The organism is Alcanivorax quisquiliarum (assembly GCF_023051175.1).
GTDB classification, from domain to species: Bacteria; Pseudomonadota; Gammaproteobacteria; order Pseudomonadales; family Alcanivoracaceae; genus Isoalcanivorax; species Isoalcanivorax quisquiliarum.
In genome coordinates, this window is record NZ_JALKII010000005.1 from 1 (window position 1) to 113,695 (window position 113,695).

The 113,695-nt window shown below is 61.8% G+C and carries 107 protein-coding genes, 1 tRNA gene and 1 pseudogene (1 of these 109 cut by a window edge); 76 read left to right on the forward strand and 33 right to left on the reverse strand.

Going from position 1 to position 113,695, the window contains the following annotated elements:
• The first annotated feature begins 819 nt into the window (after positions 1-819).
• Positions 820-1,026: a DUF2061 domain-containing protein gene (locus MU846_RS08480; RefSeq protein ID WP_246951655.1), complete on the forward strand. Its 207-nt coding sequence runs from the start codon at positions 820-822 to the stop codon at positions 1,024-1,026.
• 53 nt (positions 1,027-1,079) lie between these two features.
• Here MU846_RS08480 and MU846_RS08485 read toward each other — a convergent pair whose 3' ends face one another.
• Positions 1,080-2,030, reverse strand: coding sequence for a DUF4382 domain-containing protein (locus MU846_RS08485; protein WP_246951657.1), 951 nt, complete (start codon positions 2,028-2,030; stop codon positions 1,080-1,082).
• Between the two features lie 121 nt (positions 2,031-2,151).
• On the opposite strand from MU846_RS08485, the gene MU846_RS08490 reads away from it, so the two are divergent.
• Positions 2,152-2,853, forward strand: coding sequence for a TetR/AcrR family transcriptional regulator (locus MU846_RS08490; RefSeq protein ID WP_246951659.1), 702 nt, complete (start codon positions 2,152-2,154; stop codon positions 2,851-2,853).
• Positions 2,854-2,872: 19 nt separating this feature from the next.
• Here MU846_RS08490 and MU846_RS08495 read toward each other — a convergent pair whose 3' ends face one another.
• From MU846_RS08495 to MU846_RS08520, 6 genes are all read right to left on the reverse strand, one after another.
• The gene (locus MU846_RS08495; protein ID WP_246951661.1) at positions 2,873-3,709 is read right to left on the reverse strand and encodes a class I SAM-dependent methyltransferase; all 837 of its coding nucleotides are present in this window, start codon (positions 3,707-3,709) and stop codon (positions 2,873-2,875) included.
• A gap of 4 nt (positions 3,710-3,713) precedes the next feature.
• Complete coding sequence (locus MU846_RS08500; protein ID WP_246951662.1) at positions 3,714-4,325, reverse strand: TetR/AcrR family transcriptional regulator; 612 nt, start codon at positions 4,323-4,325, stop codon at positions 3,714-3,716.
• Positions 4,326-4,450: 125 nt separating this feature from the next.
• Positions 4,451-7,213 carry a valine--tRNA ligase gene (locus MU846_RS08505; RefSeq protein ID WP_246951664.1) on the reverse strand — a complete coding sequence of 921 codons (2,763 nt, stop codon included), beginning with the start codon at positions 7,211-7,213 and terminating at the stop codon, positions 4,451-4,453.
• A gap of 90 nt (positions 7,214-7,303) precedes the next feature.
• The gene (locus MU846_RS08510) at positions 7,304-7,792 is read right to left on the reverse strand and encodes a hypothetical protein (protein WP_246951666.1); all 489 of its coding nucleotides are present in this window, start codon (positions 7,790-7,792) and stop codon (positions 7,304-7,306) included.
• A gap of 54 nt (positions 7,793-7,846) precedes the next feature.
• Positions 7,847-8,266: a DNA polymerase III subunit chi gene (locus MU846_RS08515; protein ID WP_246951668.1), complete on the reverse strand. Its 420-nt coding sequence runs from the start codon at positions 8,264-8,266 to the stop codon at positions 7,847-7,849.
• Entirely contained in the window at positions 8,263-9,747 is a 1,485-nt protein-coding gene (locus tag MU846_RS08520; RefSeq protein WP_246951670.1) for a leucyl aminopeptidase, read from the reverse strand. The genes MU846_RS08515 and MU846_RS08520 overlap by 4 nt, the downstream gene beginning before the upstream one ends.
• A gap of 65 nt (positions 9,748-9,812) precedes the next feature.
• Here MU846_RS08520 and lptF point away from each other — a divergent pair, with 65 nt between their 5' ends.
• Together lptF and lptG are read left to right on the forward strand one after the other, a co-directional pair.
• Complete coding sequence (gene lptF / locus MU846_RS08525; RefSeq protein ID WP_246951673.1) at positions 9,813-10,931, forward strand: LPS export ABC transporter permease LptF; 1,119 nt, start codon at positions 9,813-9,815, stop codon at positions 10,929-10,931.
• Positions 10,928-11,989, forward strand: a complete 1,062-nt coding sequence (lptG, locus tag MU846_RS08530; RefSeq protein WP_246951675.1) for an LPS export ABC transporter permease LptG — start codon at positions 10,928-10,930, stop codon at positions 11,987-11,989. The genes lptF and lptG overlap by 4 nt, the downstream gene beginning before the upstream one ends.
• Here lptG and MU846_RS08535 read toward each other — a convergent pair.
• Positions 11,986-12,474: an RDD family protein gene (locus MU846_RS08535; RefSeq protein ID WP_246951677.1), complete on the reverse strand. Its 489-nt coding sequence runs from the start codon at positions 12,472-12,474 to the stop codon at positions 11,986-11,988. The genes lptG and MU846_RS08535 overlap by 4 nt on opposite strands.
• A 199-nt stretch (positions 12,475-12,673) precedes the next feature.
• Here MU846_RS08535 and MU846_RS08540 point away from each other — a divergent pair, with 199 nt between their 5' ends.
• Positions 12,674-13,255: a PadR family transcriptional regulator gene (locus MU846_RS08540; protein WP_246951679.1), complete on the forward strand. Its 582-nt coding sequence runs from the start codon at positions 12,674-12,676 to the stop codon at positions 13,253-13,255.
• Positions 13,256-14,074 carry a siderophore-interacting protein gene (locus MU846_RS08545; RefSeq protein WP_246951681.1) on the forward strand — a complete coding sequence of 273 codons (819 nt, stop codon included), beginning with the start codon at positions 13,256-13,258 and terminating at the stop codon, positions 14,072-14,074. It begins immediately after the preceding gene.
• A 114-nt stretch (positions 14,075-14,188) separates the two neighbouring features.
• Here the strand turns inward: MU846_RS08545 and MU846_RS08550 are convergent.
• Positions 14,189-14,275: transfer RNA gene (locus MU846_RS08550), tRNA-Leu, on the reverse strand.
• Between the two features lie 119 nt (positions 14,276-14,394).
• Between MU846_RS08550 and queA the strand changes: the two genes are divergently transcribed.
• From queA to MU846_RS08580, 6 genes are all read left to right on the forward strand, one after another.
• Positions 14,395-15,423, forward strand: coding sequence for a tRNA preQ1(34) S-adenosylmethionine ribosyltransferase-isomerase QueA (gene queA, locus MU846_RS08555; protein WP_246951683.1), 1,029 nt, complete (start codon positions 14,395-14,397; stop codon positions 15,421-15,423).
• Between the two features lie 5 nt (positions 15,424-15,428).
• Positions 15,429-16,550, forward strand: coding sequence for a tRNA guanosine(34) transglycosylase Tgt (gene tgt / locus MU846_RS08560; RefSeq protein WP_246952089.1), 1,122 nt, complete (start codon positions 15,429-15,431; stop codon positions 16,548-16,550).
• Positions 16,551-16,589: 39 nt separating this feature from the next.
• On the forward strand, positions 16,590-16,949 hold the full coding sequence (yajC, locus tag MU846_RS08565; protein WP_246952091.1) for a preprotein translocase subunit YajC: 360 nt from the start codon (positions 16,590-16,592) through the stop codon (positions 16,947-16,949).
• A gap of 16 nt (positions 16,950-16,965) precedes the next feature.
• Positions 16,966-18,843 carry a protein translocase subunit SecD gene (gene secD, locus MU846_RS08570; RefSeq protein ID WP_246951685.1) on the forward strand — a complete coding sequence of 626 codons (1,878 nt, stop codon included), beginning with the start codon at positions 16,966-16,968 and terminating at the stop codon, positions 18,841-18,843.
• A 7-nt stretch (positions 18,844-18,850) separates the two neighbouring features.
• The gene (gene secF, locus MU846_RS08575) at positions 18,851-19,783 is read left to right on the forward strand and encodes a protein translocase subunit SecF (RefSeq protein WP_246951687.1); all 933 of its coding nucleotides are present in this window, start codon (positions 18,851-18,853) and stop codon (positions 19,781-19,783) included.
• 560 nt (positions 19,784-20,343) lie between these two features.
• Complete coding sequence (locus MU846_RS08580) at positions 20,344-22,584, forward strand: hypothetical protein (RefSeq protein WP_246951690.1); 2,241 nt, start codon at positions 20,344-20,346, stop codon at positions 22,582-22,584.
• A 32-nt stretch (positions 22,585-22,616) separates the two neighbouring features.
• Here MU846_RS08580 and MU846_RS08585 read toward each other — a convergent pair whose 3' ends face one another.
• Together MU846_RS08585 and MU846_RS08590 are read right to left on the reverse strand one after the other, a co-directional pair.
• The gene (locus MU846_RS08585; protein ID WP_246951692.1) at positions 22,617-23,306 is read right to left on the reverse strand and encodes a class I SAM-dependent methyltransferase; all 690 of its coding nucleotides are present in this window, start codon (positions 23,304-23,306) and stop codon (positions 22,617-22,619) included.
• On the reverse strand, positions 23,290-24,108 hold the full coding sequence (locus MU846_RS08590; RefSeq protein ID WP_246951694.1) for an inositol monophosphatase family protein: 819 nt from the start codon (positions 24,106-24,108) through the stop codon (positions 23,290-23,292). Before MU846_RS08590 ends, MU846_RS08585 begins: the two co-directional genes overlap by 17 nt.
• A gap of 140 nt (positions 24,109-24,248) precedes the next feature.
• On the opposite strand from MU846_RS08590, the gene MU846_RS08595 reads away from it, so the two are divergent.
• The 7 genes from MU846_RS08595 (at position 24,249) to dacB (ending at position 30,744) form a co-directional block, all read left to right on the forward strand.
• A complete protein-coding gene (locus MU846_RS08595) occupies positions 24,249-25,037 on the forward strand; it encodes an RNA methyltransferase (protein ID WP_246951696.1) in 789 nt (262 codons plus the stop codon).
• A gap of 9 nt (positions 25,038-25,046) precedes the next feature.
• The gene (gene cysE / locus MU846_RS08600) at positions 25,047-25,832 is read left to right on the forward strand and encodes a serine O-acetyltransferase (RefSeq protein ID WP_246951698.1); all 786 of its coding nucleotides are present in this window, start codon (positions 25,047-25,049) and stop codon (positions 25,830-25,832) included.
• Positions 25,833-25,906: 74 nt separating this feature from the next.
• Positions 25,907-26,377 carry a Fe-S cluster assembly transcriptional regulator IscR gene (gene iscR, locus MU846_RS08605; protein ID WP_246951699.1) on the forward strand — a complete coding sequence of 157 codons (471 nt, stop codon included), beginning with the start codon at positions 25,907-25,909 and terminating at the stop codon, positions 26,375-26,377.
• Between the two features lie 40 nt (positions 26,378-26,417).
• Positions 26,418-27,578 carry an IscS subfamily cysteine desulfurase gene (locus MU846_RS08610; RefSeq protein ID WP_246951701.1) on the forward strand — a complete coding sequence of 387 codons (1,161 nt, stop codon included), beginning with the start codon at positions 26,418-26,420 and terminating at the stop codon, positions 27,576-27,578.
• 172 nt (positions 27,579-27,750) lie between these two features.
• The gene (locus MU846_RS08615) at positions 27,751-28,557 is read left to right on the forward strand and encodes an AraC family transcriptional regulator (RefSeq protein WP_246951703.1); all 807 of its coding nucleotides are present in this window, start codon (positions 27,751-27,753) and stop codon (positions 28,555-28,557) included.
• A gap of 19 nt (positions 28,558-28,576) precedes the next feature.
• A complete protein-coding gene (locus tag MU846_RS08620; RefSeq protein ID WP_246951705.1) occupies positions 28,577-28,942 on the forward strand; it encodes a VOC family protein in 366 nt (121 codons plus the stop codon).
• Between the two features lie 347 nt (positions 28,943-29,289).
• Positions 29,290-30,744, forward strand: a complete 1,455-nt coding sequence (dacB, locus tag MU846_RS08625) for a D-alanyl-D-alanine carboxypeptidase/D-alanyl-D-alanine endopeptidase (protein ID WP_246951707.1) — start codon at positions 29,290-29,292, stop codon at positions 30,742-30,744.
• Positions 30,745-30,752: 8 nt separating this feature from the next.
• Here the strand turns inward: dacB and MU846_RS08630 are convergent, their stop codons facing one another.
• The 7 genes from MU846_RS08630 to sufB form a co-directional block, all read right to left on the reverse strand.
• A complete protein-coding gene (locus MU846_RS08630) occupies positions 30,753-31,211 on the reverse strand; it encodes a SufE family protein (RefSeq protein ID WP_246951709.1) in 459 nt (152 codons plus the stop codon).
• A gap of 87 nt (positions 31,212-31,298) precedes the next feature.
• Positions 31,299-31,868 carry a putative Fe-S cluster assembly protein SufT gene (gene sufT / locus MU846_RS08635; protein WP_246951711.1) on the reverse strand — a complete coding sequence of 190 codons (570 nt, stop codon included), beginning with the start codon at positions 31,866-31,868 and terminating at the stop codon, positions 31,299-31,301.
• Positions 31,868-32,230 (reverse strand): HesB/IscA family protein, encoded by a 363-nt coding sequence (locus MU846_RS08640; RefSeq protein WP_246951713.1) that lies wholly within the window; start codon positions 32,228-32,230, stop codon positions 31,868-31,870. Before MU846_RS08640 ends, sufT begins: the two co-directional genes overlap by 1 nt.
• Positions 32,231-32,279: 49 nt before the next feature.
• A complete protein-coding gene (locus MU846_RS08645) occupies positions 32,280-33,509 on the reverse strand; it encodes an aminotransferase class V-fold PLP-dependent enzyme (protein WP_246951715.1) in 1,230 nt (409 codons plus the stop codon).
• Positions 33,506-34,774 carry a Fe-S cluster assembly protein SufD gene (gene sufD, locus MU846_RS08650; RefSeq protein WP_246951717.1) on the reverse strand — a complete coding sequence of 423 codons (1,269 nt, stop codon included), beginning with the start codon at positions 34,772-34,774 and terminating at the stop codon, positions 33,506-33,508. Before sufD ends, MU846_RS08645 begins: the two co-directional genes overlap by 4 nt.
• Positions 34,771-35,529 carry a Fe-S cluster assembly ATPase SufC gene (sufC, locus tag MU846_RS08655; RefSeq protein ID WP_246951719.1) on the reverse strand — a complete coding sequence of 253 codons (759 nt, stop codon included), beginning with the start codon at positions 35,527-35,529 and terminating at the stop codon, positions 34,771-34,773. The genes sufD and sufC overlap by 4 nt, the downstream gene beginning before the upstream one ends.
• Before the next feature lie 47 nt (positions 35,530-35,576).
• Positions 35,577-37,019 carry a Fe-S cluster assembly protein SufB gene (sufB, locus tag MU846_RS08660; RefSeq protein WP_246951722.1) on the reverse strand — a complete coding sequence of 481 codons (1,443 nt, stop codon included), beginning with the start codon at positions 37,017-37,019 and terminating at the stop codon, positions 35,577-35,579.
• A gap of 340 nt (positions 37,020-37,359) precedes the next feature.
• On the opposite strand from sufB, the gene ndk reads away from it, so the two are divergent.
• The 12 genes from ndk to MU846_RS08720 all read left to right on the forward strand — a co-directional run bounded on the left by ndk (position 37,360) and on the right by MU846_RS08720 (position 51,703).
• Positions 37,360-37,791, forward strand: coding sequence for a nucleoside-diphosphate kinase (gene ndk, locus MU846_RS08665; protein ID WP_246951724.1), 432 nt, complete (start codon positions 37,360-37,362; stop codon positions 37,789-37,791).
• 22 nt (positions 37,792-37,813) lie between these two features.
• Positions 37,814-38,980 (forward strand): dual-specificity RNA methyltransferase RlmN, encoded by a 1,167-nt coding sequence (gene rlmN / locus MU846_RS08670; protein ID WP_246951726.1) that lies wholly within the window; start codon positions 37,814-37,816, stop codon positions 38,978-38,980.
• A 62-nt stretch (positions 38,981-39,042) separates the two neighbouring features.
• Positions 39,043-39,792, forward strand: coding sequence for a type IV pilus biogenesis/stability protein PilW (pilW, locus tag MU846_RS08675; RefSeq protein WP_246951728.1), 750 nt, complete (start codon positions 39,043-39,045; stop codon positions 39,790-39,792).
• A complete protein-coding gene (locus tag MU846_RS08680) occupies positions 39,789-40,610 on the forward strand; it encodes a RodZ domain-containing protein (protein WP_246951730.1) in 822 nt (273 codons plus the stop codon). Before pilW ends, MU846_RS08680 begins: the two co-directional genes overlap by 4 nt.
• Before the next feature lie 203 nt (positions 40,611-40,813).
• Positions 40,814-41,938, forward strand: a complete 1,125-nt coding sequence (gene ispG / locus MU846_RS08685; RefSeq protein WP_246951732.1) for a flavodoxin-dependent (E)-4-hydroxy-3-methylbut-2-enyl-diphosphate synthase — start codon at positions 40,814-40,816, stop codon at positions 41,936-41,938.
• A 107-nt stretch (positions 41,939-42,045) separates the two neighbouring features.
• Entirely contained in the window at positions 42,046-43,308 is a 1,263-nt protein-coding gene (hisS, locus tag MU846_RS08690; RefSeq protein ID WP_246951735.1) for a histidine--tRNA ligase, read from the forward strand.
• Between the two features lie 69 nt (positions 43,309-43,377).
• Positions 43,378-44,028 (forward strand): YfgM family protein, encoded by a 651-nt coding sequence (locus MU846_RS08695; protein ID WP_246951737.1) that lies wholly within the window; start codon positions 43,378-43,380, stop codon positions 44,026-44,028.
• Positions 44,029-44,066: 38 nt separating this feature from the next.
• A complete protein-coding gene (gene bamB, locus MU846_RS08700) occupies positions 44,067-45,227 on the forward strand; it encodes an outer membrane protein assembly factor BamB (RefSeq protein WP_246951739.1) in 1,161 nt (386 codons plus the stop codon).
• An 81-nt stretch (positions 45,228-45,308) separates the two neighbouring features.
• Positions 45,309-46,709 (forward strand): ribosome biogenesis GTPase Der, encoded by a 1,401-nt coding sequence (der, locus tag MU846_RS08705; protein ID WP_246951742.1) that lies wholly within the window; start codon positions 45,309-45,311, stop codon positions 46,707-46,709.
• A gap of 52 nt (positions 46,710-46,761) precedes the next feature.
• Positions 46,762-48,894 (forward strand): TonB-dependent receptor plug domain-containing protein, encoded by a 2,133-nt coding sequence (locus MU846_RS08710; RefSeq protein ID WP_246951744.1) that lies wholly within the window; start codon positions 46,762-46,764, stop codon positions 48,892-48,894.
• An 11-nt stretch (positions 48,895-48,905) separates the two neighbouring features.
• Positions 48,906-49,769, forward strand: coding sequence for an ABC transporter substrate-binding protein (locus MU846_RS08715; RefSeq protein ID WP_246951746.1), 864 nt, complete (start codon positions 48,906-48,908; stop codon positions 49,767-49,769).
• A complete protein-coding gene (locus MU846_RS08720; RefSeq protein WP_246951748.1) occupies positions 49,766-51,703 on the forward strand; it encodes a response regulator in 1,938 nt (645 codons plus the stop codon). The genes MU846_RS08715 and MU846_RS08720 overlap by 4 nt, the downstream gene beginning before the upstream one ends.
• Before the next feature lie 143 nt (positions 51,704-51,846).
• Here MU846_RS08720 and xseA read toward each other — a convergent pair whose 3' ends face one another.
• Entirely contained in the window at positions 51,847-53,223 is a 1,377-nt protein-coding gene (xseA, locus tag MU846_RS08725; RefSeq protein ID WP_246951750.1) for an exodeoxyribonuclease VII large subunit, read from the reverse strand.
• Between the two features lie 118 nt (positions 53,224-53,341).
• Between xseA and guaB the strand changes: the two genes are divergently transcribed.
• The 3 genes from guaB (at position 53,342) to MU846_RS08740 (ending at position 57,047) form a co-directional block, all read left to right on the forward strand.
• Entirely contained in the window at positions 53,342-54,811 is a 1,470-nt protein-coding gene (guaB, locus tag MU846_RS08730; RefSeq protein ID WP_246951753.1) for an IMP dehydrogenase, read from the forward strand.
• Positions 54,812-54,987: 176 nt separating this feature from the next.
• Positions 54,988-56,559, forward strand: coding sequence for a glutamine-hydrolyzing GMP synthase (gene guaA, locus MU846_RS08735; RefSeq protein WP_246951755.1), 1,572 nt, complete (start codon positions 54,988-54,990; stop codon positions 56,557-56,559).
• Between the two features lie 263 nt (positions 56,560-56,822).
• Positions 56,823-57,047, forward strand: a complete 225-nt coding sequence (locus MU846_RS08740; protein ID WP_371738817.1) for a hypothetical protein — start codon at positions 56,823-56,825, stop codon at positions 57,045-57,047.
• A gap of 191 nt (positions 57,048-57,238) precedes the next feature.
• On the opposite strand, the gene MU846_RS08745 is transcribed toward MU846_RS08740, so the two are convergent.
• Complete coding sequence (locus MU846_RS08745; protein ID WP_246951759.1) at positions 57,239-57,709, reverse strand: hypothetical protein; 471 nt, start codon at positions 57,707-57,709, stop codon at positions 57,239-57,241.
• A gap of 334 nt (positions 57,710-58,043) precedes the next feature.
• On the opposite strand from MU846_RS08745, the gene MU846_RS08750 reads away from it, so the two are divergent.
• Positions 58,044-58,604, forward strand: a complete 561-nt coding sequence (locus MU846_RS08750) for a lipocalin family protein (RefSeq protein WP_246951761.1) — start codon at positions 58,044-58,046, stop codon at positions 58,602-58,604.
• A complete protein-coding gene (locus MU846_RS08755; protein ID WP_246951764.1) occupies positions 58,604-59,026 on the forward strand; it encodes a hypothetical protein in 423 nt (140 codons plus the stop codon). The genes MU846_RS08750 and MU846_RS08755 overlap by 1 nt, the downstream gene beginning before the upstream one ends.
• Here MU846_RS08755 and MU846_RS08760 read toward each other — a convergent pair whose 3' ends face one another.
• Positions 59,027-59,572, reverse strand: coding sequence for an HdeD family acid-resistance protein (locus MU846_RS08760; RefSeq protein WP_246951766.1), 546 nt, complete (start codon positions 59,570-59,572; stop codon positions 59,027-59,029).
• A gap of 776 nt (positions 59,573-60,348) precedes the next feature.
• Between MU846_RS08760 and MU846_RS08765 the strand changes: the two genes are divergently transcribed.
• From MU846_RS08765 to MU846_RS08775, 3 genes are all read left to right on the forward strand, one after another.
• Positions 60,349-61,305: a DegV family protein gene (locus tag MU846_RS08765; RefSeq protein WP_246951768.1), complete on the forward strand. Its 957-nt coding sequence runs from the start codon at positions 60,349-60,351 to the stop codon at positions 61,303-61,305.
• 123 nt (positions 61,306-61,428) lie between these two features.
• Entirely contained in the window at positions 61,429-62,403 is a 975-nt protein-coding gene (locus MU846_RS08770; protein WP_246951770.1) for a diacylglycerol/lipid kinase family protein, read from the forward strand.
• Positions 62,403-63,185: a metallophosphoesterase family protein gene (locus MU846_RS08775; RefSeq protein ID WP_246951773.1), complete on the forward strand. Its 783-nt coding sequence runs from the start codon at positions 62,403-62,405 to the stop codon at positions 63,183-63,185. Before MU846_RS08770 ends, MU846_RS08775 begins: the two co-directional genes overlap by 1 nt.
• 80 nt (positions 63,186-63,265) lie before the next feature.
• On the opposite strand, the gene MU846_RS08780 is transcribed toward MU846_RS08775, so the two are convergent.
• On the reverse strand, positions 63,266-64,501 hold the full coding sequence (locus MU846_RS08780) for an MFS transporter (protein ID WP_246951775.1): 1,236 nt from the start codon (positions 64,499-64,501) through the stop codon (positions 63,266-63,268).
• A 220-nt stretch (positions 64,502-64,721) separates the two neighbouring features.
• On the opposite strand from MU846_RS08780, the gene MU846_RS08785 reads away from it, so the two are divergent.
• Positions 64,722-65,942: an MFS transporter gene (locus MU846_RS08785; RefSeq protein ID WP_246951777.1), complete on the forward strand. Its 1,221-nt coding sequence runs from the start codon at positions 64,722-64,724 to the stop codon at positions 65,940-65,942.
• A 260-nt stretch (positions 65,943-66,202) separates the two neighbouring features.
• Positions 66,203-66,586, forward strand: coding sequence for a DoxX family protein (locus tag MU846_RS08790; RefSeq protein WP_246951779.1), 384 nt, complete (start codon positions 66,203-66,205; stop codon positions 66,584-66,586).
• Positions 66,587-66,771: 185 nt separating this feature from the next.
• On the opposite strand, the gene MU846_RS08795 is transcribed toward MU846_RS08790, so the two are convergent.
• Positions 66,772-66,942: a CsbD family protein gene (locus MU846_RS08795; protein WP_246951781.1), complete on the reverse strand. Its 171-nt coding sequence runs from the start codon at positions 66,940-66,942 to the stop codon at positions 66,772-66,774.
• Between the two features lie 199 nt (positions 66,943-67,141).
• Between MU846_RS08795 and MU846_RS08800 the strand changes: the two genes are divergently transcribed.
• The 6 genes and pseudogenes from MU846_RS08800 to MU846_RS08825 form a co-directional block, all read left to right on the forward strand.
• Positions 67,142-67,915 carry a M90 family metallopeptidase gene (locus MU846_RS08800; RefSeq protein ID WP_246951783.1) on the forward strand — a complete coding sequence of 258 codons (774 nt, stop codon included), beginning with the start codon at positions 67,142-67,144 and terminating at the stop codon, positions 67,913-67,915.
• A gap of 63 nt (positions 67,916-67,978) precedes the next feature.
• On the forward strand, positions 67,979-70,633 hold the full coding sequence (locus tag MU846_RS08805; RefSeq protein WP_246951785.1) for an intermembrane phospholipid transport protein YdbH family protein: 2,655 nt from the start codon (positions 67,979-67,981) through the stop codon (positions 70,631-70,633).
• 46 nt (positions 70,634-70,679) lie between these two features.
• Positions 70,680-70,883: a YnbE family lipoprotein gene (locus tag MU846_RS08810; protein WP_246951787.1), complete on the forward strand. Its 204-nt coding sequence runs from the start codon at positions 70,680-70,682 to the stop codon at positions 70,881-70,883.
• 10 nt (positions 70,884-70,893) lie between these two features.
• On the forward strand, positions 70,894-71,217 hold the full coding sequence (locus tag MU846_RS08815; protein WP_246951789.1) for a YdbL family probable chaperone protein: 324 nt from the start codon (positions 70,894-70,896) through the stop codon (positions 71,215-71,217).
• Between the two features lie 146 nt (positions 71,218-71,363).
• On the forward strand, positions 71,364-72,425 hold the full coding sequence (locus tag MU846_RS08820; RefSeq protein ID WP_246951791.1) for an SDR family oxidoreductase: 1,062 nt from the start codon (positions 71,364-71,366) through the stop codon (positions 72,423-72,425).
• Between the two features lie 40 nt (positions 72,426-72,465).
• Positions 72,466-72,691 (forward strand): annotated as a pseudogene (locus MU846_RS08825) (helix-turn-helix domain-containing protein); the annotation flags it as partial.
• Positions 72,692-72,712: 21 nt separating this feature from the next.
• Here the strand turns inward: MU846_RS08825 and MU846_RS08830 are convergent.
• A complete protein-coding gene (locus MU846_RS08830) occupies positions 72,713-73,129 on the reverse strand; it encodes an NINE protein (RefSeq protein WP_246951793.1) in 417 nt (138 codons plus the stop codon).
• A 94-nt stretch (positions 73,130-73,223) separates the two neighbouring features.
• Positions 73,224-74,411, reverse strand: coding sequence for a formate-dependent phosphoribosylglycinamide formyltransferase (purT, locus tag MU846_RS08835; protein ID WP_246951795.1), 1,188 nt, complete (start codon positions 74,409-74,411; stop codon positions 73,224-73,226).
• 359 nt (positions 74,412-74,770) lie between these two features.
• Between purT and tadA the strand changes: the two genes are divergently transcribed.
• Entirely contained in the window at positions 74,771-75,238 is a 468-nt protein-coding gene (gene tadA / locus MU846_RS08840) for a tRNA adenosine(34) deaminase TadA (protein WP_246951797.1), read from the forward strand.
• 85 nt (positions 75,239-75,323) lie between these two features.
• Here the strand turns inward: tadA and mltF are convergent, their stop codons facing one another.
• Positions 75,324-76,757 (reverse strand): membrane-bound lytic murein transglycosylase MltF, encoded by a 1,434-nt coding sequence (mltF, locus tag MU846_RS08845; RefSeq protein ID WP_246951799.1) that lies wholly within the window; start codon positions 76,755-76,757, stop codon positions 75,324-75,326.
• Positions 76,758-77,179: 422 nt separating this feature from the next.
• Between mltF and purL the strand changes: the two genes are divergently transcribed.
• From purL to MU846_RS08880, 7 genes are all read left to right on the forward strand, one after another.
• The gene (gene purL, locus MU846_RS08850; protein WP_246951800.1) at positions 77,180-81,064 is read left to right on the forward strand and encodes a phosphoribosylformylglycinamidine synthase; all 3,885 of its coding nucleotides are present in this window, start codon (positions 77,180-77,182) and stop codon (positions 81,062-81,064) included.
• Between the two features lie 33 nt (positions 81,065-81,097).
• Positions 81,098-81,760, forward strand: coding sequence for a PaaI family thioesterase (locus MU846_RS08855; RefSeq protein ID WP_246951802.1), 663 nt, complete (start codon positions 81,098-81,100; stop codon positions 81,758-81,760).
• A 259-nt stretch (positions 81,761-82,019) separates the two neighbouring features.
• Entirely contained in the window at positions 82,020-82,715 is a 696-nt protein-coding gene (locus MU846_RS08860; RefSeq protein WP_246951804.1) for a PaaI family thioesterase, read from the forward strand.
• Between the two features lie 14 nt (positions 82,716-82,729).
• Complete coding sequence (locus MU846_RS08865; protein ID WP_246951806.1) at positions 82,730-83,068, forward strand: YqfO family protein; 339 nt, start codon at positions 82,730-82,732, stop codon at positions 83,066-83,068.
• A gap of 182 nt (positions 83,069-83,250) precedes the next feature.
• Positions 83,251-83,628: a hypothetical protein gene (locus MU846_RS08870; RefSeq protein ID WP_246951808.1), complete on the forward strand. Its 378-nt coding sequence runs from the start codon at positions 83,251-83,253 to the stop codon at positions 83,626-83,628.
• 210 nt (positions 83,629-83,838) lie between these two features.
• Complete coding sequence (locus MU846_RS08875; protein ID WP_246951810.1) at positions 83,839-84,303, forward strand: transcriptional repressor; 465 nt, start codon at positions 83,839-83,841, stop codon at positions 84,301-84,303.
• Positions 84,300-85,229 carry a CobW family GTP-binding protein gene (locus MU846_RS08880; RefSeq protein WP_246951812.1) on the forward strand — a complete coding sequence of 310 codons (930 nt, stop codon included), beginning with the start codon at positions 84,300-84,302 and terminating at the stop codon, positions 85,227-85,229. The genes MU846_RS08875 and MU846_RS08880 overlap by 4 nt, the downstream gene beginning before the upstream one ends.
• A 4-nt stretch (positions 85,230-85,233) precedes the next feature.
• Here the strand turns inward: MU846_RS08880 and MU846_RS08885 are convergent, their stop codons facing one another.
• Positions 85,234-85,785, reverse strand: coding sequence for an NUDIX hydrolase (locus MU846_RS08885; protein ID WP_246951814.1), 552 nt, complete (start codon positions 85,783-85,785; stop codon positions 85,234-85,236).
• Positions 85,786-85,973: 188 nt separating this feature from the next.
• Between MU846_RS08885 and MU846_RS08890 the strand changes: the two genes are divergently transcribed.
• The 4 genes from MU846_RS08890 to MU846_RS08905 are packed head-to-tail and all read left to right on the forward strand — an operon-like array spanning position 85,974 to position 88,537.
• Positions 85,974-86,573: a CoA pyrophosphatase gene (locus MU846_RS08890; RefSeq protein WP_246951816.1), complete on the forward strand. Its 600-nt coding sequence runs from the start codon at positions 85,974-85,976 to the stop codon at positions 86,571-86,573.
• A complete protein-coding gene (locus MU846_RS08895) occupies positions 86,570-87,106 on the forward strand; it encodes a gamma carbonic anhydrase family protein (RefSeq protein ID WP_246951818.1) in 537 nt (178 codons plus the stop codon). Before MU846_RS08890 ends, MU846_RS08895 begins: the two co-directional genes overlap by 4 nt.
• Positions 87,096-87,575 (forward strand): DUF1289 domain-containing protein, encoded by a 480-nt coding sequence (locus MU846_RS14625; protein WP_306799329.1) that lies wholly within the window; start codon positions 87,096-87,098, stop codon positions 87,573-87,575. The genes MU846_RS08895 and MU846_RS14625 overlap by 11 nt, the downstream gene beginning before the upstream one ends.
• Entirely contained in the window at positions 87,572-88,537 is a 966-nt protein-coding gene (locus tag MU846_RS08905) for a patatin-like phospholipase family protein (RefSeq protein WP_246951820.1), read from the forward strand. The genes MU846_RS14625 and MU846_RS08905 overlap by 4 nt, the downstream gene beginning before the upstream one ends.
• Before the next feature lie 158 nt (positions 88,538-88,695).
• Here MU846_RS08905 and MU846_RS08910 read toward each other — a convergent pair whose 3' ends face one another.
• Positions 88,696-89,958, reverse strand: coding sequence for an HlyC/CorC family transporter (locus tag MU846_RS08910; RefSeq protein WP_246951822.1), 1,263 nt, complete (start codon positions 89,956-89,958; stop codon positions 88,696-88,698).
• Positions 89,959-90,031: 73 nt separating this feature from the next.
• Positions 90,032-90,835, reverse strand: a complete 804-nt coding sequence (locus tag MU846_RS08915; protein ID WP_246951824.1) for a cytochrome C assembly family protein — start codon at positions 90,833-90,835, stop codon at positions 90,032-90,034.
• A 151-nt stretch (positions 90,836-90,986) separates the two neighbouring features.
• On the opposite strand from MU846_RS08915, the gene ffh reads away from it, so the two are divergent.
• The 5 genes from ffh (at position 90,987) to rplS (ending at position 94,576) form a co-directional block, all read left to right on the forward strand.
• Positions 90,987-92,393 carry a signal recognition particle protein gene (ffh, locus tag MU846_RS08920; RefSeq protein WP_246951827.1) on the forward strand — a complete coding sequence of 469 codons (1,407 nt, stop codon included), beginning with the start codon at positions 90,987-90,989 and terminating at the stop codon, positions 92,391-92,393.
• 164 nt (positions 92,394-92,557) lie between these two features.
• Positions 92,558-92,809, forward strand: coding sequence for a 30S ribosomal protein S16 (rpsP, locus tag MU846_RS08925; protein ID WP_246951828.1), 252 nt, complete (start codon positions 92,558-92,560; stop codon positions 92,807-92,809).
• Positions 92,809-93,357, forward strand: coding sequence for a ribosome maturation factor RimM (gene rimM, locus MU846_RS08930; RefSeq protein ID WP_246951831.1), 549 nt, complete (start codon positions 92,809-92,811; stop codon positions 93,355-93,357). Before rpsP ends, rimM begins: the two co-directional genes overlap by 1 nt.
• 37 nt (positions 93,358-93,394) lie before the next feature.
• The gene (gene trmD / locus MU846_RS08935; RefSeq protein ID WP_246951833.1) at positions 93,395-94,177 is read left to right on the forward strand and encodes a tRNA (guanosine(37)-N1)-methyltransferase TrmD; all 783 of its coding nucleotides are present in this window, start codon (positions 93,395-93,397) and stop codon (positions 94,175-94,177) included.
• A 33-nt stretch (positions 94,178-94,210) separates the two neighbouring features.
• Positions 94,211-94,576: a 50S ribosomal protein L19 gene (gene rplS / locus MU846_RS08940; protein WP_246951835.1), complete on the forward strand. Its 366-nt coding sequence runs from the start codon at positions 94,211-94,213 to the stop codon at positions 94,574-94,576.
• A 561-nt stretch (positions 94,577-95,137) separates the two neighbouring features.
• Here the strand turns inward: rplS and MU846_RS08945 are convergent.
• The gene (locus tag MU846_RS08945) at positions 95,138-95,392 is read right to left on the reverse strand and encodes a GlsB/YeaQ/YmgE family stress response membrane protein (RefSeq protein ID WP_246951837.1); all 255 of its coding nucleotides are present in this window, start codon (positions 95,390-95,392) and stop codon (positions 95,138-95,140) included.
• Between the two features lie 120 nt (positions 95,393-95,512).
• Here MU846_RS08945 and xerD point away from each other — a divergent pair, with 120 nt between their 5' ends.
• The 9 genes from xerD (at position 95,513) to MU846_RS08990 (ending at position 104,766) form a co-directional block, all read left to right on the forward strand.
• Entirely contained in the window at positions 95,513-96,475 is a 963-nt protein-coding gene (xerD, locus tag MU846_RS08950) for a site-specific tyrosine recombinase XerD (protein ID WP_246951839.1), read from the forward strand.
• A gap of 55 nt (positions 96,476-96,530) precedes the next feature.
• Entirely contained in the window at positions 96,531-97,259 is a 729-nt protein-coding gene (locus MU846_RS08955) for a DsbC family protein (protein WP_246951841.1), read from the forward strand.
• A gap of 34 nt (positions 97,260-97,293) precedes the next feature.
• On the forward strand, positions 97,294-97,554 hold the full coding sequence (locus MU846_RS08960; protein WP_246951843.1) for a DUF2789 domain-containing protein: 261 nt from the start codon (positions 97,294-97,296) through the stop codon (positions 97,552-97,554).
• Between the two features lie 320 nt (positions 97,555-97,874).
• Positions 97,875-99,179: a homoserine dehydrogenase gene (locus MU846_RS08965; RefSeq protein ID WP_246951845.1), complete on the forward strand. Its 1,305-nt coding sequence runs from the start codon at positions 97,875-97,877 to the stop codon at positions 99,177-99,179.
• A gap of 71 nt (positions 99,180-99,250) precedes the next feature.
• Positions 99,251-100,330: a threonine synthase gene (gene thrC / locus MU846_RS08970; protein WP_246951847.1), complete on the forward strand. Its 1,080-nt coding sequence runs from the start codon at positions 99,251-99,253 to the stop codon at positions 100,328-100,330.
• Positions 100,331-100,406: 76 nt separating this feature from the next.
• Entirely contained in the window at positions 100,407-100,811 is a 405-nt protein-coding gene (locus tag MU846_RS08975; RefSeq protein ID WP_246951849.1) for a globin, read from the forward strand.
• A gap of 489 nt (positions 100,812-101,300) precedes the next feature.
• On the forward strand, positions 101,301-102,530 hold the full coding sequence (locus MU846_RS08980; RefSeq protein WP_246951852.1) for a putative DNA modification/repair radical SAM protein: 1,230 nt from the start codon (positions 101,301-101,303) through the stop codon (positions 102,528-102,530).
• Positions 102,521-103,369, forward strand: coding sequence for a TIGR03915 family putative DNA repair protein (locus tag MU846_RS08985; protein WP_246951854.1), 849 nt, complete (start codon positions 102,521-102,523; stop codon positions 103,367-103,369). The genes MU846_RS08980 and MU846_RS08985 overlap by 10 nt, the downstream gene beginning before the upstream one ends.
• A 323-nt stretch (positions 103,370-103,692) precedes the next feature.
• A complete protein-coding gene (locus MU846_RS08990; protein WP_246951856.1) occupies positions 103,693-104,766 on the forward strand; it encodes a PDDEXK nuclease domain-containing protein in 1,074 nt (357 codons plus the stop codon).
• Positions 104,767-105,340: 574 nt separating this feature from the next.
• Here MU846_RS08990 and MU846_RS08995 read toward each other — a convergent pair.
• Complete coding sequence (locus tag MU846_RS08995; protein ID WP_246951858.1) at positions 105,341-107,089, reverse strand: N-acyl-D-amino-acid deacylase family protein; 1,749 nt, start codon at positions 107,087-107,089, stop codon at positions 105,341-105,343.
• A 222-nt stretch (positions 107,090-107,311) separates the two neighbouring features.
• Here MU846_RS08995 and MU846_RS09000 point away from each other — a divergent pair, with 222 nt between their 5' ends.
• Positions 107,312-108,307 (forward strand): helix-turn-helix domain-containing protein, encoded by a 996-nt coding sequence (locus tag MU846_RS09000; protein WP_246951860.1) that lies wholly within the window; start codon positions 107,312-107,314, stop codon positions 108,305-108,307.
• Positions 108,308-108,317: 10 nt separating this feature from the next.
• On the opposite strand, the gene MU846_RS09005 is transcribed toward MU846_RS09000, so the two are convergent.
• Complete coding sequence (locus tag MU846_RS09005; RefSeq protein ID WP_246951862.1) at positions 108,318-111,266, reverse strand: ankyrin repeat domain-containing protein; 2,949 nt, start codon at positions 111,264-111,266, stop codon at positions 108,318-108,320.
• Positions 111,267-111,468: 202 nt separating this feature from the next.
• Complete coding sequence (locus tag MU846_RS09010) at positions 111,469-112,680, reverse strand: serine hydrolase domain-containing protein (protein WP_246951864.1); 1,212 nt, start codon at positions 112,678-112,680, stop codon at positions 111,469-111,471.
• Positions 112,681-112,960: 280 nt separating this feature from the next.
• On the opposite strand from MU846_RS09010, the gene MU846_RS09015 reads away from it, so the two are divergent.
• Together MU846_RS09015 and ybaK are read left to right on the forward strand one after the other, a co-directional pair.
• Positions 112,961-113,278, forward strand: a complete 318-nt coding sequence (locus MU846_RS09015; protein WP_246951866.1) for an Mpo1-like protein — start codon at positions 112,961-112,963, stop codon at positions 113,276-113,278.
• Positions 113,275-113,695: the 5' portion of a Cys-tRNA(Pro) deacylase gene (gene ybaK, locus MU846_RS09020; protein WP_246951868.1), read on the forward strand. Its footprint extends 65 nt past the window's final position; the window shows 421 of its 486 coding nt (coding positions 1-421); its start codon is at positions 113,275-113,277; the stop codon falls past the right edge of the window. Before MU846_RS09015 ends, ybaK begins: the two co-directional genes overlap by 4 nt.

Below are 113,695 nucleotides of genomic sequence, written 5' to 3' on the forward strand. Positions count from 1 at the left end.
GCGCAGCGATCGCAAGCCCCGCTTGCGACCCAAGTAGGACCACCCCAGCCCGCCTCCCTGCCGCACGATCTGACCGCACCAACCAACTAAAACGCCCCGTCAGCGAATCTGGCAGGGCGTTTTACTTATGTGCACTCTCGCATGGGGAGGCCCGCTTTTTACAGGTGGGGCCCGCTGCGCGGGTCCGGCCACCGGGCATAGCCCGGCGGCGCTCCGCCATGCGAGTTGGGGGCAAGCGTCCGGCGAACCCATCTACCCGCCGTCATTTTCCCCAGTAATTAGGTGTCCACCTATTTTTAAGTGGACACCTAATAAGAGTGAAACCCTTCCTGCCAAGACACCGCCGAGCGTTGCCGAGCGGCCGAAGGCAACGGCAGGTTGTCGGCTCATAAGTGCCTGGCTACCAAGCTTCGCCACATATCATCTCACTTCCAGTGACAGGCGGAAGCTCAATAACGGCTTTGATACTCTGCGTCGGTAATCGCTGTAACCCATCTCACAGAGCGGCAGGTGGATTACGCAGCTTTAGCCTGACTAACTGGATCAGGCTCAGGAGCACGATCACGAACTTGCCGTTAGGTGTTGCCAAGCTCTCAGATCGCGTGAAGCGAGGCTGCTTGAAGTAGCGTCAGGTGCCGGTATCTCTGCTGACAGGGGCCGCGATATGCGCAAACGAGGTGCGCAGGCAGTGGCCAGCTAATAGATAGCTCTGCCCTATCAAAGCCAGTGCTTCAATTACCTTTCCCCTGCTCCATAAACCGTTATCCTTAACGTTAATAATTCTCGTTTGTGGTCCATCTGCTAATTCGGAGGTTTCTCATGGTCAAGACAGCGAGCTTCGGCGCGATGCATATCGTTGTCGCATTTATTGTGGTGTGGATCATGACGGGCGACTGGATGGTAGGTGGGGCGGTGGCGCTGGTGGAGCCAATGGTCAATACGGTGGCGTATCACTTCCACGAAAAGGTCTGGCTCAAGCTGCGCAAGGAGCGCGGGCCGGATGAAGGGGTTTCTTTGAGTGCATGACCGGGCCAGCGGCCCGGTTGTTTAAAGCTCCCGTTGCTTAAAATCCCCGTTGTTTAAAACAGAGGCAGCTCCAGTGTTTCACCTGCTTTGACGGTCACTTCGTGGCGGGTATCGAAGCGCAGGTTGTCCTGACGAAGTGGCTCGTCTGCCATGGATTGACAAGTGAACCCGAGGGTGTAAGTGCCGGCGGGGATATAGCCGAACTCATACCGGTAGTCAGTATCGTCAATCGCTTTGCGTACTGGCGCTATGGCATACGGGTTGCGTGTGCCGATGGGTGTGCCGCTAAGGCGGGTGTATACATCTCCCATGTTCATGCCTGTCCCCGGGTATAAATATACCGCGTTACCGAGGCTGCGGCCCTCGTCGGCGGCGTTGTCGCTGGTGCAGCCGGCAGCGCTGACGAGTGGCTCGGCGATGGTGCCGGTGATGGTGCCGCTGTCTTCCTCGCGAGCGAGCCTCAAGGTGGGGCGCAGCAGATAATATTCACTGCTGCGTTTGATGAGTGCCTTGCGCAAATCAAGCTCCAGTGTGAAGTTACTGTCCTTGTCGCGGGGAATGCTGAAAGCCTGGTTCAGCTCAAGGTAACGAACCTGCGTGCCGGTGGCGGCTGTGTCATCGAGCTGAAGTGGAAACTCCTGGCCGGTGGCGCGCTCACGGACGCTGGCACCGTTGTTGCGCTCGCTGATATAAAGGCGAATCCAGTCATAGCTGCCAGCGCGGATCTCTTCCAGCGGCAGCAATTGTTTGGTTGTCGTGCCTTGAAAATCCAGCAGGTTTTCAATCACCACGGGCGGATTGATGGGCAAGCTTACGGAGCGGTCATCATAACCGAGCACGATGCGGCTGACGGTGATCCGAACCTGGTCGACATCGTCGGCAGGTGCATCAGTGATGGCAAAGCTGGCGCGGCCTTCCCGGTTGCCGCTGCTGATTTCGCAGCCATCCTGATTGAATAGCGCGAATAGCGCGACCAGACCCACGGGCAGTATCTGTCCCCACATTATGATATCGCCTCCTGCGTTGCGTGTTACGCGATCCGGTGCCGCGGTTACTTGTGTTTACGCTGCTTGCCGGGTTGGTTAAACTTTGACCTTCGTTTTTAACAGTGGTTGTAGCAATTCCATGGAAGACAAGGCAAATCAGGATCTTGACGCGATCCGCGAAGTGGTCAGCCAGGTACTTGATGCCTACCAGGGTCAGGATCACAACATGCAGCGCTCGCAGGCGCGCGCGGAAATCCTGATTCACTCCATGGGAGTGTTTGCCCAGCGCGGGCTACACCGCACCACGGTACAGCATTTGCTGGACGCTGCGGATATCTCGCGCCGCACTTTCTACAAATACTTCGATAACAAACTGGATGTTCTGGAAAATATATATCGGATATTTGTCGAGAACATGATCCTTCGATTCCGGGAGCAAGTGCAACAGTCTGCGACGGTGAAGGATATTATCCGCAACACCACGGATATCTATTTTGATTATCACGTTTCCATGGGCCCGGTGATCAGGCTGATGATGGAGGAGGCGCGCAGCACTGGCTCGGCACTGGCGCCACACCGGGAGAACGGCCAGGCGCTGGCTGTGGAGATTCTGGGGGCGGAGATAGAGCGCCTTATCCAGCGTCGTTTCGATCCGCTGGTGCTGCGCACCTTGCTCTGGAATCTGGAGAATTATTCGCTTTATCTGCTGCGCGAGGGTGCGGATAAAGTGGGTGATGGCGAATTGGCACGATGCAAGCGCATCATGACGGGCATTGCGGAAGCCGTCATTCTGGGCGAAGTCGATCCTGAGCAGCTTGCGCCCGCTCGGCCCCGAGCCTGAGCGGGCGCAATGCGTCTTGTCATAACGGTTTGATGAATTTCAATGTCATGCGATCACTTTCGCCGATGGCCTGGTAACGAGCGCGATCAGGCCCGTCAGCGCCGCGCAAAGTAGGCGGCAGGCTCCAGACACCCGCCGGATGATCGGCGCTATCTTGCGGGTTGGCATTGATCTCGGCGCGCTCCAGCAGCTGGAAGCCAGCCCGCTCTGCCAGTGCAATCACATATTCCTCTGTCATGTAGCCTGAAGCGATCTGCTCGGCGAGCGAGCGCTCGGCGGGTGCACGGTGTTCGACCACGCCGAGTATGCCGCCCGGCTTGAGGGCGACAAAAAATGCATCGAAGGCGGCGTCGGCGTGGCCGCTCTTGGCCCAGTTGTGCACGTTGCGAAAGGTCAGTACCCGATCCGCACTGCCATCAGGTGCAATGGCCGTCGCGGTGGGCGGATTGAATGCTGTCAAAGTGGTGCGATCATAAATATCTGGTGCCGCCGCGAGTTTGTTCTGGAAAGCATTCAGTGATCGCTGGAAGAAAGGCACCGGGCTGGCCGGGTCGAAATGCGCGGCGTAGAGCTGCCCTTGCTCTCGCAATAGCGGCGCCAGTATCTCGGTATACCAGCCGGCGCCGGGCCATATTTCAACGACGCTCATGTCTGGCTCGACTTCGAAAAACGCCAGTGTTTCGACGGGGTTGCGCCAGCTGTCACGGGCCACGAATGCTGCGGTGCGCTGCGGATGGGCCGCGGCTTGAGCAATTGCATCGACGGGCGCCGGGGAATGGTTGGCGCAGCCTTGCCCGAGCAGTGCAGTGACCAGGAGAAGCAGGGCGCCGGGCCAGCGGTACGCGTGCAAAGTCATGAGGTCAGTCCTTTGTTGGAGTGGCGGAATGTGGAAGCGGGGCGCGCAGGCCGGCGGTGAGCACGCGGAGATAGGTGGCGGTCTGCTCCTCCAGATCGCCGGCGCCCGTGAGCGCCCAGGTGTAGGCGGCGCCAATGAACAGATTCACCATCATCTGGATGGTGGCGCGGGTCTCCAGCTCGGTGAAATAGCCTTCCTGCCGCAGCTCGCTGAAGAAGGCTTCTGCCAGCGGCATGTTCTGCTCGATCATGGTCAGGTGCTGGCGTTGTATCTCCCCGGCGAAATCACCGGCTTCCTGCACCAGCACGCGGGTGAAGGCGCGATTGCTGGCGATGAACGAGGCGATTGCGCGGCAAGCGCCTTCCATGCGTGCCAGTGGCGGGCCGCTACTGATGAGCTGGCGCAGGGCGAGGTCGCGAATCTGGTTCAGGTTTTCTTCCACTACCACCAGCAACAGCTGTTCCTTGGAATCAAAGAACTTGTAGATCGTTGCTTTGCCTACGCCGGCGGTTTCGGCAATGGTTTTGACATCGGCGGAGCGGAATCCCTCCCGGGCAAATATTTCGCGGGCTGCCGCGAGGATGCGCCCGCGGCGCTTGTCGGTGGGTTCGGTCATGAGGCGGGCACCCTGTGCTGCCTGGGAACAAGGCTGAAGTATAGCAGAAGGTGATCGGCGGGCAGGCTCGCGGAAGAGCCCTGCCTGGCGGGGCCGGACAGGCGCCGCCAGGCAGGTTTGGGGTGCTACAGATACTTGATCTTTTCCAGCTGTTCTTCCAGGCGTGCGAGGCTGGAGCGGAATTCGCCCAGTTTGGCCTGTTCCTTGGCGACTACCTCCGCCGGTGCCTTGTTGGCAAAGCCGGGGCTTTTGAGTTTCTGATCGCAGCGGGTGACTTCCTTGCGCAGTTTTTCGATCTCGCGCGACAAACGCTCGATCTCGGCATCCTTGTCGATCAGTCCGGCCATGGGCACTAGCAATTCCATACGGCCCACCAGTTGCGTCGCCGATGGCGGCGCAGAATCGGTGGGGCCGAGCAGGGTGATCGAGGCGAGGCGAGCGAGCTTGCTCAGCAATGCCCGGTTTTCCTGTAGCCGCCGATGATCGTCCTCGCCACCATTATGCAGGAAAATATCCAGCTCCTTGCCCGGTGCGATGCGCATCTCCCCGCGAATATTACGCACGGCGGTAATGACATCCTTGATCCACTGGACGTCTGCTTCGGCCTCGGCGTCGATGCGTGAGGAATCTGCCACGGGATAGGGCTGAAGCATTATGCTTTCACCCTGCTGGCCGGCAAGCGGAGCGATGCGCTGCCAGATTTCCTCGGTGATGAACGGCATGAACGGATGCGCCATGCGCAGCAAGGCTTCCAGCACGCGTACCAGCGTGCGGCGGGTGCCGCGCTTGCGTGCTTCGCTGTACTGGTCGCCATACAGCACCGGTTTGGATAGCTCCAGATACCAGTCGCAGTATTCGTTCCAGATAAATTCGTAGGCGGCGGTGCTGGCCTGATCGAAACGGAAGCTGTCGAGGGCATCGCCCACTTCTTGCTCGGCCCGTTGCAAGGCGGAGATGATCCAGCGGTCGGCCAGGCTCAGCTCTATCTCGCCGCCATCGGCGCCGCAATCTTCGCCTTCGGTATTCATCATCACGTAGCGGGCGGCGTTCCATATCTTATTGCAGAAATTGCGGAAGCCTTCGATGCGCCCCATGTCCCATTTGATGTCGCGGCCTGTTGCCGCCAGGGACAAAAAGGTGAAGCGCAGCGCGTCGGTGCCGTACGCTGCGATGCCGTCGGGGAATTCCTTGCGTGTCTGTTTTTCGATGCGTGCCGCCATCTGCGGCTGCATCAGGCCGCTGGTGCGTTTTTCGACAAGCGCTTCCAGGCTGATGCCGTCGATCAGATCCAGCGGATCAAGCACGTTGCCTTTCGACTTCGACATCTTGTGGCCTTCGGCATCACGCACCAGGCCATGCACATAGACTTTCCTGAACGGCACTTCGCCGGTGAATTTCAGCGTCATCATGATCATCCGGGCGACCCAGAAGAAGATGATGTCGAAACCGGTTACCAGCACGCTGCTGGGGTGAAAGGTGCGCAGCTCGGGGGTGTCATCCGGCCAGCCCAATGTGGAGAACGTCCACAGGGCGGAGCTGAACCAGGTGTCCAGGACGTCTTCATCCTGGCGCAGTGGTGTATCGCCGAGGTCATGCGCGGCACGCACGTCCTCTTCGGTGCGCCCCACGTAGATGTTGCCGGCATCGTCATACCAGGCCGGGATGCGGTGCCCCCACCAGAGCTGGCGTGAAATACACCAGTCCTGAAGATCGCGCATCCAGGAAAAATACATATTTTCGTATTGCTTCGGCACGAACTGGATAGCGCCCGTCTCGACGGCTTCGATGGCTGGCTTGGCGAGTTGCTCGACGGCTACAAACCACTGGTCGGTCAGGTAAGGTTCGATGACTACGCCGGAGCGGTCGCCCCGTGGCACCATCAGTTTGTGGTCTTCGACTTTTTCCAGCAGGCCGAGGGCGTCTAGATCGCTGACAATCTGCTTGCGTGCGGCGAACCGCTCCAGGCCGCGATAGGGCGCGGGCACGTCGTCGTTGAGGGTGGCGTCCACGGTGAACAGGTTGATCATCGGCAGGTTGTGCCGGCGGCCCACGTCATAATCGTTGAAATCGTGCGCCGGTGTGATCTTGACGCATCCGGAGCCGAAATCCGGATCGACATAATCATCGCCGATGATCGGAATGTCGCGATCTGCCAGCGGCAGCCGGATCATTTTACCGATCATGTCGCGATAACGGGGATCTTCCGGGTGCACCGCCACGGCGGTATCGCCAAGCATGGTTTCCGGCCGCGTGGTGGCGACTACCAGGTGCCCGGAGCCGTCCGCCAGTGGGTAGCGGAAGTGCCACATGTGGCCCTGTTCTTCGTGGTTTTCCACCTCAAGATCGGAGATGGCGGTATGCAGCGCCGGGTCCCAGTTGACCAGCCGTTTGCCGCGATAGATCAAACCTTCCTGATGAAGCCGGATAAAAGCTTCCTGCACAGCTCGTGACAGCTGCGGATCCATGGTGAAGCGTTCGCGTGACCAGTCCAGGGACGAGCCCAGGCGGCGCATCTGGCCGGTGATGGTGCCGCCGGATTCTTCTTTCCATTCCCAGATCTTGTCGATAAAGGTGTCGCGGCCGAGATCGTGGCGGGTCTTGCCTTCGGCTGCCAGCTGACGTTCGACCACCATCTGCGTGGCAATACCGGCATGATCTGTGCCAGGTTGCCAGAGGGTGTTGCGCCCCTGCATCCGGCGATAGCGGATCAAGGCGTCCATCACGGCATTGTTGAAGCCGTGGCCCATGTGCAGGGAGCCGGTCACGTTGGGTGGCGGCACCATGATGCTGAAAGGTTCACCTTTGCCGCTGGGGGCAAAGTAGCCGGCTTGTTCCCAGCGCTGGTACCAGCGCTGTTCGATGGCATCGGGTTGGTATGTCTTGTCCATGGTCTGGCGGTCGCCCGGGCTGAGTGGTGGTCGAAAGCCGGCGATTATACAGGGTTATGGCGTGCGCTTCAGGAGAGACAGCCGCTGGTATCAGTCTGCCTGGTCACGCAGTTGCGTCATCAGGCGTTCGCGGAGCTCGCGCTCTATGCGTGGCAGCCAGACGGCCAGCACTTCATCCACCAAGGCGCGTAATGTTTGTTCGTCAGGTGCTTGCGCAGCGGCGGGCGTGTTGATGGCGGGAGCCGCGCCTGCCTCGGGGGCAGCCGGTGTCTGGCGGTGATGCTGCGCAAGGCGCTCTATGGTAGCGCGGGGCAGAAAAGGGTTTTCCCGCTCGGCGATAGCGCGCTCGACGGCAGCCGGGCCGTCGTTTGTCGGCGCGAGGAGCGCAGCATCAAGTAGAGGAATCTGGGTGTGGGCATCGCCCTCCGGTTCCAGCAGCGGGATGTCGAGAAGATCATCGTTGCTGCCATCACCGAGCAGGGTGCGAATGTCATCCAGCTCATGCAGCAGGCCGCGCTGGCGGGCACCCAGGGCGCTGGCAGGGCGCTTGTTGTCCTGATCCATAAATGTAACCCCCACACGACTCTCAGGGGCATTCTTGGTCAGGAGCACGGGGTTATGCAAGCGTGCGGGCTACAGATGGTGATCCTGTACCGGATAACCCCGGTCACGGTAGAACTTCCAGCGTTGCCGGCCGCTGTTCCGTTGCTCGGGATCGCCGCAGATCATTTCCGCAACTCGGGTAAAGCGACTGTAGAAATCCGGCACGGTGGTAGAAAGATTGATCAGCACATCATGGTGTTCGCCGGGATCATCGCCGAAACCCACCACCACTGGCGTGCCGGCGGCGATGGTGTCGTTGGCCAGCACGTGGGGCAAGAAAGCTGTCGCGGGCTGCTGCCAGAACAACGCCTCAAGTGCTTGCGCATCCTGCTCGCTGGCAGTATGCACATACACCCTGCGCTGCTGGCGCCAGGCTTTCTCGGCGATGCGCCAGGCGAGCCTGGCGCGTATACCGGGGGTGTTGCTGATGTAAAAAAGAACCTCGGTCATGCTTTGCCGGCAGCCAGGTTGATCAGGTAACGGCTGAGCAGAGGCACCGGGCGGCCAGTGGCGCCTTTTTGTTTGCCGCCACTGATCCATGCAGTGCCGGCAATATCCAGGTGCGCCCAGTTGACTTCTTTGGTAAAGCGCGCGAGGAAGCAGGCCGCCGTGATCGAGCCGCCTTTCGGGCCGCCGATGTTGGCGATGTCGGCAAAGGGGCTGTCGAGCTGCTCCTGATAATCGTCCCACAGCGGCATGGGCCAGCCACGATCACCGGTTTCGTCACCGGCGACCAGCAATGCCTGAGCGAGTTCGGCATCATTGGCATACACCGCCTGAGCATGGCTGCCCAGTGCCACGACGCAGGCGCCCGTCAGGGTGGCAATGTCGATCACGGTTTGCGGTTTGTATTTCTGCTGCACATACGTCAGCGCATCGCACAGCACCAGCCGGCCTTCGGCATCGGTGTTGAGAATTTCAACGGTCTGCCCGGAGAGCGTCTTGACGATATCGCCGGGGCGCGAGGCGCGGCCATCGGGCATGTTTTCCGCAGCAGCGATCACGGCGACCAGATTGATCGGCAGGCCCAGTTCGCAGACCGCCTTGATGGTGCCAAAGACGCTGGCGGCGCCGCCCATGTCATATTTCATTTCATCCATGCCGGCGCCAGGCTTGAGCGAAATGCCGCCAGTGTCGAAGGTAATGCCTTTACCGACCAGTGCGATCGGGGCGCCCTTGGCGCCCTGATACTCCAGCACGATGATTTGCCCTTCGCGCTCGCTACCGCGTGCGACAGCACAGAATGCACCCATGCCCAGTTTTTCGGCCTGCTGTTCGCTGATGATCCTGACTTTCAGTGCCGGGTACTGCTTCGCCAGATCCTTGGCCACGGTGCTGAGATAAGCCGGGTAACAGTCGTTGGGCGGGCGGTTGCCGAGATCCTTGGCCAGTGCCATGCCGGCCGCGATAGCCAGCCCTTCGTTGAGCGCCTTGCGGGCGGCGGCGGGGCTGGCGGTGCTCAGCAATGTCCATTGTTTCAGGCGCTTGGCCGGCGCTTTCTCGCTGCGGTACTCGTCAAAGCGATACTGTGCATCGGCAAGCGCACGGCTGCCCTCGCGCACCAGCCAGAGTGCATCCTGGTCTTTGACGGCCAGGTCGGTGAGCAGCAATGCTGCGCTGCTGGCGCCGGTAGCGGCAACTGCACGCGCTGCGGTGGTGGCAAGTTGTAAGAAAGCTTGTACAGAAAGCCCGTTTTCAACGCCTGTGCCGACCAGCAAAAGGCGGCGAGCGGTGAGCGCCGGCGGATTGTGTAGCAGCAGCGTTTCTTGCTTCTTGCCGCTGAAATCACCGTCTTTGACGTATACGGCGATCAGCTCGCGAGTGGCTTCCGGAAGCGTGACCGGCAGGTCGGTAGCGCCCTTGCTCAATGGTACGACCAGACAGTCCACCTTGAGTTTGGCTGCGGCTTTGCCGCTGACTGCGTACTCCATCTCATCTCCTGGGTTACAATGCGCCGGTTTAGACGTGAAACGGGCCTAACCCGGCAGGATACGGTTTGATTCTTTACCGCTATATCAACAGGCAGTTGTTCGTGACCACAGTGGTCGTCACCTTTGTGCTGGTGATGGTGCTGGTCAGCGGCCGCTTTATCAAGTATCTGGCAGAGGCTGCGGTGGGCGATATCGCTGCCGACGCGCTGTTTCTGATCATGGCGTTCCGCTTGCCGGAATTTCTGCAAATGATCCTGCCGTTGAGCCTTTACATCGGCGTGCTGCTGGTGCTCGGCCGCATGTACGTCGATAACGAGATGGTGGTGCTCAAGGCTGGCGGCGTTAGTGAATGGGCACTGATGCGTGCGATGGCCTTGCCGGTACTGATGACGGCAGCGCTTATTGCGCTGTTCTCGCTGTATGTGACGCCGAAAGGCGATGCCGAGGTGGCGCAGCTGTTCGAGGAGCAGCGCGGCCGATCCGTGCTGGAGCTGCTGGCGCCGGGGCGCTTTCATGTGCGCGGTAGTGATGGCGGCTACCGCGCGACCTATGCAGAATCGTTGAACCGCGATGAGGGCGCGCTGGAGCGCGTATTTCTCTCCGAGTTTCGTATGGCACCGGAGGGCGATGGCGCCACAGAGCTGCTGACAGTATGGGCGCGACAGGGGCGCCTGGTGGAACAGCTGGGGATGACCTATCTGGAGCTCACCGGTGGCTATCAGTATCAGGGCCGCCCTGGTGATGCAGATTTCCGTACTGTGTATTTTGACCGCGCACTGGTGCGGGTCGGTCGCGAACAGGGGCCGATGCGGCCGCCAAAGACGCGCAGCTGGACCACCAGCGAGTTGCTGGCCAGTGATGCCAACGAGGCCCGAGCGGAACTGCAATGGCGACTGTCTCTGATTGTCATTGTGCCGCTGATGGCGCTGGCTGCCATACCGCTGGCGCGAGTGAGCCCCCGGCAGGGCCGGTTTGGCAAACTGATCCCGGCGATTCTCATCTATATGTTCTATATGGGGCTGCTGTTGGTCATGCGCAGCGCCATCAGCGACGTGGAAGGTGATCTGCCGTTGTATTTGCACTCCATCTGGATTCACTTGCTGGCGGCCTTGCTGGTGGTGGCTTTGTATCTGGTACCGGCATGGTCGGCAAAACGCCGCTACGGCCGGGGGATGCGCACGTGAAGTTGCTCAACGGTTATCTGTGGCGAGCGGTGATGGTGGCATCGCTGGGGGTCATCGGTGTGCTGGTGGCGCTGGATTGCCTGTTCAGTTTCATTGCCGAGCTTGAAGGATTGCGCGGCAATTATCAGGCTTGGCAGGCACTGCAATTCGTATTCACCACCGTACCCCGGCGGTTTGCTGATTTCCTGCCCATGGCGATCCTGCTGGGCACACTGATCGGACTCGGAGTGCTGGCCAACAGCGGCGAACTGACCGTGATCCGCGCCGCCGGGGTTTCCGTGGGCCGGGTGAGCTGGATGGTGCTGCGGCCGGCCTTGCTGTTGCTGGTGGTGGGCATGGCGATAGGCGAATTTATCTCGCCATACACCGAGCAGATTGCGCAGAGTAATCGCGCCATCGCCGAGGGCGGCGGCGAGGCGTTGAGTTCACGTTATGGCTATTGGCATCGCGAGGGTGACGAGTTCATCCATATTAATGCGGTGCAGCCTAACGGGGTGCTATACGGCGTAACGCGCTATCGGTTTCGCGCCGATCGCACGCTGGCGGAGGCGCAGTTTATCCAGCGGGCGCTTTATCAGGGCGGCCACTGGTTTCTGGAGGGCGTGCGCGGCAGCAAGTTGCTGGAAGAACAGGTGGTGCCCTATACCCAGGAAACGGGCGTGTGGGAAACCTCCCTGACCCCTGAATTGCTGGCTGTGGTGGTGCTTGATCCGGAGCGCCTGGCGATCAGAAAGCTGGTGGAATATTCACGTTATCTGGCCCGGCAGGGGTTGGAGGCCGCCGAGTATCAGCTGTCGTTCTGGCAAAAGGTGCTGCAGCCTCTGGCAACGCTGGGCATGGTGCTGATCGCGATCTCGTTTATTTTCGGGCCGCTGCGGGAAGTCACCATGGGGCTGCGGCTGACAGCAGGCATCGTTGCCGGGTTATTGTTCTACTATGGCCAGCAGTTTTTTGGCCACCTGAGCCTGGTGTTCAACACCTCACCGTTATTGGCGGCGGCAGTGCCACCGCTGGTGTGCTTCGGGCTTGGATTATGGCTGCTCAGGCGGGTGCGCTAGCGGCTCTGCTTCTTTTCCTGCCCGATTTTGGGCAACGTTATGGTCACTGTGCCGGAGAGCCGGTCGTGCAGTGTCTGCCGGCTCGGCGGCACCAGCGCGAGCAGGTATCCGGCACCCAGCAGTATCCACGTCACCAGCCCCGCGCCAAATCGCTTCAGCGTATCCAGCAGCGTCAGCGCGCCGCCATCCGCCCGGCGCACATGAATGCGCCAGGTCTTCATGCCCAGCGTTTGCCCTCCATGCAGCCAGAACCACGCGTAAAAGGCCCATATTTCCAGCAACAGCAACGGCAATAACACGCCCTGCGAGAACCAGACCGGCGGTTTGGTAACGCCGTTAAGTTCTGCAACAGGCAGCCCTGAATGAAGATAGAGCGGCACCACGATGCCAGTGGTCACGAAGATCAGCGCCGCGAGCAATAGCGCGTCATAGCCCAGCGCGGCCAGGCGGCGGGCAAGGGAAGCAGGGGGCAATGGGGTTGTCATCAAGGTCTCTTGTAGTCTTGGGCGCGGCAACCGCGGGCGGCTCGTCTTGTCTCGTGCATTGTACCGGGCCGCAGAAGCAAAATTGTAACGACGCTGCGGGTAAGGGGGAAGGGCGTGACTATGCCGGGGAATTGAGCTTTTCTCCGATAAGATATATCTTAAGATGCATCTTTAGTGGCGACATACAAGGAAAGGCAGCTTGGAAAAGAGCAATACGAGGCGGCAACAACAGCGCAGCGGTGCGGAGCAACTGACCCGTGGGCGCAAGTTCAGTGCGGAGGAATTGCGGCTCACGCTGCTCTGGTGTCTGCAACAAGCGCCGGCTCACGGCTATCAACTGATCAAGCAGCTGGGCGCGTTGTCTCATGGGTACTACAGCCCGAGCCCTGGTGTGCTTTACCCGGCTCTGGCCCAGCTGGAAGCAAGTCGGCTGGCAGAGGTGGAGCAATGTGGCAAGCGCAAACGCTATCGGCTGACCGCCGCCGGGCGCGATTATGTGCAGGCTCATCAACAGCAGGCCGAGTTGCTCATCGCCGCGTTGCGCCATGCTGCCAAGCGGATGCAGTGGTTGAGCCTGGCGGGCGAAAGCGAGGCGCTGGCATCCGAGACCACTGGCTGGCTGCCGGAATACATTCACGCGCGCAGGGCGTTACGAACCGCATTGTTGGCCAATAGTGAGGCCGACCATGCTGCCCAGCGGCGCCTAATCGAAATATTGCAGCGCGCCAGTGCCGAAATTCTTGCTGTCGCCGGGCGCGCCGGCCCTTCTTCTGAGGTGTGAATGATGACCGACGATCTGCTTGCCGTACGAAGAGTGCGCCATCCGATTAAGGTGCGCAGGCTGGAGGTAAAACGCATCACCGAGCTGAGCCCGGCGATGCGGCGTATCACGCTGACCGGCCCCGAGCTGGCCGGGTTTTACTCTGCCTCGTTCGATGATCACGTCAAGTTGATGGTGCCGGAGCGTGCCGGGGCTGCATTGCATTTGCCTGTTTTGGGCGAGCAGGGGCTGGTGTTTGCGGAGGGGCGGCCGAAACCGGCAATGCGGGATTACACGCCGCGCCGATATGATCCGGTTGCCAATGAGCTGGATATCGATTTCGTGCTGCATCACGAGGGGCCGGCCACCGACTGGGCCACCGCTGCCGAGCCTGGCCATGCGCTGGGCATTGCCGGCCCGCGTGGCTCGTTCGTTATTCCCATGGCTTTCGATTGGCACTTGCTGATCGGTGACGAGACAGCCATACCGGCGATCGGACGGCGGCTGGAGGAATTGCCGGCCGAGGCCACGGCGATTGCCATCATCAAAGTGAAGAGCGAGCAAGCCAGGCAGGCGCTTGCCAGCCAGGGTTCGTTGCAACTGCGCTGGGTGGTCGAGGCCGGGCTACCGGAGAGCGGCGGCATGGGCGCGCTGGAAGCTGCCGTGCGGGAACTGGTGCTGCCGCCGGGCGAGGGTTATGTCTGGGCGGCGGGTGAGTACAGCGATATCAAAGCGGTGCGGCACTATCTGGCCACTGAGCTGGGTATCGACAAAAGCCGTATCCGGGCGGCCAGCTACTGGCGCCGTTCGCAGCCGGATAGCCATGAGCACTTTGAATAGCCGGCGCCGGCCGGGGGCTTTCTTCGAGAAGACAGGTCTTTGGAGAAGCCAAGCGCTTTGGTGAGGCCGGGCGGGGCACGCAAGGCATGCAAGACACCAAGCATGCAAGATAGTTGGTACCAGAGGCCGGACTCGAACCGGCACGGGTTTTACCCCAACGGATTTTGAATCCGTCGTGTCTACCAATTTCACCACTCTGGCACGGTGGGGCGGCAGTATACCGAAGAACATTAGCGCTCGCTACGCGTTTGCGCGACTGGTCAGCGCCGGGCTGCGCCCTGTATCCTTGCGCCCCCAATGAGTCGTGCCGGTCAAGTACGATGCGTGTCGAAGATTTTGATTTTCAATTGCCGGAGCAGCTGATCGCCCGGCGCCCGGCGGCTGAGCGCGCCGGCTCTCGATTGCTGGTGCTGGCCCGTGAAGAGCTGGCGCACCGGCAATTCCCTGATCTGAAAACGTTGTTGCGGCCGAATGATCTGCTGGTGTTCAACGATACGCGGGTGATTCCTGCGCGTTTGTTCGGCCAGAAAGACACCGGCGGCCGTGTCGAGGTATTGATCGAGCGGCTGCTGGGCAGCCACTCGGCGCTGGCGCATGTGCGCGCCTCCAAGGCACCGAAGCCGGGCACCGGGCTGCGTTTCGAGGAGGCCAGCGCGACCATGGTGGCGCGGCACGGCGATTTGTTCGAGCTGGTATTTGACGGCGCTGCGCCATTGCTCGATGTGTTGTCTCGTGTCGGGCACGTGCCTTTGCCTCCTTATATAGACCGGCCCGATGACGAACAGGATCTCAGCCGCTATCAGACTGTCTATGCCCGCCATCCCGGCGCGGTGGCGGCGCCCACTGCCGGGCTGCATTTTGACGAGCCATTACTGGCGGAGCTGGCGGCACAGGGCGTGAAGCAAGCCTTTGTGACACTGCATGTGGGCGCGGGCACTTTTCAGCCAGTGCGCGCTGACCGCGTCGAAGATCATGTGATGCACAGCGAGCGCTTTCATGTGCCGCCGTCGCTGGTGGAGCAGATTGCTGCGACGCGTGCGCAGGGCGGGCGCGTAGTGGCGGTGGGCACCACCTCGCTGCGTGCACTGGAAGCTGCGGCGGCTGCGGGTGAGCTTGCGGCTGGCGAAGGCGACACGGACATCTTCATTTATCCCGGCTATCGCTTCCGGGTGGTGGACGCGCTGGTGACCAATTTCCATCTGCCGCGCTCCACGCTGCTGATGCTGATCAGCGCCTTTGCCGGCCGTGAGCGGGTGCTGGCGGCCTACGCCGAGGCGGTGGCGCAGCAATACCGCTTTTTCAGTTATGGCGACGCAATGTTTATCGAACGGGTAGAGGTGCAGCAATGAGCCGTATGTCTTTTGAGCTGCTGGGCCAGGACGGCGCGGCGCGGCGCGGGCGCCTGAGTTTTCCTCGTGGCACGGTGGAAACCCCCGCGTTCATGCCGGTGGGCACCTATGGCACGGTGAAGGGCATGTTGCCCCGCGATCTGCTCGCGACGGGCGCCGAGATATGCCTCGGCAATACATTTCATCTGATGTTGCGGCCGGGCACCGAGATCATCGAGGCGCATGGTTCGTTGCATGGTTTCATGCAGTGGTCGAAGCCGATTCTGACTGACTCCGGCGGATTCCAGGTATTCAGCCTGGGTGATCTGCGCAAGATCACCGAGGAAGGCGTGGCATTTCGCTCGCCCATCAATGGCGACAAGGTATTTCTCTCGCCAGAACGGGCCATGCAGGTGCAGCGCAGCCTGGGCAGCGATATCTGCATGATCTTCGACGAATGCACGCCTTTCCCGGCGACCGAGCAGCAGGCGCGCAGTTCCATGGAGCTGTCATTGCGCTGGGCGGTGCGCAGCAAACAGGCACATGAAGGCAATGACGCAGCCTGTTTCGGCATTGTGCAGGGCGGCATGTATGGCAGCCTGCGCCAGGCATCGCTTGCCGGGCTGACGGAGATCGGTTTTGACGGCTATGCCATCGGCGGGCTGTCGGTAGGTGAGCCACAGGAAGAAATGTTGCGCGTGCTGGGTGATATCACACCGCACATGCCGGGTGATCGCCCTCGTTATCTGATGGGCGTGGGCCGCCCGGAGGATATCGTCGAGGCAGTACGGCGGGGTATCGACATGTTCGACTGTGTGATGCCGACCCGCAATGCGCGCAACGGGCATTTGTTCACCCGTGAAGGGGTGATCAAGATTCGCAATGCACGCCATCGGACGGACACCGGCTCGCTGGATGAAACCTGCGACTGCTACACCTGTCAGAACTTCAGCCGCAGCTACCTGCACCACCTGGAACGATGTGGCGAAATGCTGGCAGCACAGCTCGCCACTATCCACAATCTGCGCTATTACCAGAACCTGATGGCCGGATTGCGAGGGGCTATTGAAGCGGGTACATTGTCGGCCTTTATCAGCGATTTCTATGCGGCGCGGGGCCTGCCGGTTCCTGCGCCATCGGCCGTCTGAATGGAGCGAAACATGAATCAGACCCACAATACATCCGCCATGGGTGCCCTGGCGACACGCCTGCCATTGGTTCTGGCTGGCCTGTTGCTGGCCGGCCCGGCCTTTGCCCAGGCAGCACCGGGCGGTGGCGGCTTTGAACTGGTGTTCATCGTCATCATGATGGTGGTGTTTTATTTCTTCCTGATCCGCCCGCAGACCAAGCGTGCAAAAGAGCACCGGGAACTGGTCAGTGCTTTGGCCAAGGGTGATGAAGTGGTCACCAGTGGCGGCATGCTCGGCAAGATCACCAAGGTGACAGACGATTATGTAGTGATCGAGATCGCCAGCAACATGGAGATCAAGGTGCAGAAGCACTCGGTCCAGGCGACGTTGCCGAAAGGCACTATCAAGTCCATCTAAGCCACTGGAGAACCCCATGAGCCGCTACCCGCGCGGGAAATTTTTCCTGCTGCTGGCCGTGCTGGTCGTCTGTGGCCTGTATGCGATGCCAAACCTGTATCCGGATGTGCCCGCGATACAGATCACCCGTTCCGAAGCTGGCGCTGAAGTCTCACAAGATGCCATCGCTCGGCTTACCACTGCATTGGATCAAGCTGGCATCAGCTACGGTACCGGAGAGACTGTCGGTGGCTCATGGCTGCTGCGGCTGGATGATTCCGATGCACAGCTGCGCGCCCGCGATCTGGCGGAACGCACCTTGGGCCGGGATTATGTGGTGGCGCTGAACCTTGCGCCTACTACACCTGCCTGGTTGCGCGCCTTCGGGGCCAGCCCGGTCGGGCTGGGGCTTGATCTGCGCGGCGGCGTACACTTTCTTTTACAGGTCGATATGGACTCGGCGCTGGATCACCGGCTGGAATCCTGGGCAGCCGAGCTGCGCCTGGTGTTGCGTGACGCCGGCATTCGTTATCGTGAGGTAAGCCACCAGGGCCATGATCTGATTGCGCGTTTTGACAATAGCGACGATCTGAACAGCGCCCAGGCCGCGTTGCGTAACCAGTTCAATGAATTTACCGTGCGCCGCGAAAATGATCGCAACCAGCTGCGGCTGACAGTGACGCAAGAGGCGATCTCCGAGATTCAGGATTACGCCGTCGATCAGAACCGCACTGCGCTGAACAATCGGGTCAATGAGCTGGGTGTGGCATCACCGGTCGTGCAACGCCAGGGGGCGGATCGTATCGTGGTGCAACTGCCGGGCGTGCAGGATGCCAGCCAGGCGCGGCGGATTCTTGGTCGCACAGCGACGCTGGAGTTTCGTCTGGTTGCTGATGACGTCGACCCGGTGCGCATCCAGTCCGGCATTGCGCCGCCGGGCACGGAAATCTTCCCCTTCAAGGGCGATACGCGTAACCCGGTAGTATTGCGGCGGCAAAACATTGTCACGGGTGATCAAGTGACTAACGCGCAAATGGGCTTTGATGAAAACGGCATGCCCGAAGTAAATATCTCGCTGGATGCCAGCGGTGCGCGCAACATGCAGCGGGTCACATCGCGCAACGTGGGCCGGCCGATGGGGGTGCTGTTCATCGAAACGCGAACAGACATCGAGACGGTCATCAATGAAGAAGGCGAACGCGAGCAGCGTGCCACCAGCAGCCGCGATGCGTATGTCATCAACGTGGCCAATATCCGCGATACCCTGGGCAGCCGCTTCCGCATCACCGGGCTGGATAGCCCGGCAGGTGCTGCGGAGCTGGCGCTGTTGCTGCGGGCCGGTGGCCTGGCAGCGCCGATGTATATCGCCGAGGAGCGAACCATCGGGCCAAGCCTGGGGGCGGAGAATGTTGCTGCCGGCATGAAGTCCATGGTGCTCGGGCTGGTGTTGGTGCTGGCGTTCATGCTGTGGCGCTACAAAATGTTCGGCGTGTTCGCGAACGTCGCGTTGCTCGGCAACCTGGTTATTATGGTGGGTATCATGTCGATGATTCCAGGCGTCACACTGACGTTGCCTGGTATCGCCGGTATCGTGCTGACGGTAGGTATGGCAGTTGATGCCAACGTGCTGATTTATGAACGCATCCGTCAGGAGCTGGCCGATGGCCGGCCGCCGCTACAGGCCATCGATGCCGGTTACGAGCGCGCTTTCCAGACCATTCTGGACGCCAATATCACCACACTGATTGTGGCGGTGATCCTGTTTGCTGCGGGTTCCGGCACGGTGCAGGGCTTCGCTGTCACGCTGTTTATCGGCGTCAGCGTTTCCATGTTCACGGCTATCGTCGGTACGCGTGCGCTGGCTGACCTGGTCTATGGTCGCCGCAAGCGTGCGCCGGCCCGGCTGAGTATCTGAGGTGGTTATGACGACGAAGCCGGAAGAGAAAGTCATCAATTTCATGGCGCTGGTAAAACCCATGAATGCGCTGTCGATCATTCTGATCGTTGGTTCCCTGGTGCTGCTGGGTGTGCGCGGGTTGAACTTCGGCCTGGATTTCACGGGCGGTACGGTCATTGAAGTCAGCGCGAGCCAGGATGTGGTGCTGGAAGACGTGCGCAGTGCGCTGGAGGCCGGTGGCTACGGCGATGCGACAGTGCAGCACTTTGGGTCCTCTCGCGACGTGATGGTGCGTGTGCCGCCCCATGAAGATGACAATGGCGATGAAGTAGGTGCGGCCGTATTTGGTATCATTGCTACCGCCTCACCGGGTGTCGAGCTGCGGCGCGTGGAGTTTGTCGGGCCGCAAGTGGGTGATGAGCTGCGGGACCAATCCGGGCTGGCGGTGCTGATGGCGATGATCATGATGGTGATCTACATCTGGTTCCGTTTCAGTAACAAGTTCGGGCTCGCGACACTGTTGGCGCTGATGCACGATGTTGTCATCGTATTGGGCTGCTTTGCCTTGTTCCGCTGGTCATTTGATCTGACGGTGCTTGCAGCAGTGTTAGCGGTAGTAGGCTACTCGATCAATGATACCATCGTCATCGCCGACCATATCCGGGAGGATTTTCACAAGTCGCGGCTGGGTGATCCAGTTACTGTCATCAACCGTGCTGTGACGCGAACATTGAGCCGTACCATGATCACCGGGCTGACAACACTGTTGGTGTTGGGGGCGCTATACCTGTTTGGTGGTGAAATGATCCGGGGCTTCTCGGTCACACTGATTCTCGGTGTGATAGTGGGCACGTACTCCTCAATCTATGTCGCCAACGGCATTCTGCTTGCCATGAAAGTCGGCAAGGAAGATTTCATGCTGCACGAGACGCAAAAAGAGATCGATGACATGCCCTGACCAGGGCTTTCATTTGCCGCCGCGCTGCGTTGCGGTGGGCGCACGTCAGACAGGGCACCTTCGGGTGCCCTGTTTTTTTGTTCGTTGTCGATTTCCGTGGAAGCATTTTCCGATATCCGCGCAAGTTCCGATGGGTTGTCCGGAATACCTTTTCTGCCTCTTGATGCGGCCGTTACCGGATGTGCACCCAGCGGGGAGCCTGCGGCGTGTCCACTCCCAAATGGTAGTGGCCGGTTTGGCAGTGAAGGAGCTAATGTCCGCGGCATCAGCAGGGTGGCGTGCGGTGCCGGCCCACCTGACCAGGTCTTGTGAGGAAAGCACTAGCCATGTTTCAGCAAAGCAGGTGGAGCAAGTATCTCTTGTGGGCAGTCCTTCATATCGGCCTGGTCCTGTTGGCCGGCTGTGGCGGCGGGGGATCGTCGTCATCGTCTCCCAGCGAGGATGGGCCGCCGCTGCCGCCGCGCCTCACGGGCTATGAAGGCCCGCCCGGCGAACTGCTGCTTCAGGCAGTGGGCAATCGCGGCCCGGTCACCATTGGCTATCGCCCCTCGGGTCAGGGCATGGTTGAGACCGTAATCGTCGGGCCGGATGAGCAGGTGCCGCTGAGTTTGGCAGTGGGTGTGGCGCCGGATCTGCATCTGGTGTCGGTGCCCGAAGGGCAACATTGCGAGCTGTCGGTGGATTGGCAGTTCCAGGTCATGCCTTGGGGCGAGATCGTGACGCTCGCTTGCGGCGAGCTGCTGGTGACGCCGCAGCAACTGCATGTTTATCCCTTGCAGTGGGTGGCTCTGCCCGGGGTGGAACTGGCACAGCACAGGGATGGCTTGCGTGCGCAGCTGACCATGGCCGGGAGCGTACCAGTCAGCCTGGAGCTCACGGTGCGTGACGATGCGCTGGTATTTCTGGTGCCGGATCTCATCAGTGGCACCGGCGAATTGCAGGTCTGGTTCGGCGATGCTGAGCCGACAATCATCCCGATTGACGTGGCGCCGATACCAGAGCTTGACGTCAGCACCTTCATGGCGAATTGGTGGGCAAGACTGGACGATGTAGGGGCCTTGCTTGACGGTGATGCGCTGGCTAGCTGGCGGCAGCATCTTGCTCAGAAACGTGGCGAAATAGAACCACTGTTCGCGGCGTTGAGTGCTTTAGAGCAAGTGGCCGTGGTGCGCTATTTATGGGCCAACCTGACAGCGGCGGAGGAAGCGCTCCATGAGCCTGTGATGCTTGCCCGTTCCGCAGCGCGGCTGCTGCCCGATTGTGGAATGGCAGTGATCGGCCTGGCCAGCTACACCGCTGTGCATGTTCTCGCGGCCGTAGGGGTAGCCGAGTTGACGGGACTGTTGACGCTCACTGGCCCCGCCGCGGTGGTTGGGGTGCTCCTCGGAGGCGTCGCGGTGGCAGCCATCCTGAGTGAAGCCGTGGACGGCAGTCGCTTGCGTGCGCGCAAAGCGGTGCAAATCTGCGCCGACTACCGGGGACTGGTCAGTGGTGGCGTCAATGACTTCGATATCATGCCGCAGGTGGCAGCGAAAAGCGGCCCGGCTGTTATTACTACTACCACGCTGCGGCTGGCGCACGAACAGCCGTATCAAAGTGCTTTGCGGGTGCGGCGCGTGCTGCCGGCAGAGCTGACGCAGCGCATTCGTGGCCTGCAAAGCGCGTTGCAGCCAATCTCCGGTTTCTTCGGTGAGCGGTTGGATTGGTTGTATTTGTTTGACTTCGACGCACGGTTGCCGCTGAAGAGTGCGCAGCTGAGTGTGTCGGGTGCGCACGTGAAGGCGAACACCTTGGTGGTGCAGAACTCCCTGCTGTCGGTGGAGTTGGCCGTGACTGGCGAGCCGGAGCCAGATCGCTTGCTACCGTTTCGCCTGGCTGGCAGTGGTGAGGCTACGGACACCTGGCTCGGTGAAACGCTACCAGTGAATATTGATCTGCGTGGCCATCTTTCTGGCCGCAAACCGCTCGCGTTTGACGTGATGCTTGACGTGGCGCCGGGTGATACATTGCGGTTTACCGTCCCGGTGGAGTTTGCTACCTCCACAATGATCGTGACGCAGGCGGCGCGTGGGAACGTGTTTCATGGCGATGAGTTGGCGGAGTACTACTACTTTCCGAACGATGGTTTTGTCACGGATCAGTTTCAGTACCGGGCGACCAACAACGCCGGCAGCGCGGAAGGCACCGTCACATTCAGGCTGATGGACCAGTGCCAGCGACAGAATTCCACCCAGATTGCCTGTACGTACGTGTTCCGTGATGTCGGCCGGATGTTCAAGGCTTTGGCCGCGAATGATGAACCCATGGAGCAAGGCGGCGTGCAATCGTGGCGCGTGTTCAGTATGCATACGCTGGAAGGCGAGCTGCTTGAGCGGCACGCGGTGTACCACTATCGCCACGAAGGCGAGCCGGCAGGTGGCAACTGGGTCGTCAATCGCGCGGAGCGTGTTGTGTCCAGCGACAACGGCCAGTGGCGTAGTAGCATGATTGATCTCCACCAAGGGCTTGATGGCTCAATCTTGCAGGGGCATGCATTTCTGGAAACAGAAGCCACCTATAGCGATCAACGTGGTGTTTTCTTTACCAGCGCTGCATGTACAAACTTGCCGGATTACCAGACCAGCAGCCGTTCCACAGGTTTCTCAAGTGATGATCCGCTGGGCGTGCGAGAGGAGTTTTCCAACGAGTGGGCAGAGTCGCTGGTCTATTGCCCAACTATGGCTGACCTGACACGGCTTGTACCACTCTCGCCGACGCATTCTATCGACGCGGCGTCAGTGTACCGATACTTCATCAGGTGACCGGCGTGGGAATTTGGCTTCTGCGCGCGGGTTCAGGCTGGCGCGCGCAGCAGCGCAATATTGGCCGCCGGCAATGACAGCTGCCAGCCCCATTGCTGCGCCAGGTAGCCGAATGTGGCGGGCTTGTAGAAACACACATGGGTCGGGTCGCGCCGGTAATGCCATCGTGCAAAGCCGGCATCGTCCGTCAGCCAGCCGGTCATGATGGCGAGCGTGCCAGACGGGCGCAGCAATGAGCGCAATTTGCCGAAGCTTTCTGCCGGGTGATGAAAATGCTCTACCACTTCCGAGCAGGTAACGAAATCATATTGTTGCGTCAGCAGGTAGGGGTCGTTGGCGTAGAGCGGGTCAAAGTCGAGTGTGGGAAAGCCTGCTTCCGTGAGCATTTTCGATAGCGTCGGGCCTGGCCCGCAGCCGAAATCCAGCCCCATGATCTCCGCTGCCCCTGCCTCGGCGCTCGCTGAAAGCTGCGCTATCAACGGCTCCGCAAGCCGGGCCAGAAACGCACGATACCCGGCATCATCCGGGCTGTTCTGATGGAGCGCGTAATGGGCTTGCTCTTCTTCGCGTGAGGGCAACGCCTCACGGGCGATGAACGTCAGTTGGCAGGTGGGGCAGCGAAAATAATCGGCCTCACGCTCCAGCAGGGGCAGGCGAGCGAAAGGCTGGCTGCCCGCAGTGTGGCAGAGCGGGCAGTCGGGGTGCTTAGCGTTTGAGGGCATCGGTCAGGTGGGGCTGGATCTTCTGGAGCAATGCCTTGAAGACCTTGGGGCTGCCCGCCACCAGGTTGCCGTTCTTCAAATGGTTATGGCCACCAGTGAAATCGCCGACCAGCCCGCCTGCTTCAGTGATCAGCAGGCAGCCGGCTGCCATATCCCACTCCTGCAAGCCGGTTTCCCAGAAGCCGTCCAGCCGGCCGGCCGCAAGCCAGGCCAGGTCCAACGCCGCCGCGCCGGGCCGGCGCAGGCCAGCCGCCAGTGGCATGATATCGCGCATCATGTCCAGATAAGGCTCGACGTGTTGCGCCTGATCGCGGCGGAACGGAAAACCGGTGCCGATCAGGGCGCCTTCCAGGCCCGCACGTTGTGTCACGCGCAGCCGGCGCCCGTTCATGATGGCGCCACGCCCGCGGCTGGCGGTAAATTCTTCCTCGCGCAGCGGATCGACCACCACGGCATGTTCCACCTTGCCGTCGCAGGCGAGCGCGATGGAAATGCAGAATTGGGGAAACCCATGCAGGAAGTTGGTGGTGCCATCAAGCGGATCAATGATCCACTGCCAGCGGGCATCGTCGCCCTTGCCGGGTTGAGCGCCGCTTTCTTCGGCCAGAATGCCGTAGTCGGGATACGCCTTTTGCAGCACATCAATGATGTGTGCTTCGGCGGCGCGATCGATTTCGCTGACGAAATCATTACGGCCTTTTTGCTCGACCTTGATGCGCTGTACATCATCGGCGGCACGACGGATAAATTGGCCTGCCTGACGGGCAGCGCGCAGGGCGATATTCACTTGCGGGGCGAGCATAGGCGTAGTGGCATCTTTTAAAGAACGGGGGAGGCCACAGTTTATCAGAATATGGCTGCAAGGGCAGGTGATTTGTGGCCCCGCCGCAGCAACCCTGCATGTTACACTGCGCGCCTTGCACCTGGCCGCAGGAACAACACATGCTCGACCGAATTCGAATTGTGATGGTGGGAACCACTCACCCAGGCAACATCGGTGCCGCCGCCCGGGCGATGAATACCATGGGCTTATCGGATCTGCGGCTGGTATCACCGCTGCAATTTCCCCATGTGGAAGCCACGGCGCGCGCCAGTGGTTCGGCCGATATTCTGGCCAGCGCGAAGGTGTGCGCCAGCCTCGATGACGCACTGGAGGGCGCCACGCTGGTAGTCGGCACCAGCGCCCGGCAGCGGCGTATTCCCTGGCCGTGCCTGTCGCCCCGCCAGCTTGGGGCGGTAGCGGCCGAGCGGATCGAGCAGGAGCAGATTGCGGTGCTGTTCGGGCGTGAAGATCGTGGGCTGACCAATGACGAATTGCAGCGCTGCCATTATCACGTTGCCATCCCCACCAATCCTGACTATGCCGTGCTCAACGTGGCCTCTGCGGTGCAGCTGATCGGCTATGAACTGCGACTGGCACTGGTGGGCGATCCGGAGGCTGGCGAGGCGCCACGCCGCGCTGGCCGCCATTGCCTGGCGTTGCCGCCGATGGAGTGGGACGCGCCACCCGCAGATGCTGCTGAGCTGGAATATTTGCTGCGTCATCTGGAGACGCTGATCACCGCCAGCGGCTTCGTTGATCCGGCCAGCCCCGGGCATGTGATGACCCGGTTGCGGCGGCTGTTTCTGCGGGCCAGGCCAGACAAGGTGGAAATCAGCACCTTGCGCGGGGTGCTGACCAGTTTTGCCAGATATCTGCCTTCTCCGGAGAGCGAAGGCGGTAACCGATAAGAGGCTGCCATGTTCACTACTGTTCGCGAGGATATCCGCTCGGTTTTCCAGCGTGACCCGGCTGCGCGCAATAGCCTTGAAGTGCTGTTGACCTACCCCGGCCTGCACGCGCTGCTGCTGCATCGCCTGGCACACAAGTGTTGGCATCACCGCCTGAAACTGCTGGCACGCCTCATCTCTGCCTTCAGTCGCTGGGCAACAGGTATCGAAATTCATCCCGGTGCACAAATCGGGCGTCGCTTCTTTATTGATCACGGTATGGGCGTGGTGATCGGCGAAACGGCCGAGATCGGGGATGATGTCACGCTTTATCATGGCGTTACGCTCGGCGGCACCAGCTGGAACAAGGGCAAGCGCCACCCGACATTGGCAGATGGCGTGGTGGTTGGCGCTGGCGCGAAAGTGCTGGGGCCGATACGGGTCGGCCACAATGCACGCATCGGCTCCAACTCCGTGGTGACACGGGAAGTGCCGGATGGCAGCACCGTGGTGGGTATTCCGGGGCGCGTCATCAACAAGGCGCCGGATGACAGTGAGCGCGCCCGTGCTGCGATGGCCAGGAAAATCGGCTTCGATGCCTATGGCGTGACCGACGACATGCCTGATCCCGTCGCGCAGGCGATTCGTTCGTTGCTCGATCATCTGCATGCGGTGGATACGCGGCTGGAGCGCGTGTGCACCTCATTGCGGGAGCAGGGCATTCGTGGCTGCGATGAGGAAATACCGTCTCTGCGCGAAGAGGATTTCGCGGCGGTGCGTGGCGCTGCCCCGAAAGCCGACGACAGCAGTCAATAGCGCCAGCGGGAATAGTTGACTGATTTGGTCAGGATTAGTACCCTCATTAATCTTAAGGGTTTCCAGGACTGACCATGCGACTTACCACCAAAGGCCGGTACGCCGTCACGGCGATGCTTGATCTGGCGCTCCATGCCAGCCAGGGGCCGGTTCCTCTGGCCGATATCTCCGAGCGCCAGGGTATTTCCATTTCCTATCTGGAGCAGCTGTTTGCCAAGTTGCGGCGGCGTGAGCTGGTGACCAGCGTGCGTGGCCCCGGTGGCGGTTATCAACTCGGTGGCGACAGCCACGAGATCAGTGTGGCCAGCGTTATTGACGCGGTGGACGAATCCGTCGATGCGACACGTTGCGGCGGGCAGGGCGATTGTCAGGAAGGCGAAATTTGCCTGACGCACCATTTGTGGCGTGATCTGTCGGCGCAGCTGCACGGGTTTCTCAGCGGTATTACGCTGGGTGAGCTGGTCGCCCAGCGTAATATTCAGCAAATCGCCGAGCGGCAGAAACGGCGCCAGCAGGAGCGGGTGCCGCTGAGCGTGATCAACTGAGTCCGAACGCGGGCTCACTGGCCCTTGATCCGAGAATTTCATGAACCCTGTTTATCTTGATTATGCGGCGACCACCCCGGTCGACCCGGCTGTTATCGGCGCCATGAGCGAATGCCTGGGCCTTGACGGCGTGTTTGGCAACCCGGCGTCGCGCTCCCACCTCTATGGCTGGCTGGCGGAAGAAAAAGCAGAGTCGGCACGCCGCCAGGTGGCCGATCTGCTGCACGCCGATCCGCGTGAAATCGTCTGGACCAGCGGCGCCACGGAGGCCAACAATCTGGCCCTGAAAGGCGCAGCACAGGCGCGCCGCAGCCGTGGCCGCCATATCATTTCCATGGCCAGTGAACACAAGGCCGTGCTTGATGCACTGGCCTGGCTGGCGCAACAGGGCTGGGAGGTGACACTGCTGAACCCGCTCGCCGACGGCCGCGCTGATCCGCAAGCCGTTGCCGCCGCGATGCGCGACGATACGGTGCTGGTATCGGTGATGCACGCCAATAATGAAACCGGCGTGATCAACGATATCGTGGCGATCGGCACACTGTGCCGCGAGCACGATGTGCTGTTTCACGTGGATGCGGCGCAAACGTTCGGCAAGCTGCCCATTGATATGCGAGCCCTGCCGGTGGATCTGATGTCGGTATGTGCACATAAACTCTACGGTCCCAAGGGTGTGGGTGCCCTGTATGTGCGGCGTGCGCCGGGTGTGCGTATCGAGGCACAAATCCACGGCGGTGGCCATGAGCGCGGGCTGCGTTCCGGCACGCTGCCCACCCATCAACTGGTTGGCTTTGGCGCAGCCTGCGAACTGGCCGCTGCGGTAATGGCTCAAGAACAGGTTCGGCTGGCAAGCCTGCGCGATACGCTGTGGGCAGGCTTGCAGGAATTGGGCGATGTGCATCTTAACGGGCACCCGACCGAACGGCTGGCCAGCCACCTCAATGTGGCCTTCGGTGGCGTGGATGGTGAGCTGCTGCTGACGGCACTGGCCGGCGTGGCGGTATCGTCCGGCTCGGCTTGCACCTCGGCCTCGCTGGACCCTTCTCATGTGCTGAAGGCCATGGGCGTCAGCGATGCATTGGCCCATGCTTCACTGCGTTTTTCCGTGGGGCGCTACACTACCGACGCCGATATCCGCACCGTGCTTGAGGTGGTGGGTGAGGCCGTGCAGCGGTTGCGGAAAGGGGCGCAAGTTTCGTAAAGCCTGTCGCCGATGCTGCCGTGACCCGGCGCCATCTTGTATGTCTCCCCCGCAAGGGGAGCAAAAAAGATTGATATGTGGGACCACCCGTCGGTGCTTTCGTGGATATCGGAATCGTCTTCACGGACGCCGACGATGAACCCATTTTTCTACCGCCGCAGCGAAGGTGTGCATGTTTTATCAGCGCCCCGATCCACGCCTCCAGCCCTGGGTAAGCCATTACTGGCTCAGCTCTGGCGGCGCGCCGCAGCATGTGCTGCTGCCGGATGGTTGCGTTGACGTGGTCGTGGCAACGACGGCCTGCGAGGCAACCGTGTGGCTTTATGGTACAGCGACACAGCGCACCGTGCTGGATGTTGAGCCTACCGTGCGTTACCTGGGTGTGCGTTTTCTGCCGGGCCAGGCGCGTCACTTCCTGCGCATGAGTGCCGCCGAGCTGACCGATCGTGCCGAAGCGGTAAAGGGCGACGATGCGCTGGGGTTGGCCGAGGCGCATTGGCTGGCGGATGGCGCCGGCGGTGTGTTTGCCGAGCTGGACAGGCTGCTGCTGAGGCTGCTGGCTCGCCATCCTCCCCGGCGCTTGGCGCTGGATAACCTGCTGCTTCACTTGCATCGGCCACAACATCCTTCGCTTGCCACCCTCGCAGCGTCCTGCGGCTTGAGCCGGCGTCAGCTGGAGCGGCTGTGCCGCACCCATGTAGGCGTTTCGCCTGCCTGTTTTGCGATGATTCGCCGTTGCCACCGAGCGCTGGCGCTGCTGGCTCGGCCGGCCACACCGCAGGCACTGATGAGCCTGTCATTGGCGTCGATTGCTGCCGAAGCCGGTTACGCCGATCAAAGCCACATGACACGGGAGCTGCGCCGCTTTACCGGGCAAACGCCCGGGGGGCTGCGGCGCAACGGGCCGGGCGCAGATGTCGCATTTGTTCTATCCGGCGCAGGCCTCTCTCATCACACTGCCTGCCTCAGTGACTTGTAAAAAGACAGGGGAGACGCCCATGAAACTCTGGACCGGCATCGTGACACCGCACCTGCAAGCCTGCCGCGATTTCTACGTGCGGGCCTTTGGCTGCAATGTCCTGTTTGAGGAAGACTGGTTCGTGTTGCTGGAGCTGGGCGGTGGCGAGCTGGGGTTGCTGGCGCCGCAACAAGCCGCGCAGCATCCGCGTTTTCGCACAGCCACCAACGGACAAGGTGCCTGGGTGACCATCGACGTGGAAGATGTGCACGCCATCCGGCAACGGCTGATCGACCAGGGCATCACCCCCGATAGCGAGATTCGTGAAGAAAGCTGGGGCGACCGCCATTTCATCGTCACCGACCCGGCCGGGATTACCGTGGATATCGTGCAACGGCTCGCCTGAACAGGGCCACCAAGACGACCCACGTCATGTGCCCCCTGGTGCTGTGTTCGTGCGGCGCTGCTTGCTTGATACTTTGGCGGCTGCGCTTTGCGCGGCGTTATTGCGGCCAGGTACGGGCCCGGGCCATGCATGATCGGCTGTGTTCGCTGCGGTGATTTGAAACTGGTGCCGTGGTTTATCACAGCTTTACAGTTTGAAGGCTGGCACCCCACAGACGTTACCGGCGCTTTTCGTTAGGCTGCGCGCAAGGCTGTCGAGTATGTGCGCGGCAATAGCTGCGCACGCTTTTACCTCCCCGTGATCTGCCTTGAGAAACTGGAGCCGGGATGTTGCGTCCATGGAGGAGCTTGGTTCGGTGGAGCTGTGCCCTGCTGCTGGCAATAGTGTCCGTTGTGTCGCACGGCGAGCCGGCGGTGAGCCAGTGGCGCGCAGAGGTGCTGAAAGCGGCGGCCCGTGCTGGTGTGCCGGAATCTGCTCTGGCAGTGGCTGCGATACCACTGGACGGGCCGGGGCGGGCACAGTATTTCAATGCCGATATCCCGTTTTCACCGGCTTCGACCATGAAGCTGGTCACTACCTATGCGGCGCTGGAAATTCTCGGGCCGACCTTTCGTTGGCACACCCGCCTCTACACTGATGGCGAGCGACGGGGGAACACCCTGCGCGGTAATCTTTATCTGGTTTCAGGCGGCGACCCCAAACTGACAGAAGAGCGCCTGTGGTTGCTGCTGCGTGATCTGCGTGCGCAAGGCATCGAGCGTATCAACGGGGATCTGATTCTCGACGACAGTTACTTTTATCTGCCGGCCACCTGGCCGCTGTTTGATGACGACGGCGGTAATCCTTATGCGCCGTATCTGGTCGAGCCGGATGCGATGATCACCAACTTCAATTTGCACCACCTTCGTGCTCGGGCGGAAAACGATCAAGTGCAGCTGTGGGCGACGCCTGCCATCGCCAGCCTGCGCCTTGAAAACCAATTGCGTGTGGCGGAGCCGGGTATGTGCCCCGGCGCCCGGAGCCTGAGCTGGGTGCCCGTGGCAGATGAAGACGGCAGCGTGACATTGACGGTGAGCGGTGCACTGCCGTCAGGCTGCGAAGTGAGCCACTATATGTCACTGCTGCCGCCGGATGAATACACCGGCGCGCTGTTGCGTGCGTTATGGGAGAACCTGGGAGGGCGCTGGACGGGCGATCATTACCGGGGTGTGTTGGTGGCAGGCACGCAGTTGCTGGCTACCACCAGCTCGCCGGATCTTGTCTCGGTGGTGCGCGATATCAACAAGTACAGCAATAACCCGATGGCGCGGCAGCTTTATCTCACCATCGGTGCGCAAAACCGCATCGCAGGCGATCCCAATGATTTCGCCGCCACGGAACGCGTGCTACGCGAATGGCTGGCCCTGAAAGGCGTGCCGGTGAAAGGGCTGGTGCTGGATAACGGCTCGGGGCTCTCGCGCATCGAGCGCCTGACGGCGCGGCAGCTGGCGCTGATGCTGCAACAGGCCTGGCGCAGCCCGTTTGCCGCCGAGATGATCGCCTCGATGCCGCTGGTGGCAATGGATGGCACCATGCGCAGCCGGCTGCGCGATACCGACATGGCAGGCGAGGGCCATATCAAGACAGGCAGCTTGCGTGGCGTGCGCGCGATTGCCGGTTTCGCTCGTGACAAACGGCAAACCACCTGGGCCGTGGTGCTGCTGGTCAATCACAGCGGTGGTCCGGTTTCCAGCGCGCTGCTGGATCGAATGCTGGCGGCGTTACGGGTATCGGGCGCGGCAATTACCATATCGGAGCGTTAGGCGGAGCGCTAGGCGGCGCTGGCTCTGCGACGTGCCTCGTCCTGAATGCGTTTGACCATGGCGCGCACGCCGTTGCCGCGTGTCGGGCTCAGATGCTTGAGCAGATCAATGCTGTCGAAATAGCCTTCCATGTCGTATGCCACCACCGCCTGCGGGGGCTTGCGATTCAGCGCGGCGAGCACAATGGCAGCCAGCCCGCGCACGATCAGCGCGTCGCTGTCCACCGCCAGACGCAGCTCGCCGCTGGCGTCGTCAAAGCCGGTTTCGAGCCACACCTGGCTTTGGCAGCCGCGCACGATGCGGGCGTCATCTTTCATCTCTTCCGGGAAAGCGGGCAGTTGCCGTCCCAGGTCGATGATGTATTCGTAGCGCTGCTCCCAATCGTCGAAGAACGACAGAGCATCCACAACGTCATCGGCGGTAATGGTGCGGCCAAGTTCTATGTTGTCGAGATCCAGTGTGGTCATGAAAAGAAACCGGCGTGATTGAAACCTGATTGAAGAAGGCGCGCCGCACAGGGTGCGCGGCGCATGATCAAGCGGCAGGGCTGCGGCTCAGAACAGCCCCAGCTCCAGCTGCGCGACTTCGCTGATCATGTCGCGGCTCCACGGCGGGTCGAATACCAGTGCCACTTCCACGGCGTCCACATTGGGTACCCGGCGCAGGCGATACTCAACCTCGCCGACCAGCACCGGCCCCATGCCGCAGGTGGGCGCCGTGAGAGTCATGCGCACCTGCACGATATTCTTGCCGTCGCGCCGGATGACATCGCAGCCGTATACCAGGCCCAGCTCCAGAATCGACACCGGAATCTCCGGGTCGAAGATGGTGCCCAGCACCCTGTCAAGATCCGCCTGCCGCACTTGCCCATCGGCTTCGGGCGGCTCGAAATCAAGCTCTAACGGCTGCTGCGCAATGGCGTCGGCATCGGTGCCGTCGATCCGTACCATGTTGCCCTGGTAGGTGACGGTGAAAGTGCCGCCCAATGCCTGGCGCAGGTTGACGAAACTGCCTTCGGGGATGGTGATCTGTTCGCCGGTTGGCACGCGCAGCGCCACCACATCCCGCGAGGTCACTACAGTATGTTGTTCGCGGTCACCCGGTGTCTGGATCGGTGCGCTCATCAGGCATTCACCGAAAAGCTTTCGCCGCAGCCGCATTCACCTTCCGAATTGGGATTGCGGAAGCGGAAAAAGCGGTTGACGCCTTCCGTGACGTAATCAATCTCCGTGCCCTTTACCAGTGGCAGGCTGGTGGCATCGATGAACAGCCGCACGTCGTCGGTGATTTCCACCTGATGATCGTTCTGCTCGGGCTGTTTCACATACTCCAGAACATATTTGTAGCCGGAGCAGCCGGAAGGCTTTACCGCCAGGCGCAAGCCAAGCGCCTGCTCGCGCAGGATTTCCTGGCGCGCCTGTTGTTGGGCCGCCGCCGTCATGATGACCTGTTGGGCGGTGCCGGGCACGAAAGTCTGAACCGTCATGGCATCACTCCTGTTGTCTGAAACGGATGCATTCGTCTGAAGCGACGCATCACAAGAATCGGGCCGCTTTTTCCAGCGCGGCAAACAGCCGGTCGATATCGTCACGGCTATTATAAGGTGCAAACGACGCCCGTATCGTGCCGGGAACGCCGAGCAGATTCATCAATGGCATCGTGCAATGATGCCCGGTGCGCACAGCCACACCCTGCTGATCCAGCAAGGTGCCAACATCGTTGGGGTGAGTGCCATCCAGCAAAAACGACAGGGTCGCTACTTTACTGGGGGTGTCGCCGATAATTCTCAAGCCCGGAAACGCCCGCGCCCGCTCCGTCACATAGTCGCGCAGGTCGTTCTCGTGCGCCAGTAGCGCGTTTCGATCCTGCGTGGTGAGCCAGTCCAGAGCAGCACCCAGCCCGACGGCGCCGGCAATATGAGGCGTGCCGGCTTCGAATTTGTACGGCAGCTGATTCCAGGTGCTGGTTTCAAAGCTGACCGTCTCGATCATTTCACCGCCGGTCTGGTAGGGCGGCATGGCATCCAGCAGCGTCTGGCGGCCATAAAGCACGCCGATGCCGGTGGGGCCAAACAGCTTATGGCCCGAGAACACCAGGAAATCACAATCCAGTTGCTGCACATCGACTGGAAAATGCGCCACCGACTGCGCCGCATCGATCAGCACGGCAGCGCCGACGGCGCGAGCCCGGCGGATGATCTCGTCGATCGGGTTGATGACCCCCAGCGCGTTGGACACATGCACCACAGCAACGATGCGCGTGCGCTCGGTGATGAATTCATCCAGCCGCGAGGTATCCAGCGAGGCATCATCCGCCAGCGGCAGCACGCGTAACGTGGCGCCAGCGCGGCGGCATACCTGTTGCCAGGGCACGATATTGGCGTGGTGCTCCAGGCTGCTGATCAGCACTTCATCGCCGGCCTTGAGATAGCTGCCGCCGAAACTGTGTGCCACCAGATTGATGCCTTCGGTGGTGCCCCGCGTCCAGATGATTTCCTCGCGGCTCGCATTCAGAAATGCAGCCACTTTTTCGCGCGCGCCTTCCAGCGCGGCGGTGGCAAGATCTCCCAGATAATGCGCGCCACGATGCACATTGCTGTTGGTGTGCAGATAGTAATGCTCGATTGCCTGGATCACCGAATGCGGCTTCTGCGTCGTCGCTGCGTTATCCAGATAGACGAGTGGCTTGCCATAGGCGCTGCTGCCCAGAATCGGGAACTGCGCACGCAGCGCTTCCAGATGTGTCACGGGCAGGGCGGCGTTCATGCGACAGGCTCCGCGTCGGTCAGCGCTTGCTCAAGCCAGGGGCGGGCCCACTCGACCACCGCCTCATCCGGCAGTGCTGCCAAAAGCTCATTGACGAAACCGAAGCCCAGCATGCGTTTGGCTTCGGCCGCTTCCACACCACGAGAGCGCAAGTAGAACAACGCTCCGGCATCAAGCTGGCCACATGTAGTCCCGTGGCTGCACTTGACGTCGTCGTTGTAAATCTCCAGCTCCGGCTTGGTGTTGATCTCGGCGCCGGGGGTGAGCAGCAGGTTGTTGTTGCTCAGATCGGCGTTGGTGCCTTTGGCACCGGCAAAAATATGAATGCGGCCGTTGAAAACCAGCTTCGCACTATCGCCGCCCATGCCCTTGTACAGCTGCTCGGAGTGGCTATGCGGTGCGCGATGCTCCACTGTAATCTGGTTGTCGATATGGGTGGTGCCACGGCCGACAAAAATGCCATTCAGCGCCAGCTGGGCACCGCTTTCGGCCAGAATGGCGCGCACATCATTGCGGCGTAGCGCATTGCCCTGCATCAGCTGGAAGCTTTGTACCTGGCTGTCCCGCTGCGGTGCGATGACCAGTGTGCCGATGTGCAGGCTTTCCGCATTTTCCGCTTGCAGGCGGTAGTGAGTCAGGCTGCTGCCCGGCGCAGCCACCAGCTCGGTGACGGCATTGGTCAGCACCGGCCCGCTGGCGGCGTAGCGTTCGATCACTGTCAGCTTGCTGTGGCGCCCCAGGCTCACCCGCAGCCGTGTGTGGCAGTGGGCGGCCTCGGTGTCCGACGCCAGCAGCAGCACTTCGATCGGCGCGGCGACAACGGTATCGTCGGCCACGGTGAGTTGCAGGCCATCGTGCAGCGTGGCGTTGTTCAGCCAGGCGAACGGTGTGCGCAGTGTGTCATCCGTGGTTTCGGCGGCCAGCGCCTCGCCACCGTCAAAGCGCGTCAGGCTGACATTTTCAGGAAGCTGTGACAGCTCGGGTTGATAGCGCCCGTTGACGAGCACCAGGCGGTGTGCCGCCAGTGCTGCCGGCAGCGGCGCGCTGCCCGTGGCTTCGCGTTGCAAATGGCCGGCGCTCAACGGTTGTAGCGAGGTGTATTTCCATTGCTCACTGCGGCGATCCGGGAACTCGGTATGTTCCAGCAGCTTCAGCGCGTCGCGGCGCACCGGCGTCAGCGCATCATCACGCAGGCGTGCCTGAGCGAGTGCCAGGGCCTGTCGCTTGAGCTGCACGTTCAGCGGTTCGTTGGCGGTCACGCTCATGCCGAGGCTTCCTCCTCGCCGGTCAGCCAGCCATAGCCGCGTTGCTCCAGCTCCAGCGCCAGCTCCTTGCCGCCGGATTTCAGAATGCGGCCGTCGGCCAGTACGTGCACGTAATCCGGCACGATGTAATCCAGCAGGCGCTGATAGTGTGTGACCATGACAATGGCGCGGTCCGGGCTGCGCAGGGAGTTGACGCCACGCGCCACGACTTGCAGCGCATCAATATCGAGGCCGGAATCGGTTTCGTCGAGCAGTGCCAGCTTCGGTTCCAGCAGCAGCATTTGCATGATCTCGTTGCGCTTCTTCTCGCCGCCGGAAAAGCCTTCGTTGACGCCGCGCTTGAGGAACTGCGGATCAAGATCCACCTGCTTGCACGCCTCGCGTGCCTGGCGCAGCAATGTCACCGCGTCCCATGGCTCCTTGCCTTGCGCGGCGCGCGTGGCTTCCAGAGAGGCTTTCAGAAACTCGAGGTTGCTGACACCGGGAATCTCCACCGGATACTGAAAGGCCAGGTAGATACCGGCGTGGGCACGCTCTTCAGGCTCCAGCTCGGTAACATCCTTGCCCTCGAACAGCACCTCGCCACTGGCCACAGCGTATTCCTCGCGGCCGGCGAGCAGATTGGTCAGGGTGCTCTTGCCCGAGCCGTTGGGGCCCATGATGGCGTGCACCTCTCCGGGCTTTACGGTCAGATCCAGGCCCTTGAGAATTTCCTCGCCCGCCACGGTGGCGTGCAGATTCCTGATTTCCAGCATCGTTGTGTAATCCTGTTGCGATCTTTGGCAGAGACGGCGGGGCGGGATCAGCCCACCGCGCCTTCGAGACTCACTTCAAGCAGCTTGCCGGCTTCCACGGCGAATTCCATCGGCAGCTCCTTGAACACTTCCTTGCAGAAGCCGTTGACGATGATCGACACCGCTTTCTCCGGGTCGATGCCACGGCTGCGGCACAGGAACATCTGATCGTCGGACACCTTCGAGGTCGTCGCTTCGTGCTCGATCATGGCCGAAGGGTTGCGGCTTTCTATATAGGGGAACGTGTGCGCGGCGCACTGATCGCCCAGCAGTAGCGAATCGCACTGGGTGAAGTTGCGCGCATTTTCCGCCCGTGGGCTCATGCGCACCAGGCCGCGATAGACGTTGCTGCTGCGGCCGGCAGAAATCCCTTTGGAGATGATCGTGCTCTTGGTGTTCTTGCCGAGGTGGATCATCTTGGTGCCGGTATCGGCCTGTTGCAGATTGCGCGTCAAGGCCACGGAATAGAACTCGCCGATGGCGTTGTCCCCACGCAGGATCACGCTGGGGTATTTCCAGGTGATCGCGGAGCCGGTTTCCACTTGAGTCCAGGAAATCTTGGCGTCGTCGTGGCACACGCCACGCTTGGTGACAAAGTTGTAGATGCCGCCCTTGCCCTCGGCGTCGCCGGGATACCAGTTCTGTACGGTGGAATACTTGATCTCTGCGCCCGGCAGGGCGACCAGCTCCACCACGGCCGCATGCATCTGGTTCTCGTCCCGCATCGGCGCGGTGCAGCCTTCCAGGTAGCTGACATAGCTGCCTTCGTCGGCCACGATCAGGGTGCGTTCGAACTGGCCGGTCTTGGCTTCGTTGATACGGAAGTAGGTGGAAAGCTCCATCGGGCAGCGCACACCCTTGGGGATATAGACGAATGAACCATCCGAAAACACCGCCGAGTTCAGCGCCGCATAGTAGTTGTCGCCCTGCGGCACCACGGTGCCCAGATACTTCTTGATCAACTCCGGATAGGTGTGCACGGCTTCGGAGATCGGGCAGAAGATCACCCCTGCTTCGAGCAGTTTGGCCTTGAAGGTGGTGCCGACAGAGACAGAGTCGAACACGGCATCCACCGCGACACCCGCGAGCATTTCCTGTTCATGCAGCGGGATGCCCAGCTTTTCGTAGATGCGCAGCAGCTCCGGGTCGACCTCATCGAGGCTTTTCGGGCCGTCGCTCATGCTCTTCGGTGCCGAGTAATAGGATATCTCGTTGAAATCCACCGGCGGGTGCTCAAGGTGCGCCCATTGCGGCACCGGCATGGATAGCCAGCGGCGATAGGCTGCCAGACGCCATTCGAGCAGCCACTCGGGCTCGCCCTTTTTCTCGGAGATGAAGCGCACCACGTCCTCATTGAGGCCGGGCGGCAGGGTGTCGGACTCGATGGCGGAGATGAAGCCGGCTTCGTAGTCGCCGTGAATCAGCTTGTCCAGTTCCGCTTGGCTGCTCATAGCAATGACCTGTGTCGTCGTGTCGGGGCGCCTTTTGGGTGCCCTCGGGAATACCAGAGTAAAACAGTCAGGTATTATACGATACCTGGCGCGTGAAAGAAAACCGCTGTCCAGGTGGGGTGGGCGCGGTGGGTGGATGTTTGCGGGTGCTCACCAGCTTCGTGTCGTGCGATGCCTGCTGCTCCCCTGGTTGCGGGGGCGCTTCAGCTGCGGCGGCAACGGTATCATATCTGGCCCCGGATGCGTATAATCCGCCGGTTCCGGGGGGCTGATCCCAGTGGCCCCGCTGAGGAGCATATTCACCCCTGTTCACAATGTTACTGACGGAGTTAAGTGACTGATGGCTGTAGAGCGTACCCTTTCCATCATCAAGCCCGATGCTGTGGCCAAGAATGTGATTGGCCAGATCGAATCCCGCTTTGAAAATGCCGGCCTGCGTCTGGTTGCCATGAAGATGGTGCAGCTCAGTCGCGAGCAGGCAGAGGGCTTCTACGCCGAGCACAAGGAGCGCCCGTTCTTTGCCGATCTGGTGGCTTTCATGACCAGTGGCCCGGTTGTTGTACAGGTGCTGGAGGGTGAAGGTGCAGTGCTGAAAAATCGTGAGCTGATGGGCGCCACCAACCCGAAGGAAGCTGCTGCGGGCACTATCCGTGCCGACTTCGCTCAAAGCATCGATGAAAACGCGGTGCACGGGTCTGATTCCGCCGAGTCTGCGGCGCGTGAAATCAACTATTTCTTCAAAGACGAAGAGCTTTGCGAACGCATTCGCTGAGCTCGTTGTTCAGGAGCCGGTGATGTCGGAACAGGCCAAGGTCAATCTGCTGGGGTTCTCTTATGCCGAGATGGAGGCATTCTGCCTTGAGATCGGTGAGAAGAAATTTCGTGCCCAGCAGCTGCTGAAGTGGATTCATCACCATCAGGTGGATGATTTCGAGCAGATGACCGATCTTGGCAAGGCGTTCCGCGCCCGGCTCTCGGAGTTGGCGGAGATTCGTGCGCCGATCGTGCTGCACGAGAGCATCTCTCGCGACGGCACGCGCAAATGGGTGCTTGAGGTGGATGGTGGGGGCGCGGTGGAGACCGTGTTTATCCCCGACGGTCGCCGTGGCACCTTGTGTGTGTCTTCGCAAGTGGGCTGTTCGGTGGATTGCAGTTTCTGCTCTACCGGCAAGCAGGGCTTTCAGCGCGACCTTTCCAGCGCCGAGATCATTGGTCAGGTATGGCTGGCCAGCAAGGCCTTCGGCCCCCGCCGTAATCTGGGCGAGCACCCGGTGACCAACGTGGTCATGATGGGTATGGGTGAGCCGCTGCTGAATTATGACAACGTGGTGCGCGCCATGCGCATCATGAAAGACGATCTCGGTTACGGCATTTCCAAACGCCGCATCACCCTCTCCACCTCCGGTGTGGTGCCGATGATCGATCGTCTCAGCCAGGATCTGGATGTGTCGCTGGCGATATCGCTGCACGCTCCCAATGATGCATTGCGCGACCAGCTGGTGCCGCTGAACCGCAAGTTTCCGCTGGCGGAGCTGCTGGCGGCCTGCCAGCGCTACAGCGACGGGGTGGAGCATCGTCATAATTCCATCACCATGGAATATGTGATGCTCAAGGGTGTCAATGATCAGCCCGAGCATGCCCGGCAACTAGTTAAGCTGCTGCGTAATCGCATGCCGGTGAAGATCAATCTGATCCCGTTCAATCCGTTTCCGCATTCAGGTTATGAGCGCCCGGCCAAGCCGGACGTGCTGGCGTTCCACAAATACCTGAATGACAATGGCCTGATGACCACCATCCGCACCACACGCGGCGATGATATCGATGCCGCCTGTGGCCAGCTGGTGGGCGAAGTGATGGACCGCACCCGGCGCAGCGAGCGCTGGCAACAAACGGTATTTCTGCGTACTGGGCAGGCCGAGGGCAAGGATGCGCCCCTTGATAGCGACCTGACGCGAGTGTAGCCATGAGTTTCCGGTTCGGGCAGCGGCGATCCCCCGGTAGGCGACTGATACGGCTGCTGCTGATGTCGACCGCAGCGCTGGCGCTGGCCGGTTGTATGGTGGCCAGTGGTGGCCGCGAAATCAAAGTGGACGAAGCTGTGCAGCATCGCGTTGCTGCCGGCATGGAATATTTACAGCTGGGCAAGCCGGTCGAGGCACGCCAGCACCTTTCCCGGGCGATCATGCTGGATGATCACAGCGCCGCAGCGCACAACGCCATGGCGTTGCTGTACAAGTACGAGGGCGATCAGCAGCGCGAAGAATTCCACTACCGCAAGGCATTACGCGCCGACAAAGGTTATGCGCCAGCCCGTAACAATTATGGGATTCTGCTTTATCTGCGGGGGGATTATCGCGGCGCGGCCCGTGAGTTCGAGCGCGTCGCCAACGACAGCACCTATTCCGGGCGCGGCCCGGCCTTCGAGAACCTGGGCCGCAGTTATCTTGCGCTGGGCCAGAAAGCCAAGGCGATGGAGGCGTTCAACCGCGCCCTGCGGTTGGTGCCCGACCCTCGTGCCAGCCTGCTGGAGCTGGCGGCGATTCACCTGGACGACGGAAACCTGCGGCTGGCTGATCGCTATTATCAGCAGTACGCGGCGGCGGCCAATCCGCAAACGGCGGCCGCACTCTGGCTCGGGATTCGCCTTGCTGCCGCCAGCGGCGACCATGACAGGCAGGCCGGCTACGAGCTGACCTTGCGGCAGATGTATCCCGATTCCGCTGAATTCAAAGCCTGGCGCGATTGGCGAGAAGGCACAGGGAGCGCAGGATGACAGAGCAGACCAATCTGCCGGGGCGGCGCTTGAGAGACGAGCGCTTGCGCCGGCACCTGACTGAACAGGATGTGGCCGGGCGGCTGCATCTGTCGGTGAGTTACGTGCGCGCTCTGGAGGCAGACGACTACCGGCGGCTTCCCGAGCCGGCATTCGTGAAGGGCTACATGCGCAATTATGCGCGTTTGCTGGAGCTGCCGGCGGACGAGCTGGTGGCGCAGTTTCAGCAGCACGTGCTGGCGGAGCGCGAGGAAGAACGGCTCGTTTCACCCGTGCACATGATGGCCCGCAGTGAGCGCGGCCCGGCCTGGTTGTGGCCGACGGTCATTCTTGGCGTGGCCCTGATTGTCGGGCTGGCCTGGTGGGGCACCCGTACCATGGGGCGCCCGGTACTGCCGGAGATGGCGGCACCGGTAGCGCAGCCGGCGCCGGCTGAGGAACCTGGCCTGCCGGAGCCAATCAATATGGAGGCGCCCTCTGCGCCGCTGCCGGAGAACCTTGAGCAGGCGCCGCCCGCCGAGAGTGCCCAGGCACTGGACGAAGACGCTGCCGAATCGACGGTGGCGGAAGCGCCCCAGATGGATCGTCTACACGTCACCTTCGACGCTGAATGCTGGGTCGAGGTGCGCGATGCCGCCGGCGAGCCGCTGTTTCAGGGCCAGCAACGAGCTGGCAGCCAGCTGGCGCTGGAAGGCGAGGCGCCCTTTCGTGTGACACTCGGGAATGCTGCGGCCGTTACCGCAATGCAATTCAATGGTGAGGCAATGAGCCTGCCGACAGCGGCACCGGGGCGGGTCATTCGCGTCACAGTGCCGTAACGACGGGCGCGCTTTATGCTCTTGTAGTAAGCCGCGTTCAAGCCTCGTGCAAGCGCGTTATAGACCGGGTGTATCCCGGTATAGCCCGGCTTAAGGTGCAGCCAGCTTAGGGTATGGATAGTAGAGCCGCGCAGCGCGTAGAGAGCCGGGTGATGAACCTGATGCAAAGCCCAGCGAAGAGCCCGTGGAGAGCCCCTGTGGACATGCAGCCCGAGATTGACATCAAGCGTCGCAAGACCCGGCAGATCCGGGTCGGTTCTGTGTTGGTGGGCGGTGATGCGCCGATCAGCGTGCAGAGCATGACCAATACCGAAACCTGTGATGTGGCGGCCACCGTCACCCAGATCCAGCAGTTGGCGCAGGTGGGCGCCGATATTGTGCGCGTCTCCGTGCCGACCATGGAGGCGGCCGAGGCGTTCGGCAAGATCCGGCGCCAGGTGAGCGTGCCGTTGGTGGCCGACATCCATTACGACTACAAAATCGCACTGAAAGTGGCCGACGAAGGCGCGGATTGCCTGCGCATCAATCCCGGTAATATCGGCCGGGATGATCGCGTGCGTGCCGTCATCCAGTCTGCTCGGGATCACGGCATTCCCATCCGTATCGGCGTCAACGCGGGCTCGCTGGAAAAAGAGCTACAGCGTAAATATGGCGAGCCCTGCTCCGATGCGCTGGTGGAATCGGCCATGCGCCACGCGGATATTCTTACCGGCCTGGATTTCCATGATTTCAAGGTCAGCGTAAAAGCGTCGAACGTCTTCATGACGGTGCAGGCGTATCGCAAATTATCCGCCTTGATCGAGCAACCGTTGCATCTGGGCGTTACCGAGGCCGGCGTGTTTCGCTCGGGCACGGTCAAATCCGCCGCCGCTATGGCCATGTTGTTGATGGAAGGCATTGGCGACACCTTGCGTGTCTCGCTGGCGGCTGACCCGGTGGAAGAAATCCGGGTGGGTTTCGATATCCTGAAAAGCCTGAACCTGCGCAAGAAAGGGGTGAACATCATTGCCTGCCCGAGCTGCTCGCGGCAGAACTTCGATGTCATCGCCACCGTCAACGCGCTGGAGGCGCGCCTGGAAGATATCAACGAATCGCTTGATCTGGCGGTGATCGGCTGCCTGGTGAACGGCCCCGGCGAAGCCCGCGAGGCCGATATCGGCCTTACAGGTGGCACGCCGAACAACCTGTCGTATGTGGATGGTGAAAAAAGCCACCATGTGCGCAAGGAGGAGCTGGTCGAAGAGCTTGAACGCATGGTGCGTGAAAAAGTGCAAAGGATGCGCAAGGACGAAGCGGCCGGTGTTATTCTTCGCAGCCAACAAAGCTGACCAGATGCGGCTGGGGGCGTGTCGCGCCGTGTGGCGTGCCCTCGGCCGTTTTTCAGTATCGGCAGAAACGTTTGAACGTTGGCCAGAATCAGGGGCAGGAGTCTCCATTGAGCAGGAAAGTCACCTCCATCCGGGGTATGAACGATATTCTTCCGGCACAGACACGCTTGTGGCAGTGGCTGGAGGCGCGGGTGGCCGGCGTCTTGCAGGCGTATGGCTATAGCGAGATCCGAATGCCGGTGCTGGAGCGCACCGAGCTGTTTCGCCGCTCCATCGGTGAAGTGACGGATATTGTCGAGAAAGAAATGTATACCTTCGACGACCGTGGCGGCGATTCCGTTACCCTGCGACCGGAGGGCACGGCCGGCTGCGTGCGCGCCGCCGAAGAGCACGGGCTGCTGTATAACCAGACGCAGCGGCTCTGGTATCGCGGGCCGATGTTCCGTTACGAGCGGCCGCAGGCGGGACGTTACCGGCAGTTTCACCAGATTGGCGTGGAAACGTTCGGCATCGCCAGCCCGGATATTGATGCCGAGCTGATTATCCTGACTGCACGCCTGTGGCGCGAGCTGGGGCTGGCCGATCAGGTCACGCTGGAGCTGAATAGCCTGGGCCTGGCGGAAGATCGGGCGCGCTATCGTGATGCGCTGGTCAGTTACCTGTCCGAGCATCAGGATCGGCTGGATGAAGACAGCCGCCGGCGGCTGGAGCGCAATCCGCTGCGTGTGCTCGACAGCAAAGACCCCGGCACCCGCGAGGTATTGGCAGGCGCGCCGCAACTGGCGGATTATCTGGGCGACGAAGCCCGCAGTCATTTTGAGGGTTTGCGGGCGCTGCTGGATGCGGCGGGCGTCAAGTACGTCATTAACCAGCGGCTGGTGCGCGGGCTGGATTATTATGGCAAGACTGTTTTTGAATGGGTTACTGATGCGCTCGGAGCTCAAGGCACTGTTTGCGCCGGTGGCCGTTATGACGGGCTGGTGGAGCAACTGGGCGGCAAGGCGACCCCTGCGGTGGGTTTCGCCATGGGAGTCGAGCGGCTGATTCTGCTGCTGGAGCAGCGTATGCCGGAACTGGCGCCGGAAGCAGAGCTCTACATTGTGTCGTCCGATGCAGGGGCCGCGCTGGCGCTGGCAGAAACCTTGCGTGATACGCTGCCCGGCCGCCGGGTGTTGTGTCATTGTGGCGGCGGCAGCTTCAAGAGCCAGATGAAGAAGGCAGATCGTAGCGGCGCCTGGTTTGCGTTGATCCTCGGTGAGGATGAGCTTGCATCCGGGCTGGTCACGGTGAAGCCGCTGCGGCAGGATGGCGAACAGCAGCAGTTGCCGAGGGCGACATTGGCGACCACATTGGCAGCACACCTGCCTTGAATGGCCGGTAAAAAGCGGGAAGGGAGGCGGCGCGGCCGCTGATCAAAGTATCGATTGAGGAGAGATTCGGTGTACAGCTCTGAAGAAGAACAAGTGGCGGCGCTGAAAAACTGGTGGGAAAACAACGGCAAGACATTGCTGGTATCGCTGCTGATCGCCATTGCGGTGCTGGTCGGCTGGCGGCAGTGGAGCGCGAGCCGGCTGGCCAACGCTGCGGAAGCTTCGATGGTCTATGAGCGCATGATGACCGCTATTGCCAACTTGCAAGGCGTCCCGGACGAGCAACTGGCGGCGGATATCCGCCAGCCTGCCGAGATACTGCGTGATGAATATCCGCGCACCGTGTATGCCGGGCAGGCCGGATTGGCATTGGCGCGGCTGGCGGTGGCACAAGGCGACTACGATCAGGCCAAGGCGGCGCTCAACGACGTTATTCGTGCACGGCACACTGATGCGCTGGAGTACACCGCCCGGGTGCGCCTGGCGCGGGTGCTGGTGCAAACCGGCGAGACGGATGCGGCGCTGGCGCAGCTGGACGGCAATTTCCCCTCGGCCTGGGCCGGGGAAGTGGCAGAGGTGCGCGGTGATGCGCTGCGCCTGGGCGGCCGCCTGGCCGAAGCCCGTAACGCCTATGACAGCGCTTTGGAGCAATTGCAGGCAGGCGACAGTGCGCGCGAGCGAGTGCGCATGAAACTGGAAGATATTGCGCCGGCCTCGTGAATCCGGCCCGGGCGCAACATTAAAGGATAGGAGTGCCGGTGTACAAAAGGTCGAAACGCAGCACACTGGCCGCCTTGGCGGTCACCGCATTGCTCATTGCCGGTTGCAGCAGCAATCCGCATGCCATCGAGCCGAACCCGCTCCCGGATTTCGAGGCCGAGTTCAAGGTTGATCGGCTCTGGTCGCGCAATGTTGGTGATGGCATTGATGATGCCTGGCTACGGTTGCAGCCTGCCGTGACGCACCGTGGCGTCTATGCAGCGGATCTCAACGGCACCGTGGAGGGGCTGGATACCGAGCGTGGCCGCCGCCTCTGGCGGGTGCGTGGCGACGACCGCATCAGCGGTGGCTTGCAGGCCGGTTACGGCATGGTGGCCTACGGCACCCGCGAGGGTGATGTGGTGACGCTGTCCGAGGACAACGGCGAGGAACTGTGGCGCACAAGGCTCTCCAGTGAAGTGCTGGCGGCGCCGGCAATGAGCGCGGCGCTGGTGGTGGCGCAAACCATTGATGGCCAGGTGGTAGCTCTGGATGCGCAGACCGGCAGCGAGCGCTGGCGGTTCGACAATCCGGTGCCGATCCTGATTCTGCGCGGCTCGGCTACGCCCTCGATTGTCGGTGATCGCGTCTATGTTGCGTTCGCCAACGGGCGTGTTGCAGCGCTGGATGTCGACAACGGCGTGCCCGTCTGGGAGCGTCGTGTTGCCGAGCCCACCGGGCGCTCGGAGCTGGAGCGGCTGGTGGATATCAGCAACAACCTGATTGTGGAAGGCGGCGGTGTGTTCACCGGCACCTTCCAGGGCAGTGTTGCCGTGCTTGATCAGGAAGGCGGCCGGCCTTACTGGACGAAGGAGATGTCTACTTATGGCCAGATGGCCAGCGCCCTGGGCACATTGTTTGTGGCCGATAGTACCGGGCATGTGTGGGCGATCGACCAGCGCAACGGCACCACCCTGTGGAAGCAGGATCTTCTGTACGGCCGGGGCCTGACCGGCGTGTCAGTGCAGCGCGGGCAGATCGTGGTGGGGGATGCCGAGGGTTACCTGCACTGGATGGATGCCGCCACCGGCAAGATTACCGCCCGTACACGCCATCACCGCAAAGGGTTTGCCGCAGCCCCGGTGGTGCGTGATGACATCGCCTACGTGTATGGCCGCGAGGGCCGGCTGGCTGCTTACCGGCTCGAAACACGCAATTGATCCGGGCGGCCATTGCCGCCCTGAACCGAAGCGGCAGCTGCATTGCGCAGCTGCCCTGATATCCGAGAATCGAGCATTTCCATGAAACCCGTACTGGCCCTGGTCGGTCGCCCCAATGTGGGCAAGTCCACGCTGTTCAACCGGCTGACGCGCACCCGCGACGCGTTGGTGGCCGATGTTCCCGGCCTCACTCGGGATCGCAAATATGGCGCCGGCAAAATAGGCGAGCGCCCTTATGTGGTGATCGACACCGGAGGGATCGGCGAGGGCCTTGAGGGTGTTGCCGAGCCGACCACCGAGCAGGCCGAGCTGGCGCTGGCAGAAGCGGATGCAGTGCTGTTTCTGGTGGACGGCCGCGCGGGGCTGACCGCCGCAGATCAACAGCTGGCGCAGCAGATGCGAACACTGGGCAAGCCGGTACATCTGGTGGTGAACAAGACCGACGGGCTGGATGAAGACGCGGCCAGTGCAGAATTCTATGCGCTGGGCCTGAGCGATGTACATGCTATCGCTGCGGTACAGGGCCGAGGTGTGCGCCGCCTGATCGACCGCGTGCTGGAGACGTTTCCGCCACTGGCAGAGATCGACACCGATGCGGAACAAGCAGCAGAGCAAAAGGGCATCCGGATCGCCGTGCTGGGGCGTCCGAATGTGGGGAAATCAACGCTGGTGAATCGCTTGCTCGGCGAGGAACGCGTGGTGGTCTACGACATGGCCGGCACCACCCGCGACACCATCGAAATACCTTACGAGCGCCACGGCAAGCAATATACGCTGCTTGACACCGCCGGCATCCGCCGTCGTGGCAAGGTGTTCGAGGCGGTGGAAAAGTTTTCCGTCGTCAAGGCGATGCAGGCAGTGGATGACGCGCACGTCGTGGTGCTGGTCATCGACGCACGCGAGGGCGTGACCGAGCAGGATCTGCACTTGCTGGGCTACATCATTGATGCCGGCCGTTCTGTGGTGATGGCCGTCAACAAGTGGGATGGCCTGAGTGTGGAACACCGCGAGCAGGTAAAAGAAGAGCTTGGCCGCAAGCTGGCATTTGCACCCTGGATGCGGGTGCACACGATTTCCGCCCTGCATGGCACCGGCGTGGGCGATCTTTACCCGTTGATAGAGCGCGCCTGGGCCTCCGCGTTTCCGAAGATCAGCACCAATGCCCTGACCCGGATGATGGAAGAAATTGTGGCGCGCAACCCGGCTCCGCTGGTGGGCCGGCATCGCGTCAAGCTGCGCTATGCCCATATCGGCGGCAGCAACCCGCCACGCATCATCCTGCATGGCAGCAAGGCCAACGACGTGCCGGCAGCGTACCGGCGTTATCTGGAAAACCGCTTCCGGGAGCTGCTGAAGCTGGAGGGCACGCCGGTGCGTGTCGAGTTCAGAAGCGGCGACAATCCCTACGAAGGCAAGAAGAACGTGTTGACTGACCGGCAGATCAAGCGCAAACGCCGGTTGATGAAGCACGTCAGGCGCTGACGACAGCGCGCGCCGACAAGGGGAGCGGTAGCGACACAAGACCGGAGCGGGCATGAGGCGGAGTCTGTTAGCGACCTTGGCTGTCACGCTGGTTTCACCCTGGGCGACAGCGGATCTGCGCTGGCCGCCCGCTGCGGCGGAGCTCAGCGACATGCCGGTGGTGCTCACGCCGGCGCGGCTGCGACAGCCGCAGACGGAAGTGCCGGGCAGCGTGACCGTGATAGATCGGGCGCTGATCGAGGCCAGCGGTGCTCGCGAGCTTTACCAGTTGATGCGGCTGGTGCCGGGCATGGCCGCCGTCAACGTGGACGGCAACGTGCCCACCGTGGCCTACCATCCGACGCAGGCGCGCGATACCCGGCGCATGCTGGTGCTGGTGGATGGCCGCTCCGTTTATCAGCCCGGTTTCGCACGCGTGTTGTGGAATGATATTCCGCTTGCGATTGCCGATATCGAGCGCATAGAGATCAGCCGTGGCCCCAACGCGGCCGCCTACGGCGCCAACGCCTACACCGGCATCATCAATATCATCACCCGCCATCCGGCCGATGTGACCGACACCACGGTTGCGGCACGCGCCGGCAATAACGGCGTGCGTGATGTACGGCTGACCGATGGCCGCCGGTGGCACAGCGGTGCAATACGGCTGACTGCCACCCAGCGTGCAGACGACGGCTATGACGCACGGCAGAGCGTGTTCGGCTATCCCCAACGCGACAGCAAACGGATAGAAACGCTGGATAGTCGCGGCATCCAGCACCTGAGCGAACGCGATACCCTGGAGTTTTTCGCCGGTGGCAGCCGCAGCACCTTGCAGCGACCGGCCAACGAAGCGCTGCTGGATTTTGTCGATTACACCGAACTGCCCAGGGAAGATAATCAGGCCGCTTTTTTGCAGTTGCGCTGGTCACGCGAAATCAGCGACCGCCACCATCTACGCGTGCAGGCCTATGGCCAGCGCTCGCGCAGCATGACCCGCCAGCAACTGTGCACGCTAGACCCGGTGACCGGCACGCGGGGGCCGGGCGGGGGCATTTTCTACAGTCGTGAAGCACGCGAGCTTTATGAGGCCAATGGCCGTGATCTGGCGGCAACCCTTGCCGGGCTGACCGCCGATCCGGGCGTGGCCGGCCGTTACATGGTGCTCGCCAGCAGCGGCGCTCCGGCGTTTTGCCATGGCTTGCGGCAAGATATCCGCGAGCAGCGGGCTGATCTGGAAATCGAGGATACCCTGGCATTGCACGACCGGGTGCGACTGGTCAGCGGTGCCAGCATTCGGCACGAGCGAGCGTCGTCGCAATTTTTTCTGCGCGGCACGCATGAGAATCATAGCCATGCACTGTTTGCAAACCTTGAGCTGAACCCGCTTGATCCGTTGCACATCAACCTGGGCGGTTTTTATCAGCACGATGATATAAACGGCACCGCCTTCAGCCCGCGGCTGGCGATCATCTGGACACCAGCGCCGGGGCACGGCGTGAGGCTGGTACGGTCCGAGGCCGTGCGCAGCGTCGATGCCTATGAAGATCAGGCCGACACCCGCGTCTACCCGACCCGGCTGCCGGCGGCGATCCGAGACAACGCAGCGAGCTTGCTGGGATGGTCGTCACCGGAGCTGTTCGTCACTCAGCGTAGCGAAGGCGGGCTGGAGCCGGAGCGTATACTGGCCCGTGAGCTGGGTTATTTTGGCCGCATTGGCCAATTTGAGATCGATGTCCGGTTTTTCAACGAATCACTGACGAGACTGATCAGCCGTGCGGTGAACCCGTTTGTCTTCGAAGCGCGCAATGCCGACCGAGTCGATCACCGCGGCTGGGAAGCGCAGTGGGGCTGGCGTCTGCACCGCAGCCACCTGCTGCGGGTGACCGCCGCACGGGTTCTCACCGATGCCAGCGTGCGCACTGAGCGGCGCATGATCGCGCGTAACAGCGGTAGTCTGCTGTGGCGCTTCGACGTGGCGGATGGCTGGCTGTTATCCACGGCGTATTATCTGGCCAAGGACTACAACGATTTCCGCTATGAACAGGCGACGTTGCAACTGGCGCGTCGCCAGCGTATTGGCCCAACGGAACTGGAGCTGCGAGCAGTGATTGAGCATCGATTCTCTGACCACCCCGTGGTTTTCCAAGAAAACCGTCATCGTGACCGCAGCCTTTACTGGCTCTCCGCTGCGCTGAGCTTCTGACGGATACCATGATGAGGGCCGACCGGCCATTGGTGGCGATACTATTATTGTGCCTGGCACAGGGCGCTGCGGCTGTGTCACGCCTGGCAGTGGTGGGGGGCACGGAGGAATTCCGCACTCATTTCACCTCGGCGCTGTCTGCACAGCTTGTCGCCGGGGGGCTGCCCGCACCGGCCATTGCCGCACCGCGCCGCAGCGACCTGGTGCTGGCGCTCGGCGACGAGGCATTTCAAGAGGCGTTGCACCTGAACCGGCCCGTGCTTGGCCTGTTTATCTCACGCAATATCGCATTGGAAGCGTTTACCGCCGGCTGTGCCTGTTCTGCCTTTTTCAGTGAAGCGGACCCCGTGCGGCAGCTGCGTCTGGCGCAGGCATTATTCCCCGCCGCCCGTCGCATCGGGCTGATTACCAGCCCGGAAACAAGCTGGGTGGCGGGCTTGCTGGCCCCTTATGCGGAGCGGGAATCACTGCTGTTGGTGCACACAGCGCTGGCGGACAGCAATGCGCTGGCTCGTGAGTTGCCGCGACTGCTGCCGCAGGTCGATCTGTTGCTCGCCATCAGCGACGAGCGGCTCTACAGCGAAGCGACGGCGCGGCTGATCCTGCTGACCAGCTACCGCCAGAACAAGCCTGTGATCGGGCCAGATGAGCTGTTCGTGCAGGCCGGCAGCGTTGCTACCAGTTACAGTAGCGGCGCCGACATGGTCAAACAGGCCGCCCGAGCGGTGCTGGATTTTGCCGAGCGCGGCTGGCTGCCGCCGCCGGATTTTGCCAACGTATTTTCGCTACGACTCAACAGCCATGTGGTGCGCGCCTACGACGTGCCCATGGTGGACCCGGACGCTCTGCAACGGCAATTGGAGGCTGGACAGTGAAACAGGCTACGCGCCCGCCACGACACCACCCCTTGCGCCAACAGCTCCAGTGGCTGGGCATCCTGCCGGCGCTGATTTTGCTGATCCTGTTGCTGGGCCTGCTGACCTGGCAGCGCTTTGGTGACGTCGAAGCGGAGCTTGATGGTAAAGGCCGCTTTGTCGTGCGGCATCTTGCATCGGCATCGGAATACGGCGTGCTCTCAGGCAACTACGAAGATCTGCGCCAGCAAGCACGCCTGGCGCTGCAAGACCCGGAAGTGCGTTATGTGCTGTTCACCGACATTGAAGGAGCGGTGCTGCTTTATCAGGGGGCCGAGGAGCATGACGCACTGGCCGAGCAGCACCAGGAATCACTGCGCACTTATCGGGCCCGTATCTATCGCCAGCCGCTGCTACTGGCAGCAGACGTGGCGCCGATGCTGCCTGTGGCAGCGCCGTTGCGGCCGGAAGCCATCGGCGAGGTAACGCTGGGATTATCAAACGCCTCGGTAACCGCCCGGCAGCGAGAGATCCTGCTGGCCTCGCTGGCACCCGCGCTGGCGGCAGTGATCGCCGCCTTGTGGATTGCGGCACGACTCGCACGCACGATTGCCGCACCGATCAATCAGCTTTCACAGCTGGTGCGCCAGATACGCGGCGGCGGCTACCATGTGCGCGGCAGCCAGCCCCTGCAAGGTGAGCTGGCTGGCCTGCAGAACGATATCAATGAACTGGCTGCCGCACTGGAGCGAGCGCGCCGCGAGCAGGATGCAGCGATGGCCGATCTGCGCGAAGCGCGGCAGCGCGCAGAAGCTGCAAGCCAGGCGAAAAGCGGCTTTCTCGCCATGATGAGCCATGAGCTGCGCACGCCGATGAACGGCGTGGTGGGCATGCTGCAACTGCTGGAAACCAGCCCGCTGAGCCGCGAGCAGCGCGAATACGCAGCCGCGGCGATTCAGTCCACCAACCATCTGCTGGAGGTGGTCAACGACATTCTGGATTTCTCTCGTATCGAGTCCGGGCGCATGACCACCGAGCAATTATTCTTCGCCCCGGAAGAATTATTGCGCAACTGCGTGGCCAACTTCCGCTACCTGGCCCAGCAAAAAGGTTTGCAACTGAATCTGGAAGGCATGGAGGCGCTGACCGGGCTGGAGGTGCGTTCCGACCCGACCCGTATGCGGCAGATATTGAGCAACTTGCTTGCCAACGCCATCAAATTCACGGATCACGGGCAGGTGACGGTGCGTGCCGCAGCGGAGCTGGTGGAAGGCTCCAGCCGCGTGGTGCTGTATCTGATCGTCGCCGACACCGGCATCGGTATCGCCGCCGACAAGCTGGACGGGCTCTTTGATGCGTTCTCGCAGGTGGATTCTTCCACCTCCCGGCGCTACGGCGGCGCCGGCCTCGGGCTGGCGATTTCCCGGCGGCTGTGCACCATGCTGGGCGGCCAGCTGGAGGTGGATTCTACCCTCGGCGAAGGCACCTGCTTTACCGCTACCTTCACCCTCGACAGCCGGCCCCGCAGCGAGCGTTTGCGTAGTGACGGTGCCCAGGAGCGTTCGCCGCAATTACAGGGCCGTGTATTGCTGGTGGAAGACAACGCCATCAACCGCATGGTGGCGCAGCGCATGCTCGGCAACACAGGCCTGGCGATCAGCACCGCTGAAAACGGCGAACAAGCGCTGGTGTTGTTGGAAACCGAGACGTTTGATTGTGTGCTGATGGATATTCAGATGCCGGTGCTGGACGGGCTGGAAGCCACCCGGCAACTGCGCCAGCGCGAGCGGGCGACAGGGCGGCGGCGCACACCGGTGGTGGCATTGACTGCCAATGCCCTGGCCGGGGAGCGAGAGCGCTGCCTGGCGGCTGGCATGGATGATTACCTGCCCAAGCCGTTCCAGCGCCGCAAATTGCTGAACGTGGTGGCCCGCTATCTGACACACACAGCGTAGGCCGGGCGAGATAGACGGCGAGCGCCAGCGGCAATGGTGCCAAAGCGCCGCGCCAAGCCAGCGGCGGGAAGTGCCAAAGCGTCACCGCGCTGGCATCAGCGCTGCCGATACCGCTACACCGGCGCAGGCGTTGCGCAATAACGCTACTCCCGATCGTCGGCCACATGCACAGCGATCACTTCGGATTCCACTTCACCATCCACCAGACGCGTGCGCAAGCGAGCGCCTGGCGTGGCGCTGGCCACGGAGCGTAGCGCCGCGCCCTCGATAAAGCTGATGCTGTATCCGCGCCCCAGCGTGGCCAGCGGGCTGGCGGTATGCAGCCGTTGGCCGAGCTGCGCCAGCTCCCGTTGCGCCTGCTTCAGTTGCCTTGGCACAGGCGGCACCAGCCGGCGGGCAAGCGCGTTCACTTCCTGTTGCCGGCGAGCCAGCAGCGCCGCCGGGCTCTGCGCGTGCAGGCGGCGCGATAGCTGATGGGCTCGCTGGCCAGCCAGTGCCAACTGATGGCGAATCTGTCGCCGCAAACGTGCATCCAGCTCATCCAGCTGCTGGGCATGTTGCTCCAGCCGCTCACGCGGGTGCCGCAGGCGGCGGCGCAGGGCAGTGAGCTGCTCCGCCTGCTGCCGCAGCACCGCCTGCATCTGGCGAGCCAGACGACGAGCCGCCACCGCCAGCTGATCCTGCACCAGCGACAGATCCGGGCCGACCAGCTCCGCCGCCGCGGATGGCGTAGGCGCCCGCACGTCGGCCGTGAAATCCGTCAGCCCGGTATCGACCTCGTGGCCCACGGCGGAGACCACAGGAATGCCGCTGGTAGCCACATCGCGAGCCAGTTGCTCATCATTGAATGCCCACAAATCCTCCAGTGAGCCACCGCCCCGTGCCAGAATCAGCACATCGCATTCGGCGCGCGCATTGGCCAGCGCCAGCGCCGCTCGCAACTGAGCGGGAGCATCGCGGCCTTGCACTGCGGCCGGGTACACCAGCACCGGAATCTGCGGGCAGCGGCGGGCCAGCACATGCAGGATGTCGCGGATCACCGCCCCGCTGGGCGAGGTGATAACGCCGATCTGACGCGGCAGCGCCGGCAGCGGCCGCTTGCGCGCCGTGTCGAACAGCCCCTCGGCGTGCAACTTGGCCTTGAGCGCCTCGAACTCCTGCCGCAGCCGGCCTTCGCCCGCTTCCTCCATGTGCTCCACCACCAGCTGGAAGCTGCCACGGGGCACATACAGCGTCACCCTGGCCCGCACCAGCACCTGCAAACCATTGCGCGGCGTGAAGCGCAGCAACTGGTTGCGATTGCGGAACATGGCCGCCGTCACCTGGGCACGATCGTCCTTCAGGCTGAAATACAGATGCCCGGAAGCGGGGCGCGACAAATTGGAAAGTTCGGCCTCCAGCCAGATCAGCGGGAAGCCGCCTTCCAGCAGACCCTGGGCCTCCAGATTCAGTCGGGAAACGCTGTAAACACGGCGTTCTGCCACCGGGTGGCCGCGCAGGATATCAAGGTCTTTGCTCATGGCCGGCAGTCTAGCGGGTTCCGCCGGCGCCTGCGCGCTTACGATTGACATTTACCCGAAACCGTAGAGAGCCTATAATTGACCGCTTAATTTTCGCCCACATCTGGTACGGTGCCTTATGCTCAGAATTGTGCAAGAAGCACTGACATTCGATGACGTCCTTCTGATTCCCGCTTTCTCTGAAGTACTGCCTGCGGATGTCTGTCTTAAAACCCGTCTGACACGTGAGATCAGCCTCAATATTCCGCTGGTTTCTGCGGCTATGGATACCGTGACTGAGCATCGCCTGGCCATCGGCATGGCGCAGGAAGGCGGCATTGGTATCCTCCACAAGAATATGGAGATCGAGGATCAGGCGCGCCACGTGCGGCTGGTGAAGAAATTCGAGAGCGGCGTCGTCAAAGATCCGATCACGGTCAGCCCCGATACCACCGTTGCCCAACTGTTGCGCATCACCAAGGCGAACAATATCTCAGGCGTGCCGGTGGTTTCCGGCGACAGCGTGGTGGGCATCGTGACCAGCCGCGATACGCGCTTCGTGACCGAATACAATCAGCCGGTCTCGGCGGTGATGACCGGCAAGGATCGGCTGGTGACCGTCAAGGAAGGCGCCAGCGCCGATGAGGTGCAGCACCTGCTGCACCGCCACCGCATTGAAAAAGTGCTGATCGTGAACGAAGCCGGCGAGCTGCGCGGGCTGGTCACGGTGAAAGATATCGAGAAATCCGCCATGTTCCCCAACGCGTGCAAGGATTCGCTTGGCCGGTTGCGCGTCGGTGCGGCAGTCGGCACCGGTGCGGATACCGATGCCCGTGTCGAAGCACTGGTGGATGCCGGAGTGGACGTGATCGTGGTGGATACCGCCCATGGCCACTCCCACGGTGTCATCAATCGCGTGGCATGGATCAAGAAGCACTACCCGCAGATTCAGGTGGTGGGCGGCAATATTGCCACCGCCGATGCCGCGATTGCCCTGGCAGAAGCCGGCGCGGATGCAGTGAAAGTGGGCATCGGCCCCGGCTCCATCTGCACCACGCGCATTGTCGCCGGGATCGGCGTACCGCAAATCTCGGCGGTATCCGATGTGGCCGATGCGCTGGCAAAATACGACATACCGCTGATTTCGGACGGCGGTGTGCGTTTCTCCGGTGATGTTGCGAAAGCCGTTGCCGCGGGCGCCAGCTGCATCATGATCGGCTCGCTGCTGGCGGGTACGGAAGAGGCGCCGGGCGAAGTGGAGCTGTTCCAGGGCGGCTATTACAAGGCCTACCGTGGCATGGGCTCACTGGGCGCCATGTCCGGCAAGTCGAACTCCAGCGACCGCTATTTCCAGGATGCTTCGGCAGGCGTGGAAAAGCTGGTACCGGAAGGCATCGAAGGCCGCGTGCCCTACAAAGGCCCGATGACCAATATCGTGCACCAGCTGATCGGCGGCCTGCGTGCCTCCATGGGTTATACGGGTTGCAGCAACATCGACGAAATGCGCACCAAGCCCCAGTTCGTGAAAATCACGGGCGCCGGCATGAAAGAGTCGCACGTTCACGATGTGACCATCACCAAAGAAGCACCCAACTACCCGATAGGGTGATTCAAGGGTTTCAGCAACAGGCACGGCAGGCGCCGGGAACCCGGCGCCTGAACCAGACCGGTCGAGCCCGCTCGGCCGTTTTGTTTTTTGTAGCGTCGGCCGCCCGCCATCGGGCCGCCGGCCGATAAACACAGCGCACGGGCGTAACGCCCTGGCAAGCACCGGAACGGCGGCACATGAAAGATATTCATTCACAACGTATCCTGATTCTTGATTTCGGCTCGCAATACACGCAGCTGATTGGCCGCCGCGTGCGCGAAATCGGGGTCTATTGTGAAATCCGCGCGTTCGACATGAGCGACGCCGAGCTGCGCGAATTCCGGCCGGCCGGAATTATCCTCTCCGGTGGCCCTGAAACCCTGACAGTAACAGAAGCGCCACGAGTACCGCAGGCCGTGTTCGAGCTTGGCGTCCCCGTGCTGGGTATCTGCTACGGCATGCAGGCCATGGCCGCGCAGCTTGGTGGCGCCGTCATCAACGGCGAGAAGCACGAGTTCGGCTATGCCCGTGTGGAAAAGGTGGATGCCAACACACTGCTTGACGGCATCGTCGATCACGAAGAAGACGCCCGCAATTTCCTCGATGTGTGGATGAGCCACGGCGACCGTGTTGGTGCAGTGCCGGAAGGCTTTGTCGTCGCCGCACGCACCGATGCCTGCCCGGTTGCCGCCATGGCGGATGACCAGCGCCGCCTGTACGGCGTGCAGTTCCACCCGGAAGTGACCCACACCCTGCAGGGTGGCCGCCTGCTGGAGCGTTTCGTGCGCGACATCTGCGCCTGCGAAAAGCTGTGGACACCGGGCAACATCATCGACGATGCCATCGCACAGATTCGCCGCACCGTGGGTGATGAAGAGGTCATCCTCGGCCTCTCCGGTGGCGTGGACTCCTCAGTCGTCGCGGCATTGCTGCACAAGGCCATCGGCGACCAGCTGACCTGTGTGTTCGTCGACAACGGCCTGCTACGCCACCGCGAGGGCGAGCAGGTAATGGAAATGTTTGCCGAAAACATGGGCGTGAAAGTGATCCGCGTCGATGCGGAAGAGATCTTTCTCAGCCGCCTGACCGGTATCACCGATCCGGAGCAGAAGCGCAAGATCATCGGCAATACCTTCATCGATATCTTCGACGCCGAGGCCGCCAAACTCGCCAATGCAAACTGGCTGGCCCAAGGCACCATTTATCCCGACGTGATCGAATCGGCCGCCAGCAAAACCGGTAAAGCGCATGTGATCAAATCCCACCACAACGTGGGCGGCCTGCCCGAGCACATGAAACTGAAACTGGTCGAGCCATTGCGCGAACTGTTCAAGGACGAAGTACGCAAGATCGGCCTGGAGCTCGGCCTGCCGTATGACATGGTCTACCGCCACCCCTTCCCCGGCCCCGGCCTTGGCGTGCGCATCCTCGGCGAAGTGAAAAAAGAATACGCCGAAACCCTGCGCCTGGCCGACCACATCTTCATCACCGAGCTGCACGAAGCCGGCCTGTACCACAAAACCAGCCAGGCATTTGCCGTGTTCCTGCCGGTGAAATCCGTTGGCGTCGTCGGCGATGCCCGGCGCTACGAATACGTCGTCGCGCTGCGTGCAGTAGAAACCATCGACTTCATGACCGCCCGCTGGGCGCACCTGCCGTACGAATTCCTGGAAAAAGTATCCAGCCGGATCATCAATGAAATTCCGGGGATCAGCCGGGTGACTTATGATATTTCTTCGAAGCCACCGGCGACGATTGAGTGGGAATGATTGGCCGTCTGGCACCATCAGGCATCTGAAGGCATAAAACGCCGCTAAGCCCGCGAAATTGCGGGCTTTTTGGTAATTGGTCGAGCCTGCCGTACCTGTCGCTCCACCGAAAGGGGTATGGTTCTTGTCGTTTGTATGGTTGACAGTGCCGGCCTGCGGCTGCTGTCAGTGACGGCGGGTTGGAGGAGGTGTGTCTGGCGGTACTGATTGCAAATTGCAAAAAATGTGCCGTGGTCGAAAGGGTGGGCGACGCCAGCCACCCCGTGAATACCGGAGAGTTGGTGCAACAGGTGGAAAAGCAGTTGGTGGAGCTGGATACGTTGCTTGCCGGGCGTGAGCACATCGACGCCGATGATTTTACGTTATATCCGTCGCTGCGCATGCTCAGTATCGTCAAGGGCGTCAGTTATCCTGCCAACGTAAAGCAGTACATGACGTGCCTGGAGCAGGCCATTGGCGTGTCGCTGCATTGGGATCAGGCCAGCTAGATCGGCGTGCATCAATTGTCAGGTGAACGAGGCGGGCCAGCGCGGCCCGCTTTGCATGATCGGTGGTTGCGGCCGTCGGCACGCCGCAAGAGTTATGCAAGAGCCCGGTCTGTTTTGCTCCGGCCTGCCTGCAACGGCGGTTGGTTATTGTGTGGTCATGCTCTTTCCCTCACGTTGGTTCTGTGCGTGCGCTACGGCCACAGATGCCGATGCCGCTCCCACCAGGCCAGCGCTCTCTGCCGGTTCTCGGCATTGCTGTCTTCCGTCAGCACGGTATCAAGCTGTAGGTAATCACCATCGGTTTCGGCTTGAAGAGCTGTGTCCTGGGAGGCCAGCATCAGTGCATAGAGGGCTAGTTTGAGCTCATAGGGATCGGCGGTGTCGAGGCGCTCCATCAAGGCCGGGATGGCAGGTTTGCCGATTTCGCCGAGCGCTTCGGCGGCGGTATACCAAGGCCGGGGGTTGTCGCTGTCACCGTAGGTTTGCACGTAGCTGCGGTCGGGGAGCCGGGTGATGTAGTAGTAGGCGGCTTCCGGCTTGGTGGAGGCGTCGGTGCTGGTGTCGTTGCCTGCCGCAGCCGGCGATAGCTCTGTGCAGCCGGTTAACGCCGCAAGAGCCAGAAATACAAGAATATATTTCGATGAGCAGATCAGGGGGCGCATAGGGGCCTCGTGTTTTTTATTCGCCTTTTTTAATAACCTCGGATCATGGCATTCCCCGATTGCCAATCCAAGAGCACCGGCTGCCGTGTGTCGTGATGTGGCTGCCGCTGGCCCTGATATGCAAAAGCAGCCTGTCAGGCCAACGTGTCCGCTAGCGCCTTGATGATGATTACCGCTGGTAGATCTGTTTGAGCGTGAAGTTTAAAAGTTTATAAGCTGTCTTGTAGCGTTTCATGCCTTTGCATAGTGTGGAGGGGGCATAGCGTGGACGGTATAGCGTGAGCGATGCCACGATCTATAGTCAGGATTTTTTTATTCTACAGGGAGCGTAACCATGGCCATGAGTGTGATCAGCGGTCGATTGCAGCAATTCGGTTTCCTGCTTCTGGCAGCCATTCTTGGGTTGGTGGGTTGTTCGGTATCGCCGCCCGACGGGGTTACACCAGTGGCACCGTTCGAGCTTGAGCGCTACCTGGGCAAGTGGTACGAGATTGCCCGGCTGGATCATTCCTTCGAGCGCGATCTGGATAACGTCACGGCGCAATACAGCGTGCGGCCGGATGGGCATGTAGAAGTGATCAACAGTGGTTTTGATCGAGATACGGGTGAGCGTAAAGAAGCCGTCGGCATCGCGAAGCCGATTGGCGAGCCGGGTGAGGGCTCGTTGAAAGTGTCCTTCTTCCGGCCGTTTTACAGCGGTTATCACGTGGTGGCGCTGGATAATGAGTACCAGTGGGCCATGGTAATCGGGCAAAGCCGAAAATATTTCTGGATTCTTGCGCGCCAGCCAGAGCTGCCGGCGGGCGTGCGTGAGCAGTTGCTGGAACAGGCCGCAGGGCTTGGCATTGATGTGTCTGCGTTGATCTGGGTGGATCAGGGTAGGCATGGCGGTTGATGGGAGCGCGGGGTGCAGTGTTCGGGCGGGGCGCGATTTTCACGGTCGGGTTGGTTGGTGCGGTGGCGGTGGTCGTGGCCGGTTTTCTGCCTAACCCGTATCTGATGTATGTGCGCAATATTGCGCCGCCCCATGGTTACCCGCTGGACATCGTGCTCTGGTTGCTGCTGCTGATTACGATTCAGGGGCTGTTGTCTTATGCCATCCTGCGCCCGGCGTCGTATCGGCGTTCATACTGGCGCGCTTGGGCGGTGCTGCTGCTGGCGCTGCCTTTCAGCTTGCTGGCCGTGGTGAGTGCCATGCATGCGCCGCCCCCGGTAGTGGCTTATATCTACTGGAGTTTCGCTGTTATTGCAGGTGCGCTGGCATTGGCGCTGTGGTCGTCCGTGATGGCCTTGCGTGCGCGTTTCGCGGTGCGCTGATCAGCCAGCGCGGCGCCGGCGCCAGAGTAAAATGCCGGCTGCGACCTGCACGACACCGTAGAGCACCGAGAGCACACCTACCCAGAGCGTGGTCACCACCAGCCCGGCAATCGGGCTGGATAAAAACAGCGCGCCGAGCACGATGGCAAGCCCGCCGCTGAGACCGATCAGCCATTCGCCTCGGATAAAGCGCCGCACACGTGTGGCAAAAACGATGCGAAACAGGCCGCCGATGATTAGCCAGGCACCCAGTAGCAGGATCAGAATGCCAGCGGTTGCAGCAGGGTTGAGCACTGTGAAAATGCCAAACAGCAGAGAGGCGATGCTGTAGATCACCAGCCAGCCTCGCGGTAGTGTGTGCTGGCCATCAAACAAGATGGCGATAGAAATCAGCCCTTCGGCCAGCGCCATCACACCCAGTGCCCAGGCCAATGCGATGGCGGCATCCAGCGGGCTGACCAAGGCAAAGGCACCGAATAATAGTGCCATGGCACCGAACAACAGTAGGATCCCGGCATTGGGCCGGGGGAATGGCGGCGTGGGCATTAGCATGGCCTCCTTGCGGGGTGGATTCCTCGCCCATCGGGGCGGCTGCTACCTTGGCCCAGCGAGGCGGTGGCAGCAAGCGGCCCGGCCACGGTTGAACGTAAAATTTGCAGGTTGGGTTGTGTCGTTACTTGCCGGAACGCGAAGGGCTGAGGCATCGGCATCTCCGTTAAGACATTGATTGCTCCAGTGGGCGCTTTCGCCAGTGCGCGCCCTGGCGTAAGGCGTAGCAGAGGGCACCGTGATAAGCGTAGCTCGGCAATGTTGCTGAGGAGGCTGGTGGTGGAAAGGTTGGCTGGCGCTTCCGCCCGTACGGTGTGCCATGGGAGGCGTTATCGGCAAGCTGATTTTGGCTCATCGCGGGTGGGGGCGCCTTGGCCGGTTCGCGACAGTTGGAGCAGGTGCTACCTTCTTTGTTTTTGAAAGTTCTTTGATATCAATATGATATTGCTGGGGGTCGCTTTCGTGCTTTGTCCAACGGGCCGGAAACTCTCTGCCCGCAGCTTGGCACATTAGTGTGATCTGTTTTGCAATGTTGGCGAATTTGGCTAGACTGGATGGCTGCTACAGCAGATGCGTCCGCGCAGCGCGGCTCAGGGAATGTCTGGTTGCAGCACAGTGCCAGGAAGTATGGTCTTGGGAAGGGCCAGTGCAGTATGGCTGAAGGACAGTGCCGATAATAATAAAAAGGCGGTTTCACCAAGCCCGCAGTCTTTCCTCCTTTGCCTCCTTAAGCCTGCCGAGGACGCGTAACAACAACAAAAGGGGGATTTGTAATGCGTATCGGTATTCTGGTGGATTCCACCTGCGATCTGCCTGAGGCGGATTTTGCACAGCATAATATTCGGGTAATGCCTATCTCGATTCGCCTCGGCGATGAGTTGCTTGTGGATGAACGCGATGCGGCCGCCACCCAGCACTTTTATGCCGAACAGATCGACACAAAAGGGGTGGATGCAGAATCGATTCCGTACACCTCCGAGCAAGTTCAGGCCGTATTCCTTGAGCGCCTGGTAATCGATTACGATCTGGTGTTCTGCATCACGGTATCCAGCCGTCACAGCCAGATTTTCGATAATGCGACGCGCGCCTCGTTCGGTATCCTGAAGCAATATCGGGCAGTGCGGGCTGCGGCCGATGTGCAGGGGCCGTTCTCCATGCGCGTGATCGACTCCAAGACAATTTTCGCCGGCACCGCGGTGCTGGTGGCCGAGGTGGCGGCGCTGATCGAGGCCGGCGTGCCGGCCAACGAGATCCGCCTGAAGATCGACGAAATGATCCCCAACGTATGCGGCTACATGGTGCCGGCCAATCTGGGCTATGTGCGCGATCGGGGGTTTCGCAAGAACGATCGTAAGGGCCTGGGCGATACCATGCGCGGCATGGCGTTGACGCTGGGCTCGGCGTTGTCGATGCACCCGGTGATCAGCATTTATCGCGGTGAGGAAAACCCGGCCAACGTCAATCGCAGCTATGAGAAATCAGTCGCCCGCATGCTTGGCCATGTGACCGAGCGCATTACCGCCGGCGAGCTGATGTCCAGCAGTGTGTGCCTGAGTTATGCCGGCGATATTACCCGCGTGCCGGCCATGCCGGGTTACGACGAATTGGCCAAGGCTGCGCGGGAACGCAATATCCAGTTGAAACTGGCGACCATGAGCGCAACCGGTGCGGTGAACGTGGGGGCGGGTTGTCTGTTCATTGCCTACGCAGGCAAGCATGTAAAAATGTAGCGCATCGTCCACGGCCTGCTCGGCAAGGTAAGCCGAGCGGGCGCATGCCGGCACTCGTCAACGAATGTTAAAGCTCCGCTTCGAACCGTTGTGGCGCTGCCCGGCCTTGGGTAGCGTCAGGCTATGGCGATTCCCTCCGAAATATCTTCACCTCCTGTATCGCTGACCGGCGAGGAGCCGTTGTTCATCGTGCTCAATACCGGTTCCGGCCGCCATGCCGAAGGTGAAGTGGAACGTGAGATCCGGAAGGGCCTGGCGGCGGCCGGGCGGCGCTTTGTATTGCTGCCAGTGAGGGACGGGCGCCGGTTGCCGGCCACTGCCCGGCAGGCGGTGGCGCAGGCGCAGGCCGAGGACGGCATTGTGGTGGCGGCGGGCGGCGATGGCACACTCAACGCGGTCAGTCAGGCGGTGCTTGGCAGTGGCCGGCCATTCGGCATTTTGCCGCAGGGCACCTTCAATTATTTTGGCCGCGCTTTCGGGATTTCCCAGCAGACCGACGAGGCGGTGCAGGTGCTGCTCGATGCAGTGCTCAAGCCGGTGACTGTGGGGTTGGTGAACGACCGGGTGTTTCTGGTCAACGCCAGCCTCGGCCTTTATCCGCGTTTGTTGGAAGACCGCGAAGCCTGGAAGCAGCGCTTTGGTCGCAGCCGCACAGTGGCGTTCTGGTCGGCGCTGGTGACATTGAGCGGGGCGCACCGGCAACTGACGCTGACACTGGAAACCGAGCGCGGCAGCCGAGCGCTGCGCTCGCCCACGCTGGTGGTGGGTAATAACCCGTTGCAACTGGAGCAGATCGGTGTCGATGAAATCGATCAGCTTGCGCAAGGCCGGCTGGTGGCGATGACAGCGCGGGAGCTGACGCCGCTGGCTTTGTACGGCCTGTTGCTGCGCGGTTTATTGAGCCGGCTGGGTGATGCGGAAAACGTCATCACGTTCGGCTTTGATTCATTGACGGTCAAGCTGCGTGGCCGCCGTCGGGTGAAAGTCGCCATGGATGGCGAGATATGCCGGCTGCCCACGCCGCTTGAGTTTCGCGTGGCGCCGGAGCCGCTGTGGTTGCTGGTGCCCCGGCAGCCAGCGCAACGAGAGCAGGGCTGATGCGTCTGTTGCACCTGTCTGATCCGCATTTCGGCACCGAGTTGCCGGATGTGTCTGCGGCCTTGCAGCGGTGGGTCGCAACGCATCGCCCGGCACTGATCATGCTCGGTGGCGATATCACGCAGCGAGCACGGCGTCGGCAATTTCAGGCGGCACGCGATTTTCTGGATGGCCTTCAATGCCCGGTGATCGCCGTGCCGGGCAATCATGACATTCCGTTGTTCAATCTGGCTGCACGTATCCGCTCGCCGTATGGCAATTACCGGCGCGCCTTTGGCGAAGAGCTGGAGCCGGCGCTTGAATCGAACGAGCTGTTGGTGATCGGCGTCAACAGTACGACGCCCAGGCGGCACAAAAACGGCGAGCTGACAGCGGCACAGATCGAGCGCGTGCGCCAGCGATTGGCGCGGGCGCGCCCGCAGCAACTGCGGATAGTGCTGCAACATCATCCCGTACGCGCGGTAGAGCGGCGCGATCAGGCCAATCTGGCCATTGGCCATGAGCAGGCCATCTCGGCCTGGGTCGGTGCGGGCCTTGATGTGCTGTTGTCGGGGCACATTCACCTGCCTTATGTGCTGCCGCTATGTGGCGCAGCAGGCCGACGGGGGTGGGCGGTACAGGCCGGCACCGCGCTTTCGCACCGGGTGCGTGGCGGTGTGCCAAACTCGTTCAATGTGCTGGATTACGATGGCACGCACTGTATTGCCGAGCGCTGGGATTATGCCGCCCCGGCCGACGCATTTGTATGCAAGCAGCAGCACGCGTTGCCACTGGCGCGCTAGCGTTGCTGTAAATCGCCAGCTCTTTCGGGCCAGCCGAGGTTTTCTGTTTTTTGCCACTTTTGCCACTAAAGACAGCGGCGTCAGACGTCACCCAGCCGGCGTGCAGCCCCGGCGCGCACGCCAAGAAAAACCTGCACCACCACGCAACCAACACACAATGCCAGCACCGCCGACCAACTACCGAGCCAGTCGTGGATGGCGCCGGCCAGCGCCGGGCCGGTGGCGGCAAGCAGATAACCCAACCCTTGGGTCATGCCCGAGAGTGCGGTGGCGGTGCCGACACTTGCGCTGCGCAGGCCGACAAATGCCAGCGCCAGAATAATGCTGGCACCGGTGCCAAAGCCGTAGGTCAGGCACCACAGCAAGCTCCAGCCCGGCAGTAACATCAGCCCCAGCAGCCCGGCCAGGGCCAGCAGCGTGACACACATGGCTGCGGCGCGCAGGTCTTGCCGCTGCCGCAGCAGCGGAATCAGCACCAGCCCTGGCGTGGCGGATGCGATCTGCAACAGGCCGTGCAGCTCGCCGATGCGAGCGGGCGAAAAGCCATGCGGCTGGAGCATCGCCGGCAACCAGCTGATCACGATGTAATAGACAAACGAGTTGAGCCCGAAGAAAAAAGTTACCTGCCAGGCGAGCGCATAACGCCAGACAGGGCGCGCCAGCGGCTGAGATATCGCGGGCTGTTGCGTCGGCTGCGGTGGCGCCCCGCGCTCCTGTTGGCGCCCCTGTTGGCACGAATGTTTGCGCCATTGGGGCAGCCACGTCACCAGCGCCAGCACGGCCACAGCCAGCGGCGCGATCAGGGCAATATCCCAGCCGGTCTGGCTGAGCTGCGATAACGGAATTGCCGCTGCTGAGGTGATTCCGGCAGCAATACCCATGGTCAGGGCATAGGCGGCGGTGACGGTGGTCACCCGCTTGGGGAAGTTTTGTTTCACCAGGGCGGGCAGCAGCACATTGCCCACCGCGATGGCGAAGCCGATCAGCAAGGTGGCCACAAATAATGCAGCGACCGAACCGCTGACGCGCAGTAGCAGTGCCCCGACAAGCACAACCAGCGCGTAGCCGAGTATGCGTGCCAGCCCCCATCGCTGGCCCAGCTGTGCTGCAACGGGTGACATCAGCGCAAAGGCGAACAGGGGCAGTGTTGTCAGAAAGCCGGCGGCGCTCGCGCTGAGAGAAAAATGGCTGCGCAGCAGATCAAGCACAGGGGCTACGCCGGTGATGGGTGCGCGCAGGTTGGCAGCGATCAGCAATATGCCGATAAAGACCCACGCCTGCACAGCGGGGCGCGCCGAAGAAAAACCAGAAGCCATGGCAAGCGCCAGCAGTATCGAAGCCGGTTACTATAGCAGACCGGCGCTCGCACACTGTCCGGCGTTGTAAAAGTTGAGCGCTGCACCGCAGCGCGTTATGTTGCTCTGCCTTCCGTGGCGGGTAGCCGCTGCGGTGTGAGCTGTCGTGCGGGATGCCGGCAACAGGCTGGTGTGATGCGCTTGTTCGTGGTGAGCGTTTTTCTTTTTTCAGGGTGTCTTGATGCACGAACTGCGCGCATTGTTTTTCTTCAATATGTTGTCCCTCACCGCGATGATGGCGTTCGTACCATTGATTGGCCCGATCATTCGCGAGCTGGACATGGCCGAGTGGCACGGCGGACTGATGGTGACCATGGCCGGCGTGTTCTGGATGACACAGGCGCGCCGCTGGGGGCGGGCCAGCGATCGACACGGGCGCAAGCCGATACTGATGCTGGCGGCTTCCGGTTATGTGCTCGCTTATGCGGCGATGGCCGGCTTTCTCGACTATGCGCTGGCGGCGCCTCCGGCGATCTGGCTCACACTGCTGGTAATGGTCATTCTGCGCAGCATGGTGGGCGGTTTTTATGCCGCCATTCCTACCGTCAGCGCGGCGCAGATGGCGGACGTATCAAGCCCGGTGCAGCGCGCCTCGATGATGTCGCGGTTAGGTGCGGCCAATGGCATGGGGCTGGTGCTCGGGCCGATGCTTGGTGGCCTGCTGGCCGGGCACAGCTTGTCGTTGCCGCTGTATATCGCGGCGGCGTTGCCGGCGCTCGGGCTGGTGTGGCTCGGCTGGGCGCTGCCTCGGCACGCGCCGCGCAGTGTCACGCCACCGCCGCCGGTGCATGTGTTGGATAAACGGCTGCGCATTCCTGCGTTGGCCATGCTGTTGGCGATGGGCTCGGTGATTGTGTCGCAGATGGTGGTCGGTTTTTACGCCATTGATCGCCTTGGCCTGGATAGCCATGCCGCAGCAACGCTGAGCAGCCTCGCCATGACAGCCGTCGGGGTAACGCTGATCGTCGTGCAATTGAGCATGAGCCGGATTCCGCGGCTGGATAGCGCCCGTTGCTTGATGTGGGGTGCCTTGCTAGCGATGCTCGGTTTTGTGCTGGTCACGCTTTGGCACAGCCGCGCCGGCATGGTGATCAGTTACAGCGTCATGGCAGCCGGTTTGGGCATGGTGTTCCCGTCGATCCAGACACTGGCCGCCAACGCGGTGGCAGAGACCGAGCAGGGCACGGCCGCCGGCACGGTGGCTGCCGTGCAGGGGATGGCCATGGTGGTGATGCCGTTGTTGAGCACCGTGCTTTACAAGATTCGCCCGGAAGCGCCTTATTTTTGTGCCGCTTTGTGCCTGTTGCTGCTGGGTGTGCTGGTGGCACGAGCGTCCCGGCGAGGTGCGGGCGTTGCCGCGCCAGTGGAGGCGGCTGCGGCGAGAAGGGTTGAAGGTAAATAAAACCTCCTATAATGTCTTGTCTGACTGGCGTTCGTTCGAGCGCCAGCCGAAGTGCCTGATCAAGGAGAGAGATCATGTACAAGACAGGATTGCTGGCTATCGCAACACTTCTGGTTTCCCTTACCGCTGCCGGAGCGGCTCGGGCAGCACCGCCGGACTGGCTGCTGTGTGCCCTCATTGCTTTGCCATCCATCAGTTGACGCCTGCGCAGTAACGCGTCATAAGCGGGTTCGTTTATTTAACCGGAACAGGAACCCGCTATGCACCAGCCTGATGTTGGCAAGCTTATTCTTCGTCTCACGCTTGGGGTGCTCATGCTGTTGCATGGCATCCACAAGCTCACCACCGGTATTGCCGGCATCAAGGGGATGCTGGCCAGCGCCGGGCTGCCTGAATTGCTTGCCTATGGCGTGTTCGTGGGTGAGGTGATTGCACCGCTGATGGTGATTGCAGGTTTTTATATGCGGGCCGGTGCTGCGCTGATTGTGGCGAATATGCTGGTGGCGATAGTGCTGGTGCACATGAGCGAGCTGTTCGCACTCGGCGGCATGGGCGGATGGGCGCTGGAGCTACAGGGCTTTTTCCTGTTCACGGCGTTGGCGCTGCTGTTCCTGGGGCCGGGCAAGTATGCGCTGCGCAGATAGCACGGCGTAGATAGCACGGTGTAGATAGCACGGTGTAGATAGCACAGTGCGCTGATTCAGAAAGCCCCCGGCAAGCGGGCCATGTTTCCGCCTGCCGGGGGCGCGCCTGAATAACGCCTGAATGATGTGCGGCATCGCGTCATCATTCCGGTTTCAAGCCACTGGGTTCAGCGGCTGGGGTGCGTTTACCGCTTGAGCTTTTCCTTGGTGTCACCGAATTTCGATTGCACCTTGCCGGCGGTATTCTGCACTTTGCCTTCTGTTTCGAGCTTCTTGTTACCGGCGACCTTGCCAGCGATTTCCTTGGCCTTGCCCTTTGCTTCCTCGGTGCGCCCCTTGATCTGATCCTTGTTCATCGTGACGTCCTCGCAATAGTGGAAATTGACAGAGCAATGCTGCTCTGCAAGAAGTCTGACCAGCGAAGCGGCAGAACAGCCAAACAAAATCTGTAAAATCGAATTGCCGGTACGGCGGTGCTCGCCGCGCTGGAAATACCACTGTTATGCTTGCCGGTGGCCACGCCACTGTTCACTGTGAGTCACTGTGAGGAAAACCATGTTCAACGGCCTGCGCCGCTGGCGTGAGAACCGTCGTCTTGCTGCATTGGCAGTGCCCCCCGAGCAGTGGGAAGCCGCCGTCGCCGGCTGGCCGGTGGCTGCTCGTTATCAGGGAGAAGAGCGGACCGCGTTGCGCGAGATGGCGTTACGATTTTTGTTGCGCAAGGGTTTTGCCTCCGGTGCGGGCTTTCACATTACCGACGAGATGCGGCTGAAGATCGCCACTATGGCCGCCGTGCCGGTATTGAAGCTGGGCCTGAACTGGTATGACGGCTGGTATACCGTGGTGCTGTACGAAGGCGCGTTCATTCCCAATCACCAGCAGCCGGATGAGTTCGGGCTGGTGCATGAGCAGGGCGAGGTGCTCAGCGGTGAAGCCTGGGAGCAGGGGCCGGTCATCCTGTCGTGGGAAGATGTCTGTGCAGCGGGCACGGAAGAGGGCTACAACGTGGTGTTGCACGAGATGGCGCATAAACTTGATATGCGCGATGGCGGTGTCAACGGTGCGCCGCCGCTGGGCGATCTCGATGCCGTGCGCTGGCACGCGGTTTTTACCGAAGCCTGGGAGGATCTGGCCGCGAGAGAGCGCAATGGTGAGCCGCTGCCCATTGATGGCTACGCCCTGGAAGATCCTGGTGAATTTTTTGCCGTCGCCACCGAAGTGTTTTTCGAGGTGCCCGAGCGCATCCACGCTGCCTGGCCTGCGCTCTACCAGCAGCTGAGCGCGTTTTATCGCCAGGACCCTCTGGCCATGGCACGGCGGCTTGCCTGATATGCAGGGCCGAGAGCGTGGTCGAGAGAGCCGCAGGGCGAGCGGCAAGGAGGGTGCACGCCAATGACCAGCACACCGGCTAACAAGCCGCGCCGCACGCGAGTGCGCCGCTGGCGCGTGTTGTGGCTGGCGGTGCTGTTATTGTCCTGGCTGGTGATCTTGGCGTTGTGGTTGCTGTGGCGCGCCAGCGGCATAGCGGTGCAGGACGTTACCTGGCAAGGCGGCTTGCACGTGGAACGCTGGAGCTGGTCACGCGCTGGCTGCGAAGTGATACGAGGCGAAGGGGTGGCCGTGCCGCTGCGCTGGCCACTGAAAGCCCACCTCGCCAGCGTGCACTGGCAAGGCTGCCCCGACGCTCACATTGAGGAAGCTCCCACCACACCGCTGAGCGAGCTGCGCGTGCCGAGCTTGCCGCGCACCCCGCCGTTCTCGTTGCAGATCGACGCCTTGCACTGGCCGGGCCTGCCGCCGGCCGCGCTAACGCTTGAGCTGCGTGATCAGCACTGGACGCTGATCGCCCGCCAGCAAGGCAATACGGCAACACTGCAACTGGCCCGGCTTGATGGCGAATGGAGCCTTGCAGCGGACGTGGCGCTACCGGCGCTGGCGCCGGATTGGCTTGGCAACATCACGGCACACGCATCCGGCACGCTGGTGGATGGCCGTCCGGCTGGCAGCCTGGTGGCAGAGGCCAGCCGGCTCGGGCATCGCAGCCAGCCGCAACGGGCAGATGCACGGTTGAACGCGCAACTCGATGCGCAGCGCTGGGCCGCGGCGCTGGCACTGACGGGGCCGATCGCGCTGCCCGGCGGCTGGGTGGTGGACACCGGCGAGGCATTGGCCGCCAGCGGTGATCTGGACGCGGGGCTTGAGGCGGTGCAGGCCAATGTGCGAGCGGTCGGCCCGGCTGGGGCGCTGCGACTGACACTCGCCTCGCAAGCGCCCGGCGCGGCGCAGGGCGCTGGCCATATCTCGCTGACAGGCGAGGCAATGCAGGGGGAATTGCCACTGAGCTGGGACGGCCGGCAACTGACGCTCGCGCCCGCCCGGCTCACCTTCAACGCGGTGCAATTAAGCTGGGATACTCCTTTAGTCGTGCCGCTTGCGCTACATGGCGACGTGCATTTGCCGCTGGTGGCCCGTTGGCAGGCGTTGATGTTGTCGGCGCCGCAAAGCCGGCTGGCCTGGGATGGCAGCGATTGGCAGTGGCAGGGCGCGCTCCGGCTGGCCGGCCACTGGAACGACTATCAGCTCTCCGGCGATTGGCGCGGCAGCGTGGCTGCAGAGGGCGCGCAGGGCGAGCCGGCGCGGCTGGCGATCGAACATCCTGATATGCAGTTGTTGGTACAGGTGCCCGTGGCGCAGCTTGCGCCGCCAGACTGGCGGGTGCCGATCCGCTTTGATGGCCAGTATCAGGCGTTTCCGCTCACGGGCGAGCTTGAGGCGGGTTATCACGGGCAGCAATTGCAGGGAGTGCTGCGGGCTGACTCGCGGCTGGCATTGCTGGATCAGGGCGGCGAGCTGCACCTGGCGTTGCCATGGCAGTGGACGGGCGAGCGCTTGCGGCTGTTGCCCGGCGAGCTACAGATGCGGCGCGGATTGTTCGGCACCGTGCTGGTGTATCCGCTGAAGCTCACCAATCCACAACCGCTTTATCTGGATGCGGACGGGCTACACGGTACGCTGGCGTTGGCTGGCGAGGGTGCGCTGGCCGAGCGCTGGCGCGTGCCGGCGCTGACGGGCACGTTGTCGGTCGCCGGGCTGGCCGGTGAGCTGGCGCTGGCCATCCGTGATTGGCAAAGCACACTGAATCTGGTGGCGGCGCAGCGGCAGGATGGCTTTGCCGGCGAGCTGGCGCTGTTCACCCCGCTGTCGCCGGAGCTGAGCCAGGGGCTGGGCGTGATGTTTCGCGGCGGCTTGCTGGAGGGCGATGCCCAGTGGCGCTGGGATGGCGCCGAGCCGGTGCTGGATGGCCGCCTGCGCTTGCGGGATCTGCAATTGGACTGGGGCGGTATTCGCGCAGATGGCGGCGCGGGCGAGTTGCGGTTGGCGGTGCGGGGCGAGGCTGTGCGGCTGGCCAGCGTCGGCCCACTGACGCTGGATGAGCTGGATATCGGTACACCCATTCGCAATGTGCGCATGACGCTGGACGACGGCGATCTGGCTACCTGGCAAGTCAGCGATATTTATGCCGATGTGTTGGGCGGTTATCTGCGAGCGCCAATGCTCACCTGGCCATCGCCAGCGTTCCAGACCATTGTGATCAGCCGTATCGATCTGGATCGGGTGGCAGCGTTGCAGCCTGATCCGGTGGTACAGTTAGCCGGCCGGGTCGGCGGCTTTCTGCCGCTTCAGCTTGGGGCAACCCATGTGGCCGTGCAGGGCGGTCGGCTGGCGAATGAAGAGCCGTTGGCATTGTTGCTGACGCCGTCGGCCGGCACGGAGGCGATGGCGAACTCGAACCGCGCTGTGCAATTGGCGCTGGAGAGCTTGTCGGTGTTGCAGATTGATGATTTTCTGGCGGCAGTGGATATGAGCGCCGATGGCTGGCTGGATGGTGCGGTCACCCTGCGTGGTGTGAATCCGCAACGAAAGGGCCTGCCGGTGGTCTTCAATTACACTCACCGGGAGAATGTGCTGGTGCTGCTGCGCAGCCTGCGTATCGGTGATGAGATCTCGCGGCAGGTGATGGAGCGCCAGCCGGGTGGGTTACGTTAACCTGTGTTGTGGTTGCCGAGCAGGCGCTGAAAGAGGGCAAGAATACATGAACAGACAATCGGGATTGGCGCGTGCCGTGTTGCTGGCGGTAGCTCTGTCTCCCTTGATCGCCTGTACGCCGCGCATTGCGCTGGAGGCGCCCAAGGAGCCCATCACCATCAATCTGAACGTCAAGATTGATCACGAGATACGCCTGCGCGTGGAGCAGGATATCGATCAGCTGTTCAGCGCCGACAGCGATCTGTTCTAGGAGGCCAAACATGAAGAAATTCCGATTTGTTGTTGCCGCCCTGTTGCTGACCTTCACTGGCGCCGTGCTGGCCCTGGATCTGGATACGGCGAAAGCACAGGGGCTGGTGGGCGAGCAGCCGAACGGTTATCTGGGCGTGGTGAAAGCGACACCGGAAGCGGTGGAGCTGGTGGCGGACATCAATGATCGCCGCCGCGATGCGTATCAGCGTATTGCGCGAGAAAATGGCATTACGCTGGATCAGGTGAGCAACCTGGCCGGGCAAAAAGCCATTGAGCGTGCCGGCAGTGGCACTTATGTGCGCACGCCGGATGGCCAGTGGGTGACCAAGTAGCTTGCCAGCTGCGAGGCTGCGCGATGCAGCCTCGCTTTGCGTGCCGGCAGTGCGCCGGTTCACGCATTACAGGCCGCCGTTGGACAGCGTTGGAAATCTCCTTCTAGGGTATTTGCCAGGGGCAGGCAATCAAGGAGGAGCACATCATGCGTATCAGTCTCAAGCCACTTTCCCGACAGACTATGGTGATTACCGGCGGCAGCTCCGGTATCGGCCTGGCAACGGCTCGCCGGGCCGTGCAGCGCGGTGCCAGAGTAGTGCTGGTGGCCCGCGATGAAGACACGCTCAAATCTGTTTGCCACGAGCTGGCGCGGGGCGAAGGTCAGGCAGATTATGTGGTCGCCGATGTGGGTGATCGTGCACAGGTTCGCCATGTGGTCGATACGGTGGTGGAGCGCTACGGCGGTTTTGATACCTGGATCAACGATGCCGGTGTCGGCGTGTACGCCCGCCTGGAAGAAATCAGCGACGAAGATCACGCCCGCTTGTTCCAGACCAATTACTGGGGTGTGGTGTACGGTTCCACCGAAGCCTTGCGGCACCTGCGCCAGCGGGGCGGCGCGCTGATCAATATCGGTTCCATTTCAAGTGATGTGCCGGCGCCGATTCTGAGCGCCTACACGGCCTCGAAACATGCCGTCAAAGGCTTCACCAATTCCCTGCGCCTTGAGCTTATCCATGATCATGCGCCGGTATCGGTGACATTGATCCGGCCCAGCGGCGTGCACACGCCGTTTGGCCAGCATGCGCGCAATTATCTCGATAAGGCATCACAGGTGCCGCCGCCGGTCTACCATCCCGAGCTGGTGGCCAATGCGGTGTTGCATGCGGCGGAACATCCGATGCGTGAAATCACCATTGGCGGCAGCGGCATGGCCATGACCTGGCTTACACGACTGTTGCCCCGGCTGGCGGACAAGCTTTTCACCTACAGTTATTTCCGCACGGCAGTCAGCGATGATGAGCCGCGCGGCGGTGGCTCGGCGTTGCATCAGTCCGCCGGCGGCGGCCATGAATTGGGTGATCAGCAGAGTCATATTCGGCGCATGAGTTTCTACACCCGGCATCAGATGTCGCCGTGGATGACGGCGGGGTGTGTTGCGGCGGCAGCGGCATTGACTGTTGGCGCAGTGAAATGCGCACCGCATGTGCGGGCACATTTCACCGGGCAGTCGCGCTCGCCGGTGCAGCGCCTGATGAGGCGCTGACCGGCAACGGATTGAAAAGGAACTGGTGCGACAGAATGCGCCGGTCACGCGCATGTCACCGCTGCAGTTTCAGAAAAAAACTGCGCTTGCATGAAGCTCGCCGGCTGATGCTGACGGAGGGGCTGGAGGCCGCCACCGCCAGCTATCGTGTGGGCTACGAAAGCCCGTCACATTTCAGCCGTGAGTACAGCCGCATGTTCGGTGCGCCGCCGCGTGCTGATGTCAGCAAACTACGGAGCGATCAGCGCGTGGCGTCTTCAGCCTGAGCAACCGCCGCAAGCGGTGGCTCAACGGCGGGCCAGCTGCATGTTGCGCTCTGATACCTGGCTGTTGAGTGTCCATAGATCGTACAGATAGCCGATCAGGAACAGCCCGCCTGTGAACAGATAAATGATGCCGGTGATCCATTTGCCTTGGTACATGCGGTGAATGCCGAACACGCCGAGAAAGGTCAGCAGCACCCAGGCGATGTTGTAGTCGATGGCGCCGGAGCGGAAGCGGTGGTCAGCTTGGCGGTCCATGGCCGGAATCAGGAACAGGTCAATGATCCAGCCGATCAGAAACAGGCCGAAGGTAAAGAACCAGATGGTGCCGGTGATGGGCTTGCCGTAATAAAAACGGTGTGAGCCGGTAAAACCGAAAACCCATAGCAGATAGCCGAATATTTTGCTGTGCGTGTCGTGCCTGAAGGTGATGTCCCGCATGCCGTGCTCCCGAAGTCTGTTGTTCTGTTGTGCTGCTGACACATAAGAACATGCGGGAACGCGATCTGTTCCCGCTTGAGTGTTACAAGGTGCGCTACAGGGTGACGTCGATTGCGCCGACCACGGCCAGCGCCTTGTCGACTGCGTCGGTGATATCTTCGCCACGCGCCAGGCCCACGCCCAGACGGCGCTCGCCGTGCACCTCAGGCTTGCCGAACAGACGCAGGTCGGTATCCGGTTGCGCCAGCGCTGCGGCCAGGTTGCCGTAGGTCATGCGCTCGGATTCGCCGGGCACCAGCAACACTGCCGAGGCGCTTGGCCCAAGCTGGCGGATGACCGGGATCGGTAAATCCAGAATTGCGCGTGCGTGCAGCTCGAACTCGGACAGGTTCTGGGAAATCAGCGTGACCATGCCGGTGTCGTGTGGGCGCGGAGATACTTCGCTGAAATACACAGCGTCGCCTTTGATGAACAGCTCCACGCCGAACACGCCCTGGCCACCCAGCGCTTCGGTAATCGCTGCGGCGATGCGTTCCGCCTCTGCCAGCGCAACCGGGCTCATCGGCTGCGGCTGCCAGGATTCGCGGTAGTCACCCCGTTCCTGACGGTGGCCGATGGGTGCGCAGAATGAGGTACCGTCGCGGTGGCGAACCGTCAGCAGGGTTATTTCGTAATCGAAATCCACAAAGCCTTCGACGATCACACGCCCCCGGCCAGCGCGCCCGCCCGATTGGGCATGTTCCCAGGCGGCGGCGATATCGGCATCGCTGTGCACGGTGCTCTGGCCCTTGCCGGAAGACGACATGACGGGTTTGACCACACAAGGCAGGCCGATGGCGGCAATGGCGTCACGATATTCCTGCTCGGTTTCCGCGAATCGGTAGGGTGAGGTGGCGACGCCAAGCTCCTCCGCGGCCAGCCGGCGGATGCCCTCGCGGTTCATGGTCAGTTGCGCTGCGCGGGCGGTCGGGATCACGCGCAAGCCTTCCTGTTCCATTTCCACCAGTGTGTCGGTGGCAATGGCTTCTATCTCGGGCACCACCAGATGCGGCTGTTCCTGTTCGATCACGGCGCGCAAGGCGGCGCCATCAAGCATTGAAATCACATGGCTGCGATGCGCCACCTGCATCGCCGGTGCGTTGGCGTAGCGATCCACCGCGATAACTTCGCAGCCCAGGCGTTGCAACGCAATGACGACTTCCTTGCCCAGCTCGCCACTGCCGAGCATCAGCACACGGGTGGCGGTGGGGGAAAGCGGGGTTCCAAGAATCGGCTGGCTCATGATGGCTCTCTGTTGTCTCGTGTCTTGTGTGCTCAATGAAAGCTGGCGCAGACTGCAAAGGCTCACGCGGCAGGGCGTCTGCCCGGTGTCTTCTCGGCCGGTGTCTTCACGGCAGCGGCGGCAGTTTACCTGATGCGGCCGAGGCTGGCAGTGGCAGCAGTGCCCCGGTCTGGGCACGGTGGCCGGGGCAGATGTGTGCGCTCATTGGTGGCAGGCAAGCAGCGGCAGCCAAGGTTGCTCGCAAAGAGGCATGGCCTGCCTCTGTCTGCCGTGAACGATTAGACTTGGTCTTTCTTTGCCCAGCGCCTCACAGAGTGCGCCGGGCGTTGTGCTTGGTGCGGGAGAGAGTGTTGTCACCGATGGCGGACGATGAAACATGGATGCGCGAAGCGCTGGCGCTTGCCGAGCAGGCGGTGGCGGCCGGTGAAGTGCCGGTCGGCGCCCTGGTGGTGCGTGACGGCGTAGTGCTGGGGCGCGGCTGGAACAGCCCGATCAGCAGCAACGATCCCACTGCCCATGCGGAGGTGGTGGCGCTGCGTGATGCGGCGCAGCAGCAGGCCAATTACCGACTGGCCGGCGCGACGCTTTACGTCACCATTGAGCCATGCACCATGTGTTTCGGCGCACTGATGCATGCTCGCATCAGCAGGCTGGTTTACGGTGCCACCGAGCCTCGTGCGGGCACCTGCATCAGCCAGCTGCGGTTGCCGGAGCAGACGTTCTACAACCACCGCATCGAGGTGATCGGCGGTGTGCTCGCGGAGCAGAGCGCAGCGATGCTGCGTGCTTTCTTTCGTCAGCGGCGTGGCGGGCGCAACGGCCTCTGATGGCCAGGCCGTTATCGAGAGAGGCTTATGGTCGAAAGCGCTTTCAAGGGTTTCTAAAGGTAAGGGTTGCTAAAGGTAAGAGCGGCTAAAGATTGCCGCTGGCTTGCGGCGCGGGCTGTGCCATGGCCAGCAGCATCTCGCTGTGCCGCTGCGTATTGGTGGCCCACACCAGCGTATCGTAATAGGCGCGAATGGCGCGCACATACACCACCGCCTGGCCGCCGCCGCTGGCGTAGCCATGGCGCGCATCGCGGTAATATTGCGGTTGGCGCAACAATGGCAGGCGGCCGCGCACATCCGCCCACAGATCCGGGTTGCCGCCCTGGCGCTGCGTCAGCACGCGGGCGTCCTCAAGATGCCCGATGCCGGCGTTGTAGGCTGCGACGGCCATCCAGGTGCGATCAGGTTCGCCGATTCGCTCCGGCAGGCGATCATGCAGCTTGCGCAGGTAGGCGGCGCCGGCGTGGATACTCTGTAGCGGGTCTTCGCGGTCGCTGACGCCCATTTCGGCAGCGGTGTTGCGGGTCAGCATCATCAGGCCACGCACGCCGGTGGGAGATACCGCAGCCGGATCCCACATGGATTCCTGATAGCCTACGGCGGCCAGCAGGCGCCAATCGAAGCCGGTCGTGTCGCCTGCGTCGCGGAAGGCGGTGGCGTATTCCGGCAGCCGGTGATCCAGATGGCGAATAAACGAACGAGCCGCATAGAGGTTGAAGCGCTCGGCATGGCCGTAGAAGCGCTGCTCAAGGCGAGCTACGGTGCCATCGGCCTTGACACGGGTGAGATAGCGCTGCGCTGCCTGATAAAGCTGTGCCTGGGGTTCGCGGCGGAAGGCCCAGCCCAATTGCGCTTCGCTGGCATCAAACGCGCTCACCAGTTCGGGGAACAATGCCCGGTGCATCAGATAGGCATTGGAATCGACCATGGTGTAATCCGCCTGGCCATCATGTACCCGTGACAACAGCTGTTCGGCGCTGGCGCCCGGCAGCTCTTCCACGTCCAGAAACGGTACTTCCTGCTGCAACAAGGCCAGCTGTTCAGCGTGGCTGCTGCCTGCCAGCACGACAATGCGGCGCCCGGCCAGATCGCTGATGTTGCGCGGGCGCGGCTCGCCGAGGCGGTAAATGATCTGTTCCTGAACGGTCTGGTAACCGGTGGAGAAATCGAACTGCAATTTGCGGCGCGGGCTGATGGTCAGGCCCGCAGCAGCCAGATCGGCGCGGCCATCCCGCACGGCGAGAAAGATATCTTCAAGGGTGTCGGTTTCCAGCATGCGCAGCTCGACGCCCAGCTCCCGTGCAAAGCCGGCGGCCAGCTCGTATTCCAGGCCGGTTGCGCCGTGCTGATCATGATAATAGGTGGTTGGTGCAAGCCGGGTCGCCACGACCAGCTCGCCACGGGCCTGGATCTGTTCCAGCGCGCTGGGTGCTGGCCGCATGGCTGTGACCATGGCTACCATCAGCAGCACTGCCACAGGCACCAGGGCGTGTGTGAATTGTCTTGTCAGTGCGCTCATATCCGGTTCCAATGCGGGCCAGATGGGTATTCTGGCGCGCCGGTGCTGCCGCTTCCGATCTGTTCCCTGCTCCCCTCCCATTGGCAGGCAGGCTGGCGGCAGGCTCGTGAGCTTCGCACATCCTGTGCACGGGCTCTGATTGGCGCGAATTTTATCACGCGCAAGGGCAATATCGGGGCTATTTGTCCGACAATCAACAGCTTGGCGCATGACAGGCGCATTTTCAGGCCACTGGCTGGGGCGGCCCCTCGGAAAGGCGGCTGAGAGCAACTGGTACGGATGCCCCGGAAACCTGAGACGACGCCGCTACGGCGCGGCAGCCACCGCAAACCGGATTTTGCCGTTTGGCTGCGGCTGCTATCAGGGCTCAAATCCCGTATCATTCGCCTCCCTCATCCCTCCCGAATTTGGCTGAACGAGTTATGCTGATACTTCCCGGTTCCCCCGCGTTGTCCGCGTTCCGTCAGGAAAAGCTGTTGCAGTCGCTGCCCGGCGTCCAGGCGCTTGGTGCGCGCTTCGTCCATTTTGTGGATACGGACGGCGAGCTTGATGCTCGTGAACACGATGTACTGGCGAAGCTGCTCAGCTATGGCCCGGCCAGCGAGGCCGCGCTGCCGGAAGGGCAGCTGTATGTCGTCGTGCCGCGGCCCGGCACCATTTCACCCTGGTCGTCGAAAGCCACCGAGATTTGCCATAACGCCGGGCTGCACAAAGTGCGCCGGGTGGAGCGTGGCATCGAGTACCGGCTGGTGTTCGGCGCGGGCGAAATCGAGCAGGAAGCAGTGCTGGCGGCACTTCGCGATCGTATGACCGAAGCGGCGCTGCCAAAGCTGGAAGATGCCGCCTGCCTGTTCGAGCGCCACGCGCCCCGGCCATTGGCGCGCATTGATATTCTCGGCGGCGGCCGCGCTGCGCTGGAGCGCGCCAACAGCGAGCTCGGTCTGGCGCTGGCGGAAGATGAAATCGATTACCTGATGACGCAGTTCACGCGCCTGGAACGTAATCCCACCGACGCCGAGCTGATGATGTTCGCCCAGGCAAACTCGGAGCATTGCCGGCACAAGATATTCAACGCCAGCTGGGTGATCGACGGAGAGCAGCAGGACAACAGCCTGTTCGGGATGATTCGCAATACCTTCAAGCAGCATCCGGGGCGCGTGCTGTCCGCCTACAAGGATAATGCTGCGGTGATGGCGGGCTCGGATGCATCACGCTTCTTCCCGCACCCGGATACCGGCGTCTATCACTATGTGCAAGAGCCGGTACATATTCTGATGAAGGTGGAAACGCACAATCACCCGACGGCGATTGCGCCGTTTCCCGGCGCGGCAACCGGTTCCGGCGGCGAGATTCGTGACGAAGGCGCCACCGGGCTGGGTGGCAAGCCGAAGGCGGGCCTGGCCGGTTTCTCCGTATCAAACCTGAATATCCCCGGCTTCGAGCAGCCCTGGGAGCAGGCGTACGGCAAGCCGGATCGTATCGCCTCGGCGCTGGATATCATGATCGAGGGCCCACTTGGCGGCGCTGCGTTCAACAACGAGTTCGGCCGCCCCAACCTGTGCGGTTATTTCCGTACGCTGGAGCTGAAAGCGCCGGGTGCCAACGGTGACGAAGTGCGCGGTTATCACAAGCCGATCATGATCGCAGGCGGCCTGGGCAGCATTCGTGCCGAGCATGTGGAAAAGAAGGAAATCCCGGTCGGCGCGCACATCATCGTGCTGGGCGGCCCGGCATTGTTGATTGGTCTGGGCGGCGGTGCGGCCTCCTCGATGGCATCCGGGCAAAGCGCGGAAGATCTGGATTTTGCTTCGGTGCAGCGGGACAACCCCGAGATCGAGCGGCGCTGTCAGGAAGTGATTGATCGCTGCTGGGCGCAAGGCGAGAACAACCCGATCGTCTCGCTGCATGATGTCGGCGCTGGCGGCTTGTCCAATGCCCTGCCGGAGCTGGTGCATGATGCCGGCCGTGGTGCGCGGCTGGAGCTGCGCAAGATTCCCTGCGATGAACCCGGCATGAGCCCCGTGGAAATCTGGTGCAACGAAGCACAGGAGCGTTATGTGCTGGCCGTGCTGCCGGAAGATCTGCCCCGTTTTGCTGCTCTGTGCGAGCGCGAGCGCGCGCCGTTTGCTGTGCTGGGCCAGGCCACCGAGCTTGAGCATCTGCATGTCGAAGACAGCCACTTCAACGAGCCGCCGGTGGATCTGCCGATGGATGTGCTGTTCGGCAAGCCGCCAAAAATGGAGCGGGAGTTCGAGCGCACGGATTTTCAGCGCCAGCCTTTCGATCTCGCTGAAGTCGAATTGAAGGAAGCTGTGCAGCGGGTGTTGAATTTGCCGAGCGTGGCAGCCAAAACCTTCCTGATCGCCATTGGTGATCGCAGTGTGGGCGGGCTGGTATATCGCGATCAGATGGTCGGCCCCTGGCAGGTGCCGGTTGCGGATTGCGCAGTGACCGCCAGTGGTTTTCAGCACTACACCGGCGAAGCAATGGCGATGGGAGAGCGTACCCCGGCAGCCCTGGTAGATGCGCCAGCATCAGGACGCATGGCTGTCGCCGAGGCACTGACCAACCTGGCCGCCGCAGACGTGGGCGAGCTGTCGTCGGTGAGCCTGTCGGCGAACTGGATGGCCGCTGCCGGGCACCCCGGCGAAGACCAGAACCTGTTCGATACCGTCGAGGCGGTGGGCATGGAATTGTGCCCGGCGCTGGGCATCAATATTCCGGTCGGCAAGGATTCGCTGTCCATGCGCACCCTGTGGACTGACAAGGGAATCGAAAAGAGTGTGGTCGCGCCGTTGTCGCTGATCGTGTCGGCCTTCGCGCCCGTGCGCGATATTCGCAAGACGCTGACCCCCCAGCTGCGCACCGAAGAAGACAGCGTGCTGATTCTGATCGACCTTGGCTGTGGGCAGAACCGTCTCGGTGGTTCGGCGCTGGCACAGGTATACGGTCAGGTGGGCGATGTCGCGCCGGATATCGATGATCCGAAGCAGCTCAAGCAGTTCTTCCAGGTGACACAGAACCTGCTTGCCGAGCAATCACTGCTGGCTTACCACGATCGCTCCGACGGTGGCCTGTTTGCCACCGTTGCCGAGATGGCCTTCGCCGGCCGCTGCGGCGTTGATCTGGTGCTGGATCATATTGCCGGTGATGACGAGGAAGCGCTGGCCGCCTTGTTTGCCGAAGAGGCCGGTGCGGTATTGCAGGTGCGTACAGATCGCGCTGATCACGTCATTGCCGAGTATGCCGAAGCAGGGCTGGGTGAGTGCGTGCACCGCATAGGCGAGCTGAACCACGATGATGTGCTGCGCATTCGCCTCGGCGGCGCCGTATTGCTGGAATCGCCGCGCCGCACGCTGCACCAGAACTGGGCCGAAACCAGCTACCGTATCCAGGCACTGCGCGACAACCCGTCCTGCGCTGAGCAGGAGTTTGATGCAATTCCCGAGGCGAACGATCCCGGCCTGACGGTGCGCCTGACGTTTGACATGACCGACAATCCGGCCGCGCCGTTGTTGAGCCTGTCGGAGCGCCCGCGTGTGGCGATCCTGCGTGAGCAGGGCGTCAACGGCCAGGTGGAAATGGCTGCCGCCTTCGAACGCGCCGGCTTCACCACCGTCGATGTGCACATGAGCGATCTGCTGGCCGGGCGAGTGGATCTGGCCGATTTCCGCGGCCTGGTCGCGTGCGGCGGTTTCTCCTACGGCGATGTGCTGGGCGCAGGCGAAGGCTGGGCAAAAACGATCCTGTACAACGATAGCCTGCGCGATATGTTCAATCGCTTTTTCTATCGCGAGGACACCTTTGCACTGGGTGTCTGCAACGGTTGCCAGATGTTCTCCGCGCTCAAGGAGCTGATTCCGGGCACCGAGCACTGGCCGCGTTTTGTGCGCAATCAGAGCGAGCAGTTCGAGGCACGCACGACGCTGGTGGAAATCACCTCGTCGCCCTCGATTTTTTTCGACGGCATGGCCGGCACGCGCTTGCCAGTGGTGGTTGCGCACGGTGAAGGGCAGGCGGAAATCAGCGATGAAGCGTTGGCCCGTTGCCACGAAAACAATCTGCTGGCGGCGCGCTTTGTCGATTCGCTGGGTAACCCGACCGAGCGCTACCCCGCCAACCCGAATGGTTCCAAGCAGGGTGTCACAGGCTTCAGCAACACCGATGGCCGCGTGACCATCATGATGCCGCACCCGGAGCGCGCATTCCGAGTGGTGCAAAACAGCTGGCACCCGGATGACTGGAAAGCGTTCGAAGATGGCCCCTGGCTGCGCATGTTCCAGAATGCACGCAAATGGGTTGGCTGACGCCAGGACGGGTCATCAAGGACACGTTACGTTATGAGTGAAAAAACCTTCGGGCCGTTTGAATTACTGGCGGCCCACAAGGGCGATGTGCCGGCAAATTTTATCGCGCACCGGCGCATCGCTGCGGCCATGCAGCAGCTTGCCGAGCGGTTGATCCGCGCCGAGGCCAGTCAGGCCGAACTGGAGCAATGGGCGGCTGCGCTGGAGCAGCTGGCAGAGACTGTCGGCCAGCCTGAGCGGCGTGATACCCGGGCGGCGAACCGTCGCGTGTTCAGTGGTGCCGCCACCGCCGCTGATATCTTCGACATGATGGATTTTGACCCGGCAGGCGGCTTGTCCAATCCGGTGTCGCCGCCACTGCGGTTTATCAAGGAAACGCCGGAAGGCGTCGAGGCCGAAGTCTATCTGGGGCTGCACTATCAAGGCCCGCCGGGACGCGTGCACGGCGGCGTGATCGCCATGTTGCTGGACGCCGTGTTGTCGCGCGCCATGCACGCTTCCTTCAAGATCGGCGTCACCGGCACGCTCAATGTGCGCTACCTCGCCGGTACGCCCATCGAGACCACGGTGCGCTTCACCGCACGCCTGCGCGAAATGGATGGCCGCAAGATGTTCATCGAAGGCGGGGTATTTGCCGGCGAGGAGCAGACGGTGCAGGCAGAAGGCATCTTCCTGCAACCGCGCTTCGGTCGCTGATCTCCGTTCGCACTCGCGCCAGGGCTTGCCTGTTACAGGCAGCCCCGTGCAGTCAGGTTGTCAGCGCTTTGCCGTAGCCTGTCGCCATCTGCGGATACCCTGCCGGGCAGGTCAGCAGATGGCATGTTTGGCCATGGGGTTTGGCCGTCGGTCAGGCTAATCTCTGCGCCTTTGGGCGGATGCTGCCCCGCTGTGCCTTTCCGGCAACCAGTATGGCATCAGCGCGACATCAGAAAACCCGCTTTTCAGGAGAACTGCATTGAGCAACAACTACGGCCTGTTTACTCACCGTATTGCCGAGCCCCACGAGCCTGACGAGGAATACGCCGTGCGCCGGGCACTGGCGGCGTCGCTGCGTCAAATCCAGGATCGGCTGGTGCGGCTGGATGCCCCGCAGAACATGCTCGAACAATGGGCGGCGCAAATGGCGATCATTGCCGGGCAAGTGCAGGAATACCCGCGCCGGGGGCAGATGGCGGCGTTTCAGCGGCTGTACATGGAGCAAGGCAGCCACCGCGATGTGCTGGATGCTTTCGATCACGAGATCATGACGGGATTGTCGTCGTCCCTGGCGCCGCCGCTGTCCGTGTGGCTGGATGGCGACGTAGTGCGCGGGCGGGTCAATCTCGGCCTGCCCTGGCAGGGGCCGCCTGGCCGTGTGCACGGTGGCGTGGTGGCGCTGATGCTGGATATCCTGATGGCCAAGACTCAGGACATGGTGCACGGCATAGGCATGACGGGCACGCTGAATATCCGTTATCAGGCCGGCACACCACTGAAGACGGATATTGACATGGAGGCACGTATCCAGAGCCTGGAGGGCCGCAAGTTGTTTGTCGAGGGGCTGTTCTTTGTCGCTGGTGAGCAAGTGGTGCGTGCCGAGGGCGTATGGATTTGCGCCAGAGGAGAATACCGCTGGCGCGATGGCTTTCCCTTGGCATCGCGGCTGAATTGAGGACGTATGAGCATATGAGTACCGTATACAAGCTCTGCTTTTATGTGCCGGCCTCGCATCTGGAAGAGGTCAAACAGGCCGTATTTGCAGCGGGAGCGGGTCGTATCGGCAATTACGATTGCTGCGCCTTTCAGGTGGCAGGCGAGGGCCAGTTCCGGCCGCTGGATGGCAGCCGGCCGTTCATCGGCCAGCAGGGCGAGATCGAGCGTGTGCCGGAATACCGCGTGGAAATGATCTGTGAGGAAAACGCCCTGCGCCCGGCGTTGGCCGCACTGCGGCTGGCTCACCCCTATGAAGAGCCGGCCATTGATCTGTGGCCGCTGGCGCCCTTGCCAGGCCCCTTGCCAGAATAGCCGCTCTCCGCCACTCGCCGCTAACGCTGGCTTTGCCTCCCGTACGTTGCGGAACCGCCTCACAGGTAAGCGCGTTGGAGTGTTCTGTACGCTTCGTAGCACCTTTGTTCTGAAACTGTAGTCCTGCCTTGTTCCCGATGGCCACGCTGGGCCAATAATCAATATACGCCTGCAAGGGGAGTATGACGACGTGCAGGCAAAATGCGCCGAGCAGAGTGGCCGGCACGATTGCCGCAGCCGCCGGCGCTCAGCGCATCCGGGGTATCGTGGAGAGCACCATGACATTGTTTCAGGCATTGCGATGGCTGGACGAGTTGGAGTATGTCATCGAGGCGCTGGCCCAGCAGGCCATCTCGGAGGCACGGGTGGCGTTGGTGGAGCTGATTCTGGAGGCGGAATCGGATGCGCAGCTCGATGGCAGTGAACGTACCATGCTGCTCAATACGCTGGAACGCGCTCGCACAGCGCTGCTGGGCGACGGCCACAGCGAGCCCCCAGGAGTGGCCGCCGCCACTATTCTGAGCAGCCTGACGCGGCGCCTGTGGCAGCAGGTGCATTGATGAGCCGGCGAGTGCACAACAAGGGCACAAGCACAGCACCAGCTCAAGTAGCCCCGCTTTGCGATATGTTATAACGTAGCTGCCGTATGCCCTGCGCCTGGCAGGCTGCATACGAGTGGTCGAGAGCACTTGCAAAGGAAGCACCTGCGCCTTCTGCAAGTTGCCCGGCGAGCCGGCAACAAGCGTTGCCAGCCTGCAGGAGACATATGCATGAGCACTATCAAGCAGGCTCTGGCGGCCGCAGAGCACACATGCCGCGAGCGGGGCGTGCGTTTCACCCCGGTGCGGCGGCGCGTGCTGGCGATCCTGCTGGAGCGGCCTCAGCCGCTGACGGCGTATCAGATTCTCGATCATCTTCGCACCGCCCAGCCCCGTGCCCAGCCGCCGACGGTGTACCGTGCGCTGGATTTCCTGCTGCACCAGGGGCTTGTCCACCGGATCGAATCCACCAACAGCTATCTGGCCTGCAATCACGGCCACGACCACACCGGCGAGCGTGCGGCCCATTGGCCGCAGTTTTTATTGTGTGATGAATGCGGTGACGCCCGTGAAGTGCCGTTGGCAGCCGAGCTGCAACATCTGCTGGCGCAATTGGCGCAGGGTCACGGATTCCATATCGGCAAGCGCCCGCTGGAGCTGCACGGGCTTTGCCGGCAATGCCGCAGCGCTGCATGACGACCGACCGCTGGCGCGCTGAAAACCTGCCCGTGAACCTGATCACCGGTATGCTCGGCGCGGGCAAAACCACACTGATTCGCCAGTTGCTGGGCCATGCTGCCGACGAGCGCTGGGCAGTGCTGGTCAACGAATTCGGCGAGGTGGGCCTGGATGGCGACTGGCTGGCCGCAAGCGGTGCACAGGTGCGCGAGGTGGCGGGCGGTTGCATGGGTTGCACCGCAGCGGTGGCGTTGCGTGTCACACTCAACCGGTTGATTCGCGAGACGCGCCCCACGCGGCTGCTGATCGAGCCTTCGGGGCTGGGCCACCCGGCAGAGCTGCTGCGGCTGCTGCGCGACCCGGTGTATCAGGGCGTGCTCGATCTCGGCGCGACCCTGTGCCTGATCGACCCCCGGCGCCTGGGCGATGCGCGTTTTGCGCAATCGCCACTCTGGTTGCAGCAACTGGCCTGTGCAGATGTGCTGGTGGGCACGCGGGCAGATTGCTGGGACGCCGCTGCGGAGCAGCATTGGCGGGCGCTTTGTGCACGGCGCCCGCAGCTACCGGCGGTGTGTTCCGCGCATGGCGAGCTGGATGCGGCCTGGCTTGCCGCGCCCCGGCGGCCCGCGGCAAGCGCGCCGGTATTTACCCTGTCCGCGCCGCTAACGCGGTGGGACGCGTGTGGCTGGCAGTTGCCATCAGGCTGGCAGGTGACAGAAACGGCGCTGCGTCGCTGGCTGGCCAGTTTTTCCTGGGAGCGGATCAAGGGCGAGCTGGCCGCTGTCGGCTGCGCAGGCTGGCGTCTTGATGCGGTGGCCGGGGAGATCACCCTGCTGCCCCTTGAATACCGGCCGGCAAGCCGCATTCAGGTGATAGTATCAGGTACTTGTGACTGGCCGGCACGCCAGCAGGCGTTGCTGGCATGTGGCGGCGGTGGCCGTTGAGAGATCAGGGCTCGGGCGTGCCCAGCGGGGCGATATCCTGAACGCGAATCGGGAACTCGCCGGTGGCGAGATCTTGCAGATAAAACCTCAGCGTGCGGGTAACGGTCGGAAACGCTAATTCGTCCCAAGGGATTTCCTTCGGGAGAAACAGCCCGACATCGGAGGATTCCTCGCCGACACCATAACGACCGTCTGCCAGCTCGCCGAGAAAGAACATATATACCTGATAGATGTGGGGCAGGTTGAAAACGGTGTAAAGGTCCGTGAGATTCACGGTGGCGCACGCTTCTTCCCAGGTTTCACGGATGGCGCCTTCTTGCAGCGTCTCGCCGTTTTCCATGAACCCGGCGGGCAGCGTCCAGTAGCCGGCGCGGGGCTGGATGGAGCGTTTGCAAAGCAGGATGCGCCCTTCCCAGACTGGCAGTGAACCCACCACGATCTTCGGATTCTGATAGTGAATGATCTGGCAGGCCGGGCACCAGTAGCGGGGCCGGTTGTCTCCCTCTGGAACATCGAAGCGGAGCTGATCGCTGCCGCAGTGGCTGCAAAACTTCATCGTGTGTCCGCATCATGCCAAGGCATACGCAGCCTATCGGCTTGCCGGCAGCCCTGCAACGCCGGACGGCGCCAGTCATATTGCGCTTGCCTGCCTTGCAGCGGCTGTTCAAACTGTCGTTTGAATGAGCGACCTTGTGCCCTGCGCTGGCGATGTGCCGGCTCGCTGGCGGGGCGGGAGAATGATAGGTGATCGAGATACTGAAAGAGCGCCTGCGCGGCTATCGCCTGCGCGAATTGCCTGTGCACCTGCCCGAGGCGGCGGTGCTGATGCCATTCACCGATCAGCCGGAGCCGGAGCTGATCCTGACCGTGCGCTCTGCCTTCATGCCGACTCATGCTGGCGAGGTGGCCTTTCCCGGTGGCAAGCGCGATCCCGGCGATCACAACCTGTTGGCCACCGCCTTGCGTGAATCCCGAGAGGAAGTCGGCATGGAGCCGGGCAGTGTCAATGTACTCGGCCAGTTATCGCCGCTGCCGTCTCGCTACGGCATGAAAGTGACGCCTTTTGTGGGGCTGGTCGATCCCGCCATCGAGCTGATTGCAGAGCCGGGCGAGATTGCCAGTATTTTCCGTGTGCCGCTGGGGTTTTTCCTGGATGCGCAGCCGGAGATGTCCGAGCCGGTGGATGTGTTCGGCAAACGCCTGCGCATGCCGAATTATTATTACGAAGACAAACGTATCTGGGGGCTGACGGCCTTCATGATTCTCGATCTGCTGAACCACGCCTTCGATGCAGGTATTCATTACGAATTCGAGGAAGAGACGCTGCAGGGGGAGCTGAAGTGATTTACACCATTGATGGCCGCCAGCTGGAAGCTCGCGGTGAATACTGGATCGCAGATAACGCCACTGTGATCGGCTCGGTAATACTGGGCGACAAGGCCAGCATCTGGTTCAACGCCGTACTACGAGCAGATACCGACTCCATTACCGTGGGCGATGAAACCAATATTCAGGATGGCGCGGTATTGCACGTCGACCCCGGCGTGCCGCTGACGCTGGGCCGTAATGTGACGGTCGGTCACAAGGCCATGCTGCATGGCTGCACGGTGGGTGACAACACGCTGATCGGCATCAACGCCGTGGTGCTTAACCGCGCCAGAATCGGCAGCAACTGCATCATCGGTGCCAATGCGCTGGTGCCCGAAGGCATGGAAATACCCGACAACTCGCTGGTGATGGGCTCGCCGGCGAAAGTGGTAAAGGAGCTCAGTGACGGGCACAAGGCAATGATTACCCTGGGCGGCATGCACTACGTTGCCCACGCCAAACACTTCGCTGCCAACCTGAAGCCGGACGCGCGATTCCATGGCGAATAATGCTGTGGCGAATGCCGTGGAGAGCGCCATGGAGAGTGCCATGGAGAGTGCCATGGAGAGCGCCGTGGAGGATGGGGTGGCAAACGTGGGGGCAAGTGCAAGAGGGAACGCAGTAGAGAGTGTTGTGGAGAACACGGCGAATATGCCCACAGAGAGCCCGGTAAAGAGTGCAACGAAGAGTGTGGCGAGCAGCGCAGCACATAACGTGGCGGGCAATGCGGCAAAAAGCGCGTCGGATAACGCGGCAGCACGCATCGCCGACACGGTAGCGTCACCATGCGTCAGCATCTGCGCGCTGGATGGTGACGATTTATGCGTCGGTTGTTTCCGCACGGGTAACGAAATCAGCTATTGGGGGCGGTTGCCGGCGCCCTGGCAGCGTGAAGTGCTGGCACGCTCGCAGCAGCGTATGGCAGGCCAGCCGGCGTCCTGCGTAGTGGCTCAGGCGCGCGCGGAAGGCAGTCTGTGAGCACCGCTGCAACGGTGCGGCCACCGCGAGTGGGCCTGGCGCTGGGCAGTGGCTCGGCGCGTGGCTGGTCCCATATCGGTGTGATACAGGCGCTGGAAGACATGGGCATTCGACCGGATGTGGTGGCCGGCACCTCCATTGGCGCGCTGGTCGGCGCGGTCTACGTTTCCGGCCAGTTGGCGGCTTTCAGTGACTGGGTGACACGGCTTACTTTTCGCGACGTGCTGGGTTATCTGGATATCGGTTTCAGTGGCGGCGTCGTGAAAGGCGAAAAGCTGTTCAATTTCTTTTCGGAGCACCACCAGAACCCCGATATCGAATCACTTGAACAGCGCTTTGCCACCGTGGCCACCGACATGAAACTGGGCCGCGAAGTGTGGATTCAAACCGGCTCGGTGCTGGATGCCGCCCGCGCTTCCTGTGCCTTGCCGGGGTTGTTTGCGCCGTTCCAGCATGACGGGCGCTGGATGCTGGATGGCGGCCTGGTCAATCCGGTGCCGGTGTCCGTTTGCCGCGCCCTGGGTGCCGAGCTGGTGATCGCGGTCAATCTCAATGGCCAGTTGATCGGGCGCCACCTGACCCGCCATGACATCAGCAACCAGACGCTGGAAGAACCCGCAGGTGATGATGTGCCAGAACCCGCCGCACTCGCAAAGGAAAGCGAGGCAGCGGCAGAGCGCTCCATGTGGGGCAAGGTAATGGATTATTTCTCGTCACCCGCGGACGGTACTGCCGAGCCTGTGCCGGGCTTCTTCGATGTGATCGGCGCCAGTGTCAACATCATGCAGGATCGTATCACCCGCAGCCGCATGGCAGGTGATCCCGCCGAGCTGAATCTGGTGCCGATGCTGGAAGATTACGCCATCATGGATTTTCATCGCGCAGCGGAAGCCATCGAAGAAGGCCGGCGCCTGGTGTATGCCAGCCGCGAGCGGCTGGAGTGGCTGATGGGGTGCTTGTGAAATTGTCGGGCGCTTATTTTTTCAATTGAACGGTGCCGCCGCTGATTTCAAACGGTGAGTTTTTGGTTTCCTCTTCACCGGCGGCGACAATTTCATAACCGGATACTGCGCATGATGGAGGTGTGTTTCTTGCGGGCGGCCGTGGCTGCTTCTGCGGACTACGTTGTCGGCTGCCGCTGGCGCACTCGGGCTGTGCGAACGCGGTTGTCTTTTACCTGCATGACCTCAATCAGATAATCCCCAAGACGAAATGACGTGCTGCTCGCCGGGATGTGTTCCAGATGCTCGAGGATCAGCCCATTGAGCGTTTTGGGGCCATCGGTGGGCAGCTCCCAGTGCAAGGTACGGTTGATTTCGCGCAGATGAGTGGTGCCGTCAATCACGAAACTGCCGTCCTCTTGCGGCACGATGCCCTGATGGCTGGCGGCGAGATCGGTGGTAAATTCGCCGACGATTTCTTCCAGTATATCTTCCAGCGTAATCAGCCCCAGCACATCACCGTATTCATCCACCACCACGCCGAGGCGGCGGCGGGCATTCTGAAAGTTGATCAGCTGTTTATGCAGCGGCGTGCCTTCCGGCACAAAATAGGGCTCGACGGAGTGCTGCATCAGTTCCGCCTTGTTCACCTGCGGGCGCATCAGCAGCCGGCTTACTTTACGTAGATGCAGGATGCCGATGACGTTGTTCGGGTCGCTGCGGTAGATGGGCAGGCGAGTGTGTTGGGAGCTGCGCAGCAGGTTGAGAATGTCGCCGATATCATCGTCGATATCGATGCCTACAATTTCGCTGCGCGGAATCATGATGTCTTCGACGGTGACCTTTTCCAGATCAAGGATATTGAGCAGCATTTTCTGGTGCCGGGGTGGAATCAGAGCGCCGGCTTCATTCACGACGGTGCGCAGTTCCTCCGGGCTGAGATCATCACTGCCATGCAATTCACGGACCCCTACAAGCCGCAGCAAGCCGTTGCTGATGCCCGTGACAGCCCAGACAACAGGGGCCAGCGGCACCATCAGTGGCTTCAGGATCAGGCTGGCGGGGTAGGCGATAGCGTCCGGGCGGCGTGCGGCAAAGGTTTTCGGCGTTACTTCTGCGCAGATCAGCAGGATCAATGTGAACACGAAAGGCGCCAGCGCTGCACCCGTGTTACCGAACCAGGAAATTGCCAGCAGGGCTGTCAGTGTGACGGCATAGTTGTTCACAAAATTATTGCCGACCAGAATCATGCCCAGCAGACGGTCGGTGCGCGTCAGCAAGGCTTCGACGCGGCGGGCGCCACGATGCCCCTGGCGCGACAAGTGCCGCAGGCGGTAGCGGTTGAGCGCCACCATGCCTGTTTCACTGGCGGAAAAGAAAGCGGAGGCCAGCAGCAACAGGATCAGCAGGCCAATGAGCAGGGTTTCCGGGAGATCAGCCAAGACAAACGGGCCTGGATAGCAAACAGAAGGGGTATTGTCTGGAGCCATTCTGGCTGGGTCAAGCCGCAGCCGCTCAGGGCCGTAGAATGTACTCCAGCACCAGTTGCGAGCCGAAGAAAGCCAGCACCAGAATGACAAACCCGGCCAGCGTGAAGCGCACCGCCGTCAGTGCACGCCAACCGAGAAAATGGCGGCCTGCCAGCAGTGTGGCAAACAGGCCCCAGGCCACCACTGTCAGCACGGTCTTGTGCGCCACTTTTTGGGCGAGCAAATCGTCAAGATAGATAAAGCCGGCAATCATCGCCGCACTGAGCAGTAGCACGCCGGTCCAGAGCAGCTCGAACAACATGCGCTCCATTACCTGAATCGGCGGGAAGGCGCGCATCACGCCGCGAATATGGCCGCTTTTGAGTTGCCGATGCTGCACCAGCAGCAGTAACGATTGTGCGGCCGCGATGGCCAGCACGGCAGACGCGAGAATCGAGAGCAGTACATGGGTGGCCACGCCATGCTGGAGCGCGTGCGGGATATAGCCGGATTGCACCCATAGCATCGGCGGGATCGACAGGGCGCTGAGGGGAAACACCAACGCGCTCACCCACTCCAGCCGCCGATACAGGCTGGCGCTGATGACCATGGCCGCGCCCGTGCCGGTGATCAGCGATGCCATCGGGAACAGGCCCAGGCGCACGCCTTCATCGGTCACGGTGGTCAGCCACAGGCACAGCGCATGGCTGGCGACCGCCAGCATGCTCAGGGCCAGTAGCCACGGGCTGGGACGCCTGGCCACAGCGCCACGCAGGCGCCGTAGCACCAGGATCGATGCGGCGAGGTAAAGCAAAAAGGCGGCGAGGCCCGCCCAGCTGGCAATAGTCATAGGCGTCTGTTTTCCAATGGGCGGGCAGTATAACGCGCTCCCCAGGCCATCGCGAGCAGTCGCCAGCGCTGCGCTGGGGCGGCAGTGGCTCGCGGCGCCCTCGGTGGCACGGTATACTGGCCGGCTCGCGAAACACCGCCCGGAGTACTGCATGTTCGAGAATCTCAGTGAACGCCTTGGCGCCTCCCTGCGTTCCCTGTCTGGCCAGAGCCAGCTGACCGAAGACAACATCCGCGACACCCTGCGTGAAGTCCGCAAGGCGCTGCTGGAAGCGGATGTGGCGCTGCCGGTGGTGAAGGATTTCACCGAGCAGGTGAAGGAGCTGGCGCTTGGCCAGGAGGTGCTGTCCAGCCTCAATCCGGGCCAGGCGTTCGTGAAGATCGTTCACGATCAGCTGGTCGCGACCATGGGCGAGGCCAACGTGGGGTTGAACCTGGCCAGCAAGCCGCCAGTGATCATTCTGATGGCGGGCCTGCAAGGGGCGGGTAAAACCACCTCCGTGGCCAAGCTGTCGCGCCACCTGAAGGAGCGCGACAAGAAAAAGGTGATGGTGGTTTCTGCCGACGTTTATCGCCCGGCGGCGATCGAGCAGTTGAAAACGCTGGCCGGTGAGGTCGGCGTGGAGTTTTTCCCGTCTGCTGCCGAGCAGGACCCGGTGGATATCGCAAATGCCGCCCTGAGCGAGGCGAAACGCCGTTTCATGGACGTGCTGATCGTCGATACCGCCGGCCGGCTGGCGATCGATGAGCAGATGATGGGCGAGATCAAGCGTTTGCACGCGGCGATCAGCCCGGCCGAGACGCTGTTCGTGGTCGATGCCATGACTGGCCAGGATGCGGCCAATACCGCCGCCGCCTTCAACGAAGCGCTGCCACTCACCGGGGTGGTGCTGACCAAGGCAGACGGTGATTCCCGCGGTGGTGCAGCGCTGTCGGTGCGCGCCATCACCGGCAAGCCGATCAAGTTCATCGGTATCGGTGAGAAAACCGATGCGCTCGAGCTGTTCCATCCTGAGCGGATCGCCTCACGGATTCTCGGCATGGGCGACGTGCTGTCGCTGGTGGAGGAAGCCGAGCGCAAGCTGGACAAGAGCAAAGCCGAAAAAATCGCCAGAAAGTTCAAGAAAGGCAAGGCGATGGATTTCGAGGATCTGAAGGATCAGTTCCAGCAGATGCGCAACATGGGCGGCATGGCTTCGCTGCTGGACAAGCTGCCTGGCATGGGCGGCCTGGCCAAGATGACCGAAGATCAGGCAGCGATGAAACAGTTCAAGCACATGGAAGCGCTGATCGATTCCATGACGCCGAACGAGCGCCGCAACCCGGATCTCATCAAAGGCTCGCGCAAACGCCGTATCGCGGCTGGTGCCGGCCTTGAGATCCAGGATCTGAACCGGCTCATCAAGCAGCAGAAGATGATGGGCAAGATGATGAAGAAGATGAAAGGCAAGGGCGGCATGCAGCAGATGATGCGCGGCATGGGCGGAATGATGGGCGGCAACGGCCCCGGCGGCATGGGCGGCGGCGGTGGGTTGCCACCCGGTTTCCCCGGCCTGTGAGCCTTATCCGCGGCGAGACAGCCGCGAAGCAGTAAAAAGCCCTTTCAAAGTCACCCCGAGGCCGCTACAATCTGCGGCCTTTCGGGGTCCGACTCAACGGATCCAGGCAGCCTGATGCCGTGTGGCGCGGGGCCTGAAGCGGATTTACAAGGTAGAGAAGCCGTATGGTAACCATTCGTCTGGCCCGTGGTGGGTCGAAAAAACGTCCGTTCTACCACGTTGTGGTCACGGACAGCCGTAACGCGCGGGATGGCCGCTTTATCGAGCGTCTGGGTTATTTCAACCCGATCGCCCGTGGTGGCGAAGTGCGCCTGAACCTGAACCAGGAGCGCTTGCAGCACTGGGTCAGCAACGGTGCCGGCACCTCCGAGCGTGTGCGTACGCTGATCAAGGAGCACAGCAAGCAGTCTGCCTGATGCGTGCTGGTGAAGGCATGTTGCCTGATGAAGATGCCTTGGTCATAGGCCGCGTTGTCGCGGCCTATGGCATTAAAGGCTGGGTGAAGGTGCAGTCCTTCACAGACCCGAAAGAGAACATTTTTCTCTACCAGCCCTGGTACCTGCGTGGTCCGGATGGCTGGGAGAGCGTTCGTCTGACAAAAGGCCGCCCGCAAGGGAAGGGTCTGGTGGCCAGCATTGATGGCTGCGCCGACCGGACACAGGCGGAAACCACCCAGGTGGGGCGTGATATCGCTGTTCCGAAAGGAGTGATTCCGCCGGCCGGGGAAGATGAGATTTACTGGCGCGACCTGATCGGCCTGCGGGTGAAGCTACCCGATGGCCGCGATCTTGGAGAGTTGCGACAAATGTTTGAAACCGGCGCCAATGATGTGGCCGTGGTGCAGGGCGACGCGCAGAGCATGGACCGGCGCGAACGGCTGATTCCCTGGCTGCCGGAGCAGGTCATCAGCGATATCGACCTTGCGGCAGGTACGCTGGTGGCGGATTGGGACCCGGAGTTCTGAGCCGGTGCACTGTAGCGGGTAACGACGCGAGGCGCAGATGAAAGTCGCGGTGCTGACGCTGTTCCCGGAGATGCTACAGGCGCTGACTGGCCATGGCATTACCCGGCGTGCCGTCGAGGCGGGTCTGTTGTCGGTGACCGCGGTGAACCCGCGTGATTACACCACCGACCGGCACCGCACCGTGGATGATCGTCCCTTCGGGGGCGGCCCCGGCATGCTGATGAAAGTGGAGCCGCTGCTGGTTGCCCTGAAAGCAGCACGCGAGCAGTTGCCCGGCCCGGCGAAGGTGATCTATCTGACACCGCAGGGCAGGCGGCTGGATCAGCAGGCAGTGGAACGGCTGGCGAGCGAGCCGGCCATGATCCTGATCGCAGGCCGCTACGAAGGCATCGACGAGCGGGTTGTGGAAACGGAAGTGGATGAGCAGTGGTCGATCGGTGACTACGTGCTCAGTGGCGGGGAGCTGCCGGCGATGGTGTTGATCGACGCCATGGCACGCAGGCTGCCCGGAGTCCTGGGGCATCAGGATTCGGCAGAGCAGGATTCCTTCAGCGGTGAGCTGACGAACTTGCTGGACTGCCCGCACTATACACGCCCGGAAGAGATAGCCGGGCAGCGTGTACCGGATGTGTTGTTGAGTGGTCACCACGAGGCGATCCGCCGCTGGCGACTGAAGCAGGCCCTGGGCCGCACCTGGCAACGACGACCGGATCTGCTTGAGGCAAGGCAGCTATCGCCGGGCCTGAGCAGCGAGGAACAGGACCTGCTGGCGGAATACATTCGCGAGCACAGTGAACAGAGCAGCAACGACCGGACCTAGCGCCGGCTATTACAGTAACAGGAGCAGGCAGTCATGAGCGGCAATAAACCTCTGGTGCAGAGCATCGAGCAGGCACAACTGAAGACCGACGTGCCGGAATTTGCACCGGGCGATACCGTCACCGTGCAGGTAAAGGTGAAAGAAGGTACCCGTGAGCGTCTGCAGGCGTTTCAGGGCGTAGTGATCGCCAAGCGCAATCGTGGCTTGAACTCCGCTTTCACCGTGCGCAAGGTATCTCATGGCGTAGGTGTAGAGCGTGTGTTCCAGCTGCACAGCCCGCTGGTTGCCGGCATCACTGTCGAGCGCCGTGGTGATGTACGCCGTGCGAAACTGTACTTCCTGCGTGATCGCTCGGGTAAATCCGCGCGGATCAAGGAAAAGGTTCGCTCCGCGAACTGATTGCCAAGGCGCTGCCGCTGCAGGCAGGCGCTGAACGGCAGGAAGCAAGTGGCAGACAGCAAGAAAGAAAGGGGCTACCTGTGGGCGGCCCCTTTTTTTTTGGTTCATCGCGGATTGTCTGGAAAAGCGGCTTTGATGCTGAGAAAGAAACAGCCGTTATCCAGATAGCCCTGGCCTGCGTTTGATCGCCTTGATGGTGTTGTTGGTGCCCTTGACGATGCTGGTGCTCAGCGGCCCGGTTCGGGGGAAGATTGCATGCCCCGGCCCGGAGGTTTCGGGTGATTGATGAAACAACGGGTTTAGCGCGCCCGGCAGGCGTTCGTGCGGCGGCGTGCGGCATTGGGGTACAAGTCGTGAGGGTGGCGCGCGCTGAGGCTATCTGCAATGGCTGCACTGCCCGGATCGTCCTGGTGTTCACTGGCGGGTTGCCGGCCAGTGCCGGATCAGCCCCATGGAACCTGGCTGTATGACGCATCAGGCGAAAGGAAAGAAAGGAAAGTGCGGGAAAGGTGCGGAGAGCGTGCGGGCCGCCTCGGGCGGCCCGCTGGTTCGCCGGCAAATTCAGGCGTTACGAATGCCGCGATAGAGCGCCAGCAGAATAATGGCACCCAGCACTGCGGTGATGATGCTGGCAAGGCTCAGGCCCCCGACCACACCACCGACGCCGAGCAACTGGCCCAGCCAGCCTCCCACAAAGGCGCCGGCAATGCCGATCAGAATAGTCACAATTGCGCCGCCGGGGTCTTTGCCCGGCATGATCCAGCGTGCCAGCAGGCCAGCGATCAGCCCCAGAATGATCCATGTCAGAATTCCCATGACAATGCTCCCTGTGTGATGGTTCCTGCGGATTATGGCCACGAACTCGCAGGCTTTGCTGTTATGTTTGGTAAATTCCGGCGCTGGCGGGCGGGCTGTGCGGCTGTCATCATTCAACTCATGACCGAATCGACCCTGCCGCCGCCCCCGACCGAGGCCGATCAGCGCCTGATCGACGCCTGGCTGGATGCCGTGTGGATGGAAAAAGGCCTCAGCGAGCACAGCCTGAGCAGCTATCGCCGTGATCTGACGCAGTTCGCCGGCTGGTTGCACAGCATGCGCGGGATCGAGCTTGCGCGCTGCCGGCGCGAGGACGTGTATGAATATCTGAGCTGGCAATACCTGCGCGGCATCAAGGGGCGCTCCGTCGCCCGTCAGCTATCGGCGTTACGCGGCTGCTTTCGATGGCTGCTGCGAGAGGGGCATGCAAGCGACGATCCGACGTTGCAGGTCGAGCAGCCGAAGAGTACTCATCCGCTGCCGGCAACGCTGACCGAAGCCGATGTCGAGGCGTTGCTGGCGGCACCGGATACCGCCACCCCCTTGGGGCTGCGTGATCGTGCCATGCTCGAGGTGCTGTATGCTGCCGGCCTGCGTGTGTCCGAACTGGTCGGGCTGACCATGCATCAGATCAGCTTGCGCCAGGGGCTGGTACGCATCATCGGCAAAGGCGACAAGGAGCGCCTGGTGCCCTTGGGAGAAGAGGCGCTGGCCTGGGTGGCAAGGTATCTGCGCGAGGGTCGGGCGCTGCTGCTGGGCACGGCGAGCAGCGAGATGCTGTTCCCCGGCCGTGGCGGCGCCATGATGACCCGACAAACATTCTGGTATCGCCTGAAGCAGGTGGCCGTGCAGGCGGGTATCAGCAAGCCGCTGTCGCCGCATACACTGCGTCATGCCTTCGCCACGCATCTGCTCAATCATGGCGCTGATCTGCGTGTCGTGCAGTTGCTGCTCGGGCACAGTAACCTGTCCACCACGCAGATCTACACCCATGTGGCGCAGCACCGTCTCAAGCGCCTGCATGCAGAGCATCACCCTCGGGCAGGAAACCTGATGACAGATGTGGCGTCTGACAATGCATGACCAAGCATGACCGATACAGCACCGGCTCATCACGGGCCGCCAACGGAGAAGTTTGATGAAAGCAGCCTGGAGCGCGGCCGCCGTCGCCATCCTGTTCACCCTGCCGGCTCTTGCCAGCGACGAGGTAAAAAAGCGCATCGAGCAAAGCCTGGGCGCTACCGGCCAACCCGTGCAAGTGACGGCGGTGGAGGCATCCCCCATCAAGGGGCTGCTGGAGGTAGAGCTGAATGGCGCAGAGCGCCTGCTGGCCTCGGAAGATGGCCGTTACCTGATTGCCGGCGAGCTGTTCGAGCTGGGCGAGCGTGGGCCGGTCAGTGTGACCGACAGGCGCCTTGAGGGCGAGCGGCAGAAAGCGTTTGCCGATTTTGATATGGCGCAGACGGTGACTTTCAAGGCACCTTCGGAAAAAGCCGAAGTGATGGTATTTACCGACCCATCCTGCGGCTATTGCCGGCGCCTGCACGAGGAGATCGACGAGATCAATGCAGCTGGCATCACCGTGCATTACCTCGCCTTTCCCCGCGCCAACGTGGGGTCGCCTACCGGCCAGCTGATGGAGCAGGTCTGGTGTGCCAAGGATCGTCAGACCGCCATGACAGAATCCAAGCGCACGGGCAGTATCACTGAGAAGCCCCCTGCCTGCGATAATCCGGTGGCGGAACAGTACGCGCTCGGTGGGCGCCTCGGCGTGCGCGGCACCCCGGCGGTATTTTCCATGCAGGGCAAGCAACTCGGCGGCTATCTGCCACCGACGAAGCTGGCCGAAGCGCTTGGTTTGCGGTGATTCTCCTTACCAGCACACTGCAGGAGAGCTGAATATGAGCAATGTCGTACCGAGAATGACCAACCTGTTCCTGCAGCTGGGCCTGGACGCCAGCGAGCAGGGGATTGCGGAGTTTATCCGCAACCACCAGCTGCCGGCCGATATGTCGCTGGCCGATGCACCCTACTGGAATGATGCCCAGCGCCAGTTTCTGGTGGAGCAGGTCAAGGCAGACGCCGCTTGGGCAATTGTGGTCGACCAACTCAGTGAATCACTCCATGAAGATGCTGTGAAGGCCAGCCAGACACAGCCGTAACCAGTATGCGGTTGCCCGCAGTGAGGACGGCTGTCAGCCGCACACGGCGCCGGATTGACGGCGTGCGGGTGCACAAGTAAGGTGGCGGCCTCCCTGCGTCAGAACAGCGTGCGCACTGCGCCGCTGGCGCCAAACACCGTCTCGGGTACTTGTCGTGGCAGCTGTATTCCAGCGAATCCGCGCTTGCCGCCTTGCGCTTTGTTGCGTGGCGGCCCGGCGGCGCGGGGCGGGCGTGCCAGCCAGTATGGCAAGCATGACAAGGCGCGACGTTTCGGATTGCATGGTGACACCACAATCGTGACACAACGAGAGGATGAGAAGTGAAGCCTGTAAAGGTCGGCATTGCGGGTCTGGGTACGGTGGGTAGCGGCACGGTGAATGTGCTGCAACGCAACGCACAGGAAATTGCCCGGCGTATCGGCCGGCCGATCGAGATTGCCCATATTGGCGCACGGCGGCCTAATCCGGCCTGTAATATCGAAGGCATCCGCGTGTCCGCGGACGTGTTCGAACTGGCCCGTGACCCCGAGCTGGATATTCTTGTCGAGCTGATCGGCGGTACCACCACGGCGCGTGAGCTGGTGCTGGCGGCAATTGATAACGGCAAGCATATCGTGACTGCCAACAAGGCGCTGATCGCCGAGCACGGCAACGCGATTTTCCGGGCGGCGCACGAGCGCGGTGTGGATGTGGCGTTCGAAGCCTCCGTGGCAGGCGGCATTCCGATTCTCAAGGCGCTGGGCGAGGGCCTGGCGGCGAACCAGATCAAATGGGTGGCCGGCATTATCAACGGCACCGGCAACTTCATTCTCACGGAAATGCGCGACAAGGGCCGCGATTTCGCCTCGGTGCTGAAAGAAGCGCAAGCGCTGGGCTACGCCGAAGCCGATCCGACCTTTGACGTGGAAGGCATTGATGCGGCCCACAAGCTCACCATCCTGGCGTCGATCGCGTTCGGCATTCCCTTGCAGTTCAGCAAGGTGTACACCGAGGGCATCAGCCAGATCACCGCTGAGGACATCAAGGCGGCAGATTACTTCGGTTATTGTGTCAAGCACCTGGGCATCGCCAAGGATACCGGCAACGGTGTGGAGCTGCGCGTGCACCCGACGCTGATCCCCAAGGAAGTATTGCTGGCCTCCGTGAACGGTGTCATGAATGCCGTGATGGTGGATGGCGATGCCGTTGGCCCGACGCTGTTTTACGGCGCGGGTGCTGGCAGCGAGCCGACCGCCTCGGCGGTGGTGGCGGATGTGATCGAGCTGGGCCGCGCACTGACCATCGATCATGACGAGCGCGTGCCGTACCTGGGCTTTCATGCCGAAGCGATGTCGGAAGTGCCGGTGCTGAGCATGGACGAGGTGGAGTGCTCGTTTTATGTGCGCCTGCATGTGCTTGATCGCCCCGGCGTGCTGGCGGATATCACCCGCATCCTCAGCAACAAGGGCATCAGCATCGAAGCGATGTACCAGAAGGATGTCGAGGGTCAGGAGCACGTTTCCGTGGTGCTGATGACCCATACCGTCAAGGGCGTGGCCATGCGTGAGGCGCTGGCCGAAATTGGCGCCCTTGATGCGGTGCGTGACGATATCATGCGTATCCGGGTCGAGACACTGGACGCCTGACACAGCTGAAACATACACCAGACAAGACAGAAAGCGGGAAGGCCCGCTTTCTCAAAGACAGAGAGTCCGTTATGCCATTTCGTGAACGCTATACAGGCCTGATCAACCGCTACCGGGAGTACCTGCCGGTGAGCGACAGCACCCCCTCGGTCAGCCTGGGCGAAGGTGACACACCGCTGATCCGGCTACAGAACATTCCGCGCCTGCTGGGCAAGGATATAGACATCTACGTCAAATACGAAGGGCTGAACCCGACCGGCTCGTTCAAGGATCGTGGCATGACCATGGCGGTCACCAAGGCTGTGGAAGAGGGCAGCACAGCGATCATCTGCGCCTCCACCGGCAATACCTCGGCGGCGGCAGCAGCCTACGCGGCACGCGCCGGCATCACCGCATTCGTGTTGATCCCCGAAGGCAAGATCGCCATGGGCAAGTTGGCGCAGGCGATGATGTACGGTGCCGTCATCATGCAGATTCGCGGCAACTTCGATGCCGGCATGCAGCTGGTGAAAGATATCGCCGGCGAGGCGCCCGTGACGATCGTGAATTCGGTCAACCCGTATCGGCTGCAAGGCCAGAAAACGGCCGCTTTCGAAATTGTCGAAGAACTCAACCGGGCGCCGGATTTCCACTGCCTGCCGGTGGGCAACGCCGGCAACATCACCGCGCACTGGATGGGTTACAGCGAATACCAGCGTGCCGGCATCGTTAGCAGCGCGCCGAAAATGGTGGGCTACCAGGCGGCCGGTTCCGCGCCTTTCCTGCGTGGTGCGCCGGTCGAGAACCCGGAAACCGTGGCCACCGCCATCCGTATCGGCAACCCGCAATCCTGGGACAAAGCCTGGGCATTGCAGAAAGAATCCGGCGGCTGGTTTGATGAGCTGAGCGACGCGGAAATCCTCGACGCGCAAAAACTGCTGGCAGAAAAAGAAGGCGTATTCTGCGAGCCGGCCTCTGCTGCTTCCATTGGTGGTGCCATGCGTGATATCCGCAGCGGCAAGATTCCGGAAGGCTCGACCATCGTCTGCACTCTCACTGGCAACGGCCTGAAGGACCCGGACACAGCCATCGAGCAGTGCCAGGCAGCCCGTATGGTCACCATTGATGCGGAACTGAACGCTGTGAAACAGGCGATCCTCTCGCACATGTAAACCTGCCCTGTCTTACGATACCGCCGGCATCCGCCGGCGGTATTGTCCTGCCCAACGAGAAACGTGAGAAGCGTCCATGGCCCGTCCCCTTTCCGATTCCGATAGCGTGTTCCAGAGCTATGGCCGTTGCTGTGCACGGGAACAGTTCTTCGAAGATTTCTATCGTATTTTCATGGGCCGCTCAGACGCGGTGCGGCAGATGTTCACTAATACCGACATGGCCGAGCAGCGGCGCCTGCTGCGCGCCGGTATTTCCTGGCTGGTGATGTATTCCCGTGGCGCACCGGGCGGCAAGCTGCGTGATCTGGGCAAGACCCATGATCGCGAAGGCTACAATGTGCCACCGGCACTTTATGCGGTGTGGCTGGATGCGTTGATGGAAACCGTGCAGTTGCACGATCCGGAATATACCAGCGAACTGGATCGCCAGTGGCGGGCCGTGCTTAACCCCGGTATTGATCTGATCCGCGACGCTTATTGAGTGTGTCGGAGAAGATGTCGGAGCACGGCGGTACTTGAGGTAATGGACGTTACCGCAAGTATCGAGAGCGCCGCAGGATTTTCGCGCATGGCAGAGCGCTCCCGTTGTATGTAGCCGCCACATCCCGGCGTGCTGCCGAAGCAGCGCAGCCCGGCGCCTGCCGTGCTTCAAGTAAAGTGGGCAAACAGGGCGGCGTTCATTGAGTAGGCAAGCACTGTGTGGCCCAGGGCCGCGAGGCTTTGTCCGTCACCCGCCACCCCCGTGCCGCCCCCGTGCCGCCCCGACTGCACTCAGTGCCTCTACTGTTCCAAGGCGCCCTCTCGCGCCATTCAATCCGGTAAAACAGCCGCCATGATCCATGACGATCGTCCCGAATCGGGCGCTTTATTGTGCCGAGACGAAAGATGACTGCGAGGAGAGGCGCGCCTGTATTGCTGGCCATGCGGACAGTCCATATACTGACCGTAAGATCAGTGGTGGGTGAACATCATGGAAATCATCGCCAAGCTCGCCATTCTGGCTGATGCGGCAAAATACGATGCCTCCTGCGCCAGCAGTGGTGCGCCGAAACGCAGCTCCCGCAACAAGGCGGGCATCGGCAGCACCAATGGTGCCGGTATCTGCCACAGTTACACCCCCGATGGCCGCTGCGTCTCGCTGCTGAAAATCCTGCTCACCAACTTCTGCCTGTACGACTGCCAGTATTGTGTCAGCCGGCGTAGCAACGATGTGCCGCGTGCTCGGTTCACGCCTGCAGAAGTGGTGCGCCTGACACTGGATTTTTATCAGCGCAATTACGTCAGCGGCCTGTTTCTCAGCTCGGGCATTATCCGCTCGGCGGATTACACCATGGAACAGCTGGTGGAAGTGGCGCGGTTGCTGCGGGAGGAACACCAGTTTCGCGGTTATATCCACCTCAAGACGATCCCTGATGCCGACCCGCAGCTGATTGCCGCAGCTGGTCGCTATGCCGATCGGCTGAGCGTGAATATCGAGCTGCCCTCGAACAGCGCATTGCAGCGTCTGGCACCGGAGAAGAGCATCGCCGGCATCCAGGCTGCGATGGGCGTCATCCGTGATGGCCGCAAGGCCGTGCAGGAGCAGCCGGCGCGCGGCCGCGCCAAAGCGCCGCGCTTTGCACCCTCCGGGCAAAGTACCCAGTTGATCGTCGGCGCCGAGCCGAGCAGTGACAAAGTGATCCTCACGCGAGCACAGCATCTGTACCAGAACTTCGGGCTTCGGCGCGTGTACTACTCGGCTTTTACACCAATCCCCAAAAGCCCGCCGCTGGTGCCGCTGCAAGCGCCACCGCTGTTGCGTGAGCACCGCTTGTATCAGGCCGATTTCCTGATGCGGGGCTACGGCTTCCAGGCCGAGGAACTGCTGCACAGCAGTGAAGAGGATTTACCGCTGGATATCGATCCCAAGCTGGGGTGGGCACTGCGGCACCGGGAGCAGTTTCCGGTGGATATCAACCGCGCTTCGCAGCAAATGATAGCGCGCGTGCCCGGCATCGGTTTGCGGTCGGCACAGCGTATCGTGGCGTTGCGGCAGGTGCGTGCAGTACGGCTGGAGGATCTGCGCCGGCTACGCTGCGCACTGGAAAAAGCCAGGCCATTCATCATCACACGGGATTACCGGCCCCGGCAGGACAGCGCGTCCGTGGTGCTGCGGCAGCGTCTGAGCCTCTCCGCCCAGCAGCTGTCGTTATGGGGTTAGCCAACATGTATGTGCTCGATTGTCAGGATGATTTTGAGCAATGGCGGGAGCAGGCGCGCATAGCACTGCAACGCTCGCTGCTGCCCGGCGAGGTGTGCTGGCAGGCCGAGGCCGCGCCCGATCTGTTTGGCGCGCAGAGCGCTGTGCTGGCGCCATTGCCGGAGCCGGCGCCTGCCTTGCTGGTGCCGGCCAGGGCGGTGGACATGCTGGCGCTCGCGGCCCGTTTTCGCGCCCCGGGGCGCTGGGATTTTCTCTATAAAGTGTTGTGGCGGCTGAATGCGGGCGAGCGGCAGGCAATCATGGCCGGCGATCCTGATGGCGCAATATTGCAGAAAAGAATCAAGGCCGTGCGTAGGGAAATGCACCACTTGCATGCCTTCCTGCGGTTTCGCAAGAGCACCGTTGCCGAGCTGGACTGGGTGGCCTGGCACGAGCCGGCACATGACATCCTTGATCTGGCCAGCAGCCATTTTGCCGAGCGGCTCGGGCAGCAGCGCTGGGTCATCGCGACACCGCAGGACGGCGTCTTTTACGACGGCGAGGCGCTGCATTACGCCCGGCCCTGCCCAGAGCCGTGGCGCGCCGTGGCAAAAGGAGTGCGCGACGATGAGAGCCTGTGGGCGACCTATTACCGACATATCTTCAATCCGGCCCGGCTTAATCGAGAGGCGATGCAAGGTCACATGCCCCGGCGCTTCTGGGCGCAGCTCGAAGAAGGGCGGCTTATCCCCGAATTGATCAGTGAAGCGCAGCGCGGCAGCCGGCGCAGCGGCCAGCGTGAATCGGTGGCCAGCTTGCCCGGCAAGCAGATTCCGGCACGGCTGGTGCGCAAGCCGTGAGCGCTATTGGCTTGAAAAGAAGCATTTTTTGATCACCGGGGGCTATCACAACGGCGGCAGCGCACCCTGGCATTGTCTTGCAAAGCGCCGAGGTGGGAGATGGGGGCAAGGTAGGATATCCGCCGTTGATTTCGTACCAGGCATCATTGCCAGCCCCGGCCTTGTCGTCGGGGGCTAGCGTGATGCTCACAGCGCGCAAGATCGTGGCGATGTTTTTGTCGAAGCAGCGCAGTTCGGCGGGCGGCTGAAGACTGGCAAGCCAGCGTAATACGCTCATCGCTACACACGGATGTTGGGATAGCAGTTATCAAGGAGGAAACAACATGAGCAAACGCAAGGTATCCACATCGGTGTCCGCAGCGCCGTCGGCGCTGCTGGGCGACATTCAGGCACTGATCGAGGCATCACGCCAGCGCGCAGCTTCAGCGGTCAACGCGGAGCTGACCCTGCTGTTCTGGCGCATCGGACAGCGCATTCATACGGAAGTGCTGGCCGGGCAGCGGGCCGGGTACGGCGAAGAAATACTGCCGACGCTGGCCACGCAGCTTTCCCAGGACTATGGGCGTGGATTCGGAGAGAAAAACCTGCGCCGGATGGTCAAATTCGCCGTCACTTTCCCGGATGAGCCAATTGTCGCGACACTGTCGCGACAATTGAGCTGGTCGCACTTCGTCCTGCTGCTGGCCCTCAAGGAGCCGGTGCAACGGGACTATTATGCGCAAATGGCCGGCGCTGAGCGCTGGAGCGTACGGACACTGCGCGAGCGCATCAATTCGATGCTCTATGAGCGCACGGTGCTGTCCAGAAAGCCCGAGGAAACCATCGCACAGGAGTTGTCGACACTGCGCGACGTGCAGCGCATGTCACCCGCGCTGGTCATGCGTGACCCGTATATCCTCGATTTCCTGGGGCTGCAGGATAGCTGGCAGGAAAGCGACCTGGAGGCCGCCATCATCCGCGAAATGGAATCCTTCCTGCTGGAGCTGGGCGCGGGCTTTTCCTTCCTGGCTCGGCAAAAGCGCATCCAGATTGACGACGAGGATTTTTATCTCGATCTGTTGTTCTACAACCGCAAGTTACGGCGGCTGGTTGCAGTGGAATTGAAGATCGGCGAATTCAAGGCGGCCGACAAGGGGCAGATGGAGCTTTATCTTCGCTGGCTGGACAAGCATGAACGTGAACCGGGCGAAGCTGCACCCGTCGGGATCATTCTATGCACCGGCAAGAAGCGTGAGCAAGTCGAACTGCTGGAGCTGGATAAATCCGGTATTCATGTGGCCGAGTACCTGACTTCGCTGCCGCCGCGTGCGGTGCTGGTGGAACGGTTGCAGCAAGCGACACAACGCGCGCAACAGCAGATCGAGCAGCGGCCGCGAAATGACGAAAACGGAGAATAGCTTTCGTATATCCCGGCATAGCGCCGCCGGGCTCGCAGGCAGCCCGGTGCTGACTACAGCTCCGGGCAATGCCGCCTGAGAACCGGATCATAATCATGTCGCCGTCCATTTTCTGATTGTTGCCGGAGAAGGAAGCACGAATTTTGAGGAAGAAATACTTCTGATCCCGATAGCCGGCTAAACGGCCCAGCGTCGCTATCGTCTTCCTGTCCAGCAGGGTTCGCTCAAAAAAAACCTGGGATCCGGGATAAAGAGTGAGAATGCACTCCTGAAGACTTCTGGCAATCGAGGATGAAGCCCTTTTTTCGTTTTTTAAATGCCGAGCGGAGGCGAGCAGTGGTTACCACATTCTAGCCCGCGGTTTTTGTGGCGTTTATGGGTTGAAAGTCAGGAGCCCGTTACATGGCAAGGCCGGCTGCGATTCTTTTTTTCGGTAAACACTGTGCTGCGCAAGTACGGCGCTTTTTTCGCAAACACGCCGCTTTCTCGCAAGGTGTCGCTTTCTGGCAGATATCCCGCGCCGTTTCTCCGGCCGGCGTGCTGCCCGGCCCGCAAGACCGGGCTTGAGCTTGAATCAATGCCGCAGCGCGGGCAGGAAAGTGCCAAACCCGGTAACGGTACCCAGCTCCGGCGCCAGCGCCTCGTTCCGCACTGCCTGCTTGCCGTTGATCAGCACATGCTCCACCAGGCCGGGGTTGCGATTCACCAGGCGCTGTAGGCCGAAATTTTCCATGTCGGCCCAGCTCACGGCGGTGAGGTCCTGGTCAAACGCCTCGGGATTGATAACAACGATATCGGCGCGATCGCCTTCGCGAATGCGGCCGGCTTCCACGCCGAGCCAGTCCGCCTGTTCACCGGTCAGGCGCCAGATGGCTTTTTCCAGCGACATGATCGGCGCGCCATCGGCGTGGCTGTCGAGAATAAGTTTCAGAAAACGCAGCGGCAGGTTGTAGAACGCCATATTACGCAGGTGGGCGCCGGCATCGGAGAAAGTGATCAGCGTGTGTTCATCGGTCACCATCCGTTGCAGCACATCACGGCGGTGGTTGCCCAGAGTGGTGTACCAGCGCAATTTGCGGCCGTGCTCGACCACCAGATCCAGAAACAGATCGACCACATGCACGCCGCGCTCGCGGGCGATGTCGGCAAAATCGCGGCCGATCAGCGTCGGATCGGGGCAATCCAGCACCAGTGCATCACCGAAATCCCGCTGCCAGACGCGTGGGCTGAGTTTTTCGCCATAGAACTTGCGAAAGTCGCGCCGATATTTTTCGTCCTTCAACAGCTTGTTGCGCTGCACCTGCTCTTTCAGATCCAGCGCCATCTCACCAGCGCCGAATTCCTCGAAGAACACCACATCAATGCCATCGGCATAGACAGTGAATGGTGTCGCCAGTAGCTGCCAGCGGAAATCGCCACCCAGCAGGTTCGCTGCCCACGATACCAGCTTCGCCAGCGGGCGGGTGGTGGCGTTGCCCTTCAGGTCCATCAGCGTGATGAGCGTGGTTCGCAGTGGTTTGCCCAGCAATCCCAGCGTCTGCTGGAAATACTGCGTGATCTGAAGCGGGTTGGCGGCGTTCGGCGCGCCCTGATGCACACGGTCACGCTCCCGCAGCAGTCGGTTCAGGCGGCGCAGCTCGCGCCAGCGAGCGTAGGTGCTGGGCAGGCTTTTCGACCAGGCACGGTCGCCGTCCACCTTGTCCCATTTCAGGCACATGGTGGAAAGGCCCACAAACCCCTCATCCAGCGCTTCTTTCAATACATTTTCCATCTGCTGCATTTCCGGCTCGTTGGGCACTACAGCGGGATCGGTGGCGCGCACCAGGCCGAGGGTGGCCACGCGCAGGTCGCTATGGCCGAGCATCGACATCACGTTCGGGCCCAACGGTTGCTGGCGGACGAAGCGCACCCATTCCGCCGGCGTCGACCAGGTCTTGCGCTGGCGCAGCAGCGGCAGCACTTTTTCACGCGGCACGGTTTCAACGCGGGTGAAGATGTCCGAGGCGTCCTCTGCTTCGCTGCACACCATGCTCAACGAGCAGCTGCCGACCATGACCGTGGTGACGCCGTGGCGGACAGATTCCGACAGCGAAGGCGCGGCGATGATTTCCGCATCGTAGTGCGTGTGCATGTCGATAAAGCCCGGGGTGATCCAGCGGCCGGTGGCATCGATCACGTTTGGGCAGCCGTGTTCTTCCAACGGCGTGTCACTGACGCAAGCGACGCGCCCGTCGCGAATTCCCAGATGGCGCACCGCCGCTGGTGCCCCAGTGCCGTCAAAGTAGAGCCCGTTACGCAAGATGATGTCGTAATGCTGTGTCATTGTTGTTTTCCCAGCCCGGATTGGTAGCTACAGCGTAGGCGCTGGGACGCCCGTACGCTTGACATTTGGCGAGTGCAGGCTTGATATTTTGCGAGTCGGAGCAATGGCTTGATCTCAAGGGACGGGGTTAAGCTCAAGGCAACGGCTCGCAGGCACGAGTCAAAGTCACGATTCAAAGCACGCCTCAAAAGCAAAAAACCACGTCTCAAAAAGGAAAACCTGATGCGATATTTCGCCCGCAGTGGTGGTTTGCAGGGGTTTGACGAACTGGTGCAAGAGCTGGGCGGCGATCCCGGCGCTTTGCTGCGCGAGGCGGGGTTGCCTGCCACCCTGTGCAGCAATCCCGATCTCTACGTGCACTATCCGGCGCTGGCACAGTTGCTGACTTTGGCGGCGCACCGTTGTGCCGCGCCTGATTTCGGTGTGCGGCTGGGGCTGCGACAGGGGCTGGAGGTGCTCGGCCCGCTGGCATCATTTTTGTGTTTGCAGCCGAGCATTGGCGAAGCCATGCAACTGCTGATCCGGCATATGGATTTTCATGCCCATGGCGTGCAGCTGACACGCCGGCTTGAAGGCGACGAGGTGGTGCTGCGGCTGGGGTTCGCGTTCGAGGCCGAGGTAGATTGCGATCAGCTGGGCGCACTCAGCGTGCTGCAATTATTACAGGGCCTGCAACAGGTGCAGGCAGTGCCGCTGCCGCCCGAGGGCGTCACGCTGCGCCTGCCGGTGGACGAGACGCTGCTGCGGCGCAAGGCCGGGCTGCAAGGCAGCCTCGTCACCGGCGCGCCGTTCAACAGCTTGCGTTTTCCTGCTGCGCTGCTTGCTCGCCCGGTGGCGATGAGCCCGGCATTGAGAGAGCGGCTGACGCGGCAATGGCAGGCGGAATATGAAGCGGGCGGGCTGGCGCCCCAGGTGAGCCGGGTGATCACGACATTGCTGCCCACCGGGGAGTGCTCGCTGGCGCAAGTGGCGGCCATGATCGGCCTGCATCCTCGCACTTTGCAGCAGCGGCTGAAGCACGAGCAGAAACCATACGGCCAGTTGTTGCGCGAGGCCCGCCATGCCCTGGCCTGCGAGTATCTGGCGCGCACGGACATGGGCATCACGACACTGGCATTGAACCTCGGCTACGACGATGTTGCCGCCTTCAGCCGAGCATTTCACACATGGGCCGGGCAATCCCCCAGCGAGTGGCGACAGGCGCGCCGCCCCCGCTGAGCGGATTGGCTCAACCGCCGCAGGCAGTCACATCCAGTGTCTCGACAATGACGTCCCGGTCCTCACACGGAAGTGTCCGGGACATTTGTCCCTCCGCGCTCAGGCATCCCGCCCCCATCCCGGTGAAGTTGTATTGGGACCCGCGCAGGCCCGCGCCGCGCGGCGTGCCGGGGCAGCGTGCTTCATAAAACACCGTCACGCAGGCCGTGTAATGGCTGATAATCGGTGGCAGGGGAATGGAGGGCAAGGTGCCAACAAGACGATAGGGCTGGTCTTTGCCGTCGCAGGATTTCGCGCCCAGGCGCGTGCCATTCTTTTTCTGCAGTAACCAGTTCTGGTAGGCCTGACGTCGCTCCTGTTCCAGGCGCTCCGTTGCTCGCCGGCGCTCTTCCGCCTGACGCTCACGCTCGGCGGTCGCTGCTGCGGCCCGGCGCTGCCGTTCCGCCTCGGCCGCCTCGGCTCGACGCTGTTGCTCGGCCACGCGTTCCTGTTCGGCGCGCTCCCGCTCTGCCTGTTGTCGTTGTTGCTCTGCGGCAGCTCTGGATTGCGCTGCCATGGCGAGCTGTTCCGCCTGCTGGGCGCGCAATGCCTGGGCCTCTCGTTCTACCTGAGCACGTCGTGCGGCTTCCTCGCGACGTTCCCGCTCTTGCTGTTCGGCAAGCCGGCGCATGACTTCCGCATGACGGAGTTGATTCTCCTGCTGGATGCTCTGCTGCAGTGACCGCATGCTGGTCATGCCGGCATCGCCGCTGAGCACATCCTGATTCCAGGCGTTGATCATGCGGCCGGCATTGTCAGAGCCCAGCTCGTCGGCATTCGAGGCGATATAGGCCGTGCCAGCGATGGCCATGAACGCTCGGGTTCTCGCTTCACTGGCCCGGCGCTTGGCTTCTGCCTCCTGCCGCTGACGCTCGGCTTCCTGGGCGGCACGCAGCTCGGCGAGGCGCTGCGCAGCGGCCTGTACATCAGCTTGCGTCTGGTCCCACAGCGATTGCTGGGACGGGTCACGGATCAGTGGCTGGATGTCGGCCAGTGCCGAGCTGGCACATTGTGGATTATTGGCTTCCAGGCAACGGCCGGCGCTTTCCAGACCGGCGAGAAACGCCTTGCGCTCTGCTTCCAGGCGCTCAGTGCGCAATGTCAGGGCGGTTTTGCCGTCGGCATTACGGAGGGTTGTGTTGGCCGCAAACGCCAGCAACAGTTCGTAAGCGGGCTCGTTGCCATCCCGGGCAGCCCGGTGCAGCAGCGTATCGTTGTCGTCAAAGGTCAGGTCGGGGCTGGCGCCGCGCGCCAGCAGCAGGCGGGCCAGATCAAGGTTGCCCGCTGCCAGCGCCATGGACAGCGGCGTCGCTCTATCTGCCCGCCGCGGGCTGGGCGCAGCACGGGCAGACAGCAGCTGATCAGCCACATTCAGATTGCCCTGTGCGATGGCCAGGTGCAGTGGTGTTTCCTCGGAGTCCACCAAGGTCAGGTTTGGATTGGCGCGTGCCGCGAGCAATGCTTTCACTACCTCTGCCTGGCCGCTGGCGACAGCTTGATGCAGAGGCGTGCGGCTATCCGGGAGACGGACGTTTGGTCGGGCGCCGGCAGCCAGCAACGCCTCGGCAATCTGTGCATGGCGCAGTTCCACGGCCAGCGATAGCGGATGAATGCCTTGCTCATCCGGCTGCTCGGTGCTGGCCTTGGCTTTCAGCAGGGCAGTGACCAGCTCGGTATTGCCGTGCCGGATGGCAGCAAATAGGGGGCGCTCACCGCTGGCGCCGGTTTTATCAGGTGTGGCGCCCGCGGCCAGTAACACGTTGACCAGCGCCGGTCGCTGGGTGGCGGTAGCCATGTAGAGCACTGTCTCCCCGGTGCGCGGCGCCGGCGTATCCAGGTAGGCCTTTAATGCGTGACGAGTGCCGCGTGTTCTCACGCGTTCGAGCAGCAGACGCACGTCGTCGGACATATCTTCATGGCAGCGCGCCAGCAGATGCAGCACCGTCTGCTCGTCGCTGCTACCTACTGCAGGCTGCGTGGTCGCGGCGAGTACCGAGCGGAATACTTCGTTGCCGGGTTGGCAATGCTGCGCGGCGCTGTGCAGTACGCTCCAGCCCATGATGTCAGGCTCCGCATTGGCTGGTTCCTCCGGTGACGTGCTGGTATTGGCGCTTCGGGTCGTCAGGGCTCGCAGCCCCGTGCGCGTGTTCGCAAGGACACCCGCGAGGCCACTGGGCGTATCGAGAGCGAGGTCGAGTGCCTGGAACTCAGTCTGGTCTGGCAGCGTCGCGGTTGGCAGAGGGCTGGCACCCTGTTGTAGCAGGAAGGCCGTCAGCTCTGCGTTGTTGCTCTGTGCTGCCCGGTGCAGTGCGGTGTAGCCACTGGCATCCTGATGATCGAGGTAACGAACCACAGCAGGGTTGCCGCTATGATCCCGCAGGTGGGTTACCAGGGTGCGGGCGGTGCCGAGGATATCGCTCTGGCTGCTCTGCGGGTTCCGGCGTGCCAGCCGGCTCAGTGCGGTCTGGCCGTCCGCCGCCACGGTGGTGGGTGTTGCCCCACGGGCCAGCAGATATTCTACCGTCGCCTTGTAGCCCTGCTCGGTGGCAGGCATCAGCGGGGTTAACTCGGCGGCGGTATTGAGACTTTCAAGATCGGCACCAGCGACGACCAACTCCTGCACTGCGGGCAGCTGGTTGGCAGCGGCGGCTACGAACAATGGCCGCATGTCCTGCTGGTCGGGTAGTTCCAGATCAGCATCGCGTTCGATCAGTGTACGCATGACGGCCAGTTGGCCGTGGGCAGCAGCGATGGTAAGCAGCGGGCGCCCGTGGCTATTGAGTGTGTTGGCGTCCTTGCCACCATCCAGCGCTTTTACCAGTGCGTCGACGTTGCCGGTGCGTGAAGCTTTTTGCAGACTGACACAGCCGTTCAAGGCGGTCAGCAGCATCAGGCCGGCCACCACCGTTTTCATGTTCATATTTTCCCCCGCGTTCAGATCCCCAAAAAATATTTGTAGCAAAAAAAGGTGCGCCTGCGAAAACCGGAAGGATATTTATAAAGCCGCGAGCTTGCTTACCCCATTTGGGGGTTGCTGAAGAAGCCTGCGCCGGCTCAGAGCACGCAGCAGCGCATGTCGCCTGATGCGTGCTTATGTCTTCAAAGGAGAAAGGGTTGCGCTGCTATCGAGTCGCCGAGTTGATCCTGTGTTGCAGGCGTACGATCGTCGGCAGCAGCGGCCCGAGCAGGCCCTTGCCAGTGGTCAGCAGACTGCCGGCGAGGGCGCGATCACGGTCGGCCCAACAGTAGATATTGATAAAGCCAAGGTGCCCGAACGCGTTCGGAGTGCCCGGCCCGTAGACGCTCAGCGCACGGCTGCCGAGCATGAAGCCAGGCGAGAATTCCAGTGGCAGCATCAGCGTCCGGTCCAGGCGCCCGCCACGACCGGTGTGGCCTGTGGCCATGCGCACCGTCTCCGGGCGGAACAGTTGCTGGCCTTGATAACGGCCGTCGTCCAGCAACATCTGGAAAAAACGCGTTGCCTCTTCTGCCGTGGCGTACAAGTTACCCGCCGGAATGGTGACTTGCTGAAAACGAGGGTCGTTCGAGACATCGACGACCTCACCCAGCCCGCCGCCAACCGCATGCGTCAGAAAACGATCGACGGCCGACAATTGCAGGCCGGTGGCGGCATTTTTTGCTGCCGGCAACCCCTCGTCACCAAGACCAAATCGGAAATAGCGCATCCCCATCGGTTTGCGGATCACCCGGTCGAGAATGTCGTTCACCGTCTCGCCCGTGACGCGCTCCATCACTTCGCCCAGCACGAAGCCTGCCGTGATGGCGTGATAAGCCTGCTGGCGGCCGGGTTTTTCCGGCCTGGCCCGGCACATCAGCGCCATGATGCGCTCATGATCAAACAGGTCTTCGGGTGATACCGGCTCGCGGATGCGGGGCACGCCGGCACGGTGTGTCAGCACATGCATCAAGGTGGTGCGGTGCTTGCCCGCCTGGCCATACTCGGGCAGGTAGTGGCTCACGCGCTGGTGCAGATCCAGTTGGCCGCGCTCGGCCAGATGATGGACCAGCATCGCGGTCACCGCTTTGGAGGCCGAAAACAGGCAGATCGGAGTGTCTACGGTAAGCGGCGTGCCAGCTTCCCGGTCGGCCATACCCAGGGTGCGATCGAATATCAGCTCGCCATTTCGGCGCAGCGCCAGGGCCACGCCGGGCGACATGCCGGTACGGTAGATGCCGGCCAGCCCACGCTGGATGCTGTTGATGGCTGCTGGCGAGAGCCCGCCCAGCTCGGGTGCGGCCTCGTCGCCACGGTCGGCGGGGGCAGGGGCGGCACGGGGCGCGGCAAAACGTAGACGGGGCAGTGGCAGGGCCATGGGGGGAAGCGTCTCCAGTCAAGGTGGCGCGCTGGCGGAAAGCGCTAGCGCACTGATTTTGCTGGATTCTACGGCGCCAGCCCGGCGGGTGGCAGGCCGCCGGATGACATCCTTTGGGCATTTTGGGTCAATAGCGGATGCATACAAGCCCTGGCTGTGGCATTTTTCTAATATAGTCATGGGGTTATCGGCGGCCAGCGGGCTTGAATGCGGAAGCTGGCAGCCGCATCAAAAGAGATAACAACAGCGCCGGCGCGCCGTGCGCCGAGGGAGAAGCAGCATGAATACGATCAAGCAAAGCGGGTTTCAGTCATTTGCCGAGTTCTACCCTTACTACTTGCAGGAGCACAGCAACCCGACCTGCCGCCGTCTGCATTTCTTCGGCACTCTGGGTGTGATCGCGCTGGTACTGGCGGTGGTATTGGGCGCCACGCCCTGGTTGCTGCTGGTGGTGCCGGTGTTTGGCTACGGCTTTGCCTGGGTCGGGCATTTCATCTTTGAAAAGAACCGGCCCGCCACCTTCAAGCACCCGTTCTACAGCCTTGCTGGTGATTTCGTCATGTTCAAGGATATTCTCACGCGGCGCATCGCCTGGTGACACCCGCGATCGACGCCTTGAGAAAGGCGTGTGTGGCATTTCGGATTCATCAGTACGCCCATGCTGGGGAAGCATCTTCATGTAGCGGCGCGGCGTGGGGCGCGGAGGCGGTGGCCAGATTGGGCGTGCCGGCTGGCCGCGTGTTCAAGACATTGGTAGTAGAGAACGACAGCGGCGCGCTGGCGGTGGGCATCGTGCCGGTGGCAGGCCAGCTTGATCTGAAGCAGCTGGCGAAGGCACTGGGCTGCAAGAAAGTCGGGCTGGCGACACCGGATCGGGTAGTCCGCAGCACAGGATATGTGCTGGGTGGCGTCAGCCCGCTGGGGCAGAAGCGGCGTTTGCCTACTGTCATTGATGCCAGTGCGCAGCACTTCGAAACAATCTTCATCAGTGCCGGGCGGCGCGGGCTGGAGCTGG

Coding starts and splice junctions, on each gene's coding strand:
- MU846_RS08580 (WP_246951690.1), top strand. CDS start 20,344: ATGGTTGAGACCGTAATCGTCGGGCCGGATGAGCAGGTGCCGCTGAGT.
- MU846_RS08915 (WP_246951824.1), bottom strand. CDS start 90,835: ATGACTATTGCCAGCTGGGCGGGCCTCGCCGCCTTTTTGCTTTACCTC.
- MU846_RS08875 (WP_246951810.1), top strand. CDS start 83,839: ATGAGCACTATCAAGCAGGCTCTGGCGGCCGCAGAGCACACATGCCGC.
- pilW (WP_246951728.1), top strand. CDS start 39,043: ATGTCGACCGCAGCGCTGGCGCTGGCCGGTTGTATGGTGGCCAGTGGT.
- MU846_RS08975 (WP_246951849.1), top strand. CDS start 100,407: ATGGCCCGTCCCCTTTCCGATTCCGATAGCGTGTTCCAGAGCTATGGC.
- MU846_RS08645 (WP_246951715.1), bottom strand. CDS start 33,509: ATGAACGCCGCCCTGCCCGTGACACATCTGGAAGCGCTGCGTGCGCAG.
- MU846_RS08710 (WP_246951744.1), top strand. CDS start 46,762: ATGAGGCGGAGTCTGTTAGCGACCTTGGCTGTCACGCTGGTTTCACCC.
- thrC (WP_246951847.1), top strand. CDS start 99,251: ATGCCATTTCGTGAACGCTATACAGGCCTGATCAACCGCTACCGGGAG.
- xerD (WP_246951839.1), top strand. CDS start 95,513: ATGACCGAATCGACCCTGCCGCCGCCCCCGACCGAGGCCGATCAGCGC.
- rpsP (WP_246951828.1), top strand. CDS start 92,558: ATGGTAACCATTCGTCTGGCCCGTGGTGGGTCGAAAAAACGTCCGTTC.
- sufC (WP_246951719.1), bottom strand. CDS start 35,529: ATGCTGGAAATCAGGAATCTGCACGCCACCGTGGCGGGCGAGGAAATT.
- MU846_RS08960 (WP_246951843.1), top strand. CDS start 97,294: ATGAGCAATGTCGTACCGAGAATGACCAACCTGTTCCTGCAGCTGGGC.
- MU846_RS08785 (WP_246951777.1), top strand. CDS start 64,722: ATGCACGAACTGCGCGCATTGTTTTTCTTCAATATGTTGTCCCTCACC.
- MU846_RS08885 (WP_246951814.1), bottom strand. CDS start 85,785: ATGAAGTTTTGCAGCCACTGCGGCAGCGATCAGCTCCGCTTCGATGTT.
- ispG (WP_246951732.1), top strand. CDS start 40,814: ATGCAGCCCGAGATTGACATCAAGCGTCGCAAGACCCGGCAGATCCGG.
- MU846_RS08535 (WP_246951677.1), bottom strand. CDS start 12,474: ATGACAACCCCATTGCCCCCTGCTTCCCTTGCCCGCCGCCTGGCCGCG.
- rlmN (WP_246951726.1), top strand. CDS start 37,814: ATGTCGGAACAGGCCAAGGTCAATCTGCTGGGGTTCTCTTATGCCGAG.
- MU846_RS08955 (WP_246951841.1), top strand. CDS start 96,531: ATGAAAGCAGCCTGGAGCGCGGCCGCCGTCGCCATCCTGTTCACCCTG.
- trmD (WP_246951833.1), top strand. CDS start 93,395: ATGAAAGTCGCGGTGCTGACGCTGTTCCCGGAGATGCTACAGGCGCTG.
- guaB (WP_246951753.1), top strand. CDS start 53,342: ATGCTCAGAATTGTGCAAGAAGCACTGACATTCGATGACGTCCTTCTG.
- MU846_RS08610 (WP_246951701.1), top strand. CDS start 26,418: ATGAACCCTGTTTATCTTGATTATGCGGCGACCACCCCGGTCGACCCG.
- MU846_RS08870 (WP_246951808.1), top strand. CDS start 83,251: ATGACGACGTGCAGGCAAAATGCGCCGAGCAGAGTGGCCGGCACGATT.
- tgt (WP_246952089.1), top strand. CDS start 15,429: ATGTCTTTTGAGCTGCTGGGCCAGGACGGCGCGGCGCGGCGCGGGCGC.
- MU846_RS08790 (WP_246951779.1), top strand. CDS start 66,203: ATGCACCAGCCTGATGTTGGCAAGCTTATTCTTCGTCTCACGCTTGGG.
- MU846_RS08505 (WP_246951664.1), bottom strand. CDS start 7,213: ATGGACAAGACATACCAACCCGATGCCATCGAACAGCGCTGGTACCAG.
- MU846_RS08775 (WP_246951773.1), top strand. CDS start 62,403: ATGCGTCTGTTGCACCTGTCTGATCCGCATTTCGGCACCGAGTTGCCG.
- sufB (WP_246951722.1), bottom strand. CDS start 37,019: ATGAGCAGCCAAGCGGAACTGGACAAGCTGATTCACGGCGACTACGAA.
- ffh (WP_246951827.1), top strand. CDS start 90,987: ATGTTCGAGAATCTCAGTGAACGCCTTGGCGCCTCCCTGCGTTCCCTG.
- ndk (WP_246951724.1), top strand. CDS start 37,360: ATGGCTGTAGAGCGTACCCTTTCCATCATCAAGCCCGATGCTGTGGCC.
- MU846_RS14625 (WP_306799329.1), top strand. CDS start 87,096: ATGGCGAATAATGCTGTGGCGAATGCCGTGGAGAGCGCCATGGAGAGT.
- tadA (WP_246951797.1), top strand. CDS start 74,771: ATGGCGGACGATGAAACATGGATGCGCGAAGCGCTGGCGCTTGCCGAG.
- iscR (WP_246951699.1), top strand. CDS start 25,907: ATGCGACTTACCACCAAAGGCCGGTACGCCGTCACGGCGATGCTTGAT.
- MU846_RS08990 (WP_246951856.1), top strand. CDS start 103,693: ATGAGCAAACGCAAGGTATCCACATCGGTGTCCGCAGCGCCGTCGGCG.
- MU846_RS08745 (WP_246951759.1), bottom strand. CDS start 57,709: ATGCGCCCCCTGATCTGCTCATCGAAATATATTCTTGTATTTCTGGCT.
- MU846_RS08810 (WP_246951787.1), top strand. CDS start 70,680: ATGAACAGACAATCGGGATTGGCGCGTGCCGTGTTGCTGGCGGTAGCT.
- MU846_RS09010 (WP_246951864.1), bottom strand. CDS start 112,680: ATGGCCCTGCCACTGCCCCGTCTACGTTTTGCCGCGCCCCGTGCCGCC.
- MU846_RS08830 (WP_246951793.1), bottom strand. CDS start 73,129: ATGCGGGACATCACCTTCAGGCACGACACGCACAGCAAAATATTCGGC.
- MU846_RS08715 (WP_246951746.1), top strand. CDS start 48,906: ATGAGGGCCGACCGGCCATTGGTGGCGATACTATTATTGTGCCTGGCA.
- MU846_RS08795 (WP_246951781.1), bottom strand. CDS start 66,942: ATGAACAAGGATCAGATCAAGGGGCGCACCGAGGAAGCAAAGGGCAAG.
- MU846_RS08815 (WP_246951789.1), top strand. CDS start 70,894: ATGAAGAAATTCCGATTTGTTGTTGCCGCCCTGTTGCTGACCTTCACT.
- yajC (WP_246952091.1), top strand. CDS start 16,590: ATGGGTGCCCTGGCGACACGCCTGCCATTGGTTCTGGCTGGCCTGTTG.
- MU846_RS08820 (WP_246951791.1), top strand. CDS start 71,364: ATGCGTATCAGTCTCAAGCCACTTTCCCGACAGACTATGGTGATTACC.
- MU846_RS08640 (WP_246951713.1), bottom strand. CDS start 32,230: ATGACGGTTCAGACTTTCGTGCCCGGCACCGCCCAACAGGTCATCATG.
- MU846_RS08680 (WP_246951730.1), top strand. CDS start 39,789: ATGACAGAGCAGACCAATCTGCCGGGGCGGCGCTTGAGAGACGAGCGC.
- sufD (WP_246951717.1), bottom strand. CDS start 34,774: ATGAGCGTGACCGCCAACGAACCGCTGAACGTGCAGCTCAAGCGACAG.
- MU846_RS08485 (WP_246951657.1), bottom strand. CDS start 2,030: ATGTGGGGACAGATACTGCCCGTGGGTCTGGTCGCGCTATTCGCGCTA.
- mltF (WP_246951799.1), bottom strand. CDS start 76,757: ATGAGCGCACTGACAAGACAATTCACACACGCCCTGGTGCCTGTGGCA.
- MU846_RS08985 (WP_246951854.1), top strand. CDS start 102,521: ATGGGGTTAGCCAACATGTATGTGCTCGATTGTCAGGATGATTTTGAG.
- guaA (WP_246951755.1), top strand. CDS start 54,988: ATGAAAGATATTCATTCACAACGTATCCTGATTCTTGATTTCGGCTCG.
- MU846_RS08805 (WP_246951785.1), top strand. CDS start 67,979: ATGACCAGCACACCGGCTAACAAGCCGCGCCGCACGCGAGTGCGCCGC.
- rplS (WP_246951835.1), top strand. CDS start 94,211: ATGAGCGGCAATAAACCTCTGGTGCAGAGCATCGAGCAGGCACAACTG.
- MU846_RS08585 (WP_246951692.1), bottom strand. CDS start 23,306: ATGCCCTCAAACGCTAAGCACCCCGACTGCCCGCTCTGCCACACTGCG.
- MU846_RS08515 (WP_246951668.1), bottom strand. CDS start 8,266: ATGACCGAGGTTCTTTTTTACATCAGCAACACCCCCGGTATACGCGCC.
- MU846_RS09005 (WP_246951862.1), bottom strand. CDS start 111,266: ATGAACATGAAAACGGTGGTGGCCGGCCTGATGCTGCTGACCGCCTTG.
- MU846_RS09000 (WP_246951860.1), top strand. CDS start 107,312: ATGCGATATTTCGCCCGCAGTGGTGGTTTGCAGGGGTTTGACGAACTG.
- purL (WP_246951800.1), top strand. CDS start 77,180: ATGCTGATACTTCCCGGTTCCCCCGCGTTGTCCGCGTTCCGTCAGGAA.
- MU846_RS08620 (WP_246951705.1), top strand. CDS start 28,577: ATGAAACTCTGGACCGGCATCGTGACACCGCACCTGCAAGCCTGCCGC.
- MU846_RS08630 (WP_246951709.1), bottom strand. CDS start 31,211: ATGACCACACTGGATCTCGACAACATAGAACTTGGCCGCACCATTACC.
- xseA (WP_246951750.1), bottom strand. CDS start 53,223: ATGAGCAAAGACCTTGATATCCTGCGCGGCCACCCGGTGGCAGAACGC.
- MU846_RS08765 (WP_246951768.1), top strand. CDS start 60,349: ATGCGTATCGGTATTCTGGTGGATTCCACCTGCGATCTGCCTGAGGCG.
- der (WP_246951742.1), top strand. CDS start 45,309: ATGAAACCCGTACTGGCCCTGGTCGGTCGCCCCAATGTGGGCAAGTCC.
- MU846_RS08865 (WP_246951806.1), top strand. CDS start 82,730: ATGAGTACCGTATACAAGCTCTGCTTTTATGTGCCGGCCTCGCATCTG.
- MU846_RS08980 (WP_246951852.1), top strand. CDS start 101,301: ATGGAAATCATCGCCAAGCTCGCCATTCTGGCTGATGCGGCAAAATAC.
- sufT (WP_246951711.1), bottom strand. CDS start 31,868: ATGAGCGCACCGATCCAGACACCGGGTGACCGCGAACAACATACTGTA.
- purT (WP_246951795.1), bottom strand. CDS start 74,411: ATGAGCCAGCCGATTCTTGGAACCCCGCTTTCCCCCACCGCCACCCGT.
- MU846_RS08500 (WP_246951662.1), bottom strand. CDS start 4,325: ATGACCGAACCCACCGACAAGCGCCGCGGGCGCATCCTCGCGGCAGCC.
- cysE (WP_246951698.1), top strand. CDS start 25,047: ATGTTCACTACTGTTCGCGAGGATATCCGCTCGGTTTTCCAGCGTGAC.
- MU846_RS08855 (WP_246951802.1), top strand. CDS start 81,098: ATGAGTGAAAAAACCTTCGGGCCGTTTGAATTACTGGCGGCCCACAAG.
- MU846_RS08800 (WP_246951783.1), top strand. CDS start 67,142: ATGTTCAACGGCCTGCGCCGCTGGCGTGAGAACCGTCGTCTTGCTGCA.
- MU846_RS08750 (WP_246951761.1), top strand. CDS start 58,044: ATGGCCATGAGTGTGATCAGCGGTCGATTGCAGCAATTCGGTTTCCTG.
- MU846_RS08480 (WP_246951655.1), top strand. CDS start 820: ATGGTCAAGACAGCGAGCTTCGGCGCGATGCATATCGTTGTCGCATTT.
- MU846_RS08595 (WP_246951696.1), top strand. CDS start 24,249: ATGCTCGACCGAATTCGAATTGTGATGGTGGGAACCACTCACCCAGGC.
- queA (WP_246951683.1), top strand. CDS start 14,395: ATGCGTGTCGAAGATTTTGATTTTCAATTGCCGGAGCAGCTGATCGCC.
- MU846_RS08755 (WP_246951764.1), top strand. CDS start 58,604: ATGGGAGCGCGGGGTGCAGTGTTCGGGCGGGGCGCGATTTTCACGGTC.
- MU846_RS08760 (WP_246951766.1), bottom strand. CDS start 59,572: ATGCCCACGCCGCCATTCCCCCGGCCCAATGCCGGGATCCTACTGTTG.
- MU846_RS08995 (WP_246951858.1), bottom strand. CDS start 107,089: ATGACACAGCATTACGACATCATCTTGCGTAACGGGCTCTACTTTGAC.
- MU846_RS08495 (WP_246951661.1), bottom strand. CDS start 3,709: ATGACTTTGCACGCGTACCGCTGGCCCGGCGCCCTGCTTCTCCTGGTC.
- MU846_RS08520 (WP_246951670.1), bottom strand. CDS start 9,747: ATGGAGTACGCAGTCAGCGGCAAAGCCGCAGCCAAACTCAAGGTGGAC.
- rimM (WP_246951831.1), top strand. CDS start 92,809: ATGCGTGCTGGTGAAGGCATGTTGCCTGATGAAGATGCCTTGGTCATA.
- MU846_RS08590 (WP_246951694.1), bottom strand. CDS start 24,108: ATGCTCGCCCCGCAAGTGAATATCGCCCTGCGCGCTGCCCGTCAGGCA.
- secD (WP_246951685.1), top strand. CDS start 16,966: ATGAGCCGCTACCCGCGCGGGAAATTTTTCCTGCTGCTGGCCGTGCTG.
- MU846_RS08780 (WP_246951775.1), bottom strand. CDS start 64,501: ATGGCTTCTGGTTTTTCTTCGGCGCGCCCCGCTGTGCAGGCGTGGGTC.
- MU846_RS08490 (WP_246951659.1), top strand. CDS start 2,152: ATGGAAGACAAGGCAAATCAGGATCTTGACGCGATCCGCGAAGTGGTC.
- MU846_RS09015 (WP_246951866.1), top strand. CDS start 112,961: ATGAATACGATCAAGCAAAGCGGGTTTCAGTCATTTGCCGAGTTCTAC.
- secF (WP_246951687.1), top strand. CDS start 18,851: ATGACGACGAAGCCGGAAGAGAAAGTCATCAATTTCATGGCGCTGGTA.
- MU846_RS08945 (WP_246951837.1), bottom strand. CDS start 95,392: ATGGGAATTCTGACATGGATCATTCTGGGGCTGATCGCTGGCCTGCTG.
- MU846_RS08545 (WP_246951681.1), top strand. CDS start 13,256: ATGATGACCGACGATCTGCTTGCCGTACGAAGAGTGCGCCATCCGATT.
- MU846_RS08770 (WP_246951770.1), top strand. CDS start 61,429: ATGGCGATTCCCTCCGAAATATCTTCACCTCCTGTATCGCTGACCGGC.
- MU846_RS08880 (WP_246951812.1), top strand. CDS start 84,300: ATGACGACCGACCGCTGGCGCGCTGAAAACCTGCCCGTGAACCTGATC.
- MU846_RS08615 (WP_246951703.1), top strand. CDS start 27,751: ATGTTTTATCAGCGCCCCGATCCACGCCTCCAGCCCTGGGTAAGCCAT.